General features: G+C 31.7%; 109 protein-coding genes and 3 pseudogenes (2 of these 112 cut by a window edge). 39 read left to right on the top strand and 73 right to left on the bottom strand.

Going from position 1 to position 115,343, the window contains the following annotated elements; genetic code table 11:
- From BTO06_RS11810 to BTO06_RS11665, 32 genes and pseudogenes are all read right to left on the bottom strand, one after another.
- Positions 1 to 234, bottom strand: the start of a protein-coding gene (locus BTO06_RS11810) for a hypothetical protein (protein ID WP_100925500.1). The gene continues 243 nt to the left of window position 1, outside the view; the window shows 234 of its 477 coding nt (coding positions 1–234); its start codon is at positions 232 to 234; its stop codon lies beyond the left edge, outside the window.
- A gap of 84 nt (positions 235 to 318) precedes the next feature.
- Positions 319 to 837 (bottom strand): DMP19 family protein, encoded by a 519-nt coding sequence (locus tag BTO06_RS11805; protein WP_100925499.1) that lies wholly within the window; start codon positions 835 to 837, stop codon positions 319 to 321.
- Between the two features lie 110 nt (positions 838 to 947).
- Positions 948 to 2,678 carry a DMP19 family protein gene (locus BTO06_RS11800; protein ID WP_100925498.1) on the bottom strand — a complete coding sequence of 577 codons (1,731 nt, stop codon included), beginning with the start codon at positions 2,676 to 2,678 and terminating at the stop codon, positions 948 to 950.
- A gap of 164 nt (positions 2,679 to 2,842) precedes the next feature.
- The gene (locus tag BTO06_RS18705) at positions 2,843 to 3,526 is read right to left on the bottom strand and encodes a hypothetical protein (RefSeq protein WP_198517076.1); all 684 of its coding nucleotides are present in this window, start codon (positions 3,524 to 3,526) and stop codon (positions 2,843 to 2,845) included.
- 144 nt (positions 3,527 to 3,670) lie between these two features.
- Entirely contained in the window at positions 3,671 to 4,075 is a 405-nt protein-coding gene (locus BTO06_RS11790; protein WP_100925497.1) for a hypothetical protein, read from the bottom strand.
- 806 nt (positions 4,076 to 4,881) lie between these two features.
- Entirely contained in the window at positions 4,882 to 5,292 is a 411-nt protein-coding gene (locus BTO06_RS11785; protein WP_100925496.1) for a hypothetical protein, read from the bottom strand.
- Between the two features lie 159 nt (positions 5,293 to 5,451).
- The gene (locus tag BTO06_RS11780; RefSeq protein WP_100925495.1) at positions 5,452 to 5,745 is read right to left on the bottom strand and encodes a hypothetical protein; all 294 of its coding nucleotides are present in this window, start codon (positions 5,743 to 5,745) and stop codon (positions 5,452 to 5,454) included.
- A 53-nt stretch (positions 5,746 to 5,798) separates the two neighbouring features.
- Positions 5,799 to 6,134, bottom strand: coding sequence for a ribonuclease E inhibitor RraB (locus BTO06_RS11775; protein WP_100925494.1), 336 nt, complete (start codon positions 6,132 to 6,134; stop codon positions 5,799 to 5,801).
- 147 nt (positions 6,135 to 6,281) lie between these two features.
- Positions 6,282 to 6,815, bottom strand: a complete 534-nt coding sequence (locus tag BTO06_RS11770) for a TPM domain-containing protein (protein ID WP_100925493.1) — start codon at positions 6,813 to 6,815, stop codon at positions 6,282 to 6,284.
- A gap of 160 nt (positions 6,816 to 6,975) precedes the next feature.
- Positions 6,976 to 7,683 (bottom strand): hypothetical protein, encoded by a 708-nt coding sequence (locus BTO06_RS11765; protein ID WP_198517075.1) that lies wholly within the window; start codon positions 7,681 to 7,683, stop codon positions 6,976 to 6,978.
- 725 nt (positions 7,684 to 8,408) lie between these two features.
- Positions 8,409 to 8,552: a hypothetical protein gene (locus BTO06_RS18500; RefSeq protein ID WP_157811692.1), complete on the bottom strand. Its 144-nt coding sequence runs from the start codon at positions 8,550 to 8,552 to the stop codon at positions 8,409 to 8,411.
- Between the two features lie 308 nt (positions 8,553 to 8,860).
- Positions 8,861 to 9,439: a hypothetical protein gene (locus BTO06_RS11760; protein WP_100925492.1), complete on the bottom strand. Its 579-nt coding sequence runs from the start codon at positions 9,437 to 9,439 to the stop codon at positions 8,861 to 8,863.
- Between the two features lie 124 nt (positions 9,440 to 9,563).
- Positions 9,564 to 10,037: a hypothetical protein gene (locus BTO06_RS11755; RefSeq protein ID WP_100925491.1), complete on the bottom strand. Its 474-nt coding sequence runs from the start codon at positions 10,035 to 10,037 to the stop codon at positions 9,564 to 9,566.
- Positions 10,038 to 10,643: 606 nt separating this feature from the next.
- On the bottom strand, positions 10,644 to 11,384 hold the full coding sequence (locus tag BTO06_RS11750; RefSeq protein WP_100925490.1) for a hypothetical protein: 741 nt from the start codon (positions 11,382 to 11,384) through the stop codon (positions 10,644 to 10,646).
- A gap of 1,426 nt (positions 11,385 to 12,810) precedes the next feature.
- On the bottom strand, positions 12,811 to 13,158 hold the full coding sequence (locus tag BTO06_RS11745) for a hypothetical protein (RefSeq protein ID WP_100925489.1): 348 nt from the start codon (positions 13,156 to 13,158) through the stop codon (positions 12,811 to 12,813).
- Between the two features lie 11 nt (positions 13,159 to 13,169).
- Positions 13,170 to 13,349 carry a hypothetical protein gene (locus BTO06_RS11740; RefSeq protein ID WP_100925488.1) on the bottom strand — a complete coding sequence of 60 codons (180 nt, stop codon included), beginning with the start codon at positions 13,347 to 13,349 and terminating at the stop codon, positions 13,170 to 13,172.
- 637 nt (positions 13,350 to 13,986) lie between these two features.
- Positions 13,987 to 14,454, bottom strand: coding sequence for a hypothetical protein (locus BTO06_RS11735; protein WP_100925487.1), 468 nt, complete (start codon positions 14,452 to 14,454; stop codon positions 13,987 to 13,989).
- Between the two features lie 165 nt (positions 14,455 to 14,619).
- Complete coding sequence (locus tag BTO06_RS11730; protein ID WP_100925486.1) at positions 14,620 to 15,063, bottom strand: DUF4262 domain-containing protein; 444 nt, start codon at positions 15,061 to 15,063, stop codon at positions 14,620 to 14,622.
- 140 nt (positions 15,064 to 15,203) lie between these two features.
- Entirely contained in the window at positions 15,204 to 15,800 is a 597-nt protein-coding gene (locus BTO06_RS11725; protein WP_100925485.1) for a hypothetical protein, read from the bottom strand.
- 207 nt (positions 15,801 to 16,007) lie between these two features.
- Entirely contained in the window at positions 16,008 to 16,379 is a 372-nt protein-coding gene (locus BTO06_RS11720) for a hypothetical protein (RefSeq protein WP_157811825.1), read from the bottom strand.
- A gap of 220 nt (positions 16,380 to 16,599) precedes the next feature.
- The gene (locus tag BTO06_RS18810; protein WP_232731449.1) at positions 16,600 to 17,172 is read right to left on the bottom strand and encodes a hypothetical protein; all 573 of its coding nucleotides are present in this window, start codon (positions 17,170 to 17,172) and stop codon (positions 16,600 to 16,602) included.
- 84 nt (positions 17,173 to 17,256) lie between these two features.
- Positions 17,257 to 17,385, bottom strand: a pseudogene (locus BTO06_RS19005) (carboxypeptidase-like regulatory domain-containing protein); the annotation flags it as partial.
- Between the two features lie 254 nt (positions 17,386 to 17,639).
- Positions 17,640 to 18,110 carry a DUF6985 domain-containing protein gene (locus BTO06_RS11710; protein ID WP_100925483.1) on the bottom strand — a complete coding sequence of 157 codons (471 nt, stop codon included), beginning with the start codon at positions 18,108 to 18,110 and terminating at the stop codon, positions 17,640 to 17,642.
- 189 nt (positions 18,111 to 18,299) lie between these two features.
- Positions 18,300 to 19,058, bottom strand: a complete 759-nt coding sequence (locus tag BTO06_RS11705) for a hypothetical protein (RefSeq protein ID WP_100925482.1) — start codon at positions 19,056 to 19,058, stop codon at positions 18,300 to 18,302.
- 153 nt (positions 19,059 to 19,211) lie between these two features.
- Positions 19,212 to 19,955: a hypothetical protein gene (locus BTO06_RS11700; protein ID WP_100925481.1), complete on the bottom strand. Its 744-nt coding sequence runs from the start codon at positions 19,953 to 19,955 to the stop codon at positions 19,212 to 19,214.
- An 83-nt stretch (positions 19,956 to 20,038) separates the two neighbouring features.
- Positions 20,039 to 21,070: a hypothetical protein gene (locus tag BTO06_RS11695; protein ID WP_100925480.1), complete on the bottom strand. Its 1,032-nt coding sequence runs from the start codon at positions 21,068 to 21,070 to the stop codon at positions 20,039 to 20,041.
- Between the two features lie 161 nt (positions 21,071 to 21,231).
- Positions 21,232 to 21,957, bottom strand: a complete 726-nt coding sequence (locus BTO06_RS11690; RefSeq protein ID WP_100925479.1) for an SMI1/KNR4 family protein — start codon at positions 21,955 to 21,957, stop codon at positions 21,232 to 21,234.
- Between the two features lie 169 nt (positions 21,958 to 22,126).
- Positions 22,127 to 22,591 (bottom strand): RDD family protein, encoded by a 465-nt coding sequence (locus BTO06_RS11685; protein ID WP_100925478.1) that lies wholly within the window; start codon positions 22,589 to 22,591, stop codon positions 22,127 to 22,129.
- A 601-nt stretch (positions 22,592 to 23,192) separates the two neighbouring features.
- The gene (locus BTO06_RS11680) at positions 23,193 to 23,792 is read right to left on the bottom strand and encodes a hypothetical protein (protein WP_100925477.1); all 600 of its coding nucleotides are present in this window, start codon (positions 23,790 to 23,792) and stop codon (positions 23,193 to 23,195) included.
- A 154-nt stretch (positions 23,793 to 23,946) separates the two neighbouring features.
- Complete coding sequence (locus BTO06_RS11675) at positions 23,947 to 24,474, bottom strand: STM3941 family protein (RefSeq protein WP_100925476.1); 528 nt, start codon at positions 24,472 to 24,474, stop codon at positions 23,947 to 23,949.
- Positions 24,475 to 24,613: 139 nt separating this feature from the next.
- Complete coding sequence (locus tag BTO06_RS11670) at positions 24,614 to 25,135, bottom strand: hypothetical protein (protein WP_157811824.1); 522 nt, start codon at positions 25,133 to 25,135, stop codon at positions 24,614 to 24,616.
- A gap of 208 nt (positions 25,136 to 25,343) precedes the next feature.
- Entirely contained in the window at positions 25,344 to 25,934 is a 591-nt protein-coding gene (locus BTO06_RS11665) for a hypothetical protein (protein ID WP_157811823.1), read from the bottom strand.
- 548 nt (positions 25,935 to 26,482) lie between these two features.
- Between BTO06_RS11665 and BTO06_RS18495 the strand changes: the two genes are divergently transcribed.
- On the top strand, positions 26,483 to 26,623 hold the full coding sequence (locus BTO06_RS18495; RefSeq protein WP_157811822.1) for a hypothetical protein: 141 nt from the start codon (positions 26,483 to 26,485) through the stop codon (positions 26,621 to 26,623).
- Positions 26,624 to 26,673: 50 nt separating this feature from the next.
- Here the strand turns inward: BTO06_RS18495 and BTO06_RS11660 are convergent, their stop codons facing one another.
- From BTO06_RS11660 to BTO06_RS11630, 7 genes are all read right to left on the bottom strand, one after another.
- Positions 26,674 to 27,621, bottom strand: a complete 948-nt coding sequence (locus tag BTO06_RS11660) for a hypothetical protein (protein WP_100925473.1) — start codon at positions 27,619 to 27,621, stop codon at positions 26,674 to 26,676.
- 140 nt (positions 27,622 to 27,761) lie between these two features.
- The gene (locus BTO06_RS11655) at positions 27,762 to 28,319 is read right to left on the bottom strand and encodes a hypothetical protein (RefSeq protein ID WP_100925472.1); all 558 of its coding nucleotides are present in this window, start codon (positions 28,317 to 28,319) and stop codon (positions 27,762 to 27,764) included.
- Between the two features lie 154 nt (positions 28,320 to 28,473).
- Positions 28,474 to 29,268 (bottom strand): cation transporter, encoded by a 795-nt coding sequence (locus BTO06_RS11650; protein WP_100925471.1) that lies wholly within the window; start codon positions 29,266 to 29,268, stop codon positions 28,474 to 28,476.
- A gap of 166 nt (positions 29,269 to 29,434) precedes the next feature.
- On the bottom strand, positions 29,435 to 30,025 hold the full coding sequence (locus BTO06_RS11645) for an SUKH-4 family immunity protein (RefSeq protein ID WP_100925470.1): 591 nt from the start codon (positions 30,023 to 30,025) through the stop codon (positions 29,435 to 29,437).
- A gap of 577 nt (positions 30,026 to 30,602) precedes the next feature.
- Complete coding sequence (locus tag BTO06_RS11640; RefSeq protein WP_100925469.1) at positions 30,603 to 31,265, bottom strand: hypothetical protein; 663 nt, start codon at positions 31,263 to 31,265, stop codon at positions 30,603 to 30,605.
- Positions 31,266 to 31,320: 55 nt separating this feature from the next.
- The gene (gene xerA / locus BTO06_RS11635) at positions 31,321 to 32,457 is read right to left on the bottom strand and encodes a site-specific tyrosine recombinase/integron integrase (protein WP_100925468.1); all 1,137 of its coding nucleotides are present in this window, start codon (positions 32,455 to 32,457) and stop codon (positions 31,321 to 31,323) included.
- Between the two features lie 163 nt (positions 32,458 to 32,620).
- Positions 32,621 to 34,891 carry a fibronectin type III domain-containing protein gene (locus tag BTO06_RS11630; RefSeq protein WP_100925467.1) on the bottom strand — a complete coding sequence of 757 codons (2,271 nt, stop codon included), beginning with the start codon at positions 34,889 to 34,891 and terminating at the stop codon, positions 32,621 to 32,623.
- A gap of 169 nt (positions 34,892 to 35,060) precedes the next feature.
- Between BTO06_RS11630 and BTO06_RS11625 the strand changes: the two genes are divergently transcribed.
- Positions 35,061 to 35,936: a DoxX-like family protein gene (locus BTO06_RS11625; protein ID WP_157811821.1), complete on the top strand. Its 876-nt coding sequence runs from the start codon at positions 35,061 to 35,063 to the stop codon at positions 35,934 to 35,936.
- 200 nt (positions 35,937 to 36,136) lie between these two features.
- Here BTO06_RS11625 and BTO06_RS11620 read toward each other — a convergent pair whose 3' ends face one another.
- Genes BTO06_RS11620 through BTO06_RS11610 form a run of 3 tightly spaced genes read right to left on the bottom strand, consistent with a single transcriptional unit; the run spans position 36,137 to position 43,568 of the window.
- Positions 36,137 to 36,991 (bottom strand): hypothetical protein, encoded by an 855-nt coding sequence (locus BTO06_RS11620; RefSeq protein ID WP_232731448.1) that lies wholly within the window; start codon positions 36,989 to 36,991, stop codon positions 36,137 to 36,139.
- 3 nt (positions 36,992 to 36,994) lie between these two features.
- Positions 36,995 to 37,444 carry a DUF4174 domain-containing protein gene (locus tag BTO06_RS11615; protein WP_100925465.1) on the bottom strand — a complete coding sequence of 150 codons (450 nt, stop codon included), beginning with the start codon at positions 37,442 to 37,444 and terminating at the stop codon, positions 36,995 to 36,997.
- A gap of 1 nt (position 37,445) precedes the next feature.
- Entirely contained in the window at positions 37,446 to 43,568 is a 6,123-nt protein-coding gene (locus tag BTO06_RS11610; protein ID WP_198517074.1) for an alpha-2-macroglobulin family protein, read from the bottom strand.
- A gap of 235 nt (positions 43,569 to 43,803) precedes the next feature.
- Between BTO06_RS11610 and BTO06_RS11605 the strand changes: the two genes are divergently transcribed.
- The gene (locus BTO06_RS11605; RefSeq protein ID WP_100925464.1) at positions 43,804 to 45,156 is read left to right on the top strand and encodes a UDP-N-acetylmuramate--L-alanine ligase; all 1,353 of its coding nucleotides are present in this window, start codon (positions 43,804 to 43,806) and stop codon (positions 45,154 to 45,156) included.
- A 3-nt stretch (positions 45,157 to 45,159) separates the two neighbouring features.
- On the opposite strand, the gene BTO06_RS11600 is transcribed toward BTO06_RS11605, so the two are convergent.
- The 13 genes from BTO06_RS11600 to trkA all read right to left on the bottom strand — a co-directional run bounded on the left by BTO06_RS11600 (position 45,160) and on the right by trkA (position 65,460).
- Positions 45,160 to 46,224 (bottom strand): nucleotidyltransferase family protein, encoded by a 1,065-nt coding sequence (locus BTO06_RS11600; RefSeq protein ID WP_100925463.1) that lies wholly within the window; start codon positions 46,222 to 46,224, stop codon positions 45,160 to 45,162.
- Positions 46,214 to 47,341 (bottom strand): hypothetical protein, encoded by a 1,128-nt coding sequence (locus BTO06_RS11595; protein ID WP_100925462.1) that lies wholly within the window; start codon positions 47,339 to 47,341, stop codon positions 46,214 to 46,216. Before BTO06_RS11595 ends, BTO06_RS11600 begins: the two co-directional genes overlap by 11 nt.
- Before the next feature lie 54 nt (positions 47,342 to 47,395).
- A complete protein-coding gene (locus BTO06_RS11590; RefSeq protein ID WP_100925461.1) occupies positions 47,396 to 50,659 on the bottom strand; it encodes a T9SS type A sorting domain-containing protein in 3,264 nt (1,087 codons plus the stop codon).
- A 576-nt stretch (positions 50,660 to 51,235) separates the two neighbouring features.
- Positions 51,236 to 51,403, bottom strand: a complete 168-nt coding sequence (locus BTO06_RS18700) for a hypothetical protein (protein WP_198517072.1) — start codon at positions 51,401 to 51,403, stop codon at positions 51,236 to 51,238.
- Positions 51,404 to 51,422: 19 nt separating this feature from the next.
- Positions 51,423 to 54,854: a T9SS type A sorting domain-containing protein gene (locus tag BTO06_RS11585; protein ID WP_157811820.1), complete on the bottom strand. Its 3,432-nt coding sequence runs from the start codon at positions 54,852 to 54,854 to the stop codon at positions 51,423 to 51,425.
- 254 nt (positions 54,855 to 55,108) lie between these two features.
- On the bottom strand, positions 55,109 to 55,516 hold the full coding sequence (locus BTO06_RS11580; RefSeq protein WP_100925459.1) for a hypothetical protein: 408 nt from the start codon (positions 55,514 to 55,516) through the stop codon (positions 55,109 to 55,111).
- A gap of 286 nt (positions 55,517 to 55,802) precedes the next feature.
- Entirely contained in the window at positions 55,803 to 55,970 is a 168-nt protein-coding gene (locus tag BTO06_RS18695) for a hypothetical protein (RefSeq protein WP_198517073.1), read from the bottom strand.
- A gap of 19 nt (positions 55,971 to 55,989) precedes the next feature.
- Positions 55,990 to 59,031, bottom strand: a complete 3,042-nt coding sequence (locus BTO06_RS11575) for a beta strand repeat-containing protein (RefSeq protein ID WP_100925458.1) — start codon at positions 59,029 to 59,031, stop codon at positions 55,990 to 55,992.
- Positions 59,032 to 59,189: 158 nt separating this feature from the next.
- A complete protein-coding gene (locus BTO06_RS18690; RefSeq protein WP_198517072.1) occupies positions 59,190 to 59,357 on the bottom strand; it encodes a hypothetical protein in 168 nt (55 codons plus the stop codon).
- Between the two features lie 21 nt (positions 59,358 to 59,378).
- Positions 59,379 to 61,493: a T9SS type A sorting domain-containing protein gene (locus BTO06_RS11570; protein WP_100925457.1), complete on the bottom strand. Its 2,115-nt coding sequence runs from the start codon at positions 61,491 to 61,493 to the stop codon at positions 59,379 to 59,381.
- A gap of 222 nt (positions 61,494 to 61,715) precedes the next feature.
- Entirely contained in the window at positions 61,716 to 62,387 is a 672-nt protein-coding gene (locus BTO06_RS11565; protein ID WP_100925456.1) for a phage tail protein, read from the bottom strand.
- A 227-nt stretch (positions 62,388 to 62,614) separates the two neighbouring features.
- On the bottom strand, positions 62,615 to 64,114 hold the full coding sequence (locus BTO06_RS11560) for a TrkH family potassium uptake protein (RefSeq protein ID WP_100925455.1): 1,500 nt from the start codon (positions 64,112 to 64,114) through the stop codon (positions 62,615 to 62,617).
- Positions 64,114 to 65,460, bottom strand: coding sequence for a Trk system potassium transporter TrkA (gene trkA / locus BTO06_RS11555; protein ID WP_100925454.1), 1,347 nt, complete (start codon positions 65,458 to 65,460; stop codon positions 64,114 to 64,116). The genes BTO06_RS11560 and trkA overlap by 1 nt, the downstream gene beginning before the upstream one ends.
- Positions 65,461 to 65,601: 141 nt before the next feature.
- Here trkA and radC point away from each other — a divergent pair, with 141 nt between their 5' ends.
- The 4 genes from radC to BTO06_RS11535 are packed head-to-tail and all read left to right on the top strand — an operon-like array spanning position 65,602 to position 68,981.
- Positions 65,602 to 66,288 (top strand): RadC family protein, encoded by a 687-nt coding sequence (radC, locus tag BTO06_RS11550; protein WP_100925453.1) that lies wholly within the window; start codon positions 65,602 to 65,604, stop codon positions 66,286 to 66,288.
- Positions 66,289 to 66,337: 49 nt separating this feature from the next.
- Positions 66,338 to 66,748 (top strand): hypothetical protein, encoded by a 411-nt coding sequence (locus BTO06_RS11545; protein ID WP_100925452.1) that lies wholly within the window; start codon positions 66,338 to 66,340, stop codon positions 66,746 to 66,748.
- 23 nt (positions 66,749 to 66,771) lie between these two features.
- Positions 66,772 to 68,076 (top strand): polysaccharide deacetylase family protein, encoded by a 1,305-nt coding sequence (locus tag BTO06_RS11540; protein ID WP_100925451.1) that lies wholly within the window; start codon positions 66,772 to 66,774, stop codon positions 68,074 to 68,076.
- Entirely contained in the window at positions 68,076 to 68,981 is a 906-nt protein-coding gene (locus BTO06_RS11535) for a hypothetical protein (RefSeq protein WP_100925450.1), read from the top strand. Before BTO06_RS11540 ends, BTO06_RS11535 begins: the two co-directional genes overlap by 1 nt.
- On the opposite strand, the pseudogene BTO06_RS19000 reads toward BTO06_RS11535, so the two are convergent.
- The 8 genes and pseudogenes from BTO06_RS19000 to BTO06_RS11500 all read right to left on the bottom strand — a co-directional run.
- Positions 68,971 to 69,132 (bottom strand): annotated as a pseudogene (locus BTO06_RS19000) (hypothetical protein); the annotation flags it as partial. The gene BTO06_RS11535 and the pseudogene BTO06_RS19000 overlap by 11 nt on opposite strands.
- A pseudogene (locus tag BTO06_RS18995) lies at positions 69,111 to 69,216 on the bottom strand (DapH/DapD/GlmU-related protein); the annotation flags it as partial. The pseudogenes BTO06_RS19000 and BTO06_RS18995, both read right to left, overlap by 22 nt.
- A gap of 365 nt (positions 69,217 to 69,581) precedes the next feature.
- On the bottom strand, positions 69,582 to 71,159 hold the full coding sequence (locus BTO06_RS11525) for an asparagine synthase-related protein (RefSeq protein WP_100925448.1): 1,578 nt from the start codon (positions 71,157 to 71,159) through the stop codon (positions 69,582 to 69,584).
- A gap of 1 nt (position 71,160) precedes the next feature.
- Complete coding sequence (locus tag BTO06_RS11520) at positions 71,161 to 72,291, bottom strand: CapA family protein (RefSeq protein WP_157811819.1); 1,131 nt, start codon at positions 72,289 to 72,291, stop codon at positions 71,161 to 71,163.
- A complete protein-coding gene (locus BTO06_RS11515) occupies positions 72,278 to 73,468 on the bottom strand; it encodes an oligosaccharide flippase family protein (RefSeq protein ID WP_100925446.1) in 1,191 nt (396 codons plus the stop codon). The genes BTO06_RS11520 and BTO06_RS11515 overlap by 14 nt, the downstream gene beginning before the upstream one ends.
- Before the next feature lie 230 nt (positions 73,469 to 73,698).
- Positions 73,699 to 74,772 (bottom strand): fatty acid desaturase family protein, encoded by a 1,074-nt coding sequence (locus BTO06_RS11510; RefSeq protein WP_157811817.1) that lies wholly within the window; start codon positions 74,770 to 74,772, stop codon positions 73,699 to 73,701.
- Positions 74,773 to 74,872: 100 nt separating this feature from the next.
- A complete protein-coding gene (locus tag BTO06_RS11505) occupies positions 74,873 to 75,484 on the bottom strand; it encodes a DUF3575 domain-containing protein (RefSeq protein ID WP_100925444.1) in 612 nt (203 codons plus the stop codon).
- A 112-nt stretch (positions 75,485 to 75,596) separates the two neighbouring features.
- The gene (locus BTO06_RS11500; protein WP_100925443.1) at positions 75,597 to 76,682 is read right to left on the bottom strand and encodes a helix-turn-helix domain-containing protein; all 1,086 of its coding nucleotides are present in this window, start codon (positions 76,680 to 76,682) and stop codon (positions 75,597 to 75,599) included.
- Positions 76,683 to 76,838: 156 nt separating this feature from the next.
- Here BTO06_RS11500 and BTO06_RS11495 point away from each other — a divergent pair, with 156 nt between their 5' ends.
- The 4 genes from BTO06_RS11495 to BTO06_RS11480 are packed head-to-tail and all read left to right on the top strand — an operon-like array spanning position 76,839 to position 80,236.
- Positions 76,839 to 77,522, top strand: coding sequence for a YjjG family noncanonical pyrimidine nucleotidase (locus BTO06_RS11495; protein WP_100925442.1), 684 nt, complete (start codon positions 76,839 to 76,841; stop codon positions 77,520 to 77,522).
- Between the two features lie 33 nt (positions 77,523 to 77,555).
- Entirely contained in the window at positions 77,556 to 78,113 is a 558-nt protein-coding gene (locus BTO06_RS11490; RefSeq protein WP_100925441.1) for a hypothetical protein, read from the top strand.
- 3 nt (positions 78,114 to 78,116) lie between these two features.
- Positions 78,117 to 79,490, top strand: a complete 1,374-nt coding sequence (locus tag BTO06_RS11485) for a DUF5723 family protein (RefSeq protein WP_100925440.1) — start codon at positions 78,117 to 78,119, stop codon at positions 79,488 to 79,490.
- A gap of 2 nt (positions 79,491 to 79,492) precedes the next feature.
- Positions 79,493 to 80,236, top strand: coding sequence for a hypothetical protein (locus BTO06_RS11480; protein ID WP_100925439.1), 744 nt, complete (start codon positions 79,493 to 79,495; stop codon positions 80,234 to 80,236).
- Here the strand turns inward: BTO06_RS11480 and BTO06_RS11475 are convergent.
- Positions 80,233 to 81,504, bottom strand: coding sequence for a replication-associated recombination protein A (locus BTO06_RS11475; RefSeq protein ID WP_100925438.1), 1,272 nt, complete (start codon positions 81,502 to 81,504; stop codon positions 80,233 to 80,235). The genes BTO06_RS11480 and BTO06_RS11475 overlap by 4 nt on opposite strands.
- A gap of 76 nt (positions 81,505 to 81,580) precedes the next feature.
- Between BTO06_RS11475 and BTO06_RS11470 the strand changes: the two genes are divergently transcribed.
- Positions 81,581 to 82,303, top strand: coding sequence for a rhomboid family intramembrane serine protease (locus BTO06_RS11470; RefSeq protein WP_100925437.1), 723 nt, complete (start codon positions 81,581 to 81,583; stop codon positions 82,301 to 82,303).
- Here the strand turns inward: BTO06_RS11470 and rlmB are convergent, their stop codons facing one another.
- The 9 genes from rlmB to BTO06_RS11425 all read right to left on the bottom strand — a co-directional run bounded on the left by rlmB (position 82,304) and on the right by BTO06_RS11425 (position 100,096).
- On the bottom strand, positions 82,304 to 83,041 hold the full coding sequence (rlmB, locus tag BTO06_RS11465) for a 23S rRNA (guanosine(2251)-2'-O)-methyltransferase RlmB (protein WP_100925436.1): 738 nt from the start codon (positions 83,039 to 83,041) through the stop codon (positions 82,304 to 82,306).
- 77 nt (positions 83,042 to 83,118) lie between these two features.
- Complete coding sequence (locus BTO06_RS11460; RefSeq protein ID WP_100925435.1) at positions 83,119 to 83,853, bottom strand: hypothetical protein; 735 nt, start codon at positions 83,851 to 83,853, stop codon at positions 83,119 to 83,121.
- Between the two features lie 62 nt (positions 83,854 to 83,915).
- Positions 83,916 to 85,436 carry a RagB/SusD family nutrient uptake outer membrane protein gene (locus BTO06_RS11455; RefSeq protein ID WP_100925434.1) on the bottom strand — a complete coding sequence of 507 codons (1,521 nt, stop codon included), beginning with the start codon at positions 85,434 to 85,436 and terminating at the stop codon, positions 83,916 to 83,918.
- A gap of 20 nt (positions 85,437 to 85,456) precedes the next feature.
- On the bottom strand, positions 85,457 to 88,780 hold the full coding sequence (locus tag BTO06_RS11450) for a SusC/RagA family TonB-linked outer membrane protein (protein ID WP_100925433.1): 3,324 nt from the start codon (positions 88,778 to 88,780) through the stop codon (positions 85,457 to 85,459).
- 158 nt (positions 88,781 to 88,938) lie between these two features.
- On the bottom strand, positions 88,939 to 90,294 hold the full coding sequence (locus BTO06_RS11445; RefSeq protein WP_100925432.1) for a vanadium-dependent haloperoxidase: 1,356 nt from the start codon (positions 90,292 to 90,294) through the stop codon (positions 88,939 to 88,941).
- Positions 90,287 to 93,541, bottom strand: coding sequence for a VCBS repeat-containing protein (locus BTO06_RS11440; RefSeq protein ID WP_100925431.1), 3,255 nt, complete (start codon positions 93,539 to 93,541; stop codon positions 90,287 to 90,289). The genes BTO06_RS11445 and BTO06_RS11440 overlap by 8 nt, the downstream gene beginning before the upstream one ends.
- A 77-nt stretch (positions 93,542 to 93,618) precedes the next feature.
- A complete protein-coding gene (locus BTO06_RS11435; protein ID WP_100925430.1) occupies positions 93,619 to 95,139 on the bottom strand; it encodes a RagB/SusD family nutrient uptake outer membrane protein in 1,521 nt (506 codons plus the stop codon).
- A gap of 20 nt (positions 95,140 to 95,159) precedes the next feature.
- Positions 95,160 to 98,336, bottom strand: coding sequence for a SusC/RagA family TonB-linked outer membrane protein (locus tag BTO06_RS11430; protein ID WP_100925429.1), 3,177 nt, complete (start codon positions 98,334 to 98,336; stop codon positions 95,160 to 95,162).
- A gap of 116 nt (positions 98,337 to 98,452) precedes the next feature.
- Complete coding sequence (locus BTO06_RS11425; RefSeq protein WP_100925428.1) at positions 98,453 to 100,096, bottom strand: POTRA domain-containing protein; 1,644 nt, start codon at positions 100,094 to 100,096, stop codon at positions 98,453 to 98,455.
- A 174-nt stretch (positions 100,097 to 100,270) separates the two neighbouring features.
- On the opposite strand from BTO06_RS11425, the gene rpsL reads away from it, so the two are divergent.
- The 27 genes from rpsL to secY all read left to right on the top strand — a co-directional run.
- The gene (gene rpsL / locus BTO06_RS11420) at positions 100,271 to 100,651 is read left to right on the top strand and encodes a 30S ribosomal protein S12 (protein ID WP_100925427.1); all 381 of its coding nucleotides are present in this window, start codon (positions 100,271 to 100,273) and stop codon (positions 100,649 to 100,651) included.
- 31 nt (positions 100,652 to 100,682) lie between these two features.
- Positions 100,683 to 101,159 (top strand): 30S ribosomal protein S7, encoded by a 477-nt coding sequence (gene rpsG, locus BTO06_RS11415; protein WP_100925426.1) that lies wholly within the window; start codon positions 100,683 to 100,685, stop codon positions 101,157 to 101,159.
- Positions 101,160 to 101,164: 5 nt separating this feature from the next.
- Positions 101,165 to 103,282 carry an elongation factor G gene (fusA, locus tag BTO06_RS11410; RefSeq protein WP_100925425.1) on the top strand — a complete coding sequence of 706 codons (2,118 nt, stop codon included), beginning with the start codon at positions 101,165 to 101,167 and terminating at the stop codon, positions 103,280 to 103,282.
- A gap of 5 nt (positions 103,283 to 103,287) precedes the next feature.
- Positions 103,288 to 103,593, top strand: a complete 306-nt coding sequence (rpsJ, locus tag BTO06_RS11405) for a 30S ribosomal protein S10 (RefSeq protein ID WP_075342599.1) — start codon at positions 103,288 to 103,290, stop codon at positions 103,591 to 103,593.
- A gap of 234 nt (positions 103,594 to 103,827) precedes the next feature.
- A complete protein-coding gene (gene rplC / locus BTO06_RS11400) occupies positions 103,828 to 104,445 on the top strand; it encodes a 50S ribosomal protein L3 (protein ID WP_100925424.1) in 618 nt (205 codons plus the stop codon).
- Positions 104,445 to 105,074 (top strand): 50S ribosomal protein L4, encoded by a 630-nt coding sequence (gene rplD / locus BTO06_RS11395; protein ID WP_100925423.1) that lies wholly within the window; start codon positions 104,445 to 104,447, stop codon positions 105,072 to 105,074. Before rplC ends, rplD begins: the two co-directional genes overlap by 1 nt.
- Positions 105,075 to 105,082: 8 nt before the next feature.
- Positions 105,083 to 105,370: a 50S ribosomal protein L23 gene (gene rplW / locus BTO06_RS11390; RefSeq protein ID WP_100925422.1), complete on the top strand. Its 288-nt coding sequence runs from the start codon at positions 105,083 to 105,085 to the stop codon at positions 105,368 to 105,370.
- A gap of 15 nt (positions 105,371 to 105,385) precedes the next feature.
- On the top strand, positions 105,386 to 106,210 hold the full coding sequence (rplB, locus tag BTO06_RS11385) for a 50S ribosomal protein L2 (protein WP_100925421.1): 825 nt from the start codon (positions 105,386 to 105,388) through the stop codon (positions 106,208 to 106,210).
- A gap of 6 nt (positions 106,211 to 106,216) precedes the next feature.
- Positions 106,217 to 106,495, top strand: a complete 279-nt coding sequence (rpsS, locus tag BTO06_RS11380; protein ID WP_075342604.1) for a 30S ribosomal protein S19 — start codon at positions 106,217 to 106,219, stop codon at positions 106,493 to 106,495.
- Between the two features lie 9 nt (positions 106,496 to 106,504).
- Complete coding sequence (gene rplV / locus BTO06_RS11375) at positions 106,505 to 106,909, top strand: 50S ribosomal protein L22 (RefSeq protein ID WP_100925420.1); 405 nt, start codon at positions 106,505 to 106,507, stop codon at positions 106,907 to 106,909.
- A 12-nt stretch (positions 106,910 to 106,921) separates the two neighbouring features.
- Entirely contained in the window at positions 106,922 to 107,644 is a 723-nt protein-coding gene (gene rpsC, locus BTO06_RS11370) for a 30S ribosomal protein S3 (RefSeq protein WP_095074026.1), read from the top strand.
- Between the two features lie 20 nt (positions 107,645 to 107,664).
- A complete protein-coding gene (rplP, locus tag BTO06_RS11365; protein ID WP_075342607.1) occupies positions 107,665 to 108,096 on the top strand; it encodes a 50S ribosomal protein L16 in 432 nt (143 codons plus the stop codon).
- Between the two features lie 12 nt (positions 108,097 to 108,108).
- A complete protein-coding gene (gene rpmC / locus BTO06_RS11360; protein WP_100925419.1) occupies positions 108,109 to 108,300 on the top strand; it encodes a 50S ribosomal protein L29 in 192 nt (63 codons plus the stop codon).
- Positions 108,301 to 108,319: 19 nt separating this feature from the next.
- On the top strand, positions 108,320 to 108,577 hold the full coding sequence (gene rpsQ / locus BTO06_RS11355; protein ID WP_100925418.1) for a 30S ribosomal protein S17: 258 nt from the start codon (positions 108,320 to 108,322) through the stop codon (positions 108,575 to 108,577).
- A gap of 1 nt (position 108,578) precedes the next feature.
- Positions 108,579 to 108,947 carry a 50S ribosomal protein L14 gene (rplN, locus tag BTO06_RS11350; RefSeq protein ID WP_093868908.1) on the top strand — a complete coding sequence of 123 codons (369 nt, stop codon included), beginning with the start codon at positions 108,579 to 108,581 and terminating at the stop codon, positions 108,945 to 108,947.
- A 14-nt stretch (positions 108,948 to 108,961) separates the two neighbouring features.
- On the top strand, positions 108,962 to 109,270 hold the full coding sequence (gene rplX, locus BTO06_RS11345; protein WP_100925417.1) for a 50S ribosomal protein L24: 309 nt from the start codon (positions 108,962 to 108,964) through the stop codon (positions 109,268 to 109,270).
- 2 nt (positions 109,271 to 109,272) lie between these two features.
- Positions 109,273 to 109,824 carry a 50S ribosomal protein L5 gene (gene rplE, locus BTO06_RS11340; RefSeq protein WP_100925416.1) on the top strand — a complete coding sequence of 184 codons (552 nt, stop codon included), beginning with the start codon at positions 109,273 to 109,275 and terminating at the stop codon, positions 109,822 to 109,824.
- A 4-nt stretch (positions 109,825 to 109,828) separates the two neighbouring features.
- Positions 109,829 to 110,098, top strand: a complete 270-nt coding sequence (rpsN, locus tag BTO06_RS11335) for a 30S ribosomal protein S14 (protein ID WP_091891535.1) — start codon at positions 109,829 to 109,831, stop codon at positions 110,096 to 110,098.
- 77 nt (positions 110,099 to 110,175) lie between these two features.
- On the top strand, positions 110,176 to 111,024 hold the full coding sequence (locus BTO06_RS11330; protein ID WP_100925415.1) for a LytR/AlgR family response regulator transcription factor: 849 nt from the start codon (positions 110,176 to 110,178) through the stop codon (positions 111,022 to 111,024).
- A 107-nt stretch (positions 111,025 to 111,131) separates the two neighbouring features.
- A complete protein-coding gene (locus BTO06_RS11325) occupies positions 111,132 to 112,241 on the top strand; it encodes an acyltransferase family protein (RefSeq protein ID WP_100925414.1) in 1,110 nt (369 codons plus the stop codon).
- A gap of 290 nt (positions 112,242 to 112,531) precedes the next feature.
- Positions 112,532 to 112,930, top strand: coding sequence for a 30S ribosomal protein S8 (rpsH, locus tag BTO06_RS11320; RefSeq protein WP_100925413.1), 399 nt, complete (start codon positions 112,532 to 112,534; stop codon positions 112,928 to 112,930).
- Between the two features lie 15 nt (positions 112,931 to 112,945).
- On the top strand, positions 112,946 to 113,491 hold the full coding sequence (gene rplF, locus BTO06_RS11315) for a 50S ribosomal protein L6 (protein ID WP_100925412.1): 546 nt from the start codon (positions 112,946 to 112,948) through the stop codon (positions 113,489 to 113,491).
- Between the two features lie 11 nt (positions 113,492 to 113,502).
- Positions 113,503 to 113,853 carry a 50S ribosomal protein L18 gene (rplR, locus tag BTO06_RS11310; RefSeq protein WP_100925411.1) on the top strand — a complete coding sequence of 117 codons (351 nt, stop codon included), beginning with the start codon at positions 113,503 to 113,505 and terminating at the stop codon, positions 113,851 to 113,853.
- An 11-nt stretch (positions 113,854 to 113,864) separates the two neighbouring features.
- A complete protein-coding gene (rpsE, locus tag BTO06_RS11305; protein ID WP_443081478.1) occupies positions 113,865 to 114,386 on the top strand; it encodes a 30S ribosomal protein S5 in 522 nt (173 codons plus the stop codon).
- Between the two features lie 11 nt (positions 114,387 to 114,397).
- A complete protein-coding gene (gene rpmD / locus BTO06_RS11300; RefSeq protein ID WP_100925409.1) occupies positions 114,398 to 114,580 on the top strand; it encodes a 50S ribosomal protein L30 in 183 nt (60 codons plus the stop codon).
- Positions 114,581 to 114,593: 13 nt separating this feature from the next.
- Positions 114,594 to 115,043, top strand: coding sequence for a 50S ribosomal protein L15 (rplO, locus tag BTO06_RS11295; protein WP_100925408.1), 450 nt, complete (start codon positions 114,594 to 114,596; stop codon positions 115,041 to 115,043).
- A gap of 10 nt (positions 115,044 to 115,053) precedes the next feature.
- On the top strand, positions 115,054 to 115,343 hold the 5' portion of the coding sequence (gene secY / locus BTO06_RS11290) for a preprotein translocase subunit SecY (protein ID WP_100925407.1). 1,033 nt of this gene lie beyond the right edge of the window; only the first 290 of its 1,323 coding nucleotides appear in the window; it begins with the start codon at positions 115,054 to 115,056; its stop codon lies off the right edge, out of view.

Below are 115,343 nucleotides of genomic sequence, written 5' to 3'. Positions count from 1 at the left end.
GTGCTCTTTGAATTCGATAATCTTTTCATTTAATTTAATTTTTACAGTGTCACTCAAGTCTTTATTATAAAAGTTGGTTCCACCGAAGGAATATCTATAGAAGTCTAAATGAACGAATTTTCCAATATAGGAGTTGTCAAGCTCTGATACTCTAACGTATTTAATATCAGATCCGTCTTGAGAGTATAAATTTATTACAAATATTAATATTATGACTAAAGTTATTCTTTTCATAGGTTTTCTCTTTTAGCATTAGTTACAACGGTTTGGCTAAGCTGCGTTTTAATGCAGTTTAGGTGTTGTTGTAGGTAGGCTATTTTATAGCTCGTTTCTATTTTTTTCTGCATATTTACGATATAAGTCCATCTTTGGACCGTCTGGATAACTTGAAAATTCATTGTCAAATTTCATCATTAATCTTTCCGAATTTTCGTCAGAACTTTCAAAAAACCAATTATTATTTTCTGGAAGTAATGCAATCGCCTGCTCTATAATTTCAGCAGATTTAGTTGCTCCAATTTCACTCAGAGATTTTACAACTTGTTTTTTCTGTTTAGGAAACCATTCTTGTAAAAAAGATAAAATACTATCTGCTTGACCAGCATTTTCCAAGTGCATACAAAGAAATAAATTCTGTTGTACTGAGTTTAAAGAATTTGGATTTTTTTCGTGCCTATTTACAAGAATCTCGAACAACGCAATTGAAAAATCAGAATTGTCATCTAATAAAAATAAGTTTTCTATATCTTCATCTCTTACAATTTTATCTCTTTTCCGAATTTCAGCTTTCATTTCTTCTGTCATCCATGAAAGTCCATTAAAAGAGTCATTATCCATAATTTTAAATTTATTCCCTGCGTTTTTAAGCTTACCTACAACGGTTAGTATAACAAGCGTAGCCTGACGATAGGAGGCTATGATTTGTTATACATTGTTAGCTATAGTGTTTATTCTCCAAGTTTTAATTTATGTTTAATAATCAAGTAAGAATTAATGCTTTCTCCATTTTTTTGTGCAGGATTGAATTTCATTTTCTTAATACTTGATTCTACTGCAGTCGTCAAGAAACCATTATCAGCAAATAAGAAGTCTAGATTTACTGGTTTTCCATCTTTATCTATCTCAACAAAATAGCTATAACTTAACTCGTGGTCTTGTGGGTAGCCATCAAAAACAGAAATATCAGCTTTAAAATCATTTTCCAATACATCCTTATTAAGTATGATTGGATAAGAATCAGCAATCTCAAGCTCACGATTAATTAACCATTCGTCCTCCATTTCACATATAATTGAAGTTACAACCACTGGATTCTCAAAAATTGGAAACTCTTTTTTTGAAACTACCTCTCCCTTTCTATACAAAGTTTCTTCTTTTAGGTTGCCGTTATTATAGTAGCTTCTTGTTATTCCATCTTCTTTACCTTCCTTAAATTCTTGTTCTAAACTCACATTACCCTCTCGAATTGTTCTTGATTTTCCGTGTTTTAGATAATTTTTGTACTCTGTTTCATAAGTTGTAACACTTTTAAAAGAATTCCACTCAGTAATACAAAGTCCAGTTCCATCGATTAATGTTTGTCTGCCATCTTCATTCCAATAATTTTTCCAAAAGGCTCTTCCTTCTTTGAAATCAACTTCTATTTTTTTATTACCATTAGCCCAATACTCAATTCGATACCCATTCCTTTTAGTTTTACCAATATTTGTTGAATGTTCTTTTAATTGGCCATTTTCATACCATTCTTTATAATCAACATACTTTTTATCCTCTTGGTCTCGGTATTCTAATCTTGATTGTTGACCATTTTCAAAGAAATATTTTAGCTCGTTTAAACCATTGGTTGAGTTACGAGTAACTTCTTTCCTTAGCTGTCCATTCCCATAATACTCTTTAAGTTCACCAGTTTTTTGACCCTTAGAATATTGTACTATTTCTTTTGGTTTCCTGTTCTCATAAAATGATTTAAATTGTCCATTTATTACACCTTTTCGAAGCTGAAACTCTTCTTTGATCGTTTTGTTATCATAGAAGGTCTTACAAAGACCAGAAAAATTCATATCAAATTCTTCCCCATCTTCGTCTAGACAAATTTCGTTGGGTTTTTTACGAATGTAAGCTTCAATTAAAGACATTGTCTTTTCATTCATTTCATAGTAGTCGTCATCAAGCAAAGACATTTTGTCTAGTCTATCATAGAGGTCACTTCCAAACAAATCACTTTCTTGTGCTTTGTCCATTAACTTTTTATTTTTCTGATAGATTTTATCTGCTTTTTTGACAAGGTTGGCCATTTCAGTATCTCCAATATGTTCTAATCCTTTTATTATCGTAGGAACATAAGGCCCATAACCATTGTAGTAGAATTGAACAAATCCACCGTTTGTAACTTGAGCATCTAAATACCACCAATAATAAAGTGCTTTCTGTCCGTACGATAAAGATTTTCCACGTTCAATTTCGTGTTCCTTGTCCTTTACAAATTTTGATATTGGCTCAAGTACAAACCAGCCAAAATCAAACCCACTTAATTTGAAGAATTCGCCTTTATTTAATTCAGGTCGAAAATGTTTAGTTTCATTAAAATCCCAATAAGGGTCATTTTCGTTTTGTGCTTTACAACTAAACAGATTTAATAGATTCATAATAATTATTGAAATGGTAATTGTTCTTTTCATTCGCAATGCTTATTCTACATTATAGCTAACGTTGATGTATATGGTTTGTTGCGTGGTTTAAGCACCTAATCTAGCAAATAAAAACCGAATAGAAAATCCGTAAGGATTTTCGTAAGTAGGCTAGAACTAGCAATAAATTATATACGTTGTTGTAACACGTTTTTTTATTCAGTTTTCTTATAAACTTCAGTTCCGCAATCAATACACAAACCTTGTCCTTTTGTTAAACTCAATAATCCATTTTTCCTAATTGAAATTGCGTAAATTCCTTTTTTACTGAATTTTATGTGATGCATCATTGAGGTTTTTCTTAAAAGCTCATATTTTTCTTCTGAAATTAATTTTCCATCTTTGTAAAAACGAGCATTTTTATCTTTATCAAATACAATTTTTTCATTCTTTTCTCCTTTAAATGGAAACATTGTATTCGTTTGTGCTTCCCAATTCCATTTCCCAACAATTTGATAAACTTTCAATATTCTTTGTTTTTCTCCAATACTTCTGATTCTATCAATTGCGTACATTGAGAAGTATGATTCAGGATATTTTTTCGAAAAGTTCAGATATTCTTGAGTTAGCAACGAGTCAGTTGTTTTTAATTCGTTTTGCTTGATAGGTAAAATATATTTCGATGTAGATTTATTTCGTAACGAATCAAATGAAATATCTTTCGAAATAATCTTTTCAAATTGAACGCTTGGTAGATTTTTCAATGAATCTAATTCCGATATAGTTGAATTCACTTTATTATTCAATTCTATATTTTCTGCTTTTAACTTTTCAGATTCTTTAGAATCAGAACAAGATAAAAAAGAGGCTAATAATATAAATATTGCAATGTTTTTCATTGGCTTGTTAAATGTGTTACAACGTATTTGTGTATGATTTTTTGCGGGAAAAGGACGCGAGTTGTTTTCCGATGTTGCAGAAAGATAATTAATAAGATTGAATTTCCGATGAGGAAATTCAGCCGCAATTGATTATATACATTGTTAGGTAACGTTTTTATTTATTTTTTCATTCAACTTTTTATCTTCAGCTAGTACTTTTTCCTGTTGTTTTCCTCTTATATAAAATGAAATCCCACCAAAAGTTACTATTAGTCCAAATAATAAAGAAATGGATACTAAAAGAAATATTCCTGCAATAGTTAAAAAAATTCCATAATTCTTATTCTTTTTTGGGTTTAAGGATCCATTTTGAGATCTAGCATTTCCAGCAGCGTCAAGTTTCATTTTCAGTTTCCTTTCAGCTTCTTTTACGTCTTTCACAAACTCTCCACAACTATTTTCAAATTGAGGTTTGTCATTCGTTAAAGAGCAAACTAATCCAGTTTTAAAGTCTACATATCTGTTTTTACAAATTTTGCAAAATTCAAGACGTTCATTTAAAGTCATAATTATTTTTTTTAAATATGATTTTTGATTTGAGTATTTTTCATTTCTTCAAAGATTTTCTTTTCATCGAGCAAATGTTACCTAACGTAATTGTGTATGAAAAGTTGCGATGATTTTAGTAGCAATTTTTCATTCATTTTCATGATTTAAAAGTAAATATAATTTTTGATTTATAAAGAAAGAAGCAATTTTTTATACACGCTGTTAACTAATGTTGGAGAACACTAGCCAAAATTCAAAGCGTTTAGAAAATTTTACACTGAAAGCAAACGAGACAGAATGCAAAACTAAACGTTTTCAAACAAGAACAATTGTCAGCCAATAAAGGATAAATAGTCAAAAGCCTTACTTGCATTTAGTTTGCGTATTTTAAGATTTATATAAAGCCTTTTTTTAGAAAAAGAACGGATCAGAACGTTCAGCGAGAATTGGCTAAAAATACGATTAGGTTCTACTTAAAAGTAAAAAGTAATCTAAGTTATCGGAACGAGCCAGAGACGTTGCAAACACAAAACAAGAACCGACAATCAAGAAATAATGAGATTGGCAAATGAGCCAAACCATAAAACGTTTAGTTCTCTAAAAAAAGGACAAAGCTGGAATTATTGTTGAAAAGTACAATTTTACAACTGACTTTGATTTATCAAAAAGAGAACTTCACATAATTCTCGACAATGATAGTTAACGGTCTCGTATAACCGTCAGTTACGGGTTTAAAGTTACTGTTTTTCGGTTAAGCACTGATCTTTGCAATTTCGAGTGGATTCGGACTTAGTCGAATCCGCCGTAATTGCAGTTATACATTGTTAGCCACTGTTTTTCTGTTTTCCATTTATTAATTCCGAATGATTTTCAGCGTTTTTTATGTCCGCAATCCATTTTTCTGTATAGTCATTTTTTGTTAAGTCAGAAATCCCGTTTAAAAAATAATCCCGCAATTCGTTCACAGCCATTTCCTTTTGAGTAGGTTCAAATCTAATCTTACACCTATATATTCCGGGTAAAAATTTCAACCAATCCCTCCATTTTTCTTTCGGTTTTTCAAGACCATTAACTTTAAAGACATTTCCATCACAATCACAGAACATTTTGTTACGATAATACTTGTCAAAAATTGATTTTTTGTCTGTGTATATCAGATTGCTAAATAGAATATAGTCAAGAATATCATCATCATTCCATTTTTCAGTCGATATGTTTATTATTGGAAACTTCATTTTTCAAATTGTGGCTAACGTGTTTATATATGGTTTGTTGCGTGTTTAAAGCACTAGTTTAGCAAATAACTACTGACCAAAAAAATCCGCGAGGATTTTCGCAAGTAGTGAATAAGCAAGCAATAAATTATATATTTTGTTGTGTACAGTTTTTTATTTTCAATTCTTTAATAAATTCAGTTTTTTCACAAGAAATAATGGCAAAGATTGAATTCTATATGTTGAAATTACAAATGGTTTAAGACTTGTGGGTTTTCCATATTCAAATTCCAGTTTGAGTTCTGATTCTAAATATTCAAAAATTTGGTTACTACATTTTATTTCTCCCTCAAGCCAATTAGTCCAACCAAATAGTATTTTCTTAAAACCTTTCCTTAAAATCAAAAAATCATCATCAATTCCAGCGTCAAATCCGTAATATTTAGCAGTAACAATCCAACCTCTTTTTCTCAATTCAGAGATTATTTCATTCCATTTTTCAGTTTTGATATTTATTGCGACTTTTCTCAGAAATCATTTATTTTTTCAACACTCCAACCGTCAAATAATTCAATGCCAATTGAGTTAGCTAGATGGTTTAATTTTAAGTTTATTTGATGTAATTCATTAGGATTCAAAATTTCTTTTTTAAAAACTTCTAACTTCCAATCTCCAAGTTCTGATTTTTCGATTTCTTTAGTATTAAATTTATATTCCTTTTTCAAATGACTGGCAATTTTTTTCAATTTTGATTTTCTTTTGTCAAAGAAAGTAAATTCCCATTTTAGTTCATTATTTATATCCCAATTGTCCTTTGACATTTGCTTAAAGATATTTTCTATGTTTTCTAAATTTGAGTTCATTCCTTAATTGTACACAACGTATTTGTGTATGATTTTTTGCGGGAAAGGACGCGAGTTCTTTTCCGATGTTGCGGAAAGATAATTAATAAAATTGAATTTTCGCTGAGGGAATTAAGCCGCAATTAATTATACGCGTTGTTGTGCACTTTACTTTTCTTCCCATTTTAATATTAAACTCAATAATCCTTCTTTCATTCCTTTGTGATAATTTCCGTTTTTAAATTCAGGAATCATAATTTGATTAATCACATTTTTACAAAACTCGTTTTTTATTTTGTTCTCAGTTCCAACTGCTGTAGCTATTCCTATTTTACGGCAAGGCTTACATAGTACTATAGTAAGTCCATTAAAGTCTTTAGGCGACGCAATTCCCCAGTCATTACCCAAGTCTGTTGCGTATTTATGAATATCTGTATAAGGTTTAATATCGCTTGTTGTTACGATTATTATTTTTTTTGATGAATTACTTACAACTGTAGATATTAAATTCTCAAGTTCAGATTCTTCTTTTCTTGTAAAGACTTCTCCAAAGTCATTGATGATCTTTAAAGAATCAGGTATGCTGAAACCTAATTCATTGTCAAAGTGAATTTTGGTGTCTGTTTTTGAGATTTTATTTGTACATGAAACTAAATTCAAGAGAATTAATCCTAATATTATGTTCGTAGCAATTTTTGTCATTTGGTATTGTGCACAACGTATTTGTGTATGATTTTTTGCGGGAAAAGGACGCGAGTCATTTTCCGTTGTTTCGGAAAGATAATTAATAAGATTGAATTTCCGTTGAGGAAATTCGGCCGCAATTAATCATACACCTTGTTGTACACCGTTTTTCATTTATTTAATTTTTATCAAATCTGGTAAATTCCATCCGTTTCATTTTCGGACAATGATTAACTACAATGTCAAACTCTGAAACTTTTTCCGTTGGTGTCACATACCATTTGCCAAAACTATAAGTTAGCAAATAGACATTTTCAAATTCAGTCGGTTTTATGGTCAGTTCAGTTTTTTCAGTTTTCGCTTTTTGTGGAACAGTTCTTAATTCTAATGATATTTCATTTTCCGTCATTTTCCTTAAATCAAACATCAAGTCAACATCAGGCTCCAATTGGTAGAAGAATAGAACTGAACTTTCATTTATTTCAAAAGCGGTTGTGTTTCCATCGCAAGGTTCATAAACCACAAATTCATTGTTGAGTTTTTTTAAACTTATCCAATGTCTTGGGAATTCTTTTAGGTCAATTTTTATTGGTTTATGTTTTTTTGCAATTTCTTTTTCTTGATATGAAATTGCGTCATTATCCATTCGGTTTGGTTTCCAGTTAATCAGTCTTTTAAACGTTTCTGAATTTCGAGTTGTGTCGATAAACAACTGATGTTCGGAAAGGTCTAGGCTTTTCGGATTGTTCTTTTCCAAAATTGTATCCAAGTCAGCTTTCCAAGTAGGAATTTCAGTCAGTTTATTTTCCGTTTTTTCAGGTTTAGTTTTCTTATTACAAGAGACCAAAAATCCTAATATAAATGCTATGTATATTGCTTTTTTCAAATGGTGTACAACGTAATTGTGTATGAAAAGTTGCGATGATTTTAGTAGCAATTTTTCATTCGTTTTCATGATTTAAAAGTAAATATAATTTTTGATTTATAGAGAATGCAGCAATTTTTTATACACGCTGTTAACTAATGTTGGAGAACACTAGCCAAAATTCAAAGCGTTTAGAAAATTTTACACTGAAAGCAAACGAGACAGAATGCAAAACTAAACGTTTTCAAACAAGAACAATTGTCAGCCAATAAAAGATAAATAGTCACAAGCCTTACTTGCATTTAGTTTACGTATTTTAAGATTTGTATAAAGCCTTTTTTTAGAAAAAGAACGGATCAGAACGTTCAGCGAGAATTGGCTAAAAATACGATTAGGTTCTACTTAAAAGTAAAAAGTAATCTAAGTTATCGGAACGAGCCAGAGACGTTGCAAACACAAAACAAGAACCAACAATCAAGAAATTAGGAGATTGGCAAATGATCCAAGCCATAAAACGTTTAGTTCTCTAAAAAAAGGACGAAGCTGGAATTACTGTTGAAAAGTACAATTTTACAACTGACTTTGATTTATCAAAAGGAGAACTTCACATAATTCTCGACAATGATAGTTAACGTTTCGTGTAAGTTGCGTTTTAATGCAATTTACACGTTGTTGTTTGTAGTAAATATAGCTAAAATCTTATAGTTTCTGTTTTTATATTTACGTAGTCAGTCCAGGCGCTACATTCAGATTACTTTAAATCCACTTGTTTTTTCAAGATTATGAATTATATCAACCACAGACTGATATGGTTTGTTATCTGAAAAATGATTTTCTGCTTTGCTGTAAAACATTGATTTAAATAAAATTATCGTTTTAAAACTTGACATTGTCAAAAAAATCTTCTAATTTCGGCAAGCTTTTTACGCTAGCATGCGTATTTGAAAGTGTAACTCTCATACGATGTCAATCGATAAGCTTGACTAAACTACATTCTTACGTTTAGTTAATTTTAATCCTGTTTTACCTATCCTTGATAACAATCAAAAAGTGTATTTAAAAGCCAAAAGTTGGACTTATTACATACAACGGTCTTGTATAAGATTAGTTGCGTGGTTTAGCAACGAATTTAGCAAATACAAACCGAATAGAAAATCCGCGAGGATTTTCGTAAGTAGGCTTGAACTAGCAATTAATTTTATACGGTGTTACCCAACGTTTTTCTTATTTTTAGTTCCGTTATTCTGTTTTCAATAGTTTTTAAATCACTAATAAATTCCACTTGGTCAGCACATTTAAGTTCAGCAGAAAGTAGGATTTTATTTTTGTTTTTGTCAATTAACAAAATTCCTTCATCGTGTTTCAATTCAGCTTCGTTATCTACAACTTCATCTCTGGAAAGAATTTGTATTTCTGAAATAATGAATTCATTAAAGCTTATGCTCGAATTCAGTCCTCTTTTTAAGCTTTGTTCCCAAATACTCTCGAAGTCGCCTGTCAGTTTTTCCTGTTCCGCAATTTTTATTTTTAAATTGTAATAGTCTAATAGAGTTTCCTCATCTTCAGTCCATTCAGCTCTAAATTCAAAATTTTTTGATTGGTCATTTCCATATTCATCTTTCCAAAAGAACGGAATTTGAAAAAAGTTTGCAGTATGTGTTTTCTCATTCAGATTTGCACTCAAAAACGGACTTCGTATAAACCAAATCCTATTTCCAATCAGTTCATTTAGCTGAATCAGCTCAATTTCATCTATATATTTTCCTAATTTTCTCAATGGCTGCTTTAAATGTTGGGTAACGTTTTGTGTATGGTTTGTTGCGTGTTTAAATGTACATTTTTTTAGCTAAACACTAGCTTTATAAAAAATCACTTGCCTTTGGTTTAGAAAGGTATAGCAATTAACTATACGCTTTGTTAGCTGACGTTTTTTTAAAAATATTATCATTTAATTTTCCATCTGCTACGTGATCAAGAAGCATTAATTTTCTTAAACTTTTCCATAATGAGTTTTTGTATAACTTTTCGTTTTTTAAAGATTCAGGATAAAGAATTTTTGCATCATCATAAAAGTGAATCCTCCATTTTGTTAATTCTGTTTTAAATTTTTCCTCAATTAGTGGTTTGATTATTTCAAAACCATCAATTCCCCATGTAATATTTAAGAAGTATTTCTTTAAATCGATATCAATAAATCCAATAAAATAACTATCATCATCTCCATCCATACAGTTTATTCCTACGATTGAGATTACCTTTTCTAAATCTAAAATCCAAGATTGGTCTTTATGCGCGGTCCAAAGGCCATCTCTATGTCTTCCATCGAACTCACTTTCATAAGTTATCAAGTTATTTTGAATATAAATTTTGTTCATTGCAATGGCAGCTAACGTTTCGTGTAAGTTGCGTTTTAATGCAATTTACACGTTGTTGTTTGTAGTAAATATAGCTAAAATCTTATAGTTTCTATTTTTATATTTACGTAGTCAGTCCAGGCGCTACATTCAGATTACTTTAAATTCACTTGTTTTTTCAAGATTATGAATTATATCAACCACAGACTGATATGGTTTGTTATCTGAAAAATGATTTTCTGCTCCGCTCTAAAACATTGATTTAAATTAAATTATCGTTTTAAAACTTGACATTGTCAAAAAAATCTTCTAATTTCGGCAAGCTTTTTACGCTAGCATGCGTATTTGAAAGTGCAACTCTCATACGATGTCAATCGATAAGCTTGACTAAACTGCATTCTTACGTTTAGTTAATTTTAATCCTGTTTTACCTATCCTTAATCACAATCAAAAAGTGTATTTAAAAGCCAGAAGTTGGACTTATTACATACAACGTAATTGTATAACTGTTGTTACGGGATTAAAGTTACATATTTTGTTTAAAAACTAGTGTTAGTAATTACCGAGTGAATTCGGACGAAGTCGAATCCGCCGTAATTGCGGTTATACATTGTTGTAAGTTGGCATTTAATAATATTCATATGTAATTTCTTTTAAATTACCATTTGAGTATTCTCTGCTTTCGTACGTAGGATAATTTAAATTATTGTATTGAAAAGATGATGAGTAAGAGTTGTTTAAATCAATGTTATTTTGAGAATTCCATCTAGTGTATTTTGTAGTGTTTCCTAAATTAGAGCCTCGAAAAAAATCTAATAGTTCATTTTTATTAAATAAGTTTTTGTTATCTCGAGTCCATTTTTCTTTAGATATTATTTCATTGTTAGAGTCATATCGAGTAGATTCCATACTACAATTTAAATCTAGATAGTCATATGTACTTTTTGAAATCAGTATATTATTACTATCGTAGATGTCAATACTAATAAATCCACAATTATTATTAGAAAAATTATATAATCTATAGTTCATGAGATTATTACTAGAGTCAAACCTATCTCTTCTGGATAGATTATCGGTAATACTATAATATTTTCGGATTTCTGCTAATTCGTTTGAAGAATTATAGCTTCTAAAAAAAACGGTATCATTAGAATATTCAAAATATTCTTTTCTCCATAATTCACCAGATTCATAATATTCTCTGGAAGAAATTAAATTGTTTTGATAAGTATATTTTCTAGATACAAGACCATTTTCATTTATCTGCTTAATTAATAAACCCTCTGATTCTAGCGTTTCGTTGGAACCATCATTCGAACAACTTAAAATAATAAATGAAATAAATGTTAGATAAATTTTTCTCATAGTTTTGATATTTTGGCTTGCTTACAACGTAATTGTGTATGAAAAGTTGCGATGATTTTAGTAGCAATTTTTCATTCATTTTCATGATTTAAAAGTAAATATAATTTTTGATTTATAGAGAATGCAGCAATTTTTTATACACGCTGTTAACTAATGTTGGAGAACACTAGCCAAAATTCAAAGCGTTTAGAAAATTTTGCACTGAAAGCAAACGAGACAGAATGCAAATCTAGATTTTTATGAACAAGAACAATTGTCAGTCTATAAAAGATAAATAGTCACAAGCCTTACTTGCATTTAGTTTGCGTATTTTAAGATTTGTATAAAGCCTTTTTTTAGAAAAAGAACGGATCAGAACGTTCAGCGAGAATTGGCTAAAAATACGATGAGGTTCTACTCAAAAGTAAAAAGTAAGCTAAGTTATCGGAACGAGCCAAAGACGTTCCAAACACAAAACAAGAACCGACAATCAAGAAATAATGAGATTGGCAAATGATCCAAACCATAAAACGTTTAGTTCTCTAAAAAAAGGGCAAAGCTGGAATTATTGTTGAAAAGTACAATTTTGCAATTGACTTTGATTTATCTAAAAGAGAACTTGATATAATTCTCGACAATGATAGTTAACGTAATTGTGTATGAAAAGTTGCGATGATTTTAGCAGCAATTTTTCATTCGTTTTTCATGATTTAAAAGTAAATATAATTTTTGATTTATAGAGAATGCAGCAATTTTTTATACACGCTGTTAACTAATGTTGGAGAACACTAGCCAAAATTCAAAGCGTTTAGAAAATTTTACACTGAAAGCAAACGAGACAGAATGCAAAACTAAAGGTTTTCAAACAAGAACAATTGTAGCCAATAAAAGGTAAATAGTTACAAGCTTTACTTGCATTTAGTTTGCGTATTTTAAGTTTTGTAAAAAGCCTTTTTTTAGAAAAAGAACGGATCAGAACGTTCAGCGGGAATTGGCTAAAAATACGATAAGGTTCTACTCAAAAGTAAAAAGTAAGCTAAGTTATCTGAACGAGCCAGAGACTTTTCAAACACAAAACAAGAACCGACAATCAAGAAATAATGAGATTGGCAAATGATCCAAACCATCAAACGTTTAGTTCTCTAAAAAAAGGACGAAGCTGGAATTATTGTTGAAAAGTAAAATTTTGCAACTGACTTTGATTTATCAAAAGGAGAACTTCACATAATTCTCGACAATGATAGTTAACGGCTTCGGCTATGATTAGTGCGGGAATAGGGAAGCTGTTGCTTTCCGATTTAACACTAAGGCGAAGCATTTTGTTTGCTTTTATTTTTTCTTATTCAAAAGTCAAATCAAAATGATTTGACGACTTTATAAAAATACACTAACTTTTGGATTAAACACCAAAACCCGTATTAATTATAGCCAATGTTAGCAAATGTTTTTAACTCGCAAAATTAACATCGATAGCTAAATCCTGAACAAAGTATTTCCACATCGGATAGAATGCCAAAAAACTCAGAAAAGCAGATAAAATTATTCCAATAATTCCAATCCATTTAATTTCTCTTAAAGCTTTTATTCCGAGTATAATACCAATTGTAGCTATTACAAATGCAATAATTTTAAATCCTTTTCCAGTTGTGTATACTGCTGGATTCAAATCCATTTTGTTTTGTCCAATCTGTTCTAAAAAATGAGCTTTAAACAACTCTGAAATTTCAATGTTAAACCAAATAACAAATGAAATTCCAGCCAAAGCTAATATGATGGAAACTATTCCGTATTTCATCTTTTTTCTATTTATGGTACAAGTACTGATTTAATATCAATTATATATTCATTGTCTCTTTCCCGAATTTCTGATTTGAGGCTGTAATCTTTTTCTACAAAAGCATTAGCAATTGCTTTAAAAGTTGGTCTCCAAATGTGAGGTACCGGAAGCTCTTTTTCCTCGTTTTTTTCAACTAAAATTTCGTACATTCTCAATATTTGCTAACGTTTCGTGTAAGTTGCGTTTTAATGCAATTTACACGTTGTTGTTTGTAGTAAATATAGCTAAAATCTTATAGTTTCTATTTTTATATTTACGTAGTCAGTCCAGGCGCTACATTCAGATTACTTTAAATTCACTTGTTTTTTCAAGATTATGAATTATATCAACCACAGACTGATATGGTTTGTTATCTGAAAAATGATTTTCTGCTCCGCTCTAAAACATTGATTTAAATTAAATTATCGTTTTAAAACTTGACATTGTCAAAAAAATCTTCTAATTTCGGCAAGCTTTTTACGCTAGCATGCGTATTTGAAAGTGCAACTCTCATACGATGTCAATCGATAAGCTTGACTAAACTGCATTCTTACGTTTAGTTAATTTTAATCCTGTTTTACCTATCCTTAATCACAATCAAAAGTGTATTTAAAAGCCAGAAGTTGGACTTATTACATACAACGGCTTGGGCTATGATTAGTGCGGGAGTTAATAAGCGATTAATTTCCGATTAAGCACTTAGCCAAATCTTTTTGTTTTAACTTTTTCACTTTAAAGCCAAATCAAAAAGATTTGGCGGACTTTATAAAAATACACTAAACTTTGGATTAAACACTAAACCCCGTATTAATTATAGCCCTTGTTGTATGCAGTTATTTTATCCAAGTATTTTCCTTCTTTGTATATTTCATAAATAAAATTTCCCTCAGACATTAGAATTTTTACACAAGACTTATTTCTTGGGTTGAATTCATTTATTTCTACAAAATTTTCTTCGGTGTTTTTTTCAATATATTCATTATATAATTCAGGTATTAAATCAGAATTCCTTTTCCAAAGTACCCAAAAAGAGAAACTAAAGCACAATTTACAGTCCTTTTTTGAAAGTTTAATTAATTCATCATCACTTGCAGTTTTATGTAGTTTATTAACAAGGTTGATACTCTTTTTATTCAATTTATAGTCATAGAATAAAAATTCCTGCTTTGCTATTTTAGTAATTATTTTTTCCAGTTTAGGATTATCAATATTTTGAGCTACAGAATTTTGTCCAATGATAGTTAAAATTAATATTAAAAGTAATTTTCTAATCATAAAGTTTTCATTTGCGCAATTGCATACAACGGTTTCGTATAACCGTCAGTTACGGGTTAATATACGTTAATTTTCGGTTTAGCACGGACGTTAGCAATTCCGAGTGGATTCGGACGTAGTCGAATCCGCCGTAATTGCGGTTATACATTGTTGTATGCAGTTTTTTCATTCTGCTAATATTTCTTGGTCATAGTCATATTCCGCTTCATTTGGAAAAAATCCATTCAAGTCAGGAAAAATTAACTGTAAATATTTGAATTCCGAATTCTCATAAAACTTAAATGAACTCAGCGTGTATCCAGTCAGCTTATCATTTCCCACCTCAATAAAGTAAACAGGAAATCGGTCAATTAAATCATCAATTTTTTCATTTAGCGGTATTTCTTTGAATTTAAATCTTTCCGCATAATTAGTAATCAACGTATTTGTTAGTCCATTCGGAAGTCCAGAAATGAAAAGTTCAGGAATTCTAAAATTTTTATATATTCCAGTTGAGTATCCAAAAGGCGTAAATCCAATTTCTTCCATTACGTAGGTACTATGAAATCCATATTTTTCAATATTGTCATAAACCATTTTAAAATACTTTTCTCTTTTTTCGTTACTCATTCTTTCGTTTTTGCTGAAATTGCATACAACGCTTTTGTGTATGATTTTTTTGCGGGAAAAGGATGCTATTCTTTTTCCGATGTTGCGGAAAGATAATTAATAAAATTGAATTTTCGCTGAGGGAATTCAGCCGCAATTAATTATACGCTTTGTTGGCTACTGTTTATAAATCTTATCCTTAAGTATTTTCTTAGTAGTTCTTTTTCTTCTACTGTGAGAGAATCTAAGGGAATCAATTGTTCAGGGAAATCTTTACTTGAGTTGTACGAATATAGACTCAAAAACTTATTATCAGTTTTGAAAAAATCATAATATAACCAAGAAGTTTTTTTCTCAAACAAGTCAGTTTTTATCCGAATTTCCTTTTTATTTATTTCAATTTTACAAAATGTTACACCATTTTTAAATTTTTGCTTTCTCAAGTTTAATGAATTACTGATATTATTTTTCGTTTTCCAAAAATCTACACATTTTAATAATGAAAACAATATGAAACCAAGTCCTATTCCTAATTCGATACCGTAATTTACAAAAGTGATTTTTTCTTTTCCGTTTTCATATAATCTTTGTTCTACGTCTTTTTCTCCATAAATCCCGGTCATAAATAGGATTATACCAATAATAAGTATAATCAAAAATGGTAATACCTTCTTAAAACCAAGGAAATCAGAAAACACTTTACTCCTTTCTTGATTATATTTTTCTATGTCAGAAATTTCAATTTTAATTAATTCCATTTTTTTAATTGTAGCCAACGTTTAGTATAAGAATAGTAAGGGATAAAAACATACTTATTTTTCGTTTTAACTCTTAGCTAAATTTACAGTTTTACCGTTACTTTTTTTAACTTTCAAATTGTAAATTTAGCGAACTTTGTAAATATTCACCCACTTTGGGTTTTGCCACTTAACCCTTATTATTTTTATATATTGTTAGGCGTATGTTTATTGTTTTCCATCATTATATGGTTCTGATTTCAGTCTTTTTAATTCCTTTTTCATTTCTTCCATATTAGATAACATTTCCCGCATTACTGGATTTGAAGATGATGAATTTCTCAATTCCTCTTCGCGTAAACCTAATACTGTATCTATCCGCCCCAGTACTAAAGCAAAACCAATGAAAATTATGAATAAAATAGGTATTGAAATCAAAATGTTGTCAAAAATTAATTTTCCGATAGAGCTATCTTGATAAGCTTTTAAAAAAACAAACCCAATCATTAAAAATTGAACGTACCCTATATACATCCTTGCTCTGTCTATATATATTTTCCATCTAATCAGGCTTTTCTTATTAGTCTTAATTTTCACCATATTATTATTAATTATACTTTTTCTTGAATACTATAATTATTGTTTTAGCTCTCATTTTAGTTAGTGACAAGGTTAATTACGCCTAACGTATTTGTATAACTGTTGTTACGGGATTAAAGTTACATATTTTGTTTAAAAACTAGCGTTAGTAATTACCGAGTGGATTCGGACGAAGTCGAATCCGCCGTAATTGCGGTTATACATTGTTGCCCACAGTATTTTAATTTGTCAATATTAATTCAATAGCCAACTGGTTGTATTTATTTCTATACTTTTTAAAAGATTCATTATCATTTTTCCCAGAAACTTTACTCCATTTTCCTTTATTTAATCGCCAGCTATTTTCATTAGTTTCAGTAGGAATAACTCCAATTGCAGGTTCGTAAGAAACTCCTTTTATTTTTTTTCTAGAACCTTTCATTGTATATTTATATTCATATTTATTTTCCTCAATTATTAGCCATTCAATCGCAGTAAAAAAACCTTTTTCGGGAAATTCAATATTTAATTTAGAAAGGTCAACTTCCGTTATTTTTTTCCCTTTTTTAGCTATTCCAATTATATTTTCATCATATATGTAATTTTCAGGTGCTCCTTTTTCATTTATTCCATAAAGTCTAATATTAAACTTTGGATTTTTTACATCACTATTTGTTAATATTCTTAACTTTTTAAGATAAGGTGTTTTTTTATATACTGGTTTATATTTAAAAAATCTTGCTGAAATCCAAGGATGTGTTCCGCATGCAAAATAACTGTTAATTTTAGATTTTTTGAACTCACCGATTGTCAATTCTTGAGATAATTTTTTAGAATTGATAATAATTTCATCTAATTCAGTGGTTAATGGTTTTAACTCTAATACATTTTTAATCGAATCAGATTTTAATTTTTTTGTTTGAAATCCAATTGCAGAAATTAGAATAACTTTCGTTTCATCAATTTCTAATTTAAACTCTCCTTTTTCATTAGATGTTGTTCCAATGTTTTCATTTTCTACCCAAATATTTACGTAAGGTATTCTTTTTTTCGTTTCGCTGTCAATTATTACTGATTTTAATTAACTATAACAAAGGTTAGAGATAAGTAGAATTATTATAGCAAGTAGTTTTTTCATATTGTGGGCAACAATGTTTGGTGTATGATTAGTTGCGATTTTTTCACCAAATGTAAATAAAAATTATTGATATTTCATTTCAGTACGTAGTTTCTTAAATAGAGTAGAATTAGCAATTAATTATACATTTTGTTAGCAATAGTTTATCTGTGGTGATAGTCCCAAGACTGCATTGTTATAAATTCATCTTTTAACATAACAAGACAAACACCATGTTCCTCATCCCAGTTACATTCACCTTTGAACATAATAAACGAGGAATCATTTTTATGGTTATCTGAAATTATTATATTCTCTATTGATATAGCTTTTTTTAAATCACAGGTATCTGTTATTTTAGGCAAAAACTCTATGTATTTTTCAAATCTCTTTAAGTAAATGGAATTATATGAGTTTACTGCTCCAATGATTAAAGAATTAAATATCTTTTCTTCATTTTCTAAGAGAAATTTATAAGCATTTAATTGTTCTTTGCTGGGTTCATCTCCAAAACCAAAAAAATCAATACATATAAAGTCGTTTAACGGTCGATTGCCTTTTTTAAATTGATTGAGTGATTTTAAGGTTATCAATGAATAATATTGATCTTCTTCTTCTGAGTATTCTATTTCCATATTCTTTTTCTAATTATTGCTAACGGACTTGTGTATGAAACGTAGCGTGCAAAAAGACACTAACTTTTTCGGATTAACACAGAGCCGAATTTTTATATTTTGTTTTTAATTTTCTCATTTTAAAAGCCAAATTAAAAATTTGGCGGACTTTCTTAATATACACAAACCTTTGGGCTTAGCACTTTTTAGCTATGTTTTATACACCGTGTTAGCAAGCGTTTCTTTATTTATTCCTTGTTTCATTATTATGTAAAATCCTTTTGAAGTCATAATACTATTTCCATCTTTATCTCTTGCCTCATCAAATCCAAAGTCAATTTTTCTCTCAAAACTCAATTTATTAAGAATTGGAAATAGTAAGTCATAGGTTTCACGAAAATGAAATTCCTTTTTATAAGGATAAAACTTTTGTTCAGTTTTTTCATTAATCGAATTAATAATCTTTGTAAAAACATTTTTTTGGTCATCTGAAAATTCAATCGGGTATTTGAAATTTTCAAAATCGAAAATCTGAAAATCTTCTATTTGTGTCTCCAAAAACCCCCATCTTCCACGATTTCCATATCCGAAAAACCATTCATCTGTTTCTATTAATTTTTCTTCAGAATCGAAAGAGTCTTTTGAGTATTTGGATTTCCAAAAGAAGTTATAAGTTCCTAAAATTTCTGTTTCCAACTGAATTTTTGCTGTATCAAATCCTACATTCCTTAATATATGTTCAAATTTCAAGATAAAACTTGTCCAATCATATTCAATTTGTTTGTAGGTCGCTCCAAATACAATTACTGGGTCTTCGTAATATGTTGGTTCAGTAATTCCAATACCAAACATATCAGTATTTAACTGAGGGTATGTATTATCATTTCCAAGAGAATTGATAAAACTCTGAGATTCTTTAAAATCTCTATCAAGTAATATTCTTCCGTGTACTATTGATTGGTATCCCATTTTTTTTATGCTTGCTAACGTTTTGTATAAGAATAGTGCGTTTTAGAGTCCTAGAATTTTCCGGAGGAAAATCGGATTGACCAAATACGCACTAACCTCTTGATTTAGTATTAAACTTAAGCATTATTTTTATACGTTGTTGGCAACAGTTTTTTATTTTGTTCTTGTCACTTTTATTTCATTTCCTATGATTTCAATATATCCACTAGTGCTGTGATTATTGAAAAATACGATTAAATTTCCCTTTTCATCTTTAAAAGTTTCTGGAGCATAATCCCAAATTCGTTCTTTAGAAATTTGATTTATAATTTTTAGCTCACTTTCTACTATAGTGGCTAAAAATGTTTTTGCGTCTTTTGAAATTATATGATACAATTGTTCCTTAAATTCAAAACTTATTAAAGTTAAAATTCCGAATCCGTTCCAAATTTCTTTTACTCCTTTTCTTGATTTACTTTCTGTATCTCCAGTATAGTAATGCTTAATCCCATTTTTTATTTCTCTAGGTTCAGGCATTTTAAAAACTGACATTAATTCAGGATTCTTAATTTCAATTATATCTGATGAACCCCTTAAATGAGCAAGCGAATTTGTAACTATATATTTTCCATCTATAAGATTTACGGATACTGGACAAGTAGCACTGCAAGAATATTCAATTCCACTTTTTTTGTTTTTAAAAAAAATTGAGCCTCCCCATTCACCACTGCAACTTTTCGACACAATATAATCTTTATCTTCATAAAAATTTCCGCCTTTTTTTATAAAATCAGATTTCCGCTTTTTAAAATCTTTTTTTTGGAGAAAAACTTCTTTAATATCAAAAGTAATTTTGTCTTGTCCTATACAAATAGTTAAAGAAAAAAGAGTAATTATTAAAATATAAATAGATTTCATTTAAATGAGTTCAAATTGTTGCCAACGGTTTGGCTATGCGCAGTATCCCGCAGGGTATTGCGTATAGGTGTTGTTGTAGCCAGTTATTTTATTTCGTTCATTTTAGTCAAATAGATTTTGTTCTCTTGAAGAAATCCAATGTTTGAGCCAAAACTTGTAATATAATTTCGTTTGTTCAACTCTTGGTTTTCCTCGTTTTTAAACTTAATCTTTTTAGTCTTCTTTAGTTTATTTCCTTTAATCTCAAACAGAATAAAATTATTCTCATCATATCCATCTGCCATAAGCACTTTATTGTCAGAAATATTTAAAGAACTTGAACCTCCAATATCAGTATTCCAAAACTTAATTTGTTTTGAGTTATCAAGTTTAACAAGTGGAAATTCTGTGTAATAGTAAAACCAAGTGTTGTTGTCTGAATCTATATTCATTGCATAGCAATCCGCCATATGGTCAAGTCCGTCAGTTGGTTCGAATTCCCAAATTTTCTGTCCGTCCTTATTCCAACATATTAGTCCGGGTGTTCCAATTGGCTCGTCCCATCCGTAATTTCCAAATATTCCTTCATCGAAATATGAAGTCCATATATTTCCATCATTGTCAATTTGGACATCTTGAATTCCGTCTCCAGCAACAAAGTCTCTCAATAATTCTCCTTTAAGGCTATAAATTCGAGCATTTTTGTCTATTTCATTTTCATTTTTGTATCTGCTACGTCCACAGATAAGCAGAATTTCTTTTGTTGGTAAGAAATTCACGTTATGAAAATTGTAATATTCATCTTTTATTAGAGTTCTAAATTTTTCATTTCCCTTTAAGTCAAAACGGATAAATGTATAATCTTTAGGCTTGTCATATTTAATCACTGCAAACATTCCATTTTCAGTTCTGTATTGAGGTGCAGAATGAATTATCAAGGTATTTATTCCATTCTTATCGACTGAAATAGATATAATCTCATCTTCGCTCTCAAGTTTTTCTGAAAGGTCAATTATCGGTTGAACTTTAAGTGATTTTGTTCCAAATATCATCTTGCTATTTTCAGCTTTCTTATAATCTTTATTTTGACAAGAAACCAAAATGATTAGAATCAATATCGATTTTATAAATCTCATACTTTTCGGGTTTCTCTAATTGGCTACAACGGTTTCGGCTATGATTTCGTTGTGGAATCATCCGCAGGATTATTCCGCTGAGAAATCAGCCGTTGATTTATACTTTTATTTTGGTGTGGCACAAAACCACAATGAATTATAGCCATTGTTAGCGGTTGTTTTTATTTTCCAAAAAGTCTTGATAAAAAGCCTTTTTTCTTATTCTTAATTACCCATACCAATTCGGTTGGATGTCTTTCCGTAAACTGATTCGCTCCAAACTTTCCCCAAGCAAAACCGTCTTTGTTTTTTCCAGTTCGCAAGTCAGCAACAGTCCATTCGTCACCTTCAAATTTATTCAGGAAGTCTTTGAATTCAGGATTTTGATTTTCAAATTCGGTTTTTTGTGAACACAGGTCATTTTCATTCCAAATTGTCATTACGGTTTTGTCGTGAATTTCATTCAGATGACATTTGTCAGGGCTTTCGTAAAATTCCAATAAGTGTTTTAGATATTCATTTAGATTTTGCGAATGAACAACAAATACTGCTGGGTCGTGGCAAGCAAAAAATACTTTGTTAGGTTTTCCGCTTTCGTTTAAATCCAAAATCCAATGATTTCCAAACCCATCGTGTCCAAGAGTAATTGAGTTTGCGGATAATTCCCAAAATCCGAATTGTCCAATAGAATCAAAATAAACCATTTCAGGTCCGTAACCGTCCCAACCTTTGGTTTCTTTCAGTATTTCAATTAATTCACTGTCAATATTGTTACTTGGGAATTGTTCTTTCAGTTGTTCAATTTCGGAATCAGTCAATCCGTCTTGAAATTCAAGTTGATATTTTTCTCCGTCTTCGTCTGTGAAAGTAGATTCTCTTAATTTCTTTATTATTTCAAGGTTTGTCATATTTACTCAAATAACCGCTAACGGAATTGTGTATGGCTCGTTGCGGGAAATCAGCTATGATTTTCCGCCGTAACCGGAATATAGCAAATTGCAATGAATTCCGATTAGGAATTCAGCCGCAATGAGCTATACACGTTGTTACCATACGTTTTTATTCCACTTTTTTTATTCAGTTTTTTGATTCATTCAGAGATTTGATTGGCACAACAATAGTTTTCGCCCATAAGTCTCCAACTCTTTGATTTAAATCGGTATTTTTAATTGTTATTATTCCGACTAATCCAAAAAAGAACATATCAATTGGGTCAAGTAAGTGTCTTTTAAAAGATTCGCCAAAAGTCAATTTTCGGTTTGTTCCGTTTTTCGGAATCGGTTTAAGTCCAACTAATGAATTTCCGAGAGTTGCTCCGAATCCAATTTCAAGTCCAACAGTCATAAACAGCCAAAAAGCAATTGGAATTAATCCTGGTAATCCATTTAAGGAATATCCTCCTTCGTCATTCGGTTCGCCAAGCGTATAAATCAGAAAGAATGTAACTGCATAAATTATAATATAATCCACTAATCCAGCAGCAAATCGGTCTCCAATATTTGGTTCAGTTTTAATTTTGTAAGTCAAGTTTGTTTCGTTCATCGGTTTTTCTCAAATGTATGGTAACGTTTCGTGTAAGTTGCGTTTTAATGCAATTTACACGTTGTTGTTTGTAGTAAATATAGCTAAAATCTTATAGTTTCTATTTTTATATTTACGTAGTCAGTCCAGACGCTACATTCAGATTACTTTAAATCCACTTGTTTTTTTAAGATTATGAATTATATCAACCACAGACTGATATGGTTTGTTATCTGAAAAATGATTTTCTGCTCCGCTCTAAAACATTGATTTAAATTAAATTATCGTTTTAAAACTTGACATTGTCAAAAAAATCTTCTAATTTCGGCAAGCTTTTTACGCTAGCATGCGTATTTGAAAGTGCAACTCTCATACGATGTCAATCGATAAGCTTGACTAAACTGCATTCTTATGTTTAGTTAATTTTAATCCTGTTTTACCTATCCTTAATCCCAATCAAAAAGTGTATTTAAAAGCCAGAAGTTGGACTTATTACATACAACGGTTTTGTATATCTTTTGTTGCGTATTTTAATCACCTAATTTAGTAAATACAAACTGAATGGAAAAACGGCTAGAACTTTCGTAAGTAAGTTAGGACTAGCAATAAATTATATACGGTGTTACCACACGTTTTTATTCGTTATTCTGTATTTAAATGGATTTTCGCTGTCATAATTTCCATTGTGATATATTAAAAATTCAGCATCATTTTCGTTAAATTCTATAGTTTCAATTTTATTTATTCCAATCAAACACAAATCTGTTCTTGTAAATATTCGTTTTCTAAATATTCCTAATTCAGATTTAGTTATAGAAATCCGTTCTCCACAGTTTAAAAATCCACTTTCTGACACTTCTATTCTATAAGTTTCATTAATTTCATATTCAGCTATTACTTGCTCAAATATAAAAAGCAATATTATCAAACAAACTGATGGAATTAAAACCAAAAGTTTTAGAAGTTTTGTTCTGTTATTTTTCACAATACTAAAGAATAAAAGAACAAATATTATAAAAGTCAATTCCAAAAATGAATTGCTATATATTCCTTCCAAACGATAACCATTATATAAAAATATTACGATTACTGATATAATGATTAGACTAATTGTTAATCCTCTGGTAATGATATTTTTAAATCTCGGAAATTCCTTTTTTGTTAGGTAAGGAATACAATTCAGACCGATTAAAATCAAAAAAAATATTATTAAAGTGGTCATTTTTTTTAATGTGTGGTAACGTATTTGTGTATGATTTTTTGCGGGAAAAGGACGCTAGTCGTTTTCCGTTGTTGCGGAAAGATAATTAATAAGATTGAATTTCCGGTGAGGAAATTCAGCCGCAATTAATTATACACTTTGTTGTAACACGTTTTTATTTTATCCGTCTATCAATTTGTTCCAAAATCAGTTTTTCTAATTCCGAGAAATTTATTTTTAGTGAATTTGATATTATCGATATTGGTGAACCATAAATTCTATTATTCGCTTTCATTGCTTTTTTTGAAATGATATTTTTTGAACGCTCAATATATTTTTCTGGTTCAGAAGTCAAAATAACAATTACTTTTGTTGAACCTGTTTTCCAAGATTTTATTCCAGTAATATCTTTCCATTCTATAAGTCCAACACTTGTTGCGTTTGAGTTGTCAATGATTCCGTCATCATTTATAATCAAACCAGTTTTTCTACTAAAGACTATTTTTGAAATGAAAATGAAGCATAGTCCGAAGAATAAAACTCCAACTATTCCGCTTAAAAGTACAATGTTTTTCGGATAACGAATAGAAGCAAATTCTTCAGGTTCTATAATTCCCCAAGCTCCAACAATAACAAATGCCAATGCTCCGATCATAAGTAATATAATTTTCGTTTTACTTAATGGTATCTTAATTTCATTCATTTACGGTAGTTTGGTGAAATGTGTTACAACGGTCTCGTATAACCGTCAGTTACGGGTTTTTAGTTATGGTTTTCGGTTAAGCACTGATGCTGGCAATTTCGAGTGGATTCGGACGAAGTCGAATCCGCCGTAATTGCGGTTATATATTGTTGTATGCTGGCTTTTCATTCAGTAATTCTATTATTTTTGGTTGAATTATCCATATTCCAATTGGAAAAAACCAAAATCCTAACATATACCAACCATAACCTTCTTTTTGATTTCTCAACGTAGTAATGCATCTTGATAAAAAGTAGATTGTGTGAATCATATAATACATTAAAATCAGATGAAGAGGAATAATTAACCAAGCTTTCCAACCATATTCAGCAATGTTTTCATTATTTATTTCATAACCACCTACAGTCAAGAAAACAATTAAAAGATATGTAACAACGAAACCAATTTGAATTTTAAATCTTTTTAGGTTCAAAATAGATTTATCGTTCAGTTTGTTGTACAATTTCTCTCCAACTCCTAAAGTCCAGTAAGTGAATAAGCATATCCAGATTATCATTAATACAATTCCAATCATTGTTTCAGAGAAGATTGATAGTATGATTATTGATAAAAATATAATCCAAGGCTTTACAGTCAGTATATTATTCAATTGGTCTTTCATTTTTCAGCTTGCATACAACGTCTCGGCTATGGTTAGTAAAGGATTAAAAGTAAATAAATTTTCGATTAAGCACTTAGCCAAAACTTTTTATTTTGTTTTAATTTTTTAAAGCCAAATCAAAAAAATTGGCGGACTTGGTTTAAAGCACATAACTCTGGGTTAAGCACCAAAACCCTTATTAACTATAGCCATTGTTGGCAAATCGTTTTTATTTTTTTTCGTTATCAAATTCATTCGGTTTTGGTGGCGGTGGTGATGGCGGAATATTTGTAATGTCAAATCCCTCAAACAGAATATTATATCTAAAATAGTCAGAACCGTTTTGTGAATTAATTTCTTTAAACTGTCTAACAATTTCTTTTAGAGTTCTTTTTGTTGTTTCAATGGGATATTTATCTTCAACGTAAAAATGGATTAAAGCTGGTTTTAGTTTGTTTTCGTTATACTGAAAATTATAGGTTTTAGATATTATCTCATTCAGTTCCGCTTTTAGGAATGTGATTGATTTTTTCTTTTTGGATTTCCCGTATTCAATTACCAACGAATCATTTCTAACAAATAATAAATTCCGCCTGAAGTAACATCCAATTTCTACAGAACTCGGACAGTTAGCAAATCCAATTAAATGATAAATAGTATCATTTGATTTAAATCTTAAACCTGACGATTTTCCCTCACAGGTTAATTTGCCCATTTTTTGTCTTAATTCCGAAAAATTTGAAACTGAATCTAAATCTATAATTTCAATCTTGTCATCAATTTCGAAACTTTTATAATCGTCTGAAAATAGTTTAGACAAAGGTTTATTTTCGTCCAAATTTGAGCAGGAACTTAAAATCAAAAGAAAGATTAATATGTAGTTCAAGTTTTTCATCAAATGTTTGCCAACGTAATTGTGTATGAAAAGTTGCGATGATTTTAGTAGCAATTTTTCATTCGTTTTTCATGATTTAAAAGTAAATATAATTTTTGATTTATAGAGAAAGAAGCAATTTTTTATACACGCTGTTAACTAATGTTGGAGAACACTAGCCAAAATTCAAAGCGGTTAGAAAATTTTACACTGAAAGCAAACGATACAGAATGCAAATCTAAAGGTTTACAAACAAGCACAATTGTCAGCCAATAAAAGATAAATAGTTACAAGCCTTACTTGCATTTAGTTTGCGTATTTTAAGATTTCTATAAAGCCTTTTTTTAGAAAAAGAACGGATCAGAACGTTCAGCGAGAATTGGCTAAAAATACCATCAGGTTCTACTTAAAAGTAAAAAGTAAGCTAAGTTATCGGAACGAGCCAGAGACTTTTCAAACACAAAACAAGAACCGACAATCAAGAAATTAGGAGATTGGCAAATGATCCAAACCAAAAAACGTTTAGTTCTCAAAAAAAGGACAAAGCTGGAATTACTCTTGAAAAGTACAATTTTGAAGCTTACTTTGATTTATCAAAAAGAGAACTTCACATAATTCTCGACAATGATAGTTAACGGTTTGGCTAAGCTGCGTTTTAATGCAGTTTAGGTTTTGTTGTGTGCAGTTATTTTTTTCTTTTAAATGTCTGTATTACATTTTTAATATCGGAAATTGCATTTTCACTCCCAGTAACGTAAGTTCCAATAAAGAGATAATATCCTCCGTTTTGGTCAAATAAAATGACTTGATACATTTCCTCATTTTCCTTATCGTTGTTTTTAGCAAAAAGTTCAAATCCTTTTAGATTGTCAATTTCTATTTCATTAATTCCTTTGCTTGGAATTACAGAATAATCGTCTGGATATTTCTTTAATCTTGAAATACAAAACAATTTTTCGTTTTTAATCTCAACGTTTGCAAATGATTTGTCAGTCAATAATGTCGCTTTATCTTCACTTTCTGTTGGTGTTTTCAAATCACGGTTTAATAGCATTCCATTTCCCATTACAGCCTTGAACTTTAGAGAACCAACATTTTCATTAAGCGAGTAATTCAAAGCTTCTCTTGGATTGCTTTCGGTTTTTGAATCTACAAATGTTGTTAAAATGCTCTCCTTGATTTTTTTACCAGTTTGAATAGAATCTTTTAAATAAACACCATTTATTAAGGTGCTTGATTTTTCATTTCCATAAACGATAATTTGTTTTGAGAAAGTCATTCCATTTGCTGATTGGTCTAATTCTATAAGTATTCCGTCAAATTCAGCAACTTTTATTTCTTTCTTTGTTTTCAATTTCATTCCTTGTTTTTGTAACATTTCGGAATTAAAACCTTTGGAAACTTCTGAATAAGGTCCAGGAATTTCCATTGCCATAATCATTGAAGTTTGGTCATTAGGATTTTGAAACCCTTTGAAGTTATTTGAAGATTCAAATGATGTTGGCGGAACCATAAAAATATTCATTCCTTTAATTTGAATATGGTTTTCAGATTTTTCTTCAGGTAACTCTTGTCCAAATCCAGCTATTGAAATTGAAAGTAATAAAGTTGTAATTCTAATTCTTTTTATCATTGATTATCGTTTGTTTTAATTGCACACAACGGCTCTGTATAAAGTTTGTTGCGTTGTTTTCACTTTAAAAGTAAGTAAATTATTACTAATTAGAAAGTTCGCTAGGACTTTCGCAAGTAGACTAAAAACAGCAATAAAATTTATACTTTGTTGGGTACAGTTAATATTTCACCTTTTTTTGTTATTTCAAATTTCAGCTCATTAAGCTTTCCATTTTCTCTAATATAAATTTTTAAAAGTTTCCCTTTTTTATAAATTAGTCTTTGAGTTAGTTCTCCTTTAGAGTTATAAAACTTTGAATCTCCGTGAGGTTTCCACCTTTTAATGTTTATTTTATATTTTACTTTCCCATTTTTATAATTGTCTGATATAAAACCATTTTTTGGACCATCTAACCAAAAGTTTCCACTTATTAAATAAATTTCTCCTAAATCAACAATGTCGTCATTACATTCAACTTTTATTTTTGTTATATAATGTCCAAAATATTTAAATGTAATTTCGTTAATTCCGTTTTCAGTACAAACTAGATTAATTATTCCATTATAGCTCATCCATTCGGTGGGTTCTCCGTTTATAAATATTTCAGCCCACGCAGCATTACCATATTCATCAAAAAGTTGTCCTTTGATTTTAGATTGTCCACTCGAAATTATAGAATAAGATAATATAAAAAAGGTCAATAGTATTTTTTTCATAATTGTACCCAATGGTCTCGTATATGAAAAGTAGCGGATTTTTAGCACTAATTTTTCGGATTATAGCTGACCTTTAATTTATTTCTTTTGTTTCGTTTAAGTGATTAAACCGCTATTTTTTATATACGTTGTTGTAAGTAGTGTTTTTTTTCGTTCACTTACTTAATTTCAAAATCCGAAATGCTCCTTGAATTACCAACGCAAAAACGATTGTTCCAATAATCAAATCAGGTTTACTCGATCTCAACCAATTTACCAAAATTCCAGCAATTATAACTCCCAAATTGATAATCACGTCGTTCGAGGTAAAAATCATACTTGCTTTCATATGTGCCTCTTCTTTGCTCTTTGACTTTTGCAAAATATAAAGACAAATTCCGTTTGCGATAAGTGCAAAAACAGAAACGATAATCATTGTAGAAAAATCGGGAAGTTTCTCGGCTCCGAAAAATCTTCTTAAAACTTCCATAAATCCAATAATCGCAAGTGCTATTTGAAAATATCCAGCAAGTTTAGCAATTCGCTTTTTCTTAATTAAAGTTCCTCCAACTGCAAACAAACTAATTCCGTACACAAAACTATCCGCAAGCATATCTAAACTGTCGGCAATAAGTCCCATTGATTTTGAGATAATTCCTGTAGTCATTTCTATTAGGAAGAAAGCAAAATTTATGGCAAGTACAGACCAAAGTAGTTTTCTCTGATTTTCGTTTTCTTTAAATTCAGTTTGGTCAGTTTGTTCTGTTGAGATTTTTTTTCCGCCTAAATTCAGTTCGATAACTGACTTTTCGATTTGGTCAATTTCTCCGCTATGAAAAACGGTCAATTTTCGGTTTGGAATATCAAAGTCCAAATTCGCAATACTCGAAATTTCATCCAATTTCATTCGGATTAGATTTTCCTCTGAAGGACAATCCATTTTGGTAATTTCAAATATCGTTTTATTCATTTGGTTTGATGATTTTTCAGCATTACTTACAACGTATTTGTATAACTGTTGTTACGGGATTAAAGTTACATATTTTGTTTAAGAACTAGCGTTAGTAATTACCGAGTAGATTCGGACGAAGTCGAATCCGCCGTAATTGCGGTTATACATTGTTAGGCGCTGGCTTTTATTTTTCATAATTAGCATCTTCTCTTAATACCAAGTCCATTTCTAACTGGCGAAGCCAAAATCCGTCACTTTCCATAGCCTCTGAATCGGCATTTTTTAAGTCCAACTTTAATTTTTCGAATTGTTCGTCCGTAAAATCAGAATCGAGAAACGCATCTTCTCCATTTTCCGTTTGTACTCTTTTTACAAAATTCCGATACGCTATTAAACATTTAGCCATAGCAGAAAGATCAGAATTAAAAGGTTGTGAACTGAAATAATCTTCGTGGTCGAGATATTCTATTCGGTCATTATTTCCTGTATTTATGACAATTGGGTCTCCGTCATTACAAGAGCCAATTACTATATATTTTTCAAATTCAGGTTCTAAAAAGTTATAAATAGTTGTCAGTTTTTGAACACTATCATAAACATCATTTGAATCTTTCGAAAAAGATAAAAAAGGTGCGGCACTTTCTGGTAATCCTGATTTTACAAGGAATTCAATTGAATTTTCCGAAAGTCCTAGTCCATTTAGTTTTTCCTGACTGATTGAATTGAGTTTATTCTTATCCAAAGTCCATATGTTTTTAAATTCCTCAGGTTTCATATTTCAGCTTGTGCCTAACGTTTCGTGTAAGTTGCGTTTTAATGCAATTTACACGTTGTTGTTTGTAGTAAATATAGCTAAAATCTTATAGTTTCTATTTTTATATTTACGTAGTCAGTCCAGGCGCTACATTCAGATTACTTTAAATTCACTTGTTTTTTCAAGATTATGAATTATATCAACCACAGACTGATATGGTTTGTTATCTGAAAAATGATTTTCTGCTCCGCTCTAAAACATTGATTTAAATTAAATTATCGTTTTAAAACTTGACATTGTCAAAAAAATCTTCTAATTTCGGCAAGCTTTTTACGCTAGCATGCGTATTTGAAAGTGAAACTCTCATACGATGTCAATCGATAAGCTTGACTAAACTGCATTCTTACGTTTAGTTAATTTTAATCCTGTTTTACCTATCCTTAATCACAATCAAAAAGTGTATTTAAAAGCCAGAAGTTGGACTTATTACATACAACGGTTTGTGTATGGTTAGTTGCTTCGTTAAATGTAAAAAATTTAGAGTTAAAGACTAGCTTTATAAAAAATCACTTACCTTTAGTTTAGCAAGGAATAGCAATTAACTATACGCTTTGTTGTAGTGCGTCTTTATTTCATTCATTAAGTCATTATACGAATAATTTGTATTCGCTTGAATTACTTTTTCAATTCTGTTTGGCTCAACATTTGTGAATAAGAGAATTTCATAGTCTTCAAAGACAAATTCCATAAAGTCAGGATTATCAAAAAAGTCCTTTGCCGCCTTTTTTGGGTTCGATTTTATTAACTTTAATCCTGATTCAATTATTTTTTTATCATCTGATTTATAAATCCCGTCTTTATCTAAATAATTAGAGTCATCTATCGTATTTCCTATTCGCCAGACTATTGTCTGTTCATAACCTTGTTTTAGCTTCGTTAAATTTCCAAATACTGATTTTGGATTACTCGACAATATTTCTTTTAAACTATATCTTGTTTTTGCAATAACTTCAAGGTCATCATTAGTTTCACTATGTCCCTCAACAATCCAATGGTCGTGAACCAATGGAAAATCATTTTCTTCCAATTCAAAGATAATTCCAACATATTCTTTGTCATTTAAAAGAAAGTCTAACCACCAACGATTTAAATTTTTAAAAGGTGTCAGAATTGAACACGAAATCCAAGTATCAGTAATCAGAATTCCATTTTCAAGAACTTGGCTTTTATTCTCTTTAGGTGTCCAATGTATTAATTTCATTTTTTCAGTTATTACAATGCACTACAACTCGTTATATCCAAACAAATATACCTGTTTATCGGTGAAATTTTCCGGATAACAGGAACTTTTGTTCCAATTCATTAATATTTGTGTTCTTGGTTATTTGATCTAACGGACTTTTTATATTTAGTAAACTTTTTTGTGTTACTTGCGTATAAACCATAGTCGTTTCTGGTTTACTATGCCCTAATAAATCTTGTATGTATCTTAAATTTACTCCATCTTCTAATAAATGCGTTGCAAAACTGTGCCTGAAAGTATGAGGAGTTACATTTTTTAATATTCCAGCTAATGCACATGACTTTTTAATTAATTTTCGAACACTACTTGCTGAATATTGGTTTTTATTTAAATTTTCAAATAAAAACTCTTTGGGTTGATAAGTATGATAATAATTTAATAATAAGGGAATAAAATTCTCGGCCAAAATTACATATCTGTCTTTTCTTCCTTTTGCATTAACAATTCGAAGTTGTCTGCGTTCAATGTTTATATCGGCTAATTTCAAAGCGAGTAATTCACTTATTCGAATTCCAGATGAATATAGCAGTGTAATAATGGCACGATGTTTTAAGTTTTTGGTTACTCTAATAATTGAGATAACTTCTTTTTGAGATAAAACTACAGGTAGTTTTTTTGACTTTTTCGGGCGTGTTAATTCTAAATTTGTAATGTTACATTCTGGGAAATAATTGCAAAATAGTTTAACAGCGCTAATGAATTGACGTTGGGTGCTTATTGAATAGTTTCTTTTAAGGAAAACGTCTTCAATAAACTTTCTAACATCTAAATTACTTAATGTATTTAATTCTTTTACTTTATAATGATTGACAAATAGGGCAATAAAGTGAGTGTAAGTTTTAACGGTACTTTTACTATATCTCTTCCCTTTTAAAAATAAATAATATCCATTTAAAAACTTTTTTTGCTCTTCAGTTAAATCAAGATGGTTATCAAAAATGTTGTTTTTAACACGAAACTTTGATAATATATTTAATAAGAGGTTTTTGTTCTCGTTTGTAAAAGGTAAGTACCAAGCTCTTTTTGAATTGCTCCAATGAGCGGGAGTTTTACTCTTCAATAAAGTAATTATCTCCAAATTGTAATCGAAAAAGATAAAAATACATAGTTTTCCTCTATGCCTTTTTAAAGATAAGGTAATTGTTCTCATAGCATGTATAAAAGTAAGCTTTTAATTGAAATGACCAAAATCAACCTAAGGTTTAAAAGGAAATCATTTTGTAGAAAATATAGAAGTAAAAACCGCCTATTCGTAAAGAATAAGCGGCAAAAAAAGATTAAAAAAATCTTATGTTTTTATTTGATGAAATGATCTATTTTTTAATCAATCGTTGTTTCTTTATTGTGTTTTCGCCATGTTTTACAGTAAGAATATAAATTCCTGTAGCTATAATTTTAGGAGAAATAACTTTCTCAACACTAGTGTCTAAAGAAAAATGTTCTTCATAAATCTGTTTTCCGTTTGTGTTAAAAAGCTGCAAATGCAGTGGTTTTTGAAAATATTGATTGCCAACAGTTACTTTTATTTTATTTGAAAAAGGATTAGGGTAAATTTCTACTCCTGAGTCGGCTATTGGAGGATAAACAATTGTAGCGTTTCGTTGAGCTGTTCCACAAGCTCCTAAAAAGTTCCATCCACTAGAAGTCCTTTCAAATAGGTTGCCGTTGTAGGTAACTTTTGCTCCAACTGAGTAACTAACACCACTTTGCCATTCCGAAATTCCATCACAAATATCAGATGGAGGAGTAGAACCTCCGTTCCCTTCTTTTGTGTAAGAAACAATTAACCTTGCCGCTTTGCTTGATCCTCCTTCATAAGAATCAGCAACACGTTTTGCAGAAGTACTTGTTAAACTTGTTCCTCTTCCCTTGATAATGAAACTAACACTATTTCCTGAAGTCCAACCCGATTGATTTACTAAACTTTGGACCATGTTTTTTAAACTCGGAGTTCTTTGTGCACTTCCAGTTTGCCCGCTCGACCATCCGCTTGGTTGCCAAATTACTTTTGATGCAAAAGTACTTCTACCTGAAACATTGTTCGAATCTGTAAATACTGGAGAGTTTGTTGAGTTGTGTAAACTTATTTCTAAATCAGCACTGTTGCTATGGCTTTCGTCTGCTGTAAACTGAATATAAGCACTAGTAATTGTAGCATTTTTTGGTAGATTTACATTTCTGAATCGTAATCCAATAGTTTGGTAACTAGAGTTGTTATAAGAATCATAAACCAATTCTAAATCGCTACTGTCATCGTAAATTTTACCATTTTTATCCTCTTCAACGTCATCACTTCCGTTCGAAATAGCTACATCAATATTTCCATTTCCAGTATCACCACCACCTGTAGATCCTGATTTGTTGATTGTTATAACACTTCCATTTGATGGATTCCAAATATCTAAATTTGAAGGAATTTGAAAAACATTATTGTTAGAAACTTCACCAACGCTAGAAGCATTATCAACCTGAATTGTTCTTGTTTCAATTTTGTTTTCATCAATAAATATCCACTTGAATTGATTGAAACGCCCTGAGTTTCTAGTCCAACTTTTATTATCTCCGTTAGAACGTAGAGGAGCCCCCCAGCATCCTTCGCCTACGTATACTGTTCCGTTTGTATTATCTCTAACGAACCCTTCATCGCTTCCAGAATCTGTTGAAGGTCTTACCGGCCATGTAGTTTTTACAGTGTGTGCGTCACACTCAACAACTAATTGAACTTTGTTGTCGTAAAAAGTTTGTGCCCAATTACTATATTGGCTATTTCCTTCTGATTTATAAGAAACATGTGGACGCATTGGTTTGTGATATTGTGCAATTTTCCAAATAGCACCTGAGTTAGCATTTAAATCGTTACGTAACCAAGTAGTTTGATTTCCTGAAATAGAAATTTCAGTATTTAAAGTATATGTTCTTACTAAGTTGTTTCCAAAAGTAATAGCATAATAAATACTTGTAGATGGTGTGTCAAATAAATTATAAATACTATTATTACTGTCTTCATGATTTCCGCGAGCAGCGATAATAGGAAACATTCTTCCATCGGAAGCAATGGTTAATTGCCAATCGTTAAACCAAGTTTGCCATTGGCTATTTGTGTCATCGTCAGTCATGTCACCACCGAATAAAACAGCATGAGGCTTTAGTTTTGAAACTAAAAGATTTGCATTTCTACGAGGAGTTCTGTTGTTTCTTGAATCTCCACCAGCAATAAAAGATAATCGGCTTCTATCACTTGGAGCTGTTTTAAACCATAAACGTTGACTTGTTCCTTCGCTATCTATGATAACAAAATAATAGGCCGTGTTTGGTTGTAATCCAGTTAATCTTACAAAGTTGTTATTCATTCCTTTGTAAGAAGAGGTTCTACTTGGTGCAGCGGAATTCGGATAACTAGTATAGTTAGTTCCGTAATCTGTTGTTCCATAATAAACGCGTGCATTACTTCCTGAAATTTGATTCCATCCGATAACAATTGAAGTAGAAGGATTTCCTCTTAAAGTTAAACGATATTTATCGTTTGATGCGTTTGCATTGATACTAACAAATAATACCAATATCAATAAAAAAAGTTTTTTCATGATTTGCAGGGGTTGGTTGATTAATTTGAAGCGAAAATAGAAAAGTTGATAAGGCAAAATAACGGAAGAGAGAATGTTAATTGAAAATTAAATCTTATAACCATTCGTTTAAAATAATATAACATTCTACTTTTGTTAAGTTAACATGGTATTTGGTTATTTTGTAAGTATGAAACAAACTAACCTTCTTAAAGTTTCTGTTTTTTTAATCTTTTTAGGCAGAGCTTGGCAGCATTTGTTTTGGGATGCGCCGTATCGTACTTTTTTTTGGGACGAATCTTTATTAAAACCAATAATTGAAAATTGGTTTGGTATGAATTGGTCAGAATATGTTACAAGCTCCAGTACCGATAATTTTATACAAATATTTATTCAGTGTAATGGTTTTTTATATTTATTAGCCGCAGGATGCACTTTGTTAGTTACAAAATCGAATAAAAAACTATTCGGAATTCCTGTTTATTTGGGAGGAATTAGTTTGGTTATTTTATCTGTTTTGTTAGCCAAAGAGAAGTTTTATCATGTAGCTCAATTCTTTGAACATAGTATTCAATTCGGATTACCTTTTGTTTTTTTATACACTTTCAATGAAAATTTCGAAAAGTTTCGATTGTATTTTATTTTTAAAGTTTTAATTGCTATTACATTTTTTTCACACGGATTATATGCCTTTGGAGCTTATCCTGTACCAGGAAAATTTGTAGATATGGTAATTAATATTTTTGGCTGTTCCGAGAGTTTTGCAATCACTTTTTTATATGTCGCTGGTATATTAGATTTTATTTTGGCAGTATTCATTTTTATTCCTAAGCTCGCAAAGTATGCTCTAATTTACGCTATTATTTGGGGCTTATTAACTGCTTTCGCAAGATTGGCAGCAAATTTTTATTGGGAGTTTCCATTACAAACATTACATCAAAATTTATATCAAGTCATATTTAGGTTACCTCATGGGTTAACACCTTTAATAGTGTTGCTAGGAATTCATGCATATTTTAGAAGAAAGAGCTTTGCTTATAGAAGAAAATTAGTTTCAAACAGATAAATAAAAAAACTGATTTTACTTTATGAGATTTAAAGAAATATAAGTATGTTATTTTTTCAACCATTCCTGAAAGTATGTAAATACTTCTATTTCTATTTGTAGTAGTCTTTTTAAGTTCAAATAAAAATTTAATCTTTGGAAACAAGACTATTCTTTAATAGAGATGATTGTTAAACTATAATTTTTATTGATTTTATTCTTTACTCGCTTACTAGTAGCCGTTTGGAAGCTTGTAAACCACATTTTTGATACCTGTTATAAGCTTTGGCAGCTCGTAAAATAATTGCTTCATTTGATTCCTTATTTATGTAACCTTCAATAGCATCGTGAATTGTGTAAGCTTCGGGTGCCATTAATCCAGTAGTCCAAACTAATGGGTTTACATTAGCTTTCTCTAAATGAGGTTGGAAATAGTTTTTACTATAACAGGCTAAAATGATAACATCTCTCTTTTTGTGATCGGTATTTATGAATTTCTCATTTAGTTGAAAATCCATTAAGCCATCATGTCCAATATAGGCTACCAAATTTGAGTTACCTTTTATACCAATAGTGTCTTTGTTTATATTTATAATGTCTTTTTCAATACCAGCAGAGCTTCTTAAAAAAGTTTCAGTTGCGTTTTTAATATATTTTCCGTCATAAGCATCTGCAACAATCGTATAGTCCTTTGTTTTATGCTTGAATATAATTCTTTCCAATATTATAGAATCTACTTGTTTCGCATGTTTTAAAGTCCAATTAGGACTTCTTCTGAAGTAAGACTTGATTCCGTATGCTGTTCCCCAATACAAGTTATTTTTAGGATCTTGTCCGTTACCTATTTTTTCAGGAACAGGAATAATTCCTTGGTATTTATTATCACATAAAGCAACTATAATATGAATTGTATTAGAAGTATTTTCAAACTCAATATTCGTACAGTTGTTTACAGGTTTTTTAATTGTTCTTTCTGTGGAATCAACTGTAGTAGATATTACTGGTTTTTCATTCTTATTTTTGCAATGAACTAAAACAAAAATTATAATTAAGAATGATATCAATCTCTTTATCATGAATTAGTGATTTCTTTTTAACTCTCTTCTTCTCATAGGCATTCCATCAATGATAGAGAAAAGCTCTTTTTGGGTAAATATTTTTTTGGTTCTTTTATTCTTTATTCCTCCATCAAGTCCAATAAGTAGAACTTTGAATTTAGATTTTTTCGATTTATATTTTTCGTAGGGTTGCTCAGAATAAATCCAATTATCTTGATTCTCGGTTTTTAGTTTTAAGGATATTCTTCTGTAACGCTGAGGTTGGATTTCAAAAAAGGCAAGTTTTCGTTCTTCGAATTCTCTGAGGCTGGAATGAAGCTCGTATAGTTGTTGTTTACGAAGACTTGAGTTGCCATTTGTTATAATTAAAACCACTCTATTTTTCCATTCATATTCAGGTAAATCTAATTCTTGAGAAAACATTTGATGTATTCCTGCTAGAAAAAGAATAATTAAAACAGTGTTTTTCATATTACTTAATTTTTACTCGAACACCTTTTGAATGACTTGAAAATTCTGGTGCGTACATGCTTTGAATCGTTGTAATTCCATTACTAAAGTTTCCTTTATTGTTTACTCTTACGTCATATTCAAAAACATATATACCTTTTCTTATACGATCAAAAAAGAAGTTAGTAGCTGCGTCTTTCGTACTCTGATAATAACCTAATCCGTCTTGCCATTTATATTGAGAGATAACATCTACAGGTTCAAAGGCAGAAGCTCTCATATCTTTCATATGAATAAACTCCATGTCTCTATCCACTTTTAATTCAACTCGAACTGTAACTAAATCTCCAACTTCAAGATTAGTATCGTTGATAGCAATTAGTTGTTTGCCAGTATCGGAATTAACTTTTTTGAATAACTTTTTAGAAAGTTGTAATGGAGTTTTTGCTGAGGTAATTTTATCTAAATCTTCAAAATATTGCCAGTATAATCCGCCCCAGGCAATTCCTTTATCTTTTTTAGTTAAGGTAACCGATGCTTTATCTGAAGTAATCTCAGAGCCACTCCATGAAGTTTTAAAATATCCTGTTCCAGCTTCAAGTTTAGAATTTTCAAGTTGAATTGGGTCGATAGTTTTATTATCCATTTTTATAGTTACTAATTCCGAAGAGTTTAACCAGTCAGAACCATTTAATAATAAAGCATAAACTGCTTCAGAAGTAGCTTTAGTTGTTTTCCAACGACTCACTTGTTTATTCTTTAAAAGCCAAATTTTAAGTTCGTCAATAGTTTTAGTATCATTTTCGATTTCTGAGAAGACTTCCACCATTAAAGCCTGAGTTTCAATTGGAGCTTGATGCCAATACCAACCAGCTTTGTTTTCTTTCCAATACATACCGAGTTCTTCAGAGAAAACACTATTCTCTCTTAACGATTTAAGAATTTTATGGGCCAATGTTTTTTCTCCATTTCTAAACTGAATTAACGCAATCGAACCTTTACCTGACAAATTGAATGACTTCCAATATGTAGCAGATTGATTGCGGTAATAATCAATTGCTTGTTGTGTTTTTTCTTGTACAGGAATTTTATTAAAGAAACTACGCATGTACAAGTATTGAATATCAAAATAACCAATATGTTGTTTGTCTAAGTATTTTTGATATGCTTTAGCGCCGTCTTTTTCTTTGATTTGCTGAGCTGTTTTTAGAATTCTTTCATAGTTGTCTACTATTTCATTGTCTAAAAACTTAACGGCTTTGATAAGCATTTTTGTCGTCTTTTTGTCGAAATTATCAACGCCTAATTTTTCTAAATGTCCAAAGCCAGAAACGATATAATTTGTAATATAAGTATTAGGATACCTGCTTCCTTTAAACCAAGGAAATCCACCATTGTTCATTTGAATATTTTGTAACTTATTTAATGCTTTTTGACGACCATTTTTCATATTGTTTAAATCGAACAACATCGCGATTCGTTTCTTTTGCTCACTTTCAGACTGCGCATCACGCAACCATGGTGTTTCTTGAATGATTAGTGATTTTAACTCTTCGTTTTTTTCAAGATTACTGATAAGTGCTTTGCTTGATTTCCATTGATTGAATACATTTTGAATTTTAGGATTCGAATTCGCAATAAAACTAGCTAAGGTATTTGCATAATAACGTGAGAAAGTTTGTTCAGCACAATCATATGGATATTCCATTAAATATGGTAAAGCTTGCACTGCATACCAAGCAGGATTAGAAGTTACTTCTAAGCTTAGTTTATGATGTTTTAGTGTAGATGAATTGTTGCTCTTTAACTTTTCTAAAGTAAATGTTTTTGATTGATTTGAACGCACCCACATTGGTAAGGTTTCTGTAACTAACATTCGGTTCGATAAAACAGGAAGCACATTTTGTTCACCATCTGAAAAATCTTCTGCTTTAGCAATTACTTGGTATTGTACAGCTTGTACAGATAATGGAATTTTTAAATTCCAAGATACTTGTGTATTTCCTTCTGAATTAACAGTAAAGGGTTGTTGGTTATTGTTATTATTTAATTCTGAATCAATAGTCTTCCCAGTGATTGCATCAGTAAGTAATAACTTAGTAGTTCCGGTTAATGTTTTATCTGTTAAGTTGCTGATTTTTGCACTAAATGTAATTTCATCTTTTTCTCTTAAAAAACGAGGAGCATTCGGAACTACCATTAGTTCTTTTTGTGTTACTGTTTCAAGTGTTTTTGTAGCGGAATGTAAGTTTTTAGAATGTGCCAATAATTGTAACTTCCATTTTGTCAAAGCTTCTGGAATAGTAAAATTAAAAGAAACATTTCCATTAGTATCAGTAGATAGCTGCGGGTAGAAAAATGCCGTTTCTTGAAGGTTTTTACGAATTTGAATTTGATCTAGAGATCCTTTTAGTTTATCTTTTTCTTGTTTGAGTTTGTAAGAGGAATTTTTAGGAGTCCAACCAGAAATATCACCACTTTCATAATCTTCTTCAGGAGTTATACTAACACCAGAAGTTCTACCGATCAGTTCTTTATTAACAGTTTTTTTATTATCAGATCTAGGTGCCGCACCACGAATAATTATCGCTTCAGATTCCATTGAAAGGGCATTAAACCCATAAACGTTAAGATCTCTGAAATTAAAATCAAACCAATTTAATTGATCATATTGTAGACTTGGGAAATCAAAATAATTTCGGTTGTTATATTCCATTCGAAAATATTTAGTACCAAAACTATTTCTAGAGTTTATAAAAGTCTGAAGTCTATACGTTGGTTTATGAATAGGATCAAAATTCCAGTTATGTGTTTTAAATTGATCCAATGAAGCATCGTACATACTGGCTAATAATTCAGCGGTAACTTTTTCTTTTTGTGTTCCTTTAATCGTAAAACTCCATTTTTCATTTGTCCCAGGTTCTAATTTGTCTCTGAAAGTTTTTGTAATAATGTCTAAATCCGTTTTTGGATGAGGAACATTAATCATTAATGTTTCGCTATTTATTGAATTGTAGTTCACAAAATGATAACGAATACCGAATCCTCCATAGTCGTCACTTGTTACAGGAATTTGAATTGTCTTAGCGTTTTCATTTAAATGTAGATAATGATAATCAACAACTTTTCTTTCTTTCTCAACTGTAACCATTACTGTCACATCCTTTGAGTTGGAAGCAACTTTTATAATGGCTTTTTCACCAGGTTTATAACTTTCTTTATCCATTTTAACAGAAATAAGTGCATTGTCCGCTGGACGTTTATCCTTATTGCTGAAAACAGAAATGTATTTTTTGTCTGATACTACTTTATTGAATTTATCTTTTGAAGTTAATTCAATTAAATATTTACCGGATTTCCATTTCTTTAAAGTTGGAAGCTCAATTTCTTGAATTCCATTTATTGTAGTGAATGACGTTGAAAATAATGACTTTCCTTTAGCCCATTTTAAATAGTTGTCTTCAGTTTTGTAAGCTTCATGTGGGAATTTTGATTTGAATTCTTCTTTAGAAATTTTTTGATAAAAAGGAGCTTCCCATGGACGTTTTCTAATGGTGTTTTCAGGAGAAATCAACTTGTAAATAGTAATAGTTCCATTTGTATCAACTGATTGGTTATTTAGATTTTTTGTAGCTACTTTAATCTTTTGATTTTTCTCATTTCTATTATAAAAATCGTTGCTTTCAATGGTTGCTAATAAACTATGATATCCCACTTTAACGAGAGTAGAAGAGGAGCGAGTTTCTCCGTTTAAATCAGTAACATCAGCCGTTACTTCATAATTAAAAACTGGAAGTTTATCTTTTGAAATACTTTCATCTGGAAGTGCCTCAAACTTAATTTTAAATTCTCCTTTTGAGTTTGTAGTGGTTGCTCCACTAATTATTTCTTGAGGTTGTGAATTTAAATTTGGGTAAAACCAATAACACCATCTTGGATAAATCACTTTTCTATGAACTCGGTAAACGACTTTTGCCTCTGTAATATTTGCTCCTGAGTATGATTTTGCAAATCCGGTAACTGTAACCTCATTATTTAATTGGTAGGTTTCTTTTACAGGTTTGAATTTAGTTTCAAATTTTGGGCGCTTATATTCTTCAACAGAAATATATTGGGAATTTCTTCTACCATTGATTTTTGTTTCAATACTAAATTGACCAGTTAGACCAGTATTCGGTATAACAAAGTTTCCTGCAAAAGAACCATATTCATTTGTTTTAAATGATTGCTTTTTGATTACTTGGTTGTTTACATCTTTAAAATATACTTTTACATTTTTATTCGTAATTATGGATGATTTCTCTTTGAAACTTTCTAAACAAATTCCTTTGAAATAAACAGTTTGCCCTGGTCGGTAAATACTTCTATCTGTAAAAACAAATGTTTTAGTTTGATTTCGATAACGTGGATTGTTATTTACATTTTCTCTTAAATAAAATTCTGCGAAAACCGCTCGATCATTTTTGTGAGTAATAATTGCTCTTACCCTGTTGTAATAGTCATCAGGGCTAAAGATAAATTCGCCGTTTTTGTTGGTGGTAAAAGTTCTATCAATAGTTTTGTTTTGGTATCTACTTTTTTCACTTAGAAATCTTACCGAAGCATTTTGAATTGGTTTTCCAGAATTCCTGTCAAGAATTTGATAAATTGTTTTGTTAGGTTCGTTTCGGGTTATAAAAGTTAAATCCGTTGCTTGAATTAACGCTTCTCCGAATATTTCTTTATTAGATAATTCTCTGTTTTCAGTTGCTAAAATTAAATATCTTCCGTTTGGTAATTTAGGAATGATAACTTCGGTAGAATGCTGTAAATAGTCTTTTTCATTTGGCAATTCGTTTTTCCAAGAAGTTACTCTTTCAAGCGCTTGAATTGCTTTAATTTTTAAATCTTTATTATAAATCTTTTGTAGCTCTTGGTATTGGTCGTAAGTAATTTTAAATATTGAAAAATGTAAACGGTTTAGATTGTTATAATTAACTAATACTCGAGAAAATTTATTGATGGGTATATTGGCTTCTGCAACAAGGGAAAGTTGTTTTTGTTGAATTTTTGAGATAAGAACATTTGCTTTTTTAGCTGCTAAACTATTAGGGAATTGCTTCTTTATTTGTTCACAAATTTCAAGACCTTGTCTATTTTTAAACCTGTAATCTTCATTTTTATTCTTAACATATTTATTGGTTTGAATGTTATAAACTCGAGCTATTTCAAATGAATATAAGCTACCTGCTTCAATATTTTTATAGTTACTTTCTGAAGATTGTAAAGTTTCTAAATAAGCAGTTTCGTTATTCATAAACGTTGCATTCTGACTAACGAAAGCTAATCTTTGTAAATCTACATCAACTAAAGCATCAAAGTTTTTACTTTTTTCATGGAACCGTGTTAATTCTTGAAAGATTTTAAGAGCATTAAATTGAAGAGATAAAGAATCCTTTGTTTCTAGTTTTAATTGTGTAAATAAATTAGAATCACAGATGAAATCAGGATTATTTAGTTTAAACTGAAAAGATGGTTTTGTGATGTTTGTCTCATTAGTTTGATAAAAAACCAAGGCGTTTTGAGCTAGTAAATCATAAAGACTTGGTCTGTATTTTTCTGATTCTTCTTGAAGAATTAAAATATCTTTATATTTCCGAATATTTACTTTTTGGAGTTTTTTACTTTCACTTAAAGAGAGTTGGTAAATGGAATGGATTTCTTTAAATAAGGTGTTTAAATCCCATGTGCGAAAATCATTTTCATCAACCTTTTCAGTTGTTTTTGTTCTGTTGTAAAACTTGTATCTGTTTTCTTGAAAATATTGCCAGTATAAATTGGCTAACATATTTTGTAGAATATTTTTACTTGGAAAATTACTATTTGAAATTTGTAATTTAAAATCATTGATAATAGTAAGTTGAGCGTTTTCCTCCATGTTTATGGAAAGTTTACTTTTATAAACTAAACATTTTATAAGCTGAGGTGAATTATTATCAGCGGTTGCTTTTGTATAAATCTTTTCTACAAGCTTTAATGCAGATTTCGGAAGATTTTCTTTTTCAAACTCATATACTTTTTTCCATAAAATAATATAGTTGTTTTGTGCTTGAGAGAGAATGGAAAAAAGAATAAGCATTGTGATTAAAATTGACTTTTTTTTCATGACAAAAGGTTGTTAATTCGATAAAAATTCAGAAAACGTATATTAATATAACTGAGAAATTTAGATCAAATTATATGTTAGCTTACAAAGTACATTTATACTATTTGAAATATCAAATTATACTTAGTTTATGATTAATTTTCGTTTGTAAAAGCATCATTCTAATGAGTTTCGTTTTAAAGATACATATTTTGTTTATTGGTTTTGTATTTTTGATTTCAGATTACAATTTAAAATGAAAATACACTTTATTGCCATCGGCGGAAGCGCGATGCACAACTTAGCATTAGCATTATACCAAAAAGGATACCAAATTACAGGAAGTGATGATACTATTCACGATCCTTCAAAGTCTAGATTAAAGGCTAAAGGATTGTTGCCAGAGGAGTTTGGATGGTTCGAAGAAAAAATAACAAGTGATATAGACGCAGTAATTTTAGGAATGCATGCAAAGGAAGATAATCCCGAATTATTAAAAGCTCAGGAGCTAGGTTTAAAAATCTTTTCTTATCCAGAGTTTTTATACGAGCAATCAAAACATAAAACAAGAGTTGTAATTGGAGGTTCTCATGGAAAAACAACCATTACGTCAATGATATTACATGTTTTAAACTATCATGATAGAGAAGTCGATTATATGGTAGGTGCGCAATTAGAAGGGTTTGATACAATGGTCCATTTAACGGAGGATAATGAGTTTATCGTACTAGAAGGTGATGAGTATTTAAGCTCACCAATTGATAGAAGGCCAAAGTTTCATTTATATCAACCTAATATTGCTTTAATAAGTGGAATTGCGTGGGACCATATCAATGTTTTTCCAACTTTTAAAAATTATGTAGAACAATTTTCAGTTTTTACCGATTCTCTTGTAAATGGAGGAATAATGGTGTATAATGAGGGAGATGAAGAAGTAAAAAAAGTGGTTGAAGGATCTACTAATTCAATCAAAAAATATCCATACGAAACACCAGATTTCTTTATAGAAGAAGGAGTTACTTATTTGAATACTCCAGAAGGAGAATTACCATTAGAAGTTTTTGGAAATCATAACCTACAGAATATTGCTGGAGCAAAATGGATTTGTCAGCATATGGGAATTGATGAAGAAGATTTTTATGAAGCAATTGCAAGTTTTGGAGGAGCCAGCAAACGATTAGAGAAAATAGCTCAATCGAAATCGACTGTTGCATTTAAAGATTTCGCTCATTCTCCATCGAAAGTTAAAGCAACAACTAAGGCAGTAAAGAATCAGTTTGGTAATCGAAAATTAATTGCCTGTTTAGAATTGCATACTTATAGTAGTTTGAACCAAGAATTTCTTAAAGAATACAAAGGAGCATTAGATGCAGCAGATAAGGCAGTTGTGTTTTATTCTCCACACGCGGTTCAAATAAAAAGATTAGAAGAAATATCTCAAGATCAAATCTTTGAAGCTTTCCAGAGAGAAGACCTAATTGTTTACACCAAACCTGAAGATTTTAAAGATTTTCTATTCAGTGAAAATTTGGAGAATTCAGCTTTATTATTAATGAGTTCAGGTAATTATGGAGGATTAGACTTTGATGAGTTTAAAACATTGATATAGGTGCTAGGAGTTTCTTCCTTTAATTATCCTCTTAATTAACCAAATTGCATGGTTTTTACTGTAGAAAGCTTTAAATATAACTTTAAGTCTGCTCAATAAGAATAGTTTTTTTCGCCAAAAGCTGTAGTGTTTATTCCTTTTTTTTTCATTTAGGATCATCTTGTTAAAATGGTTAAGAGATTCTTTTGAAGAATTAGTTTCTACGAAATTTATAGAACTACTGTTCAAAACTAATTTTGTAATTGCTAAAAAGTTATTTAGCGGAATTTTTAATCGATCATCCAGTGTTTCTATGCTTTTGTATGTGTCAGTTTTTTTTGATAGTAGAAATACATCATATGCATTTCTTAAAGTAATATCGTTGTAGAACTGACCATCATCGTTTATTTGTTTTGCAATTATACTAAGTATTAATTGATGATTATAACCTAAAACAGAGTAATTGTCTCGGTTTAAAATATCAGACTTTATTAGGGAATAATTAAAAAGTTTATTGTAAGGCTCTTTAACCATTTCTTTGTGAACTTCTACAGCTGCAATTCTATTTTTCTTGTGAATTCGAGGAAGATGTTTGTCATTTGGTAAACTATTATCAGTTTTAACGAGGTTAGTATACTCCTCGGCTTTTAATAATGTAAAAGATTTAAGAGTGTCAGCCTTTGTAACCAAAAAATCGATATCACCAACCATTCGTTCAGCAATATCCTCGTATAATCCTTCTAACAAATTTCCAGTTCCTTTAAGAAAAATTGGAGTAATATTATTTTTTAATAATAAAGAATTAATTTCATTAGCCTGCTCAATAATCTGTTCGTTTCGTTCTCTGTTTAACTGGGTAATATGTTGCATATATCCAACTAAATCTTCTGGAAGATAATGCAGTAAATTAGTGCGTTTTAAATTGCAGTATAAAGCAGGGAATACGTAGTGACTCGTACTTACTTTAACCACGTCATCCCAATCAACATAATTATTTTGTAGTAAGTTCTCTACTATGATTTTATTATTTATCTCATGTGTAATGGTTAAACATTTTCCTATAAAAAATAACGTTTCTTTATATGTCATTATTCAAGATGCTTTTTACGGTGTTTACCATTCTTTCGTTGTCTGAATATGTTAGTTTGTAGCAGTTGGTGTTTGAAAACCAATTTAAAAAAACTTCAACATTGTCTTTTTTCTGAGATAACCATGAATCTGGGACTAATTGCTGGAAGGCTTCTAATTTCGAGATATTTGCAAAGTTTAAAGCCGAATCTTTTTGATATTTTATGAAAACTAAATCATTGCATGGTAAATGATGCTTTCCACTATTTATTTTTGGAGGAAGAAAACGAACAATTTTATTCAATCTTTTGAAATGAAATTCAGCGGTATTTTCTAATTCAGGATATAAGGGTAATAATGTTTCTAAACTATTTCTTTTAATAGAAATTGCAGAAGGGAATGTGTAAATATTTTTTTGTTCAACATCAATTGGGACAAAATCATCGGCTAGACAGGTAAGTCCATTAGCTTGTAAAATTGCCAGAGATGTGCTTTTCCCATTACCTGAATCTCCTAGTAGAAGCAGCGATTTTTTATCATTTCCTAAACCGGATGCATGAAAAATACCCATCCATTCATTTTCATGTTTTTGGTGAATGAATTGCACCACATACATGGAAAATTTTCCCTGGAAATAATGAATGTCTTTTCTCGGCCAAGAGCCTATGAAGTTACCATCAATTATGAGAGAAGTAATATCATTTTTGGTAAAAACTTTAAAAGTGTGATTTGTTTTTTTTGAATAGTCAACTTCTAAGTGAGAAAATTTTGGATGAACTAAATATTCTTCAAATTCAGATTGATAGTTTACTTCAAAAATTAAATCATTTATTCTGTAAAACTTTGTTATTTGGAAAATAGGAAGAGAATAAACAGAACTTTGTTCTGAGAAAAGCACTTTATTGTTTGTGTTCTTAACATAAACTTCTTCGTTAATTTTATTTACGAATTCAAATCCAGCTTCTTCAGAAATTTCAAACTCTTTTGCTAAGTCTTTTCCTATATTTTCAAAGGTAAGTCCGTCGTTTATTTGACTAATGATATCTGCTGCTTTATTTTCTAAAACAATATAGTTATTTGTTGCTTCAAACCAAACTATAGTCTTGCCTTCGATATGTTTAAATAGTATGTTGTTCATTAGATTCTAAAAATATAAAACCTAATAGAAGTATCTAACTATTTTTTGAATTATTTATAAATTAATCTTCTTTATGAATTTACCCTTTTCTGTTTTAACAGAAACCAGATAAATTCCCACTGGTGGAGTATTAAATCTGATTTTATTACTATCAGATGAAGTAATTTTTGAATCGAAAATTGACTCACCGTAGATAGTATAAACTTTAACAGAAGCATCTAAATCTAAGTTATTAATAGTTATTTCATTTATATCTGATTTGAAAATCGTAACAGTTCTTTGTAAATCAACAGAATCTTGATGCTCTTGGTTTGTTGATTTTTGATTCATGTGTAAAAAGAAACGTCCTTGATTTACGACATTGTTTTTAGGGGTAAAAACATATGGCCTTCTTTGTAGATTCACGAAATTATTTGTGTCTTTATCTTCCAAATAAACTTCATAATTGTCTGGAATATTTAAAATATTAGCACTTATAGTTAAATCTCCTCTCGCTTTTGTTCTGAATCCTACAGGAATAATTAAGTTTTCAATATCAGAGTTTGGTAATGCTTGAATTGCTAGTTTTCTTGGATTGTTAGTGTCTAATTGATCCGTGAAAATTTGAAAGTCTGAATCTTCATCAAAAATCTTAGAATCGTAACCATTGTCAAAGCTTTTACTTGTATTCGAAGTATAATAGATTTTTGTTGATTGTTTGTGAGTGGAGTTTTCTAGTGATAGTTCGACTGAGAAAACTTGCTCTCTTTCATTTGTAATTTCATTTCTTTGTCGCAAATCTTTAGTGTGAAAAACAAAATTATCTTTGACGTTCGCTTCAACAAAAAAACTATCAGAAGGTGCAATTTTTATCGGATTTAGTTTGTTTACAGCTTCAAAGTATTGTCCATTCCAAATCCAAAGTGTTTGCTCTGTTAAGATATTAGAGTTTTTGTTTAATAGTTCTTCAGAGTCAATATATGAAAGATATGGATTTCCAATAAGGTTCATATTTGTATAATTTGACTGGTTTAGCGGGATATAAGTGTCTTCTGTCTTAATATTTCCATTAAATGTTACAATTCTACCAGTTGTTAATTTTATAGAATATCCTTTTCCAGGTTCAAGATCTTTGTCTGAATCATTCATAAAAGGGTTCCAAGTATTATTTAATGTGTTAAAATAGGATAAACTTATTTCTTCTCTTTCATTTACAATAACATTATTAAGTTGAATGAAGTTGGATACAGTTTGATTAACCATTGGAGTAGAAATATAATTCCACCCTTCTTTTGATAACTTCTTGTCGTAATTAATTTCTTTTTGAATTGCTGTATTTGCTATTAAAGAAGCTCCAGAATCTACTTTTAAAGTGTTGAAATTGATTTCATCAGTAATAACCGGATAATATTCTAAATAATTAGGAATAATTACATTTGTATTCTCATCAGGAACAAGATTATTTGACCAGTTTGATGGAGTGAACCAGTCCTTGTTAGTCGTTCCTAACCAAGTTACGTCTTTGCGTTTATCCAATAATGTAACGTTAAAATCTTGTGTAAATCCTAGTTCTACATCACACGCATTTTCTATTGGGTATGTTCCAGTGGAATCTTTATAATTACTACAAATAACCCTTATTGTAGTTTCACCTTGATTAAAAATTTTATTTGTTAAATCTATTTCATTATCAAATGAATATTTATCTGTACTAATTTTATTTTTTATTAACCATTCACCTTCATCATTGAAATCGCTATCTCTATTGAAATCTATGAAAACATTGTAAAAGAATTCTTGTTTTCTAGATTGATCTATTTCAAGATTTAATAGAGTATTAGTTTTAAGTTCAACATGTTTATAATCTGCAACATTTACAGTATTACTACAAGTAAAGTTGGCGTGATCAATTATGGTTTTATCTTGCGTTTTAAGGGTAATTCTTTCTGGAGTAAGTCCAAAGTAATTACACGTGTTTATTGGATTACAGTAAGTACTTTTAGCAGTTGCTGCCATAATGTTACTTCTGTTTTCAGGGAAATCTACTGGAATCACTCCGTAATTATAGCTAGTATTAGAGTTGATGTTGTTATCAGTAAATACAGATGTTTTTTTTGAAACATTAGCAATTTTTTCAAAGGCCAATTGAGAAGAATCGGAATTAATTGATTTTTCGATTATATATCCGTTATAATGGTTAGAATTAGTCCACTCTATGTTGTTAGATAAGTGGGTATTTTCGGATAATATAATTTGGGGTGAATTATTTTTTACATTCATTTCATAACCATGAATATGATATCTTTTATCATTTAATCGATAGTCAATAGTTTTATTCATGAAAGGAATCTTTTCTTTATTAGAAGAGCTTTTTTCTTCCCTGTAATAGGACATTAAGTTGGTGTTATAAGTATTATATGATTTACCATGCTTATCCATTTCGTTAGAACTATTGTGAGGATTGGTAGGTGTACTACACAGATAATCACCAGTGCCACTAAAATTCGAGTACTCTTCATGGTGGGAAACATTTTTAACTTGGGGATGATTGTTACCATGTCTAGTACTCTTGAGGGTTTGCATTAAACCAAAATAATGCCCTATTTCATAAGGAAAAGATGAATGCATTTTTCTAAATGGGGAACCAAAAGTGAATTTTGAAAAGAAAAATGCATTCGGAGTGCTTGGGGAATTCGAGGTAGAAGTAAAGTTTCTACCCTTGTTAAAACTAAAAAAATTAGTACTTAAAGTATTCAAGTGGGGAACATAATCTACTCGGGTTGCGTTTTTCTCATAAAACGTATCTGAGTCAATATAATTTACTTTCGCTGAATAAAAACCTATGTTTAGTGGTTCTGAATATTTATTTATAGTTACAAACCCAAACGGAATAGTATTTAGTGCTTGTTGAAGTTTATAGTTAGTTATGACATTAGGTTTATGAATAATATCCAATTTAACTGTTAGCGCTAACTCTTCTGATCTTTTAGTTTTTCTAGTATGAATGAAATTATTATGTATGTCTTGTAGGCAGTTTATGGTTACTTTGTATTTATCATTTATATAAATTGCATTGTTGACATGCTTTGAGTAAGCCATCGAGATAAAAGGTAGTAAAACAAATGAAATAACAAGTATAAAACGATTGTTATTAGTAACCGTATTCACCCCACCACAATAGGAATAAATATATTTTGTTGCAATTTGGTTGTTTTTTGATTTTTTTTGTGTATTTTTACTTACACCCTTATTTTTAGATGATAAAAAGATACAGTAAAAATATCTTAAAACTTCTTTAAACATTGTTACAATGTCTAAAGGTTGATATTCCTTATACATAATAATGGTCGAAATGAAGATTGACTATTCCAGACCCTGCTTTTGTGCGCTCGCCAAAGTCATACAATTGCGGGGTTATTTTTATTTAATAAATAATTGCTAATATTACAATACTAGTAACACCTTTGATACAGTTATAAATGCTTGATATTACGAGTGCGGGTTGACTAGCACAAGTAAAACTTATAACGATTCAAATTAAACGTCAGCAACGAAAAACGTTTTATTTTTATTTATAATTACTACGAATCCATTGCACTTATACAACTAAGTGATTTTTTTAGGGGATAGGGAATTATAAAAATGGTGAGAGGTAATAGCTAAAAAAAAGTTAAGAAAAATAAAAAACTGTTTTATTCATAACTTGGGGGTTTTTATGGGTTAAACAATTTACAGATGGTCAGTCTGTATTATAATAAATGAAAGATAAGGTAATGCAATACTTTTTCTTATCTAGCGAATTCTGAATCTAATATAGTAAAATATTTATATTATGACAAGTATATTGTGTTTTTTTTTTGTAAAAAAACCTCAAGGAAATTCTTGAGGTTTTTTAGTAGTTAAATAGTTAGGCTTTTAAAATCCATCACCAGGTTGTTCAGGTGAAGCAGCTTGTGCTTTTTTAGGATTTAAAATTAAGTAAGTACCTAAAGCAGTTAAAGCTGTGTACTTCCCATAGTTTCCTATTTTTTTGAGAGCTTCTTTTCTAGTAATCTCTTCTTTATTTAGTTTATTATTTTTCATGATTTAGTAGAGGATTAGTTTATTCTAAAATGATTTTCTTAGTTATGTTTCCTAAAATAGAGTTTAGTTTAACAACATATACTCCTGTAGATAAATTAGGTAACGCTATTTTACTTAATCCACTAGAGTTGATATCAGTATTAACTAATTCTTCTCCTAATAGAGAGAATACTTTTACATTTCCTTTAGCTTGTAAACCAGCAACTGTAATTTCATTATTAGCAGATTTATAAATACTTACATTAGAAATATTTTGAGTAATATCTTCATTACTTAACTTCGCTGAGCTTGCATGGATGTAGTACTGCCCAATACCATTTATATCAGCTTTAGTTGTAATTGTATGGTCTCCTTCTGAAAGATTCACAAAAGTATTACTTACTCTATCTTCTAAATAAATTTCAATTCCGCTAGGCAAATTAGATGAACTAACAGAGAAAGTAAGTTTTTGATCTGCACCAGCAACTAAACCAACAGGAATAATCATCGTAGCGTGATCTGCGTTCGGTAAAGTTTGAATAGCTAACTTTTTTCCTTCATTATTGGTAATTAACTCCGAATATATCTTTAAGTCTGAAGCATCTTCACTAAATATTTTAGAGTCATATCCATTGTCAAAATCTGTTGTTTTTCCGTCTACGTAAAATACTTTAGTAGATCTTCTTTCATTTTGTCTTTCAACAAATAATTCGAAAGTTGGATAAGAATTTTCAGAACCTTTAATGAATGTATCCGTAGTTTGGTGACTTTGATTCGTGGCTTCGAAAGTTATGTTTCCATTACTTGAAGCTTCGACAAAGAATCCTTGTCCAGGAGCTAATTCTATTGGAGAAACGGCGTTATATGTTACATATTTAGTTCCATCCCATAACCATAATGTTTCCTCAGCGAGTATTGATGAATTAGTTGATGCAAAAGTAGCTGAATTTATGTAGGAAGTAAATGGGTTTCCTAATATGTTAAAATTAGTTCGACTCCCCAGTGAGATTGGCTTTAGTATATCAGTAGTATTCAAACTACCAGAAACACTTAGAGTACCAGGGTTAGCTAGTTTTATAGAGAAACCAATTCCATTGGCGACACCAATATTAGATGTTGATTGAGCATATATCCAGGGAGCAGTAGTATTATTGAAATAATACCCTAACCCTAAATTTCCTCCTGTACCAGAAGCAAGATCATTATTGGCTATTATATCGTCTAGAGACTCTCCAGAAACTGGAGCAGAAACTAAATGCCAATTGGTAGTTGGTAGGTTTCTGTTATAGGTAATAGCTCCGTTTACTGAGGCTTGTGCGATAAATGAAGCACCGTCGTTCATTGTTATACTGTTAACTGTTATAACAGATGTAGCTGTAGGGTAGTTGGTTAACCCATTTGGTATAATTACGTTACCATCACTATGAGGAACAATATTATTATCCCAGTTAGCAGTATTATTCCAATTATTGTCAGAATTTCCAGTCCAAGTATATGTATTGGGATATATGTCTATATTAAAAGTAGACGAATTTGGACATGTTCCATTAGTTGTATAATTAACTGTATAGCTTCCAGGTGTAGATGCCGAAACGTCAATTAGCCCTGTAGATGCATTAATATTTAAACCTACTGCTGCTGAAAATGATCCTCCCGTTAAACCAGTAATGGTTGGAGAAGGGTCTGCATCTTCCGTTGTATATGATGAAGCCCCATAGCTAAAAGAAGCGTCATCTAAAGCATTAATAGTAATATTAGCCGAAGCTGAATCCGGACAAGTTCCATTTGTTGTATACGTAATAAGATATGTTCCAGGAGTCGAAGCAGACACATCAATAGTTCCGTTTACGGCAATTACCAAACCACTAGTAGAAGAGAAAGTTCCACCAGGAGTAGCAATACTATTTGGTGATGGGTCTGAATCGCTCACACAGTAAGCAGAAGCGGGATAGCTAAAAGAAGCGTCATCTGCAGGATTAATAGTGATATTAGCAAAAGCTGAATTCGGACATGTTCCATTTGTTGTATAGGTAACAGGATATGTTCCAGGAGTCGAAGCAGACACATCAATAGTTCCGTTTGAAGCAATTACCAAACCATTGGTAGAAGAGAATGTTCCACCAGGAGTAGCAATGCTATTTGGTGATGGGTCAGGGTCATTAAGGCAGTAAGCAGTGGAGCTATAGCTAAAAGAAGGGTCATCTAAAGCATTAATAGTAATATTAGCTATAGCGGAATTCGGACATGTTCCAGCTGTTGTATAGGTAATAGGATATGTTCCAGGAGTCGAAGCAGACACATCAATAGTTCCGTTTGAAGCAATTACCAAACCATTGATAGAAGAGAATGTTCCACCAGGAGTAGCAATGCTATTTGGTGATGGATCAGGATCATTAAGGCAGTAAGCAGTGGAGCTATAGCTAAAAGAAGCGTTATCTAAAGCATTAATAGTAATATTAGTCGAAGTTGAAGTCGGACATGCTCCAGCTGTTGTATACGTAATAGGATATGTTCCGGGAGTCGAAGCAGACACATCAATAGTTCCGTTTGGGGTAATCACCAACCCATTGGTAGAAGAGAATGTTCCACCAGGAGTTGCGATGAATATTGGTGATGGATCAGGTTCATTATTACAATAGGCACCCGCATTGTATGCAAAACCGGGATTGGCAGAATTACCAACGTTAACCGTTACTGCTCCACAACTGCCTGGGGTTACACAACCACCCTCTCCACGAATATAGTACGTTGTAGTGACATTCGGACTTACGTTAAAAACACCAGTAGCCGTAGTACCTATTAGAGTCCCTCCGCAAGAACCTTTGTAAATATGCCAATTCGTAGCGTCATTTAAACTTGAGCTATTGGAAACAATTAAATTGGTATTCCCTCCATTACAAATAGAGGGGGTAGTCGCAGTTACTGCTGGTATGTCAGGATCAGTACAAGCAGAAGCAACATCCCATCTAAATGCGTCCAGCGCAAGGTAGTCTCCTTGACCATCCGTCGTTATGATAATTTCATCTAAAAGTGTATTAGAATTGTCTGAACCGCCCTCAGTAGATAAGTCAATAAAAACAAAACCATTATTGACGCCCAGATTAATTGTTTCAAAACCAGATGATTTTGTGAAGTTAAATACATTAGAACCATCTTTTTTTGCTTGAACAGTTAGCGAGCATGAAGGTCCATTTCCAAAAATATCAGAGATGTAAACATAAAAGCTTTTTAGTGTAAAATCGGTGTTATCGTTAGTCTTTATAGTTAATGATGTACCCCCTCCAAAAGATGTAAAGCCGTCATTATCAATAGTTTTATTGTCTCCCGATGTTCCATTCCAACCAAGGCCACAACAAGCAGCATTAATGTCAAAGTTTTCTGAACTGGAAATTGAGAATATTTGACCATTACTTGTAAAAGTGGTTGAGGCATTACTTTCATCTTCAAAATCTTCTGTAGTTTGGGAAAACATATTGATACTCAGCAGCAGTAATAATATACTGCATAATTTAGTAGTTTTATAAAACATAATTTTAGTTTGATTAGTTTATTAAATGAATTTAGTATATTTTCAATATATGAGGAATATACTTATTATACGTGTCTATGATTTTCAATTTTTTAATAGGTAACTTCTTCGAAAAACAATCCTGTAGTTTACAAATAAAAATGTACTCTATGCATGCTCGGAAGATTACCTGTTATTGGTAAGAAGTTTACTCAGTATTACCAAATAGACCGTAGCTCATCAGATATTTTTCCAGGGCTGCGAGGTCCAAAAGATTTGATATGTATCGCATTTGATCTTATATCGAATCGTCTAGTAAAAGTTATATCTTCAGTTTGAGTTATTTGAGCAACGATTTTAAAATTGCTTAATAAAGCATGAATACTTCTATTTGAAAGTTTTTCGATTATATTTTTATCCTTTGTAACTCTTTTTAAGGGTATTGCTATTGTATTTGCAATACTCGGGCGCTTAATCTGATACGATGTTAAACGAGATTTTTTAACTAGGTATTGCAATTCGTTATACCAGAAATCCGAAAATGTAAAAGGGTTTCTAATCTCAACTCCATGAGTGGGTGCAAGATTATGTAAAAAAATACTAATTAATTCTTTACATATATTCATAAGTAAAATAGTTCAATTATCCTGTTAAAATTATTAAGAAATGAGAGGAATAAACTAATTTTTCCTCAATGTATGAAATTTTAGTCACAAGTGTCGCTTTAAAGGGTATAAAAAAGTTTCTATTCGTGTTTTTAACATTAATGAAGGAGATTTTAATGAAATTAATAGTCAAAACTAAAACAGCATGTTTTGTAAATTTTAAACTACAGTGAAAAGAATATGGGAGTATAACAAAAAAACCTCAAGGAAATTCTTGAGGTTTTTTAGTAGTTAAATAGTTAGGCTTTTAAAATCCATCACCAGGTTGTTCAGGTGATGCAGCTTGTGCTTTTTTAGGATTTAAAATTAAGTAAGTACCTAAAGCAGTTAAAGCTGTGTACTTCCCGTAGTTTCCTATTTTTTTGAGGGCTTCTTTTCTAGTAATATCTTCTTTATTTGATTTGTTATCTTTCATGATTTAGTAGAGGATTAGTTTATTCTAAAATGATTTTCTTAGTTATGTTACCTAAAATAGAGTTTAGTTTAACAACATATACTCCTGTAGATAAATTAGGTAACGCTATTTTACTTAATCCACTAGAGTTGATATCAGTATTAACTAATTCTTCTCCTAATAGAGAGAATACTTTTACATTTCCTTTAGCTTGTAAACCAGCAATTGTAATCTCATTATTAGCAGATTTATAAACACTTACGTTTGCTATATCTTGAACAATATCATCATTGCTTAAACGGGCTGATGTTGTATGCAAGTAATATTGTCCGATTCCATTTACTGCCGATTTTGTTATTACAGTGTGATTATCTTCAGATAGATTTACAAACGTATTATTTAATCTATCTTCTAAGTAAACATTAATACCTTGAGGTAAGTTTTTAGTGTTTACAGAAAATGTAATCTCTTTATTCGAATCAGCGATTAAACCAACAGGAACTACCATAGTTTCAATATCTGAAGTTGGTAATGTCTGAATAGCTAATTTGTTTCCTTTATCATTTGAAATTAACTGCGTGAATACTGCGAAGTCATGAGAAACTCCACTAAACATTTTTGAGTCGTAACCATTATCAAAACCAGTTGTTTTATCATTCGCATAAAAAACTTTAGTCTCTTTTTTGTGTTTTTCATCTTCTATTAATAACTGCAGAGAAGGCAAGTTTTCAGATTTTTTGAAAGTGTCAGTATTTTGATGACTTTGATTTGAAGTAGCGAATGTAACATTACCAGCAGAACCAGCTTCTACAAAGAATCCTTGAGCGGGAGCAATTTCTGTAGGAGTCATAGCATTATAAGTAACATATGCGGTTCCATCCCATAACCATACAGTTTCTTCTGAAAGTAATGCTGTATTTGCAGAAGTAAATGTAGCTGAGTTTACATAAGATGTAAATGGGTTTCCTACTAAATTAAAGTTATTTCTTGTTCCAGTAGCCACAGGGAAGTTTACATTTGAACTGTTGATTGTTCCTGAAATTGTTACATCACCCGCAGCAGCTAATTTCATAGAAACACCTAATCCAGAAGTTAAAGCTCCTGTAGTTGCAGCAGTTGCGTAAACCCATGGAGAAGCTCCGTTATTTGTAAATGCTCCAATTCCAATATTACTTCCTGTTCCTGTAGCAAATGTATGATTTGCAATAACGTCTTCCTGAGTTTCTCCTGATACAGGAGCAGAAACTAAATACCAGTTTGTTGTAGGTAAGTTTCTTGTGTATGTAATGTTACCAGTGGAACTTCCGCTAACAATTAGAGAACTTGCAGAATTCATATATAATCCGTTATTTGTAGTTAAGTTTCCATTAATATCTAAACTACCAGAAGTGTTAATGGTAAAAGTTTGACCTGTTTGAATTCCCATATCATTAATATCTGCATCAGTAGATAATACATAGTTATCATAGATGTAAGCATTTTTTGCTGCAGTTGTATTATCCAAACTCTCAGAGTTAACCCAAGCACCACCATTATATACTAGGTACTCTAAAGCTCCTGGAGTAGCTTCAGCCAATGTCCCACCTATAAATGTATCGGTAAATATATTTCTATAATCTTTATCAGTCCCTACTCCTGCACCAGTATCATCTATTACAGTTCCATCATCTGTATTAGCTGTTCCTCCAGTTCTTAGTCTCCATCTTCTTCCAGTTCCGAAAAAGTTATTAGAATTTCCTCCATTATAGCCTACTTCTAAAGGTAATGTAATTCCAAAATTAGCATTAAATCCTGTTCTTGTGCCACCTCGTGTAATAAGTAAAAAACCGTACGGAGGAATTGTTAAATCAGTATCAGCAGTTGTTTCATCAATGCCAAAATCAAAAACATATTCTGAGGCGTTTGTTGAAGCGCTTGCTCTAACTAATTTACTATTGGCTAAACTAACTGTCTCATTTGAATTATTATACAGTTCTAAATAATCATAATTGAAATCAGAAGCATCAACAACCTCGGTAATAAACACTATGCCTGCTGAGGGTTGAGGAGGTATTTCATCATCAATTATAGTAATTGTATGCTGGCTAGTACCTAAATCAGCTGTTCCAGAAGTTACAGCAACATTTAAAATAACAGTTTCGTTATCAAACCCAACATCATTATTGATATCTAGGGAAATGTTTTTTGTTCCATTACCAGTGTAAGTAAGAGAAGAAGTATTTAGTGTGTAATCACCAGGTTCAGCTGTACTTGACCCATCTACTGAAACACTGATAGATACATCGGCGGAATAATTTGAAATACTTACAGGAATAAGTGTATTGAAAGTAGTATTAGTTTCATTTTCTGTACTTGAGGCGTTATCAAAAGATACAGTTGGGTTAGTTGAAGGTGTATTTCCTTCTACTAAAACATCATCCATCCATAATAAACCGGCTCTGGTAGAAGAAAAATCAAAACTTAAACCGAAATATGTTGAAAAGGTATAATCTGAATTTGTATTTGTTCCTTGAGAAACTAAAGTATCAAAACCACCATCATTATCCACAAATATTTCCCAATTACCAGTTGTAGATCTTGTTATTCTAATACCTCTTGTTTCATTGGAATTCCAATTTATCGAAGTGGAAATGATAGCTCCATCCGCAGCTCCATCTGTTACTTTCCAGAGTGTTAATATATCTGATGTTCCAGATAAATTAACTCCCAAAGCGTATCCATCTACGACAGCTCCATTTAAATCTGTATCGTTAGCAGTTAAATAGACCCAAAATCTATTTGAACTGGAAGGATCCCAGTTCCCATTTTTCAAATTGAATTGCCATGTGATATTTTGAGTGGTTAAATTTAAACTTGAAATATCGTGGTAGATGTAACTTTCATCAGAGACACCAGAAAGATTGTGCTTTAAGGATTGAGTAGTTGTAATCGGATCAGTATTAGAGTTACTCCAATGTCCTACTGTACCTTCAGTCCAACCACTTAAATCCCCGTCTTCAAAATCATCATTAATTACTTGGCCAGTAACTGTTAAACTGTGTAAGAAAAATAATAAGTAAATTAAAAGGTAATTGTTTCTCATTTTTACGTTTTTTATTTAAGGACATGCAAATTACTAAAAACTAATCTTTGATGCGAGAAAAGTTTAAAATAACCTATAATGTTAACCTTTTGTTAATATTAATAAAAAAAACCTCAAGGATTTCCTTGAGGTTTTTTAGTAGTTAAATAGTTAGGCTTTTAAAATCCATCACCTGGTTGTTCAGGTGAAGCAGCTTGTGCTTTTTTAGGATTTAAAATTAAGTAAGTACCTAAAGCAGTTAAAGCTGTGTACTTCCCGTAGTTTCCGATTTTTTTAAGAGCTTCTTTTCTAGTAATCTCTTCTTTATTTAGTTTATTATTTTTCATGATATGCATTAGGGAATTAAATTATTCTAAAATGATTTTCTTTGTAATATTACCTAGTGTTGAATTTAGCTTTACAACATAAACTCCAGTAGATAAGTTAGGTAATGTCACTTTGCTAATACCATTAGAATTAATATCCGTATCAATTAATTCTTCCCCTAATAAAGAGAATACTTTTACATTTGCTGAAGCTTGTAAACCAGCAATTGTAATCTCATTTTCAGAAGATTTATAAATACTTACATTTGAAATGTTTTGAGTAATATCTTCATTACTTAATTTCGCTGAGCTTGCGTGGATGTAGTACTGCCCAATACCATTTATATCAGCTTTAGTTATAATTGTATGGTCTCCTTCTGAAAGATTCACAAAAGTATTATTTACTCTATCTTCTAAATAAATTTCAATTCCGCTAGGCAAATTAGTTGAGCTAACAGAGAAAGTAAGTTCTTGGTCAGCTTTAGCTGTTAAACCAACAGGAATAATCATCGTAGCGTGATCTGTGTTCGGTAAAGTTTGAATAGCTAATTTCTTTCCCTGATCATCTGACACTAACTGCGTAAAAATAGCGAAGTCTTTATCGATTCCTCCAAACATTTTAGAGTCGTATCCATTATCAAAACCAGTAGTTTTATTATTAACATAAAATACCTTCGTGCTTGTGTTCTCGTTTCCATTTGTAACGAACAGTTCAAAAGAAGGATGTGATTCCTGTCTTAAGAACGTATCGGTACTTTGATGACTTTGGTTTGAATTAACAAAAGTTACAAGACTACCAGTAGAACTAGCTTCTATAAAAAATCCTTGCCCAGGAGCTATTTCAATAGGAGAAACGGCATTATAGGTTACATATTCTGTACCATTCCAAAGCCAAACAGTTTCTTCGGTTAATTCAGAAGTGTTATCACTAGCCAAAGTTGCTGAGTTTATAAAAGAAAGATATGGGTTTCCTACTAGATTAAAGTTATTTCTACTTCCCGTTGAAATGTTAAAGCCAAGAGTAGAACTATTTAAGTTCCCAGACACAACAAAATTACCAGGATTAGCTAGTTTTATAGACATACCTTCTCCCTCATCAATAGCTCTATTAGATGAAACTAGAGCATATACCCAGGGAGTAGCACCATTATTGAGATAAAAACCTAATCCTAAATTCCCTCCGGTACCAGAAGCCAGATCATTATTGGCTGTTACATCGTCTATACTTTCTCCAGAAAGTGGTGAAGAAACTAAGTACCAATTAGTTGTTGGTAAGTTTCTTGTATAGGTAGCGGTTCCGTTTACTTGAGCATTAGCAATTAAGGTAGCTCCAGAAGCTATTTGTAATGTATTCACTGTTGTTGTAGAAGAAACTGTTGGGTAATTTGTTAAATTTGCTGGGATAATTACATTATCACTTGCGCCAGGAACTGTTCCTGTAGACCAGTTTGTTGCTGTAGCCCAATCATTATCTGTAGTACCAGTCCAAGTAGGTGTAACTTCGAATGAAGTAGCATTTAAAGGAAGAATTAAAGTTCCATCTGCATCCGAAACAGTCCAATTTGTATTATCACCAATTTCAGTTAAATAATCACTAAAAGAGCCTAAACCTGTTCTAGGTCCATTATATTGTCCTCCATCTGGACTTCCTGACATGAAAAAATTCACAAATGTTGTTCCTTCCGTGAGGCCAGTCCCTGCTAAATTTCCAAAGTTTCCAGTTTCATTTTGAATACCTGCTAAAAAAGTAGTTGGAGTTGTTCCGTTGGTACCAATAAAAGCAAAAATAGCATCTCCACCCCCAGCGATATTTAATGTACCATTATCTATTGATAAAGTTCCTACTGAGGCTGTTCGAGTGGCGTTTAAATCAGTAAAAGTAATAACTGTTCCAGCTGCTATTACAGACGCACCAGTATTCCATGAAAGAGTTCCTTCTCCAGAATTTATCCCTCCGGCTCCATCAGATTCATTATCAGTGAAGTAGATTATAGAGCTAGATGGGATGTCTACAAGAGCAACAATAGAAAAGGCATCAGGAGCATCTGCATTGTAGCCTAGAAAAGCAATATCTCCAGTAGTAAGTTGTCCCCAAGAAGAGAAACCTAAAAACAAAGATAGCGTTAAGGTTAATACTATTTTGTAGTAATGTTTCATAATTTAAAATAATTTAGTTTTTGAATTTAAAGTTATAAAAAAAAGTATAATTCTCAATTTTAATTGAATTCTTTACTTAATAATAATATTGCAAAGCTAAATAGCGATGCAACTACATTTTTCCTTTAACGGTTTAAATTGATAAATTGAAGAGGGACTCTGTATAAAGTATAAAAGAGAAACCACACTAGCTATATGCTAGTGTAGCATGTAAATAAATATTTAATTTCTTGAAGGATATAACCCTTGTAAACAAATTATATACCTAACAACTGTGTAAGGTTGTCTGTTGTCAAAAGATTGACTAGCTCCAGCTTGTCCTACTATAACTGTACCTCCAACGGTAACAGGAGCGCTAAATGGTTTTAAAGTACCGTCAGGAGTTTGAGTAGTATACATCTGTGTTTCATCTCCTTGGAAATTACCAATTGCTAATGTAGATTGATTAGATGGTTCAGTTTCATTGGCTTCATCTGCATAAGTAGGAATTGCTATAGATGCATTACTTCCAGTTCCATTAAAAGAAGCAGCATGGGTATGGCTGGGCATTTGAGCTTGAGTAAGAGTTCTAAATTCAGCTCCAGAACCTGGTCCTTGCCTATAATCTTGTAATCCAGGTCCACGTCCTGCACTAATTGCAACTCGACCTCTAAGGTCTGGTAATGCAAATGTTGTTCTTCCATCTCCACCATACTGTGTTCCTAAAATTGAAAATAACGCAGTATTTGAATTAATAGCTAGTAATTGCCCGTCACAGAAAGCCCAATTTCTTGGAGCAAAGTTTCCTGCAAACATTCTAATTTCTCCTATAAATCCTTCTTGTGCTTTTACCTCAGCATTAGACAAAAAGAAACAAACAAATAGAAGCCCGATAATTTTCTTAATTGAATTCATGATAATTTAGTTTTGGTTATTGAAAATTTTTGTGTCCTTATAAAATTCCAAAACAAATTTACTATCAATCTATACCTAGATGATTCTAAAAAGTATTAAGCGTGTAGTTTTTAGTAATAAGTGTGATTAAAATAGTAATATATGTTTCCCCAATTCAAATATATTGTTTTTTTTATAAAATTAGGATTACTTCACTTAAGACTGATTTTGGAAAAGATTTCTAATTATTAGTTCTTTTTCCAGAAGAATGGAGAAAATAAGATTAGCACTGTAAATAATTCCAAACGTCCAATTAACATTAAAAATGAACAAAAGAGCTTGGCAGAAGGCGCTAAATGAGCAAAATTATCTACAGGGCTTACACTTCCAATAGCAGGGCCAATATTACCTAATGAAGATGCGCAAGCTCCGAGAGCTGATTTTAAGTCTAATCCCATAAAAGTTAAAATTACTGCTCCGACAATAAAAATTAACATGTATAAAATGAAAAAGGATAATATGTTAAAAACAATATTTTGTTTTACTGCTTTTCCATCATAGCGAACAGGAATAATGGCATTTGGATGTAATGATTTTTTAAATTCAAGAAAACTATTTTTGAGCATTACAATATGTCTAACTATTTTAACACCACCCGAAGTAGATCCAGCAGAACCACCAACAAAGAATAGGGAGAAGAATATTCCCGTAATAAAAAAACTCCACATTGTGAAATCAGCCGTGACGAAACCAGTTGTGGTAACAACAGATATTACCGAGAATAAACTATGACGAAAGGCACTCTCTGTTTCCCCTAATACCATTGGATGATCAATAGAGGTTTGTAATATTGGATCTTTAAAAAAGATTATACACAAGGTAACTAACACGGTTATTGAAAGTATTCCTAAACTGTAATATTTAAATTCTTCACTTTCAATTACCTTTTTTACTTTTCCTTTAAGTGCAAAATAAGTTAATACGAAGTTTGTACCTGCAATAAACATGAAAAAGATAATAACGTATTGAACTAATGGCATACCATTATAATAGGCTACACTTGAGTTTTTAGTAGAAAAACCACCAGTACTTACTGTTGCCATTGCATGGTTTATTGCATCGAACCAAGTCATTCCTGCAACCTTTAGTAATAGAAATTCAGCAACTGTTAATCCAACATAAATTAACCATAACCTTTTGGCTGTATCAGTAATTCTAGGGTGTAATTTGTCTGCAGACGGACCTGGAGCTTCAGCCATAAATAACTGCATTCCTCCAATTCCTAATAAAGGCAAAATAGCAATCGTTAGTACGATTATTCCCATACCACCAATCCAATGCGTTGCACTTCTCCAGAATAAAATTCCTTTTGGCATGCTTTCTATGTCTGTTAATATGGACGATCCTGTTGTAGAGTACCCTGAAATTGTTTCAAAAACAGCATCAATTACTGATGGAATACTTCCCGTCAGTAAATAAGGCAGCATTCCGGTAACAGTGAGCGTTATCCAACCAAGAGTTACGATTAAGTAACCTTCTTTTTTTTGCAGATTTTTATTGTCTGGTTTGTTAAAAAAGAATAATAAGAGACCTACAAAAATGGTAATTATCCCAGCATTCAAAATTCCTAAAGTGGCTTTTTCTTGAAAAAATAAACTAAAAGGAATAGCCAACCACATAAAAATACCATTAAGTATTGCCGTGATTCCTGCAAAACGGAAGATTAATTTGAGATTTAAATTGTCCATTAATTAAAAAGATCTTCAACAGTAGATATCGCTTCAGGTAAACAGAATACAATTACATAATCACCTGCTTGAATTTGCATATTACCAAAGGACATAAGTGCTTCGCCATTTCTTATGATTCCTCCAAAAACAGCTTCTCTAGGAAAACGTAAGTCTTTAATTGGTTTTTCGGTTACTTTAGCATTTTCTTGAACTTCAAATTCAAATACTTCGGCATCTACATTGTGCAAGTTAGCAAGTGCTAATATTTCACCTTTTCGTATATGACGGAAAATATTACTTGCCGCAATTAATTTTTTATTGATTAAAGTGTCAATTCCAATTGTTTGAGAAATATTGATATAATCCATATTTTCTACTAAGGCAACGGTTTTTTTAACACCTTTTGATTTTGCCACTAAACAAGACATAATATTCGTTTCAGAGTTACCCGTAACGGCGATAAAAGCATCCATATCTCTAATATTTTCTTCTTCCAAAAGTTCTAAATCTCTACCGTCACCATTAATAACAAGTGTAGAACGTAAATCTTCTGCTAAAGTCAATGCTTTTTCTCTTTTCTTTTCGATGAGCTTTACTTTAAAATCTTCCTTGCACAAGTTTCTTGCAGTTTTCATACCAATACTACTTCCACCTAAAATCATTACATTTTTGATTTCAATATGTTCTTTACCACAAATAGGATATAGTTTTTCAATACTGTAGTTTGGAACAGAAAAATAAACCTGATCGTTTATTTTATATTCTGTATCTCCTCTTGGTATGATTGTTTGAGCAATTCCTTCTCTTTTAATAGCGATGGTAATAAAATCTACCATATTAAATTTTTCCTTCGCCTCTTTAACTGTTAAATCTACAATTGGAGATTTATATCCTAGAGTAGTTCCCATTACATTAAAAAGTCCGTTTTCAAAAGCAACAGTATCATTAAAAGAAGATTGATAAAGCAATTGTTTAATTTCACCAGCAGCAAGTTCTTCCGGAGAAATCATAAAATCTACTCCAAAGTCTTTAAAATCGACAACATCACTACTTAAAAATTCAGGATTTTTAATCCTAGCAATTGTTTTTTTAACTCCTAAAGCCTTTCCTACAACTGAGATAGTAAAGTTGGTATTTTGACTTTCTGTAACTGCTAATAACAAATCTGCAGAACCAATTCCAATTTCTTTCAGTAATTTAATGGAAGTAGCATCTCCTTTTTTTGTGATTACATCAAGATGATTATTAATGTAAGTCAAACGTTCACCATCTAAATCAACAATGTATGTATCTTGAGATTCGTACGAAAGTAGTTTAGCCAAATGAAATCCAACATCTCCTGCTCCGGCTATTATAATTTTCATATTAAAAATTAAGAATATAGAATGCAAAGGTACATTTTTAAGATGACTTTGAGAGAAACAAAATTTAAATAGTGTCTACCTAGAATCTTAATTAAGAAAATTGAAGAATTACTATCTTTACCACAAATTGCAATTATAATGATGGAAAAATTAAATATAAAGTCTTGGGCTATTGAAGATAGGCCAAGGGAAAAATTAATGTTGCGTGGAATTAATTCTTTATCAAATGCAGAACTCATAGCTATACTAATTGGATCGGGTAATCGTAAGGAGAGTGCGGTGGACTTGTCAAAGAGGATTCTAATTTCTGTTCAAAATAATCTTGGTAACTTGGCAAATTTGTCTGTTGAAGAATTACAAAGATTTAATGGAATCGGGGAGGCAAAGGCGATTTCTGTTCTAACAGCTTTGGAGCTTGGAAAGCGACAATTCTCCGAAAATATAGAGGTAAAACCCAAGATTACTTGTTCTAAAGATGCATTTGAATTAATGTATCAACGAATTGGTGACCTGCGACATGAAGAGTTTTGGGTATTGTATTTAGACAATGCAAATAAGGTTTTAGATAAGTATCAATTAAGTAAAGGAGGTTTAACCGCCACTTTAGTTGATGTTCGTTTGGTATTTAAAAGAGCGATAGAACTTTCTTCAGTAGGAATGGTATTATGCCACAATCATCCTTCTGGAAAAATGCAACCAAGCCATGCTGATATTGAGTTGACAAAACAAATTAAAGAAGCAGGAGTAACCTTAAATATTAAGTTATTGGATCATTTGATAATTAGTAAAAAGAGGTATTTTAGCTTTGCTGATGAGGCAGTTTTATGAAAACTATAAAGAACTTCACTCTTTTCTGAATCAGTTCAAATATTAAATAATGAGGTTAAGAAGTATTTTTATTTTTTTCTATTTAATTAGTTCAATTAGTATATTTTCTAAGAGTTACGACCGTGAAATTTTATTTAACAAAGAACTTAATTTAAAAAATGAAGAGTTCAGTAAATCAGATTTAATAACCTTAAAAGAATGTGGGTATGATATAAACCATTATACTGATGCCTTGTTGTTTCTGGCTATTGGTGAATTATATAATCAGGGAGAAGTTATAAACTATAAAAACTTATTTCTTCAACTAGAAGAATTAAGTGTAGCCTCTAAAAAACAAATGAAAAATCAGATGATTATGTCAGTTTTCAAGTTTACATTGGTATTTTTGGTTTTAATAACCATAACTTACTGGATGAGAGTTTTTGTCAAACAGAAGAAATTATCAAATAAAGCAGAATAGTTTTTCAAATAAATCAATACCTATTGATATTAATTTATACACATAAAGTTACACCAAGAGTTCGATATATATTTAAACATATATTTACACGTACTTTAACTATTGAAATAGATTTCACCACAAAAGTGGAAGAATTTGTAGCTTTTAACGGTCCAAAGTTATCCTACACCAATGTTGCATTAGGAAATGAATTCTTTATAAAAAGTACTGATTTATTATTTCAGCAAGGAGTAAGTGATGTGGAAATAAGCATTTCAAAATGGGACAATATACCTTGTTTTTTCTTTCAAGGAAGTAAATCAACAATTCCGTTTGATATTTTCTCAGCTAGCTTTTATTTAATAACTCGCTATGAGGAATATTTGCCTCATATAAAAGATCAACATGGTCGTTTTACTGCAAAGCAAAGTTTGGCTTATGAGCATGGATTTTTAGAAAAACCTGTTGTTGATATTTGGGCCTTTAAATTGAAGAAAGCTTTGCAAGAACGTTTTCCTGATTATAAGTATGAAGAAAGAAAATATCAATATATGTCAACCATTGATATTGATAATGCTTTTGCTTATAAGTATAAAAGTATTATTCGATCAGTTGGAGGTATTTTGAAAGACATATATAAATTGAATATTTTAAATGTAATTGATCGAATCGCAGTAAGATTTAATTTGAGAAAGGATCCTTTCAATACTTTTGAAGAAATTATTAACTACAAGAAGAAATATGATGTAAGAACGATCTTTTTCTTTCTAATTGGAGATTATACAACTTTTGATACTAATGTATCGGCTTCTAAAAGTAAATTCAGATTATTAATAAAGGATATGGTTGATTATGCTCGCGTCGGTTTACATCCGTCATATTATACTATGAATGATAATGTAAAATTGAAAGAGGAAAAACAACGTATGGAAGGAATTACTAACATGCCTATTTTTCGTTCAAGACAACATTATTTACGTTTTTCGTTGCCTGATACATATCAAAATTTAATTGATTTAGAAATTACAGAAGACTACAGCATGGGATATGCTAGTCATACTGGTTTTAGAGCAAGTACCTGTACCCCTTTTTATTTTTACGATTTGGATTTTGAGATTCAAACTCCGTTAAAAATATTTCCATTTGCGTTGATGGATACCACTCTTAATGATTACATGAAATTGACTCCAAAGCAATCTTTAGGAAAAATTAGTGAATTGAAAAGAGAAGTGAAAAAAGTAAACGGAACTTTTATTACGCTTTTTCATAACGAAAGTTTAAGTGATTATTTAAGATGGAAAGGTTGGAAAAGAGTGTATGAATCAATGTTGAAAATTGCTACGAATTAATGATACGAATTGTTTCAAGGAAAGATCTTGATGTTGAAAAGTATGATGATTGTGTAGCCAACTCTTTACAATCAAATGTATTTGGTTTTTCTTGGTATTTAGATGCCGGAGTAGATAATTGGAATGTACTAGTTTTAAATAACTACGAAGCTGTGATGCCTTTGCCGTGTAGGAAAAAGGTTTTCATAAAATATGTTTATTTACCTTTTTGGATTTTAGAATTAGGAATTTATTCAAGAAATATTGAAGATGAAAATGAGTTTTTAATTGAACTCTTCAGTGAATACAGATTTGTGGAGAGTAGATTGAATCCAAAAAATTCATTCTCCATGTTTCAAAATTGTCAGTTAGAAAGAACCTTCCAATTTCTTTCTTTAAATGATAATTATGAATCAATCGTAACAAACTATCGTAGAGATAGAAAAAAGGATTTGCAACGAGCAACTAAAAATGATTTAACAGAGCGTTGGAATGATAATCCAATGAATTTAATCGACTTATACAGAGATAATGTCGGAAAGCGAATTTCGAAAATTAAAGAAGAAGATTATATTCGATTGCACAAAATAATGACAGCTTGTATTGACAGAAATCTAGGTGAAGTTTTATCAATTTATGATAAAGAAAATAAATTAGTAGCTTCTGGTTTTTTTATAACTTACAATCGAAAAGTTTCAATTTTGGTATCTTCAACAGATTTTAAAAATCGGAAAAATGGGGCCAACACTTATTTAATAGACAGAGCGATTTATAAATATCAATCTAGGTTTGATGAATTCAATTTTGGTGGATCATCCATGAAACAAATAGCAAAGTATTTCTACAGTTTTGGTGCAGAAACTCAGAAGTATATTCAAATAAAACAAAATAAATTACCGAAATTACTTCGTTTTTTTAAGCGTTAGAATGTAAAAACTCCTGATATTTATTTGGAGGTTTTCTGTTGAATTTAACTTGTGATAAATCTTCTTTGTAAGGTGATTTTTCTTCCACTACTTTGCAAGGATTTCCAACAGCAATAGAATTGCTCGGAATATTTTTAGTTACCACAGAATTTGCTCCGATGATAACATTATCACCAATTTTTACTTCTGGTAAAACTGTTGTATTTGCTCCAATCCAAACATTATTTCCAATAATAATAGGTTCTGATTTCACATGTTCTCTTAAATTTTCAAAACTGTGATTAGAGGAAATAATTGATACACCCGGACCTAATTCAATATTGTTCCCAAAGATAATTCCATTATTAGCTTGAATGTAGTTATTCAAATTATCACCAGGATCACATAAAATTCCTTTTTGAATATTATTCGGAGCAAGTACTTTAGATGTAAAATGAACAGGCCATTGTACTTTTGGGTTTAGTCTGAAAAAGAATTGAGGAATGATGTAGTGAAAAAATAAAATATAATATCGTTGATAACCATACTTTGGTCGATAATATTGAGGATAGAAAACCTTGGTAATCCATCCGAAAATTAAAAAATCGATTTTACTGAACATTAAATCTGGTTTTTACAAAAATACAAATACCATTGAACTACAACTTGATTATATGCTTTTGTTGGAATTTCAAAAGGTAAATTCTTTTTTAATAATTCTTCTTTCAATTCATTTGTAATTAATAGATAATTATTCCAATCCGATTTTTCTAAACGCTTTGACAAAACCCTTTTCGGAACCAAATTTTTAATAAAAGTTTTGATTTGGTTTATTTTAAGATGGCTAGCATCTGGTTTATAATCGTTTTTGAAATGAATATTCAGAGGCTTAAAATAGTTGGTAACCAAAACATCGTCAAAGAGCTTTTTCTCTAGTTTAGATGAAACAGGCATGTTTTTGAAATGTTCAAGTAATGTAGTATCCCAAAAAGGAAATCGAACTTCATATCCAAAGAAAGTGTAAAAGCTAGATGAGTTAAAAATATACTTTGTAATCTTTTCTTTGATGTCAAAATCTTCAAAAACTGAGTGTGCCGATTTTTCGGAGTAACTAAAATTAAAATGAGTCAGAGTTTTCGATATGGTTTTTTGTAGTGCTAATTTTTGTTCATTCGAGTGATTATAAAAATGAAACTTTTCTTTATAAAGAGTTGCGATAAGTTTTTTAGTTTTAAAATCTTCAGGAATCACCTTTAAAAATTGACTTCCACCGAGTAAGTCACCAGCATAACCTGAAATAAAAACAGTTGTTTCGTCAATTAAATTTTGTTGTTTTAAATACTTAACAGCGAAGTATTCTTGAAAATTTGGGGTACTAGAATATTTTCCTGCAAATTTTACAAACTCTTTGAATTCATTGGAACTTGTGAATCCCTTAATCAATTTTTCAGTATAAGGAATGAAAACCCAATCAAAACCTAATGTTTCAGCAACCTTTTTTGAGTTTTCAATTTCGAAACTAGAAGCTCTTCCGTAAGTATAGCAGAGAACATTTTTATGTTCTAGTTTTTTTAAATAAGCAGCAATTAATCGAGAGTCGTAGCCAGCACTTAGCGGCAATGCCAGTTTTTTGTCTTTTATAGATTCTGATAATCTTTTGAAAGCATTATCAAACGCATCGATAGTTTTTTGTTTTAAATTATGGTAAGAATCATTACTGTACTCATTCGTAGCATAACTAAAAAGGAATTCCGAACGAACAATGTCATCATCTTGCAGCGTCAGTAATTCACTAGATTGTGTTATAAATATATCATCAAATAATGTTTTATTTCCAAAGCAATGTAAAGAAGAAAGCATTTCAATTTCTGATTCTTTACAATAAAATTTGGATTTAAAATTTTCAATTTCATCAGTTATTAAAAGTTGGTTATTATCGATTCCGTAGAACAACGGGAAAATTCTTGTAGCATCACAAGCTAGGAGAGTTGTATTGTCAATGGTAATTACAATAGTAAATATTCCATTAAATTGATGAACTACTTTTTTGAATTCTGAAATGGATTGAAACTTTAATAGTTTATGAATTGCATTTTGTTTTTCATAAAAAATGTTTTCATAAAAGAAATATCCTTTCAAATGTACGTTGTAAGACGAGAACCAAAGAAATCCGTTATTTATTTTTAGGTCTATTCTCATTCTAAACTGAACGTTTTTTTGATGAGAATTTATTCAATATTTCTTCGTAAACAGCATTGGTATAAAGAGAAAACATTGTTTGATCACCCAAAATCATTTTACATTTTTCATAGAATTTTTTGGTAAATAGAATCTTGAAAACATTCGAATTTTGAAGAGTTTCACCTTCTTGTTGAGATGCTATTTTGGGATTATTTTTCCTGAATAATACTCGATGAGCTTCTTTACGCCACGTGCGTTTATAATTACTGAAATCAGAGATTTGATATAAGTGATTAATGAAAGCTTCATAATTAGATTTTTTTACAAATCCATTAGCCACTCTAAATGGAACAAAATCAAATGAGAAATCTGTTTTTCTAAATTGAAACCTTACCAAAGCTGCAGAATCAACATAGTCGTACATTTTATGATTAGGAATATCAAAAATAAAATTTCCTAATGAGTAAAATATTGGTGTTTTTTCAATGAATTCAAATCCTTGAAAAGTATGAGAATGATGCGCAATCACTACTGAAACCTTTTTTAGTTTGGCGATTTTTTGAAGGAATTTTCTTTTTATTGGTGAAGGATAAAGAGTAAATTCTTCAAAACCATGAAAGTTCACAACGATATGATCGGTTCTTGAATGAAGCTTTTTGACCAGCTTTCTTAATCGAGTAAAACTTTTATTAGGAATTGAGTAGTTTCCTGATTTATTTGGGAACGTATGTGCAATACCAATCAACCCAATTTTAACACCATTTTTTTCTATGATTTTTACGGCGTCATTTTTATTGTTTTTGATTCCAAAGTGAAGACTTTTTTGTTGTTCAATCTCTTGAATTGTGTCATCAATTCCTACATTATTAGCATCAAAAATGTGATTATTAGCAAGATTAAAAACCTTAATATTTCGTTTTGATAAGTAATTTATAGTTTCTCTTGGACTTTTAATTACTGTTTGTGTGGTGTTTTTAAATTCGGCTATGGTTGTTGGACCTTCTAAATTACAAATAACAAAATCACTTCGTCGGAATTCACATAGTAATTCATTACAAAATATTTCATTGTCATTCATTATTTTTGGTTCGAATGCGCCTGAAATATTTAAATCACCCGTAAAAGTTATATTGATACTATTGATATCCAATCTGCTTTTTGTTTGAAATATTGATCAAGTAAATAATCATAAAAATATTAAAAATTGCTCCTACAATTGAGAATAAGATTAAGGAAATAACTAAGTCATCATAAAGTTTAAAACCTACAAATAGAGCTATAAACCTAAATATTAATAATAAAATATCGAAAAGTAGTAAGACTTTTTGTCGATTTAAAATGGTGATTAAAGGAGTAATTGGTGAAGATAAAAACATAAAGAACAACCAAGGAATCAAAATTCTAGTATATAATCCAACATCTTTCCATTCATTTCCAAAAATGAATTCAAAAAAGAACGAAATAATTGCCAATCCGCCGAATAATAGAGCACCTGAAATTACTAATCCCTTAATTGTTTTTAAAACAAAAGTTTTTAAATCTCCTTGGTCATTAACTATTTGAGTTGCTTTACTGAAAAATACTTGACTTACGGAGTTTTGAACAATTCCTGTAGGCGCTTTACTAACTTTGCTTGCTAGTCCATAAATTCCAGTAGCTTTAATACCGAAAAAATTACTAATTAAAAGAATTGGTAATTCATTAGATAGTGTATTGGAAAAGTTGATAATTGTACTGTAAATAGGAATGTCTTTATATTGTTGCAATACTTGTTTCATTTCAGTAAATGATACATGATGTATTTCTTGTTGTAAACCTGAGTAAGAGTTTTTTAATAAGGAAATAATTTGAAATAACAATCCTATTAAATAACCAGGAATAAGCCCTAAGGATTTAATCGATAATCCAGTAGTTACTTGTCCAATACTCATGGTGCTTGACTTTACCAATTGAGCTTTGGCAATAGTTTTAAATTTTTCATTCCTATTATTCCAATATTCAAGCGCAAGTGAAGCTCCGTATAAAAATACAGCCAAAGGCAAAAAATAAATAAAGTAGGATAGACTTTGTAAATTGAAAAATGTAACAATCTGTTTTGTGAATAGCATTATTAAAATAAAAAAAACCAACGAGTTGATAAGCAGAATAAAAAGTAAAGATGCAAAAACATTAATTGCTTTTTTAGTTGTTTCTGGAACTACAATAGCAAGTTCAAGTTGATAAGAAATCAGTGGTTTAAGTAACAAAACAGCAGATGAGAAAAGCATAAAAACACCAAAAACTTCCTCACTAAATAATCGAGTGATAACAGGAATGAATGCATACATAATTATCTGACTTAAACCCAAACCGGAGATAAGTGTAAGAATGTTTTTGATAAATGAATTCTTGAGTAACTTCAATGTGTCCCTTCCTTTAACTTCACTATTATTTGTAAAGCTCTGTATTTTTGAATCAAATATAATTATTCTCGTGAACTATTTATTCTGAAAGAAAAGAAAGCGCTTACATTATGTGCAGCGCTTTTTAGGGAGATCAGAATTTCTAATTTGGTCTTTTAATAGTACAATTTCCCCATTCTTTTCAAATGTTTGAAATGCGATTTCATCATTGCGAATAATGATTTTTTATGATAAGGAAGTCCATATTCTTTTGTGATTTCCTCAATGATCGAATTGATTTTGTGATAGTTCGTATGACAAATATTTGGAAATAAATGATGAGCAGCGTGACAGTTAGATCCGCCACTTAAAAATCTAGCAAAAGCATTATTTGGGTTCCAATCACAACTCGTTTTCAATTGATGAACTGCCCACGAAGATTCTAAACCATTTTCATCAGCTTCGTAATATTCAGCTTCATCAAAAAAATGAGTTCCAACAAGCATAACCACAAATAGTAATGATGTGAAAGCTGAGCTTGAAAGATATGTGATTACAACAAAGCTTATTGAAAAGTTAGAATAGAGTAGAGGTAAGGCTAAGACTAAGCTGAAATAAACTATTTTAAAAAGAAAAAATCGAATTAACATTTCGTTCTTACTTACACCAGATCTCATCCATTTATAATCTTTTGAAAATAAGTAAATCCAGTCACCCATAAATACCGAATAAACTAATGCTAACATATATACGAAAGGTGCATAAATGTGTTGTATGGCATGCTTTTTAGTCCAAGGATGAGAAGGTGCTAATCGCAAAAACGGATTTTTATCGATATCGATGTCACTTCCTTCAACATTAGCGTAAAGATGAGGCGATCTAATATGTCGAAGCCCCCATAGTAATGGATCAATTCCAAAGGTTAAAAAACTGAAAAAATGTAAAACTTGATTTGCCTTTTTGTTTTTAAAAGCCGTATTGTGAGATGCATCATGTCCAAAACTGAAACCTACTAAAAGGCCAGCCATTTGAAAAAGCACATAGTATATCCAGAAAAGTAAACCGTTATCTGTTTGAAAAAGTAACGTATAAGAGATATAAGTTACTAAGAGCCAACATAAACCCTTTAACCAAAAACTTACTCCTCCGTATTTTAGTTGCTTGCCAGCTAAATTCCTTTTAACTCTTTTTCGTAGTGTATTGTAAATATCTATCTCGTATGCAACACTTTTAAATTTAGGATTTTCCATGTGATATTGATTTAAAAAGGAGTTGAATAATTTTTTGAAAAAATGGTCTTCGATTTCATAATCTCCAACCACTCTAGGTTATTAAACTTACTTGTTTGGTTTAAAATCTTTTTCCTATTGTAATTCCTGCTCTTGAATAAACTTTTGAAGCATCATTTTCCACTCCAAATACTCTTCCAAATCCTAGAGACAGTTCACCAATCCACCCATTCCTTGATAAGAATTTTCCACCAACTGAAATCCCTAATCCGAACCTAGTTTTAAGATCTCCTACATCATTCATGTTTATAAATCCATTGTTGCCGTTGATTGTTATAGTGGTTTCTTTTTTGAATTCATCTAAAAGAACTGCTCCATTTCCTTCTACGAAAAATCCTCCTGCTCTTTTTTTACCAAAATAGAATCTGTAGTATGGCAAAGCTCCGAAATTATAAAAGTTGTTGTTGTCAATATTAAATCTAAGAGAAAGTCCAAGAGCAGTTTCATTACTTAAAATTCTTTCATAAGTAATTTCTGCACCACCTGCTACTAGATAAAGTCCATTAATTTTTAGTTCATTGTTTCCTTTTATTTGTCTTACTTCTTCTTTTTCCTGTGCATTTACATTCATAGAAAATAATGATAATGTCAATAAAGAAACAGCTACAAAATAATTTGTTTTTTTTCTCTTTTGAGAATTTTTTGAGCATGTAGTTTTTAGGTAATTATTCATGATATTTAGTTTTTGACAAAACTAGATTCATGAAGGAAACTAAATGTCCAAAATCATCCAAGATGCTAAAAGTTGGATAGATTTACGTGAATCTGGACTCCTGTAAATTGAATTAATTTCTAAATTGAGAAGGTGTTACCCCTGTGTGCTTTTTAAAGGCATTATAAAAGGTAGATTTGGAATTAAAACCTGATTCTAGTGCTATTGAGGTAATGGTGTAGAGATTATACTCTTGATTTTTTAGTAGTTCTTTGGAATAATTTACTCGATATTCATTGATTAATTGATTGAAATTTTTTGCACTTTGTTCATTGATTATTTTAGAGAGTTGGCTAGTGCTCATTCTAAGCTCATTGGCCAAAGTTTCCAAGCTTAGTAAATTATCCAAAAATCTTCTGTTATTGATAATGTAATTTTCAAGATCTCTAAATTTTTGAAGATTATTATTATTTTGGGCGTCTGTTTTTTTTAAATTATTCTGACGAATTAATTTTCTTTCTTTAACTTGACGAAGCATATACACCAATTCGTAACCTAACCAATAGATAAGTACAGTTGTCATTACTCTTAATGGGTAATAAAAAGCGATGAAGTCTTTAAATTGAAGTGAAAACTTAACACCAACTGCAAGTGCCCAAAGAGCATAAGAAATTAGGGCTAAAAATATAAAGGTATTTAGCCATTTTAAACTGTCGTAGCTCAATACACCTTTAAAAAGTTCTTTCTTATATCTGATAATATGGAAGCAATAAAAGAAAATACTGATAGAAATGAAAAAACTAACGAGTTCTTCAATAGAAGTATACTTCTCATAAAATAAGTCATATTCAGAGGAAGTTGCAGAATCTTTAATAAATGAAAAAGAAACCACCTGAAAGATAATGCTAATTAAAAAAAATGGAAATAAGACCTTTATAATATTAAAAAAGCTTTTTTCAATTTGTAGATAATTAATAACAAAAGAATAGAATAGGGGAGCTATTAAAAAATGCCAAGGAATTTGAATGTAATCTAAAACTAAAAAATCTTTAGCTAAAAGCCAAGATTGTAAGTTATTTAGTGCTATGACAAGAATCAATAAATTCAGGAAAATTGTATTCTTATCTAATCCTGTTTTTTTAAATAAAAAAAAACTAAATACAAATCCGTGAATTGCACTTACAATCAAAAACAAATTAAAAAACTCAGATAGTTGCATAAAGTTTTAGAAATGTATGCAAGATATATGTTTTTTATAATTTTGAAATATTTACCAGTTAAAATGCTGTGAAAATTTTAAGAATAGTATTAGAATTTGATAAATAAATTAATGGATAAATACCAACTACTAATTTAGATATAGTTAAATTTGAATATGACAGAAATTACAGATATATTCTTCGATTTAGACCATACTTTATGGGATTTTGATACAAATTCAGGACTTACATTTAAGAAGATATTTACAGAACAGAATATCGAATTAGATATAAATAAATTTCTAGTAGTATATGAGCCGATTAATTTAGAATATTGGAAACTTTATCGTAACGAAAAAATTGGTAAGGCTGAGCTCAGGTACAAAAGATTAAAAACAACTTTTGATAAATTGAATTTTGAAATTAGTGATAAACTAATTAATAAAATTTCAGAGGATTACATTACTTATTTACCTTCATTTAACTATCTTCTTGACGGAGCAAAAGATCTTCTCGATTATTTAAAGGATAAATACAATCTTCATATAATAACAAATGGATTTGAGGAAGTTCAGAGAATTAAACTTGAAAAATCAAAAATTAATCATTATTTTAATGTTGTTGTTACTTCAGAAAGCGTTGGTGTGAAAAAGCCGAATCCTAAAGTATTTGAATTTGCTTTAAATGAAGCTAATGTTTCTGCTGATAACTCAATTATGGTTGGTGATAGTTTGGAAGCTGATGTTTTAGGAGCATTAGCCGTAGGAATTTCTCCCATATATCTCTCTAAAGTTAAGCATAGTGTTGATGAAAGAATAATAAGTGTTAAAGCTTTGTCTGAAATTAAACGATATTTATAGAAATTTATTTGTTGTAAATTAAGAGTACAGTTTATGAGAAAAAAACAATTTTATTGTTTATTAACTTTCTTATCCCTAGTTTTAGGAAGTTGTGTAGATAATATAGACTTTAGTCAAGCAGAAGATGCAAATATTACACCTGTTACTGTAGTATCTTTAGTAAATACAAATATTACTCAGAATGATTTAGTAGTAGGAGGAAGTGAAGTTGGAACTATTACTCAAACCTCTGTTGTTTCCATATTGGATAACGGTATAGCTCGAAATGATTTAGATAGAGCGGTATTTCGTTTTGAAGTAAATAATCAATTTAATCGTGATTTTAGAATTAATTTCATATTTCTAGATAATAATGATATTAGTACAAATAACGATATTACGTTAAATATTGATGCGAACAATACCAGTTTTGTTCAAGAGAATGAGATTATTATTGCCAACAACCCTGATCTATTGAATAGTAGAAAAATTCAAGTAGAACTAACTTTATTACCTAGTTCTGATGGATCTTCAATAGATATAAATGTGCCGACTTCATTTGTCTTTAAATCGGCAGGAACATTTTATTTTTCGTTTAATAACAGTAACTAATTTATGATTAGATTTTTTTCAAGTTTTTTAGTGTTATTTACTGTTATTTTATCATCACAAAATAAACAAATCTTGTACGGTTTTGATAATATACCTCAGACTTTGTTGTTGAATCCCGGAGCAAAAGCAAACTATAAGTATCATGTGGGAGTTCCATTACTTTCAGGGATTTCAGCACAGGGGAATATGTCCGGCTTTACAATCGCTGATTTGTTTAGAAATGATAATGTTGATTTTAATACCAAGTTAGATAATGTTTTAAACCAATTAGATAATAACGATTATATTGCTTTGAATACGCAAGTAGACATTGTAAATGCTGGTTATCAAATGAACGATAAAGATTATTTAAGTGTCGGATTTTATACCGAGTTAGATGCTTTTTCAACTATACCAAAGGATTTTCTTGAATTATTACGCGACGGTAACGCACCTAATTTGAATAGAAATTTTTTGTTTTCAAGATTGAGTATTAAGGGAGATGTTTTAGGAGTCTTACATGCAGGAATATCAAGAAAATTTAGTAAACGCTTAACAGCTGGAGTTCGATTGAAAATTTATTCTGGTTCCTTAAATGTTCTTACCAATGATAATCAAGGAAGTTTTACAACTAGGTTGGGAACAAATGGAATTTATGAACATACTTTAAGTGGACTGGATTTAGCTGGTTATTCATCAGGAATTGTTAGTTCAGATAATCAGATAACTATCGACGTTTCTGATGTGTTAGGAAATACTTTTTTTGGTCCGAATTTAGGTTTGGGAATAGATATAGGTTTTACCTATCAAATGGATGAACAAACCGAATTTTCGGCTAGTTTATTAGATATAGGATTTGTTCATTATTCTGATCAATTAAGAAATGGAACTGTAACAGGAGGTTATGTTTTTTCAGGAATTGAATTCCAATACGATGGAAGTAATCCTAACTATTGGCAAGATTTGAACGATGATATTAGTTCAAGTGTTCCTCGAAGTGAAAACAGTGAGTCATATTCTGTAATGAGACCTATGAAATTCAACGCTGCGTTACATCATTATTTCGGGAAATCGAGAAGAGAAGAAAGCTGTTTTGATATTTCCTCTCATAGTTATTACGATAATGCGGTGGGCGCGCAGTTATATTCAGTAATTCGTCCCATAGGCCCGCAATTTGCTTTTACTGGGTTTTATCAAAGAAAGTTCTCAGAGAAAGTAAGTTCAAGGGTTACCTACACAGTTGATGATTTCTCACATACTAATTTTGGAATTGGTATGTCAGTTCATATTTGGAAGATAAATCTTTATGGAGCGGTTGATAATATATTTAATCTTTCCGATATTGCAAATGCGAACAGTGCTTCTGTTCAGTTTGGTATAAATATATTATTTAAATAATTATGAAAAGTTTACTTGTTTTTTTATTGATTTCGGTTTCTGTATTCGGGCAGAAAAATATCAACAATTATAAATATATTGTTGTTCCAAGACAAATGGAGGTTTTTGACGAGGCTGATAAATATCAAACGAGTGGCTTAACGAAGTTTTTATTTAATAAAAATGATTTCACTGCATTTTTGAATGAGGATGATTTACCAAAAGATTTAGCGTTAAATAAATGTTTAGCACTTAGAGCTGAATTAGAAGACGGTTCAGGAATGTTTTCGACTAAACTAAATTTAGTTTTAAAAGATTGTTACAATGAAGTGATTTTTAGAGCGGATGAGGGAAAGAGTAAAATCAAAGAATACAAAAGAGCTTATCAAGAAGCTTTAAGAAAGTCATTCAGCTCCATAAAAAGATTAAATTATAAGTACGAACCCCTTAAAAAAAGTACTGTAATAAAGAGAGATTTAAATGTAACCCTTAAGAAAGATAAAAATATAGAAATAGTTAAAGACAATGTCGACAATACGAAAACTGAATTGACATCTGATATTTTTGCTGTTAAGACGAGTAATGGATATCAACTCAAGGGCAAAGATGAGAGAATCGTATTTGAATTATTAAGCACATCTAGTCCTGACGTTTTTATTATTAAAGACAAAAATGGCGTGTTGTTAAAGAAAAATCAAGGTAACTGGTCTGCTCAATATTACAAAGGTGGCATTATTCAAACCAAAGTTATAAAGCTTAAATTTTAATAATTGTATTTGTCTTTCCAACGTTGCTTTAGCGATGTTCTGAAACTATTTTCTCTTTGGTTATTTCCAGGTTCATAAAGTTTGGTATTGGAAATTTCCTCAGGTAGAAATTCTTGATTAACAAAGTTGTCTTGATAGTTATGAGAGTATTTGTAATCTTTACCGTAATCTAAGTCCTTCATTAATTTAGTCGGAGCATTTCTCAAATGCAGAGGTACGGATAAATCTCCTGTATTACGTACTAAATTTTGTGCTTCTCCAATTGCCATATAGGAAGCATTACTCTTAGGAGAATTTGCTAAATATACTGCACATTGACTTAATATTATTCTGGACTCTGGATATCCAATTACTGAAACGGCTTGAAAAGTATTATTGGCCAGTATAAGAGCAGTAGGATTGGCTAAACCAATATCTTCAGACGCCGCGATAAGCATTCGTCTAGCGATAAATTTAACATCTTCGCCACCTTCAATCATTCTAGCTAACCAATAAACAGCAGCGTTAGGATCATTACCTCTTATTGATTTAATAAATGCTGAAACAATATCATAATGTTGTTCTCCCGTTTTATCGTATCTAACCGTATTCTTTTGAATTTTTGACAGTACTAACTCATTAGTAATATCAATATTGTCTTCAGAAGTTACGAGTAGCTCAAATATGTTGAGTAATTTTCTTGCGTCACCTCCGGATACTTGCAATAATGCGTCAGTTTCCTTGAGATTTATAGTTTTATTAGATAAAATCTCATCTTTGGCAATGGCTCTGTTGATTAGATTGATAAGATCTTGTTTGTCGAAAGAATTTAAAATATAAACTTGACATCGAGAGAGTAGGGCAGGTATAACCTCAAAACTCGGATTTTCGGTAGTTGCACCAATAAGAGTAACCCAACCTTTTTCAACAGCACCTAATAACGAATCTTGTTGTGATTTACTGAATCTATGAATTTCATCAATGAATAAAATTGGATTTTTTTGAGTGAATAAGCCGTTACTCTTTTTAGCTTTTTCAATAACTTCTCTAACGTCCTTTACTCCAGAACTAATTGCACTTAATGTATAGAATGGTCTTTTCGATTCATTAGCGATTATATTTGCTAAAGTTGTCTTACCAACTCCAGGAGGTCCCCACAGAATTAATGAAGGAATAATTCCTTGACGTATATGTTGTGTTAATATTCCTTTTTCACCAACCAAATGCTGCTGACTTATATAATCTTCTATTGTTTTAGGTCTTACTCTTTCTGCCAAAGGTGCACTCATAGAGTAAAAGTAATAAAGTTTTCTGACAGAAATTCGTAATTTTTAAATTGGATATATTTTTGTAGTTAGAAAGTCTATGAACGAGCAAAATAAATTTAAAATATCAAATGATGTATTTATAATTCCGTTGTTATTTGTCTTTATAATCTGGTTTGTGTATTGGATAGAGATTAAATTCGGATTTAATTTTAACAAGTTTGGTGTTTTACCCCGGTCTATAAGTGGCTTAAAGGGGGTGCTATTCACGCATTTTATTCATAGTGATACAAAGCATCTGTTACATAATTCGGTTCCTTTATTAGTGCTCCTAATGGGTTTGATGTATTTCTATCGAAAAGTGGCGTTAAAAGTTTTAATCATTGGGGGAGTTGTTACAGGATTACTAACCTGGGTGATTGGTCGTGAATCATATCATATTGGCGCAAGTGGAATAGTTTATCTCCTATTTAGCTTTGTCTTCTTCAGTGGTATAATAAAAAGACATTATCGTTTGGTGGCAATGTCTTTAGTTACGATTTTTTTATATGGAAGCATGATTTGGTATGTATTTCCAATAAAAGAAGGTATGTCGTGGGAAGGTCATTTAGCTGGCTTTATTACTGGAATACTAATGGCATTAGCATATCGTAAAATAGGTCTAGTTAAGGAAAAATATGTGTTTTCTCAGACCGAATTTGACGATATGTTTGATGAAGAGGGTAATTATATTGAACCAGAGATTGATGAAGAAATTTCTGATGAAGTTGAAGTGAATTTTAGGGTGAATTACATGTATAAAGAGAAAAAAGAGGAGGAGTAGTTATCTCCTCTGTCTTAAAGTTTCATATAAAAACGCGCCGCAAGCTACCGAAACATTTAAGGATCCAATCTCACCAAGTAAAGGTAATTTACCTCTGAAATCAGCCATTTTTAAGATGGAATTACTAACACCTTTATGTTCAGACCCCATAATAATTGCTAATGGTTGTTTTAAGTCTATGTCAAATACGGAATATTCTGTTTTTTCTGTTGCTGCGACCAGTTTTATATCGGCAGCTTTAAGTTGGAAAATAGCATCTTTTATATGGTCCACTTTACAAATTGGTAATCTAAAGGCAGCACCTGCTGATGTTTTTATAGTTTCAGCGTTAACCGGAGCACTACCACTCTTTTGGATAATAATCGCATCTACACCTGTACATTCAGCAGACCTAATAATTGCTCCAAAGTTCCTTACATCTGATACTTGGTCAAGAATCAAGTATAGTGGAATTTTTGATTTAGATTGTACATCTTCGATTATAGTTTCTAGATTTACAAATTCAATTGGTGAAATTTTAGCCACAGCTCCTTGATGATTATTATGTTTTGATAATCGATTCAATTTTTCCACTGGAACAACACTAGTAGAGATTTTATTTTTCTTAAGGATTTTATCTAATTGAAAGAACAAATCTCCCCTTAAACCTTTTTGTAAATATACTTTTTCTAAAGTAGAGCCACTATCTATCGCTTCTATTATAGCTCTTATACCGAAAATTATTGTCGATTGTTCCATGGTGCAAAAATAGATTAATTTATGACAAAAAAAAACCACCTTTAAAGGTGGTTTAATTTATCCTATATGTTCTTTTTTTAGTTTGTATCAAAGTTATGTGTTTGAGAAGAACCGAAGTCTCCTTCACCTGTAGCTTTTACAGTTCCACCAATTGTTAATGTATAAGATCCGATATTTGGGAAGCTTAATCCATCACCAAAAGAGTCGTTAACAACTAAAGTAAAAGTTCTTCCTGCGCATAAAGTGATAGCTTCAGAAGCTGTAGCCTGACCATCAGCATAGCCAGATCCCGAGGCAACAACACCTCCTATTGAGTCTATAATTTGCCATGAAATTTCACTTCCAAAACCGTCAAATACAAAATCTAAAGTACCTGTAACTTCGTTACAATTCTGAATGTAGTTGATTTCAACAGGAACACTTGTTGATAATCCTTCTACACCGCCTTCAAAATTAACAGTTAGTGTATTAACACCAATTCCTAAGTTCGTGTCACTTAATATAATATCTAATGATCCCTCGTTTGAGTTAGCAGGTATTGTTACAGAAGAAGGAACCGTATATGATCCGTCACCTGCATCTGAATTATCCATATCAATAGTTACATTGAATGTTCTGTCAGATCCTGTCGTGTTAGCAGTATATACAGGGATATTGAATGTAGTTCCTGTCGAACCAGCATCAACTCCGAAATCGTAAGATTCTGCACCGAAAGTAACATAGTTAGTATTTTGTGGCTCAACTTCATCAGTACAACTATTAAAAAGTACTATTGAAAAAACTGCTAATAAAAGTAATTTAATGTTTTTCATATATGTAAGGGTTGAAAAATACCATCCTGACTCGTTAAAGAGTCAAGATGGAAAGTTTTGAATTATAAATTTTGACTAGAAATAAAAGGATTATTCTGAATTTCATCTTGTGGAATTTCAAAAGTCATTCTTTCCTCATCATATTGAAGTGGTACACCAACTAAAGAAAGGTGGTTACTTCCTCTTGTTACCGTTGCCTTATTTCGTTTCATTGCTAGGTAACTTTTACCTTCACCCCATAATTCTATTCTTGTCTGTAAATAAATTTCATCAAGTAAAGCTTGTCCGCTTAAACCATCTACATAAGAAGCGTCTGGAATTCTTCTTTGAAGTAATGCTTTTAGAGAAGCACGAGCTCCTGCATCATTACCTGCTCTCGCGTTCGCCTCAGCATTTAAAAGGTATGCTTCTTCAACACGCATGTAAACATAATCTGCTGTTATTCCTGATTGTGGTCCTGCTCCAAAGGCAGTAGATCCAGCAACAGCTGCACTAAAGTAAAACTTTAATAAAGGTTGTAAGTGTCTACCATTTGTTGGTGCGTCTAAGAATTGGGCTTTTCTTGCATCGTTTGCTGGAATTGCAGCGAATAAATCTGCATCAATAACTTTATAGTCACCAGCCCAAGCATAACTGTATGAGTAAGCATCAATTTGTCCCCACCAAGAAATTAGACCTAAACTTAATACTGGAGTAATATCGATTCCCCACATCCAGCTAGGTGTATTAACGTTATTAAAGCCATTAGTAACTTCGGCAGGACTTAACATTGTGTAATTACCACTATTTATAACTTGTTGTGTTAAAGCTGCTACCTCTGCATCTCTGCCTCCTTTAGCTCCTAATACATAAGCTAAAATTAGTCTAGCAACATCTTGATTTATTGCCGACTTGTTAGTACGATTGAAATCTGAAAGTAATGAAATAGCATCAGTTAAATCTTGTTCCATTAAATTATAGATTTCTTCGGCAGTTGATTTAGCCAAGTTACCACCTGGTTCAGTTGGCATAGGTAAAATAGGCTCTGAAGCATTGTACTTCTTTTGGAAATACTGAGTTAAATAAAAATAAGAATGTGCTCTTAATGCTTTAGCTTGTCCCATTTGGTGTCTTCCAAGTTCACTCTCTGGAGTTGCGTCACTTCCTCCGTAAGTTTGAATGATTGTATTCGCTGATCGTATTATACGATAATAATATCTCCAAATCATTCTGTTTTCACCACGTGTGAAATCTTGAGGTCCTTGAAGTTCTGTAATACTTGCTCTGTACCATCCATAAGTACTTACAGAGAGCGACATATCACCTGATACCATGTCACCGAAGACATCGTAAGATTTGTGCCCAAAGTCAACATGACTAGTTGATCCTCCAGAACCTTGCTGAACCATTTGTGCATAGGCTCCACTCATAAATGCTGTACTAATCAAAGGATTTGTTTGTGCACCATATCCTAATTGTGCAGATGTTAAGTCTTGAGTGGGCTGACTTTCTCCTGAAGTCCCACTGTTGTCTAATAGTTCGTCACTACACCCGTATGATAACGAAAGTAAAGCAGCGGCGAAAATTAATTTAATTTTTTTCATGATTTTAATGTTTTTTTTAATTAAAATTTAACTCTTACTCCCATTGTGATTGTCGTAGCAGGGGCGTAGATTCGTCTACCAGAATTACCTGCTTCCCTAATAGAAGGGTTGAATCCCGCTCTTGCTGTGTTGATAAACAAATTATCTCCCGAAACCCAAAGGTTAATACCATCAATTCCAGAGTTTTCCATGAAATTGCTAGGAACTGTATATCCAATTCTAGCGTTATTTAAAGCGATAAAGTCAGTACTTGTAACAAACCTTGTAGAAAGTCTTGTAGCATTTACTACAGCGTTATCTGATAATAATGGAACATCAGTTATATCTCCTGGTTGTTGCCATCTATTTAATATGTCAGTGTGATAATTATTACCTGCTGCTCCAAAACGGTCGCTCATTAACTCTGCATATTGCCCATCATATGCATAACCTCCTAAACTATAGGTAAATTGTGTTGCAAAGTCAAAAGCACCTATTTTACCTGATAATCTGAATGCACCCCTTACATCAGGAATAAATTCTTTATCAATAAATTTATTGGTAGCCGTAGCGTAATTTTTTGTTACTACTTTTTTAATATTTGCATTTGGAACCAATTGGCGATATTCAAATAGAGATCCAGTGGTGTTAACACTTTCAGTGTTCGTATCATCTGTACTATCTTGAACAAACCATTGAGTCCCTGTGTCATAAGAAGAAGGCTCGTCTGCATCTAATTGGTTATTTCCATTTAGATCATCGTAGTATTGATACCACATTGGTGAACCATCAGATGGGTCTACCCCTGCCCATTCAGGCATCCAGAAATCAAAAATTGAACGACCCTTAGCAAACGCATAAGCACCATCTCCACTTGAATTAGAATCGATTACTTTAGGTAATCCAGTTGACGGATCAATTGGCATTAAAATCATTTCATTGTTTAAAACCTCTCCGTTTAATGCTAAGTCTAATTTAAAATTTTCCTTATTAATTAAATGAGCTGTAACATCAAATTCAAAACCTGCGTTTAAAACTTCTCCGTCATTTACTAAAATAGAAGATATACCAGATGAAGGACCTGTTCTTTGATTAAAGAATAAATTATCCGTGTTTTTTCGGTAGTAATCAAAATTGGCATCTATATAATTACCTAAACTCATTTCAATACCAGCTTGCCATTGTCTTGATGTCTCCCAAGTTAGCTCAGGATTTCCTGGTCTGGCTAAATCAATTGCTAGGTCAGACCCAACTAAATTAGCATTATAAATATCAAAACCTGATGCTGTAGATACACCATCTTGATCACCAGTTACACCCCAAGATGCCTTTGCTTTAAGATAAGAAATCAGATTGTCTTGCATGAAATCCTCTTCACTTACAACCCATGCTGCTCCAACCGAACCAAAAGTACCCCATTTATCGTTAACAAAACGTGAAGAACCATCCGTTCTTAGTGAGGCAGTTAGATAGTACTTATTCTTAAAATTATAATTAGCTTGACCGAAATAAGACTCAATACCAGAACCATCAGCATAACCTGTAGAAGGTGATTGAACCTCTAAATAATTATCTAAATTATACAAACCTGGCACTACAACGAATTGTTTATTATCGAAGTCTCTTTCAAATCTTCTCTCAAAAGTTTCGTGAGCAGCCAATACTTCAAGTGAATGGTCGCCAAAGGATGTTTTATAACGTAAAAGTTGTAAAAAAGTCTGAGACCATCTTGTAGTGTTTGTTAAATTTAGAGTACCATTATTTGTTGCAGCTGTACCATAAACATGATTACCTGCATTTATAAATTCTTGATAAGAATATTGTCCACCAAATTTAGTTTCCAATGTCAACTCATCACTTAATTTAAAATCTGCGCTGAAATTACCGTTAATAGAGTGTGTTTCTCCACCAACAAAATCAAGGATTGCAGATCCAATTGGATTTAATAAGTTAGCATTAGGTCTATTTCTTGTAAATCCGTTAGTTGATCCAGTAGGAGATCCATAATCATATTGAGCACCTCCATATATTGGGTCAGGAATCAAATCCCCAGTATTTGGAAATCTAGCGAATACTGGATAAATTGGAGCCATTTTATCGGCAAATTCAAATACGTTTTCAGACCCGTTAGTTTGTCCGTTGTTTGTACTTTGAGCTAAAGCATATCCGATGTTTGATTGTAACTTTAACCAATCTTTAACGTCAGATGTTAAGTTTAATCTTGTAGTATATCTTTTAAAGTCAGAATTTACTGAATATCCACTGTCGTCTAAATATCCCATTGAAACAAAATACTTAGATTTTGCAGAACCACCACCCATACGTAAATTAGCTTCAGTTCTAATTCCTTCACCGAAAGCATAATCAGCGTATCTTTCAGGGGTGAATAACCTTTGTACACCTGATCTAACAGTTCTAGTTACAGGATCAATAAGATCACCACCGGTTGCATTCCACATATTGTAGCCAGCTCCGATTCCATTATCTCCAAGAAATGTAGAATTAGCAAAAGCTACTGGGTCAGCGTTGCCAGTAACAACACCTCTATTATATAGACCTTCCCATACTAAACCTATGTATTGCTCTGGACTTCTCATCACATCATATCTAGGTATGATTTGTACGTTTACACCAGACTTAACGTCAGCTTCTATATAAGATCTCTCAGAAGAAGTACCTGTTTTAGTAGTAATTAAAATTACACCATTTGCACCTCTAGATCCATAAATTGCAGTTGCAGTTGCATCTTTTAATACAGTTGTACTTTTGATATCTGCAGGGTTAACCGAGTTAAGGTCAAACGTTCCAGCAAAAGGAATACCATCAATCACGTAGAGAGGAGCTCTGTTACCATTTGGTGAACCATAACCACGTACACGAACAGTACCAATTGTACCAGGCTGTCCAGAAGTATTAATTACAGTTACCCCAGCAACCTCACCTGTTAACGCCTGAGAAACGTTAGAGAAAGACTTAGCCTCAAGGTTTTCAGTAGCTACTGTTGCAGCCGTACCAGCATATGATTGCTTAGTAGCAGTACCATAACCAACTACGATTACCTCTTCTAGTAAGTTGTCAGTTTCTAAAGTTACACTGATGTTGTTAGATGAACCTACTACTCTTTCTGCAGTTTTCATACCCACAAAGCTAAAAACTAATACATCGCCTGTCTTTGCTTTAATTGAGTAGTTACCATCAAAATCAGTTTCAGTACCGGAAGTAGTACCTTTTTTTAAAACACTAACCCCAGGTAGAGGACCTGATTCATCAGAAACAGTACCTGAAATCGTTCTCTCTTGTGCAAAGGATATTTGCACAACCAACGCTAACAAAAGCGTTAAAATTCCATTAAACTTTGTTTTCATTGTATAATTGTTTGAATTAATCAATTGCTAAAGTCTTAATTTTATCTTAAATAAACAATTTTTTAACAGAAAAAACAACGTAGGATTGTTTAATAAATAGCTCTTAGAGTTTTCTTTTAACGAATAATTAAGAAAAATGTTTATTCATTAAATTGTTTCTATTTTGAATTATATTTTATGTAACTAATTGACTCATTGTGATTTTTAAACACCTTTTGTCCTTGAGTCAAGCCTAGTTCTATGGCGGATCTGTAATGGATCCCACCGTACAGTCTACTTATAGCAGCCTCTTGTGCTGCCTTACGAAATGATTTAAATTTTCTTACTGGGAGGCCGTAAGGTACTTCTGTTGTATCTTCAAATGAGAGATTATCTCCGAAAATACTAGTTAGTGTTTCTGATGCAGCCCCTGAAACAACCGAATGTCCACTTGTATATTCGGGAAACGGAGGGGTTTGTAGGATAGGCTCCCAACTTTCATCCAAATAATTGTTAATTAAAGTTTCAGGGCGAACCAAATTACTTCTATACTTTTCATCCCAACAGCTTATAAAAGCATCTGTGATAGAAATTGAAGTTTTGGTGTAAGCAAAAACAGTTTTGTGAAAATCTGATTTGGCTTGTTTACAAGCAATTTTACAAATTCCTATCCAGTGTGCACCCGGTGTAATTTTTTTTGATGCGAACATGAAATGACCACGAGTTACTGAAACATATGGGTTACAATCCCAAAATCTTGCAATAGCTATTTCCTCAGAGTTGTTGCCTTTATTATCTATGTTTTTGATTACATTGTACACCTCCACTAATTCTTTGTAAAACTCACTATTCTTTACTAATGAAAATTTCGGTGGAGCTTTAGGTTTGAATTGTGATGCTGAGTCAAGAGTAAAAGGTCTGATTTTATTCCAATGAGGTTCTATGGCGTCCATGTAAGATGGGGGAGTAGGTTTCCATTGAGATGGATCATCGGAAAGAATATTATGCTCTGGCATAGTACGCGTTTGAGCGTAGTTATCCTTATTCATCCAGTCTATAATCTGTCTAGAATAATGAATTCCCTGTTCTTTTGAACTGTTGAAAGAACTAGAATTAATATTTCCCCAACTTTTATAAAGACTATCTCTGTACTTAATAAGTTTCTCTTTAGAAAAAATCATCTCCTTAGCAACATCCATATAAGCTATCAATGAAGATAGTTTTGAATTTACTTTATTGTTACCAACATAGGGTTGTAGTTTTAAAGAATTCAATTGTTTTGATAAGGTTTTGTAATTGGAGTTGTTATAATTCAAAGCTTCATATGCAGCAATATTGGGATAGGCATAAATTCGACTAGCTACAGGTGGAGAAAAAACATCATGAATCATTATTTGAGTCATACGATCTACAACAGAATGATAATCATCAGCGTTAATTATTATTTCTTTTTCTTGTTTTTTACAGCAAGAAAAAGTTACTATTATCAATAATAAAGAGATCAAACCTTTGTATATGTGCAAATTATTACTCATTAATTGTATATGATTGAATAGACTCGTTATTTGGAGCTATAATAAGTGTTTTTTTGTTTTTAAAATTAATTATTGTGGAATTTCTTACTTCTTGTTCTATTGGTTTTATTCCAAAATTAGCACTATTTGAATAATCTTTCAAACTTCTTAATAATATTCCTTTATTGCTTTCGTATCCTCCGTGATACGTGTTTACAGATTTATTGTTACCGAAAATCAATAAATTAGATACATTATCAATCGATATTTTACAGAAAGAATTTATAGGTGAAAGCTGAAATAATTTTGGTAGTGAAACAAAATTACTATATGTACCGTTGTCATTTTCAATGTACCCAGAGTTTAGATTATTAATATAGTATTTAGTAGCCTTTTTTATTTCTTTTGGTGTAAGAACTTGTTCAATCGTTTTTGTTGCATAATCTTCATATTTTACAAATCGCTTTTTAATTATGTTCATTTGAGATGCGAGTTCATCTTTAGAATACATCGGGTAATATTTTCCATTAATATTATAAGCTATAACAGTTTCTTTTTTACCATTGCTGTCAAAGTCCGAGTGATACATATTTAAAGGAGCCGTTTCAGATGCTCTGAATTTAGTATTAGTTCCCCAGTTACCGAGTAGAATATCTTTGTCTCCGTCTTTATCAATATCAAAGGTTGTCACTGTCTGCCACAGTCCCATTAAACTTGGAAATGCCATGGTTAGATTCAAATTTCCATTATTATTGATGTAAATTTTAGGACAGTCCCATTCTGTCGTGACAACGAGGTCTTTCTTGCTGTCATTGTTTAGGTCTGTCCAGGTAGCGTCAGTTACATGTGATACCAAATTGAATTTTTTATCAATAGTGAAGTTACCATTGCCATCATTAACTAATATATAGGAATTAACAGATTGTCCAAAGTCGTTAGGATTGGATCGATTACCTACAAATAAGTCCATGTCCCCATCATTATCGTAGTCATAAGCTTTAACAACGGAAGCAATATTTCTGTTTTCTGGGATTGAATTCGAACGCACGAAGTTTCCATTCTTATTTATATACAAACGGTCTAATTCATATTTCCAATTCCTACGTTCATTAATTCCACTTCCTACGTAAAGATCTAAATCCCCATCATTGTCAGCATCAAAAAAAGTAGAAGCAGTATCTTCGAAGAATGCGTCATTTTCTATAATTTCTGACTTAAAAGCTGTCAGTTTAATGCCGTCATTGAGGTATAGCTTTGCTGGATTCCCGCAGGAATTACCTATAAATAAATCATCAAAACCATTATTATCGATGTCTCCGGTTGTAATAGTTGGTCCAGAAGTTGAAACTTTATATGGTATAAGTCTTTCAACATAGAAGTCATTATATTTATCTTCCTCGTGTTTGAATTCTATGATATTAGATTTTTTAAAAATATTATTCGTTACTTGACTTCTTAATTGCCATTTTTTAGATTTTTTGTTGTTGTAGGTGATCGTGTTTAGTTTGTTTACTTCAATATTTTTAGTTACTTGGATTTTATTATTCGGCCAAATTACTTGTATTGAATCAATTTTAGAAATAGTATCAATTCCGTAATGCAGATTATTACTTACTGAAGATATAAATCCTCTTGAATTGAAAAGCTGTTTTAATTGAGATTTTTCTTTTGTATAAACAATTGCTTTTGTTCCGATTCCATTTGGGTTTCCTTCTGTGTAGTTAAAATTTAACTTTATAAAGTTTTTGTTCGTTGTTGTATTTTCATAGATGCGAGAAAAATCATTCATATTGTTAACAATTAAATCTAAGTCTCCATCTAAATCCAAATCAGCGTAAGTTGCTCCATTTGATATGCTTGGAACATCTTCAATCCAATCATTGTTCTTATTTTCAAATTTAGAGGAGTTTCCCTTGAAAATTTGGTTAGGTATATCGCCTTTCGGCATCTCCTGTAAAGAATTTAAAAGCCATTCATCCTTAGATTGATTTTTATCTCGATATTTATATGTACTAGCAACGTACATTCTGAAATCTAAATCATTTGGTCGTCTTAAAATCCCGTTGGCCACGAATAAATCTTGATGTCCATCATTATTATAGTCTGCAATAAGTGGACTCCAGCTCCAGTCTGTAGCATCGATACCGTTGTAAAGTGCTTCTTCATTAAAGAAGTTTCCAGAATTATTAATCTGAAGCATATTTCTTGCATATTGATCTTTATATCCAAGTTTTTGTAAACGAAGTTGTACATTGAGCATAGTGTCGTCACCTTCTGATTCTTTAACTGCTCTTTCATCTTTCGGAAGCATATCAAGAGTTATTAAGTCTTGAAATCCGTCTCCATTAATATCAGCAGCATCACTTCCCATTGAAAACCTACTGATCATTGAAAATTTATCAGCTAATGATTCAGTGAAAGTTCCATCTTGGTTGTTTAAGTAATAATAATCATCTTCGTGGAAATCGTTACATACATATATGTCGTCCCATCCATCATTATTAAAATCAGCTATAGAAGCACTCAATCCGTATCCATTTGCACCGCCAAATATTTTTGCTTCTTCACTATAGTCTGTAAATTTGTTGTCTGTGTTTTTTAATAGTACATCTCCAGTTAAGCCAGTTCTTTTTTCTCTTAACAATGCTGGTCCGTGAGATGTTTTTGTGTGAACTGCATGATTTACGATGTATACATCTAAATCATTGTCTTTGTCATAATCAAAAAAGTACGCTTGTGTAGAGTATCCTACGTAATCTAAATTGTACTCTTTAGAACTTTCGGTAAATGTGTTGTTGCCATTATTGATATATAATTCGTTGTGACCTTTATAGTCTAAAAGACCAGATACAGCACAAATATAAATATCTAAATATCCATCGTTGTTTATATCTATTATTGTTGCCCCAGTTTGCCAGTCTGCTTTGCCTTTAATTCCAGCATCTTTTGTAATATCTTCAAATTTGAGATTCCCTTTGTTTAGATAAAGTTTATTTTCTCCTTTATTAGAAACAAAAAAGAGATCGGGTAAGTTGTCGTTGTTAAAATCACCCACGCTTACACCAGCGCCATTGTAATAATATATATAGTTAATAATGTTGTTTTTAACATTATCTTTTATTTCATTTTTAAAAGAAATACCTGTTGTTTCTGGTGTTAATTTTTTAAATAGATAATTATGTTTTGATTGGTTTTTTAGGGGGAGTTTATTTTTACAGGTACTAAAAATGAGAGTGAACAGTGCTATAAAAAAAAGCTTTGTTTTCATTAATCAACCGAAAGTTTTATGTTACAAAAAGGAAAAGGGGCTGTTTTACACAACCCCTTCCTTGATTAATTCATTATTTAGTTTTGGGCTCCAGGAGAGTTAAAATCACTCTCAAATGCTGGTACAGGCCAGTATTCTAAATATCCATAATTGATTGTTGCATTTGTATTAAGAACACCCCCAGCGTCTAATACATGAGCGCCTGTTCTAGATCCACTTGCAATACCATAACGTCGAGCATCATAGAAAGCGATACCTCTAAAAATTAAAGCTAATCTTCTTTCTTTACGTACTTCTTCCAAAGCTTCCGCCTCAGTCAGTCCTGTTCCAGAAGTTACAGGTAAACCAGAGTTTTGTAATGCTCTAACAGCATCAAGGTTTGATAAACCGCCATCAATATCTCCAGTTTTAATTTTTGCTTCTGCTAATAATAATTCATTTTCTTCATGAGTTGCTCCATAATATAACTTTATAGCACCAGCAGTACCTGAAACTATAGGAGAAGGGTCTTTCCAAAAATAGTTACATCCATACTGAATTCCTCTTCCTCGTGGGTTAGGAAATACAAATGGGTCAAAATATGCATCTAAACGGTTATCTCCAGGATTTATATCCTGAATCAAACGTGGACTTGGAAAGTACCAAAAACCAGACACAACACCTGGTAACCACCCATTATCTAGAACAGTAGCCTCAGAAGTCATAGAGAAAGCTTCATTATTGTTACTAACTCCATTACCACACCAAGTTATTACATTATTCCAATCTGCTGAAGTCATATCTGTAACTTTAGTACTATAAACTAAGTTACGAGCTCTTAAACTATTTATGTTTTTAACAAGGGCAGCCATGTCTACAGTATTTCCAGAAATTTCAATTTGAACATCGGACAAAATTCCATTGAATGCACTTGTATCAGAGACACCATTGATTGTAGTTGTTAATACATCTAATATTCTCTCAGATTCTGCAATTAAGGCAGCACTGTTTACGAAAGCGTTATTAGTTGAGCCTGGAACATCATTGATAATTCCTTCCTCATATATTAAACCTAATCTTGAGTATGAATATGCTTTCCACCACAAAGCCCAAGCTTTATATGCATCTTTTTGAGAAGCACTTAAGTCAGCGGTGTTATCAATATTATCTAAAATAACATTTGCATGGTTATTGACAGCATAATATTCAGCCCACTCATATTGTGTTGGGTTGTCAGAACCAGCAGCTCGGGTATTTCTTACTGCAATTTCTCCTGGCTGTGCTCCACCTGCTGGAGGGGTTACCGTACTTCCGTCATCCATTACTATAGAAGACGTTTGGTTAACCCAACGACCTCCAAAGTTACCCCAAGGCATAGTCAGGTTGTCTCCCATTGTTTCATGATATCCAGAAACAAACCAAAAATTTACACTTCGTGCAGGGTCTGTAGTATGAATATACATTCCTTTAGCATAGCCTAACATACCAGTTGGGGTAAGTAATGCAGCTAAAGTAGGTTCATTTTGGTTTACAGGTTCTATATCTGTATCTACTAAGTTATCTTGACAAGAAACTAATAAACCTAAAACGAATATTGATAATAATTTGATTTTTTTCATCTTAATATTTGTTTTTTATTTTAAAAAGAAACAGTTACACCTAAATTAATACTTTTAGTATTCGGCATAGTAAATTCGTCAAAACCTCTTTGGAATGTATTTCCAAAGGTTCTCGAAGCTTCTGGATCTAAACCAGTGTAGTCTGTAATCGTGAATAAATTTCTACCAGCAATTCTTACATCTAAAGCGTCAATAAAGTCTGTTTTTATGAACTTCTTTAGTTTAAAGTTAACAGCTACGGATCTTAATCTTAAAAATGAAGCATCCTCCAAGAAGTGAGATAATGGAACATTAGTGTTATATAAAGATGTATAGTACTGAACAAATGCTCCAGTTTGTGCAGTTCCAGAAGGATCCTCTATGGTAACAGGAACAGAAGTGTCTTCATGTAAACCATTGTTATATAACCACTGTTTTGCATTGTTGTAAGCCTCTAATCCTTGGAACCAATCTAACTGCATTGATACATTAACGAAATCGCTAATTTGGAAGTCGTTAATAAAAGTCATAACAAAATCAGGTTGAGAACTTCCTAAAGTTCTCTTGTCAGGAGTAATTACAACATTACCTGTATTTTTATTAACAATATATCCACTACTAGCTTTTGTGAAATTATCTTGGTCAGCAGCAGCAATTATTGGATTACCTTCTAAATCTGTTTGGTTAATGTCAGTAACAACTTCGAATAAAGAAAAAGTACCAACTTCTTGACCCTCTTCTAAGACGAAATTATCGCTTACTACTAACGGTTGTCCACTAGCAATCCTATCTAGAGTAGCTTTAGATTTCGTAAAACGTACACCAAAATTCCATCCAAAATCTTCAGATGTATAAACTTGAGTATCGGCAGAAAGTTCTAAACCATTACTTGATAAATCGTAATTATTAGATTGAATACCTGATGCTCCTGTTGTAGGTGCTAATTCACCTCTAAAGATAGCTCCAGTTGTCTCTCTTGTGAAATAGTTTATAAAACCGCTCACATTTGAGAACCATGCACCCTCGCTAGGTGTGAATCCATAATCTAAACCAACTTCTAATTCACTTGTTCTTTCCACCTCTAATGCCTCGTTAGATAAGTTTGCAGGGAAAGATAAACCTACATCTCCACCCAATGTAGTTCCAGGTAAAGTAATTAAGTTACTTGAGAATGGAGGTTGAATACCAGCCTCACCATAAGCAGCTCTTAATTTTAATAAATTAACTGAGTCATTCTCAAACGTATCAGCGATATTAAAATAAGCATCAGCTCTAGGGAAAGTAAAGTCTAATCCTGAACCAAATCGGTTAGAGAAATCTTGTCTGAAACCAGCAGAAAAACCAAATAAACTTCCAAAATCAAACTTTTGATTTACTAAATAACCATAAGTTCTAAATGGTGATTCAGAATAACCATTGAAAACTTTAGTACTAGACTGACTAATATTGTAAGTTCCGAAAGCTCCGAATGGATTATCAGTACCACTTACGCTATTAGAAACTAAGTTTCGATCTCTCCAGTCAAAATTTATTGTAGTAGTAGACACAATGTTAGTATCCCATCCAAATTGCTCTTTGAAATCTAAACTTAATGTAGCAGAAGCTAAGAAATTTTGAAAGTACTCTTGGTTTGTAATAAAGTTAATTCTACCTGTTTTGTTATTGGTTAAAACTCTTTCTTGTTGGTGATCACTTTTGTTTTCTTGGAAGAAAGTAAAATTTTGAGTATACGTGTCATAACCATACTTTACATCAAAAGTTAAATAGTCAGTAGGACTATAATTTAAATTAAAGTTAGAAATGTAACGTGTAATTTCGTCCAATCTTGTTTGATATCTTCTGAAGAAGAAAGGATTACTAGAGTTAGGGTCTGTTAAATCAGGTTGGATAACCAAATCATTGTCTCTGTTTCGTACGTTTAATAGATCAACGTGCGGTAAGTTTTGGAATACATTATTGATTAAATTGTTAGCATTCGCATTATCGGTGTTAGTACCAGTGTCATTCGAACTGTTAATAACATCAAAACGTCCAGATACTTTTAAGTTATCAGCTAAATCAACACCTAAATTGAAACGAGCATCATACTTTACATATTCCCCTGGTACAAGAACTGATTCTTGTTGGGTTCTGTTAGCTGCTAATAAGTAGCTAGTTTTTTCTGAACCTCCTACTAAGTTAACTCCTAAAGTTTGGTTCACAGCAGTGTTAAATAAAACATCAGTAGCGTCAAATGTTTGTTCAGCAAAAGGAGTGTTATTAATACCTGCCGCTCCTAATTGTGAGCTACCTACAGCAACATCGTTAATAGCAACAGCACCGTATTGAGCTTCATCATTTAAATCGGTAACTCTGATACCATTTAAATCGACAAGAAACCCTTGTGCATCAGTTTGATATCTGTGAAACTGAGATCTTCTAAGTTTGTCTCCAGCTATTGCATCAACAACCCCAACATCAGTTCTTACAGTTACCTTCATTTTTCCAGCTTTACCTCTTTTAGTGATAATGTTTATTACCCCATTTGCTCCTTGCGCACCATAAATAGTACCTGCAGCAGCACCAGAAATTGTTTCAACTCTTTCAACTGTAGTGAAGTCGATATCTGCTAAACGTGAACTTTGATTTGATGCACCACCGATACTCGTGCTAGAGTCTAATATTTGAACTCCATCAATTAAGATCATAGGCTGAGAGCTATTTAAAGAGTTAATTGCTCTTAAAATAATGTTTTGCTGTTGACCTGGCTGACCAGTTGTTGACTGGATGATTGTACCAGCAATTTTACCTTGTAAAGCTTGGTCAATAGATTGAGTTCCTGGGGACTCTAATTTTTTCAGAGAAATTGAATTTACCGAAACCCCTAATTTTTTTCTAGAAGTACCTGTTGCTACCCCTGTAACAACTACTTCCTCTAATACGTTGCTGTCTTCTCCCATAACAACGTCGATTGTATTTGAAATTCCAACAGTTTTTTCAACTGTTTTCATTCCAACAAATCTGAAGATTAATACATCTCCTGATTTTGCCTTGATAGTATATTTACCATCAAAATCAGTCTCTGTACCAGTTGCAGATCCTTTTTTCTGCACACTAACTCCAGGTAGTGGTCCCGATTGATCTGAAACAATACCTGAAATCGTTTTTTCTTGCGCAAAGGATATTTGCACAATGAACGCAAAGAATAGCGCCAAAATTCCATTAAATTTTGTTATCATTTTGTATTTATTTGAATTAATGTTTGCTAAAGTCTTAAAATAAACTTAAAAAAACAATAAAAAAGGTTAATAAAATATGAATCAAATAGCTTTTGTGTTAAATTCGATGGGTTTTCTTAGAAGTAATTTTTAAAGCTTAGAGAAGTGTTAAATACATTATTGCTATTGAGTGTGTTGTTGAGACTTCCACTGAAAACCACATCTATTTTGGATTTATTTATAAAGAAAGAGTAACCAGCTCCAAGAGATAAAATGTTTCGGTACTGTTTGTCGATGGTTCTTGCAATTCCCACATCTGTTATACTATAGAGATATGATTTTGACGCTGTTTGTATTCTGTATTCGAGATTTAAAAAAGAGTATTGGTGCGTAAACAGGCTTTGTTGGTTTATTCCTCTTACAGTATCCGGTCCTCCAATTCTGAATAGTTCATTGGTTAAAAGGTTGTTTGAAAATAAGAGGTTGGTTTGATTTGCTAAAAATATTGAGTTCTTATTATTGATATCAAAAATGTATGAAGATTCAAATTTAAATCTATGTTGGCTATCATTAAATATGTCCGTGGTTCTTTTACCAAATTGGTATTGAATTAGCATCAAAAATTTAGTTCGGAATATTTCATGATTTTTTGGTGTGTTGTAACTTAATCCAATTCCTCCAAAATTATTTGTGTAGTCACTCAGATTTTCTATGGTATTCGTTAATGTGTTCGATGAGTTCGTAGCTTCGTAGTTGATTTCGATTTTAGTTTTAGGGTTTAAGAAATAATTAAAAGTTGTATTAAATGTTGAGTTTAAAAATGTAGAATCTTGTTTGTGAATCGAAAACTGAGTGTTGTTTGAAATAGGAGAATTGAAAATAAAGGGAATTTTTGTTTGTAGGTTAATGTTCTGACTTTGGTTGCCATTTGCATTCCATTCAAGTTTGAGTTCTTCTCCAGTGTTAAGGAGGTTCATAAAATCGAGATTAAGATTTCCAGTAATTAAGAGTTCTTGATTTGTTGGGTTAGTTGAAAAATTTAATAATCCATCAAAATTGTTACGATTCAACTTTTTTATATATAAATAAAGTGTTGTCGAGTCTTTATTGAATAATGCTTCAGGTGGTTTAATTATTTGTGCAAATTCTAGGTTGTTAATATTTTTTGCAGAAGAATTAATTTGTTCTTTGTTAAAGCTTATTCCTTTTTTAATTCGAAGAAAGTGTTTTAGATAACTCTTAGGGAAGTTGTTGTAACCTTGAATAACAATTTTATCAACCGTTCTTTGTTTTGATTCTTGGATATCAAGATCAGCATAAATCGATTTTTTAACTAGAGAAATGTTTCGAAGTCTAATACTCGTAAAAGGTTTGCCTTTTTTTGAGAAATAGTTTTGTATTTCGGTGGTTATAAAACTTAAAGTAGTGAATTTTATTTTCAAAGGAGGCTTCTCTAAAATAGGGAGTTCTTTTTTTAAGTATTCGTATTTAATAGGCAGTCTGATATTGAGACTATCTATTTTTGGCCCTAATGTAATGTGGAATATTTTTTTATGATCTAACAGTGTTTTTATTGAATCTATATGAGAGTAGAAATAACCTTCTTTTTGTAGTTTTTTCAGGATGGAACTTTTAGAGTCGTTTTTAGTGATAACGATCTTTTTTAAAATCGTATTGTGTGTCGAATCCTTTGATTGTATTTTGATAAGATTTTCTTGGCTAAATAGACTTTTTGCACCAATAGAAAATACAATAACGAATATGAGGAAGTGTTTTTTCAAAGTAATTTAAAAATAGCTAAAGTACATTAAAATCAATAATTTTACCTTCTTTTTGATGCATGATTTAAAAATAACTTACTGATATTTGAATAATTAGAAATTAATTGTACATTTGCACACTCTTAAAAATAGAGATTATTAATAAGTACAAACTAAAACAAGTAATTAATTAGTATGCCAACTATTCAACAATTAGTTCGTAAAGGAAGAACCAAAATAACTAAGAAGAGTAAATCGGCGGCTTTAAAGGCTTGTCCTCAAAGGCGTGGAGTTTGTACGCGTGTCTATACTACTACACCTAAAAAACCTAACTCGGCTATGCGTAAAGTAGCTCGTGTTAGATTAACAAATGGTAATGAGATCAACGCGTATATCCCAGGTGAAGGACATAACCTACAAGAGCACTCGATAGTATTAGTTAGAGGTGGAAGGGTAAAAGATTTACCAGGTGTAAAATACCACATCGTACGTGGTGCATTAGATACTGCAGGTGTTGAGGGAAGAACTCAACGTAGATCTAAATATGGTGCAAAACGCCCTAAAGACAAAAAGTAAGATTAATCAGTAACTTTTTTAATGTAAAGACATGAGAAAAAGAAGAGCGAAAAAAAGAGTTTTGTTACCGGATCCAAGATTTAACGATCAATTAGTAACACGTTTTGTAAACAACTTAATGTGGGACGGTAAGAAATCTGTAGCGTTCAAAGTATTTTACGATGCAATGGATATCGTAAACGAAAAGAAAACTGACGAGGAAAAGTCAGCTTTAGAAATTTGGAAGGATGGTTTGTCGAATGTAATGCCGCATGTAGAGGTTCGCTCTCGTCGTGTAGGAGGAGCTACATTCCAAATACCAATGCAAATACGCCCAGATCGTAAAGTTTCAATGGCGATCAAATGGATGATTAGTTATGCTCGTAAGCGTAATGAAAAAACAATGGCTCAGCGTTTGGCAGCCGAGGTTTTAGCAGCAGCTAAAGAAGAAGGAGCAGCAGTAAAGAAAAGAGTTGATACTCACAAGATGGCTGAAGCAAATAAAGCATTCTCACACTTTAGATTTTAATAAAAATGGCTAGAGATTTAAAATTTACTAGAAATATTGGTATTGCTGCCCACATTGATGCGGGTAAGACTACAACAACTGAGCGTATCCTTTATTACACTGGAGTTTCTCATAAAATTGGAGAAGTACACGATGGTGCTGCTACAATGGACTGGATGGAGCAAGAGCAAGAAAGAGGTATTACAATTACTTCTGCTGCAACTTCATGTACTTGGGAGTTCCCAACTGAAAATGGTAAGAAATTACCAGATACTAAAGGGTATCATTTTAATATTATTGATACTCCTGGTCACGTTGATTTTACTGTTGAGGTAAACCGTTCTTTACGTGTATTAGATGGATTAGTATTCTTGTTTTCAGCTGTTGATGGTGTTGAGCCTCAATCAGAAACTAACTGGCGTTTAGCTGATAATTATAAAGTGCCTCGTATGGGGTTTGTTAATAAGATGGATCGTCAAGGATCTAACTTCTTAGCGGTATGTCAGCAAGTTAAAGATATGTTAGGTTCTAATGCTGTGCCTATCGTATTACCGATTGGTGAGGAAGCAGATTTTAAAGGAGTAATTGATTTAGTTAAAAACCGTGCAATCGTTTGGCATGATGAAACTAAAGGGTCTACTTTTGATATTATCGATATTCCTGAAGATTTAAAAGAGGAAGCTGCTGAATACAGAGCTAAATTAATCGAGGAAGTAGCTGCTTACGATGAGAATTTATTAGAGAAATTCATGGAGGATGAAGATTCAATTACAGAAGAAGAAGTGCACGCTGCTTTACGTGCTGCTGTAATGGATATGTCTATTATCCCTATGGTTTGTGGTTCTGCATTCAAAAATAAAGGTGTTCAGTTTTTATTAGACGGTGTTTGTCGTTATTTACCTTCACCTGTAGATAAAGATGCTATAGTTGGTACTGATCCTGATTCTGGAGAAGAGGTTGTACGTAAGCCAGATGTAAAAGAGCCTTTCTCGGCGTTAGCATTTAAAATTGCTACTGATCCTTTCGTAGGGCGTTTAGCATTCTTCCGTGCGTACTCTGGTCGCTTAGACGCTGGTTCTTATGTGCTAAATAACCGTTCAGGTAAAAAAGAGCGTATTTCTCGTATTTACCAAATGCACTCAAATAAACAAAACGCTTTAGATTTTATCGAGGCAGGAGATATCGGAGCTGCTGTTGGATTTAAAGATATCAAAACAGGAGATACTTTATCAGCTGAGAAAGCACCAATCGTTTTAGAATCAATGGATTTCCCAGATCCAGTAATTGGTATCGCTGTTGAGCCAAAAACAAAAGCGGATGTTGATAAGTTAGGATTAGCTTTAGGGAAATTAGCTGAAGAGGACCCAACATTTACAGTAAGAACTGACGAAGCTTCAGGACAGACTATTATTTCTGGAATGGGTGAGTTACACTTAGATATTATCGTTGATCGTTTAAAGCGTGAGTTTAAAGTCGAAGTGAACGAAGGTCAGCCACAGGTAGAGTACAAAGAAGCAATTACTGCTTCGGCGGATCATAGAGAAGTTTATAAAAAGCAATCTGGAGGTCGTGGTAAATTCGCGGATATTGTATTTACTATGGAGCCTGCTGACGAGGGAGTTGCTGGATTACAATTCGAATCTATTATCAAAGGTGGTAACGTTCCTAAGGAATTTGTTCCATCAGTAGAGAAAGGATTTAAAGAGGCTATGAAAAATGGTCCTTTAGCTGGATACGAGATGGATTCAATGAAGGTTACTTTAAAGGATGGATCTTTCCACCCTGTGGATTCTGATCAGTTATCATTCGAATTAGCTGCAAAAATGGGTTATAAAGCTGCTGCAAAAGCTGCAAAAGCTAAAATCATGGAGCCTATTATGAAGTTAGAAGTGTTAACTCCTGAGGAGAACATGGGTGATATTGTAGGAGATTTAAATAGAAGACGTGGTCAGGTTTCTGATATGTCTGATAGAGCGGGATCTAAAGTTGTTAAAGCTACAGTTCCATTATCTGAAATGTTCGGATATGTTACTGCTTTAAGAACAATGTCTTCTGGTAGAGCTACATCTACAATGGAATTTTCTCACTATGCTGAGACTCCATCAAATATTTCAGAAGAAGTAATCGCTAATGCTAAAGGTTAATTAAGATGAGTCAAAAAATTAGAATAAAATTAAAATCTTACGATTACAACTTAGTTGATAAATCAGCAGAGAAAATCGTTAAGACAGTTAAAAGTACAGGTGCGGTTGTTAACGGACCGATCCCATTACCAACTCATAAAAAGATTTTTACAGTATTACGTTCACCACACGTAAACAAAAAATCGAGAGAGCAATTTCAATTATCTGCTTACAAGCGTTTATTAGACATCTATAGTTCTTCATCTAAGACTATCGATGCATTAATGAAGCTTGAATTACCAAGTGGAGTTGAGGTAGAGATCAAGGTATAAGTAATTTAACTTTCGGCTTATTTTGTTAAGTCGAAAGTTTTTTTTACTTTTGCAGTCCGAAATCCTTAATAGGGTTTCTTTAATTTTCAGTTAGTTGGCTGAAAACCACATGTCCGGAGGGTTTCGCGAAGGAAAAACGGTAAAACACAAAGATTCAGATTAGAGTGTTTTACGCTCTTTTTTTTTGCGCTCTTGGAAGCAAATTTTAAAATAATTAATAATTAATATTTAAATATGTCTGGGTTAATAGGAAAAAAAGTAGGTATGACCAGCTTATTCGATGAGAATGGGAAGAATATCCCATGTACTGTTATCGAAGCAGGTCCATGCGTAGTTACCCAAGTCAGAACCGAAGAGGTTGATGGCTATTCAGCTTTACAACTTGGTTTCGATGACAAGAAGGCAAAAAGCTCTAATAAAGCTTTAGATGGTCACTTTGCAAAAGCAGGTACTGTTGCTAAGAAAAAAGTCATTGAGTTCCAAGGTTTTGAGGGTGAGTACAAATTGGGTGACTCAATAACAGTAGAACATTTTACTGAAGGAGAGTTCGTTGATGTTTCAGGAACGTCTAAAGGTAAAGGTTTTCAAGGGGTTGTTAAACGTCACGGATTTGGTGGTGTTGGACAAGCTACACACGGTCAACATAACCGTTTAAGAGCGCCAGGTTCTATTGGTGCGGCTTCTTATCCTGCAAGAGTATTCAAAGGAATGCGTATGGCGGGACGTATGGGAGGAGATAAAGTTAAAGTTCAAAATTTAAGAGTATTAAAGGTAGTTCCTGAAAAGAATCTTTTAGTTATTAAAGGTGCTGTTCCAGGTCACAAAAACTCTTATGTAATTATTGAGAAGTAATGAAGGTAGCAGTATTAGATATTACAGGAAAAGATACTGGTAGAAAAGTTGAACTTTCTAACGAAGTATTCGGAATTGAGCCAAATGATCACGCAATTTACTTAGATGTAAAGCAATATTTGGCTAATCAAAGACAAGGAACTCACAAATCTAAAGAGAGAGGTGAGATTACTGGAAGTACTAGAAAGATTAAAAAGCAAAAAGGTACAGGTACTGCTCGTGCAGGAAGTATCAAGTCACCAGTTTTTAGAGGTGGAGGACGTATCTTCGGTCCAAGACCAAGAAACTATTCTTTCAAATTAAACAAGAATTTAAAGCGTTTAGCTCGAAAATCAGCTTTAAGTATTCAGGCAAAAGATAGCAATTTAGTGGTTGTGGAAGATTTTAACTTTGAAACTCCAAAGACTAAAGAATTTGCTAAGGTATTAAAGGCTTTAGAATTAGATACGAAGAAATCATTATTTGTATTAGGTGCAGAGAATAAAAATGTTTATTTATCTTCTCGTAACTTAAAGAATTCGAAAGTAGTTAGTGCTACAGGATTAAATACGTACAACGTTTTAAACGCTGGTAAAGTAGTAATCGCTGAAAGTACATTAGAAGGAATTGAATCTAATTTAAGTAAATAGGGAATAAGATGAGTATTTTAATTAAACCTATTATTACAGAAAAAGCAACTGGTGATAGCGAGCGTTTTAATCGTTACACTTTTGTTGTGAACAAGAAAGCTAACAAAATTCAAATTAAGGATGCTGTTGAAGCTACTTACGGAGTAACAGTAGAAAAGGTGAGAACTTTAAATCACCCAGCATTAAGAAAAACTAAGTATACTAAAAAAGGTTTAGTAACTGGTTTAACAAGCGGTTATAAAAAAGCGGTTGTTCAGTTAGCCGATGGCGAAATTGATTTTTATAACAATCTATAAGAATAAGCAAGACAAATGTCAGTTAGAAAATTAAAACCAATAACACCAGGTCAGCGTTTTAGAGTTGTGAATGGGTTCGACACCATCACTACTGATAAGCCGGAAAAGTCATTATTGGCTCCGAAAAAAAGAACTGGAGGTCGAAACAATCAGGGTCGTATGACTACTCCTAATAGAGGTGGAGGTCATAAGAGAAGATATCGTATTATCGATTTTAAAAGAAGTAGATACAACGATCCTGCTACAGTGTTAACTATTGAGTACGATCCAAACCGTACAGCGTTTATCGCTTTAGTTCAATATGCTGATGGAGAAAAGCGTTATGTAATCGCACAAAACGGATTAAAAGTAGGACAAACTATCGTTTCAGGAAAAGAAGCTACACCAGATGTTGGTAATGCTATGTTCTTAAGTGATATTCCTTTAGGAACAACTATTTCTTGTATCGAATTACGTCCAGGTCAAGGAGCTGTTATGGCTCGTTCTGCAGGTTCTTTTGCCCAATTAATGGCGAGAGACGGAAAATATGCAATTGTTAAGTTACCTTCAGGTGAAACAAGATTAATCTTACAAACTTGTTTGGCAACTATTGGAGTAGTATCTAATTCAGATCATCAATTATTAGTTTCTGGTAAAGCTGGTAGATCTCGATGGTTAGGTAGAAGACCAAGAACTAATGCAGTTAGAAAGAACCCAGTTGATCACCCAATGGGTGGTGGTGAAGGACGTTCTTCTGGAGGACATCCAAGATCTAAGAATGGTATCCCAGCTAAAGGATATAAGACTAGATCTAAGACTAAAGCTAGTAACAAGTATATTTTAGAACGTAGAAAGAAATAATAAATCATGGCAAGATCATTAAAAAAAGGACCTTACGTTCACTATAAGTTAGAAAGAAAAGTGTTAGCTAACGTTGAATCAGGAAAGAAATCTGTGATCAAAACTTGGTCAAGAGCTAGTATGATTACTCCTGATTTTGTTGGACAAACTATTGCTGTTCACAATGGACGACAGTTTGTGCCTGTTTACGTTACAGAAAACATGGTAGGTCATAAGTTAGGCGAATTTTCACCAACTCGTTCATTCCGTGGACATGCTGGTGCTAAAAATAAAGGAAAAAAATAGTAGGATATTATGGGAAGTCGTAAAAAAAACATGGCAACGCAGTTAAAAGAAGCTAAGAAGCAAAGAGCATTTGCTAAGCTTACTAACTGTCCTACGTCACCAAGAAAAATGCGTTTAGTAGCCGATCAGGTAAGAGGTGTTGAAGTTGAAAAGGCTTTACAAATCTTAAAGTTCAGTCCAAAAGAAGCATCGCGTAACTTAGAGAAGTTATTATTATCAGCTATTGCTAACTGGCAAGCTAAGAATGAAGATGCTAGCATGGAAGATGCTGGGTTATTCGTGAAATCTATCTATGTAGATAGCGCAGGGATGTTAAAAAGATTAAGACCTGCTCCACAAGGACGTGCTCACAGAATTCGTAAGCGTTCTAACCACGTTACTTTAGAGTTAGGAACTAAAAATAACAGCAATTAATCATTAGTAGAAATGGGACAAAAGACAAATCCAATAGGAAATCGTTTAGGAATTATCAGAGGATGGGAATCTAACTGGTATGGTGGAAATGACTACGGTGATAAAATTGCTGAGGATGATAAGATAAGAAGGTATTTAAAAGCTAGATTATCTAAAGCAAGTGTATCTCGTATTATTATTGAGCGTACCTTAAAACTTGTAACCGTTACTATCACTACGGCACGTCCTGGTATCATTATCGGTAAAGGAGGTCAAGAGGTAGACAAGTTAAAAGAGGAGCTTAAGAAAATTACTGGTAAAGAAGTTCAAATTAATATTTTTGAGATTAAGCGTCCAGAATTAGATGCAAATTTAGTTGCAGCTAGTATCGCACGCCAAATTGAAAATAGAATTTCTTACAAACGTGCTACAAAAATGGCTATTGCGGCTGCAATGCGTATGAACGCAGAAGGTATTAAAGTTCAACTTTCTGGTCGTTTAAACGGAGCTGAAATGGCACGTTCTGAACACTATAAAGAGGGAAGAATTCCTTTATCTACTTTCAGAGCAGATATCGATTATTCACTTGTTGAAGCTCATACTACATACGGAAGAATCGGTGTGAAAGTATGGATTATGAAAGGTGAGGTTTATGGAAAACGTGAATTATCTCCATTAGTTGGATTATCTAAACAAAAAGGTAATTCTAACAATAAAGGTGGAGGTGGAAGACGTCAACCTCGCAGAAGAAAATAATTTTATAAAAGAAATTAGAGATGTTACAGCCAAAAAGAGTAAAATTTCGTAGGGTTCAGAAAGGTAAAGGAAATATGAGTGGTAACTCTGGAAGAGGTACTCAATTATCAAACGGAATGTTTGGAATTAAATCCTTAGACCAGAACTTACTTACTTCTCGACAAATTGAAGCTGCTCGTATTGCGGCGACTCGTTATATGAAAAGGGAAGGTCAACTTTGGATTAAAATTTTCCCAGATAAGCCAATAACAAAGAAACCGTTAGAGGTACGTATGGGTAAAGGTAAAGGAGCACCTGACCATTTTGTAGCTGTTGTTAAACCAGGAAGGATCTTATTCGAAGTTGGTGGTGTACCAATGGAGGTAGCTAAAGAAGCATTGCGTTTAGCTGCACAAAAGCTTCCGGTAAAGACAAAGTTTATCATTGCAAGAGATTTTGATTATAACGCTTAATTCTAATAGATCATGAAACAATCAGAAATAAAAGAATTATCAACAGCTGACTTACAAGATAAGCTAGGAGCGTTGAAGAAAAATTATACTGATCTTAAGATGGCTCACGCGATAACTCCACTGGATAACCCATTGCAGTTAAGAACCTTAAGAAGAACTGTTGCAAGAATTGCAACAGAGTTAACTAAAAGAGAATTACAATAAATTCTAGTCAGTTTTAAAGATGGAAAAAAGAAATCTTAGAAAAGAGAGAATAGGTGTAGTATCTAGCAACAAAATGGAGAAATCTATTGTAGTTAGCGAGGTAAAAAGAGTAAAGCACCCAATGTACGGTAAATTCGTCAAGAAAACGAAGAAGTACGTTGCACATGACGAGAATAACGATTGCAACATTGGAGATACAGTGAGAATAATGGAAACTCGTCCATTAAGTAAATCTAAGCGTTGGAGATTAGTAGAAATCCTAGAAAGAGCTAAATAATATGTTACAAACAGAATCAAGATTAAAAGTAGCAGACAACACTGGAGCAAAGGAAGTTTTAGTGATTAGAGTTTTAGGAGGAACAAAAAAGCGTTACGCTAGCGTTGGAGATAAGATTGTTGTTACAGTAAAGTCTGCAACTCCAAACGGAACTGTAAAGAAAGGTCAGGTTTCTCGCGCAGTTGTTGTTCGTACTAAGAAAGAAGTTAGACGTAAAGACGGGTCATATATCAGATTTGATGATAACGCTTGTGTACTTTTAAATCCTACTGAGGAGATGAGAGGTACCCGTGTATTCGGTCCTGTTGCTCGTGAATTACGTGAGAAACAATTTATGAAGATAGTATCATTAGCACCTGAGGTGTTATAAAAACAGATTTTAAGATGAAGAAATTTAAAATTAAATCAGGAGATACTGTTAAAGTTATCGCAGGAGATCACAAAGGATCAGAAGGAAAAGTTTTACGAATCCTTAAAGATAAGGACAGAGTAGTAGTGGAAGGTGTGAATATGGTTTCTAAGCACACTAAACCTAGCGCTGCTAATCCACAAGGAGGTATTGTAAAACAGGAGGCTCCATTACATGTTTCGAACGTTGCTTTAGTAGAAAATGGTGAAGCTGTAAGAGTAGGTTATAAAGTTGAAGGAGATACTAAAACTAGAATCTCTAAAAAAACTAAAAACGAAATATAATCATGAGTTACGTACCAAGATTAAAAGAAGAATACAAAGCTAGAGTTATCAAGGCTCTAACTGATGAGTTCGGATATAAGAACGTAATGCAAGTACCAAAGTTGCAGAAGATTGTTGTAAGTAAAGGTGTAGGTGCTGCTATTGCTGATAAGAAATTAATTGATTATGCTATTGAAGAATTAACTTCAATTACTGGTCAAAAAGCAGTTCCAACAATTTCTAAGAAAGACGTTGCAAACTTCAAATTACGTAAAGGAATGCCAATCGGTGCTAAAGTTACGTTAAGAGGTGATATTATGTACGAATTCTTAGATCGTTTAATCACTGCTTCTTTACCACGTGTAAGAGATTTTAATGGAATTAAAGCAAATGGATTCGATGGTAGAGGTAATTACAATTTAGGAATTACTGAACAAATCATTTACCCAGAGATTAATATTGACCAAGTAAAGAAAATCAACGGAATGGATATTACTTTCGTAACATCTGCTCAAACTGATAAAGAAGCTAAGTCATTATTAGGAGAATTAGGTTTACCATTTAAAAAGAATTAATAAGATGGCTAAAGAATCAATGAAAGCGCGCGAGCGTAAAAGAGCTAAAACGGTTGCTAAGTATGCTGAGAAAAGAAAGGCTTTAAAAGAAGCTGGTGATTACGAGGCATTACAAAAGTTACCTAAGAACGCTTCACCAATTAGAATGCACAATCGTTGTAAGCTAACTGGTCGTCCAAAAGGATATATGCGTCAGTTTGGAATTTCACGTGTTACTTTCCGTGAAATGGCAAACCAAGGATTAATTCCAGGTGTAAAGAAAGCTAGCTGGTAGTATATCAGTTATGAAGATATAAAAAAGGTGTACAATTATTTGTGCACCTTTTTTTATTTTAGGGAAAAATTTAATTTATGAGGAAGTTTCTTAATTTGAACTATCCATTTTATTACGATCTTAAAACTTCATTTCTTATAGGAATCGTAATATTAATTTTGTCCACTTTGTTTAGTTTTCTATTTGAACCGTTTGATGTTAACTTTTCCGAATTAAGATTTTCTTATTTAACAATCTCCTTTATACATTCATTTATTTCATTATTGGTTTTCATGGGAAGTTGTGCAATTTTAAATAATGTTAGAAAATCGAGCTCAGAATGGCGCGTAAAGAATGAGGTTATTTTCTTGCTACTAGTTTTAATAATGATTGGTGTTTGTCAATTTTTAATTAGAGATTTCATTTATGATAAAGATGATAATTGGTCACTTCGATATGTATATGAAGAAGTTAGGAATACTGTTTTAGTTGGGGCGTTATTAATGTTTATTATTACTTCTATAAATGTTGAAAGATTACGAAGTATTTATAATTTAAGGAGTAAGAGGCTAACAGTTGTTGAGCAAGAACTAGGACACAATAATGATTCAATCCGAATCAAGACTTTGGTTAATAATGATGATTTTACTCTGAATATTGATGATTTTATATTTGCTAAATCAGATAAAAATTATACATATATTTTTATCAAGGATAATGTCTTCTTGAAGAGAATATCGTTAAAAAGTTTAGAGGATCAATTGAAAGGTTTCGATTTCATTATAAAGTCTCATCGATCTTATTTGGTTAATATGTATAAGATAGAAAACATCAAAGGAAATACTCAAGGTTATAAATTAAGAATGAAAAACAGTATTGAAGAAGTTCTCGTTTCAAGAGGTCGAATAGATCTGTTTGAAGAAATCTATAAATCTGCCTACTCATAGATTGTCATACGTCACAAAGTTGTTGTTATAGGTCTCATTTCCTTATTTGAATTAAATACTCCACGGTTTTCTGAATAGTTTCGCATAAATAATTTTAAATTTTATTTATGACTACTAATAGAAGATTTGATTTAGATTGGTTACGTGTTATTTCTGTTTTCGCTGTTTTTGTGCATCATGTTTGTATGCCTTTCAATGGAGATGATTTCCATATTATGAATTCCGAATCTAGTAAATTACTAGATGATGTAATGGTGTATTTCGAACAGTTTAGATTACCATTATTATTTTTTGTTTCTGGTGTAGGAACAATTTTTGCCTTTTCAAAAAGAACTTGGTTACAGTTTATAAAAGAACGTAGTTTTCGATTATTGATTCCTCTAATTTTTGGAATGGTTGTTTTAATTCCGCCTCAAACTTTTTTTGAGTTTTATGAGGAGTTTAATTTTAATATTAGTAGTTATTTTAAATTACTATCACAACTAAAAGTGAATCATCTTTGGTTTATAGAAAACCTGTTTTGGATGTCTCTCTGTTCAATTCCTTTCATTTTATTTTTAAAGTCAAGTAAAGGCGAAAGAGTAGTCATGAAAATAACACAATCAAGCTCTAAATATGGATTGTTTTCATGGTGTATTATATTAGTCCTACTCAGAATAGTGAGTAAGTATTATTTCCCAAGTGATTCTAAAAGTATTTTAAATGTTTCTTCTACTCTTTACTATAGTTTCTATTTTATGGCAGGTCTTCTGATAGCGAGTTCAAACAACCTATGGAATTTAATTCTTTCTAATAGAAGAAAATATTTTTCATTAGCATTGTTCTTCACGGTCCTTTTTTATTTCTATTATTTACTTCCATCAAGTGTGTTGTCACCATATTTTTCTGTTTCACAAAGATGGAGCATTTGGTACTTGACGTGTAGTTTAGTTTCTTGGTCGGTTCTTTTAACAGTATTAGGTTACGGATATAAACACTTGAATAGTAGAAGTTTTCTTCTAACGAAACTGAATGAAGCGGTATATCCTTTTTATATGTTACATCAAACAGTTATAGTTATAATTGGATATTTTATTATTCAATTAAATATATCGATTTTGAGTAAAACACTACTGCTTTTTTGTAGTTCTTTAGTGGTAATTATGATTGTTTATAGACATGCGATTTATCTTTTTAAATGGATGAGATTTCTTTTTGGAATGAAAACTAAGAACTAAAAAATTTGAAAATATTATGCTTTTTGATAGTGAATGAAAATGACTACAATTTGGCAATAAATTAATAGTCAAATCGATAATTGAAAAATCTCTTTTTTTTTCGAAAACTTTATGTATATTTGCACACTGTTTTTAGAGGGTAAATTATGCCTTTTTATGAAATAATAACATGTGTATGATCGCCTCTTTAAAGACAAAAAATAAGTTTTAACTGGTTTCAGGTTTAGTAGTTACGGTAAAACGTAAGTAAAATAGAAGCTACTAAATACCAAAACCGCAATTAAATTAATATGTACACAGATCCAATCGCGGATTTTCTTACTCGTGTTAGAAATGCTATTATGGCAGGACACAGAGTTGTAGAAGTTCCAGCTTCAAAATTGAAGAAGGAGATGACCAAAATTTTGTTTGATCAAGGTTACATTTTAAGTTATCAGTTCAATGACGATAAAGTTCAAGGAACTATCAAGATAGCTTTAAAGTACGATAGACAAACTAAAGAGCCGGTTATCAGAAAAATTCAAAGAGTATCTACTCCAGGTTTACGAAAGTATGTAGGTGCTAAAGAAATGCCAAGAGTTTTAAACGGACTTGGTATCGCAATTGTATCAACTTCAAAAGGTGTGATGACTAACAAGAAAGCACGTCAAGAGAATGTTGGTGGAGAAGTATTATGTTACGTTTACTAATAAACATTTTGTAAGATGAGTAGAATAGGTAAAAGCCCAATCACATTGCCACAAGGTGTTGAATTCAAAGTAAACGATAACGTGGTAACAGTAAAAGGTAAATTAGGGGAATTAACTCAAAAGTTAACTTCTGATATTACTGTAAAGGAAGAGGATGGTACTTTAACATTAGAAAGACCATCAGATAGTAAAGAACACAAGGCTGCACACGGTTTATACCGAGCTTTAATCGCTAATATGATTGAAGGTGTAACTAAAGGTTATACTAAGGAATTAGAATTAGTAGGGGTAGGTTATAGAGCATCTAACCAAGGTCAAAAGTTAGATTTAGCTTTAGGATTTTCTCATAACATTGTTTTAGAGTTAGCACCAGAGGTTAAGGTTGAAACAGTATCTGAAAAAGGTAAAAACCCAATCGTAAAATTAACTTCTCACGATAAGCAATTAGTGGGGCAAGTAGCGGCTAAGATTCGTTCTTTCCGTAAGCCGGAGCCATATAAAGGTAAAGGAGTTAAGTTTGTTGGTGAAGTAATTAGAAGAAAAGCAGGTAAATCTGCATAATAATTAGTGTTATGGCATTATCAAAACTTGAAAGAAGACAACGTATAAAGTATAGAATTAGAAAAGTTATTTCTGGTACAGCTGCAAAGCCAAGGTTATCAGTATTCAGAAGTAATAAAGAAATCTATGCACAGATTATAAATGATGTAGACGGTGTGACAATTGCAGCGGCTTCATCGAGAGATAAAGAAATTGCATCGGGTTCTAAAGCAGAAACTGCTGCAGCTGTAGGAAAAGCAATCGCTGAGAAAGCTGTAAAAGCAGGATTAGAGACTGTTGCTTTTGATAGAAATGGTTACTTATACCATGGACGTGTAAAAGTATTAGCAGACGCTGCAAGAGAAGCTGGTTTAAAATTTTAAGAAATTATATTATGTTAGGATATAAAAACGTAGAAAGAGTAAAACCAAGCGGATTAGAGCTTGTTGACAGATTAGTAGGTGTTCAACGTGTTACTAAAGTTACTAAAGGAGGTAGAGCATTTGGTTTTTCTGCTATCGTAGTAGTAGGTGACGGTAAGGGAGTTGTTGGACACGGATTAGGAAAGTCTAAGGATGTTTCATCTGCAATTGCAAAAGCAGTTGAAGATGCAAAGAAAAACTTAGTTCGTATTCCACTTTTAAACGGAACATTACCTCACGAGCAAAAAGGTAAATTCGGAGGAGCAAAGGTCTTTGTTAAGCCAGCTTCAAATGGTACCGGAGTTATCGCAGGTGGTGCTGTACGTGCCGTATTAGAATCTGTAGGAGTACATGACGTATTATCTAAGTCTCAAGGATCTTCTAACCCACATAACGTGGTGAAAGCAACTTTCGACGCATTATTACAATTACGTAGCGCTGAAACTATTGCAAGACAAAGAGGTATCTCATTAGAGAAAGTTTTTAACGGATAAAATTTAAGACGATGAGTAAAATTAGAGTTACACAAGTAAAAAGTCAAATCGGTCGCCTTAAAAATCAAAAAAGAACGTTAGAGGCGTTAGGATTACGTAGAATGAACCAAACTGTAGAGCACGATGCAACAGCTACAATTTTGGGGATGGTAAATAAAGTTCAACACTTAGTTTCTGTAGAAGAAATTAAATAAGAAGATAATAAAAATGGGTTTACATAACTTAAAACCAGCAGCTGGATCTACAAAAAGCGGGAAGAGAATTGCTCGTGGTGAAGGATCAGGTCATGGTGGTACCTCTACAAGAGGGCATAAAGGAGCTAAATCTCGTTCAGGTTACTCACGTAAAATCGGATTCGAAGGAGGGCAAATGCCACTTCAAAGACGTGTGCCTAAGTTTGGATTTACTAACATCAACCGTAAGGAGTATGTTGGAATCAACTTAGATAAATTACAAGAGTTAGTTGATAACGGTAGAATTACTGATACAGTTACTATGGACGTTTTAGTGGAAAACAGATTAGCACGTAAAAACGAACTTGTAAAGATCTTAGGACGTGGTGAATTGAAGGCTAAATTAAATATAACTGTACACAAATTTACAGCAACAGCAAAGGCGGCTATTGAAGCTGCTGGAGGTGAAGCGGTAACTTTATAAACTGTAAATGATGAATTTTATAAATACTTTAAGAGACATTTTCAAAATAGAAGAGTTAAAAGATAAATTACTTTTAACGATTGGTTTAATCGCTGTTTATCGTTTTATGGCAGCAGTTCCATTACCAGGAATTGATCCAACTCAATTAGCAGCACTTAAAGATCAAGCCGGAGGTGGACTCTTAGGTTTATTAAATGCATTTACAGGTGGGGCATTTGCTAGAGCATCTGTTATGGCTTTAGGAATTATGCCTTACATTTCTGCATCTATCGTAGTTCAGTTAATGGGAATTGCTATTCC

Source organism: Tenacibaculum sp. SZ-18, from assembly GCF_002813915.1.
Taxonomy (GTDB): domain Bacteria; phylum Bacteroidota; class Bacteroidia; order Flavobacteriales; family Flavobacteriaceae; genus Polaribacter.
Note: the sequence above shows the minus strand (reverse complement) of the source record. Positions and strands in the feature narration are given on the sequence as shown.

Bases quoted from the DNA above. Each gene is read 5' to 3' on its own strand.
- BTO06_RS11575 (WP_100925458.1), bottom strand. From the start codon at position 59,031: ATGAGAAACAATTACCTTTTAATTTACTTATTATTTTTCTTACACAGT.
- BTO06_RS11580 (WP_100925459.1), bottom strand. From the start codon at position 55,516: ATGAATATATGTAAAGAATTAATTAGTATTTTTTTACATAATCTTGCA.
- xerA (WP_100925468.1), bottom strand. From the start codon at position 32,457: ATGAGAACAATTACCTTATCTTTAAAAAGGCATAGAGGAAAACTATGT.
- rpsS (WP_075342604.1), top strand. From the start codon at position 106,217: ATGGCAAGATCATTAAAAAAAGGACCTTACGTTCACTATAAGTTAGAA.
- BTO06_RS18700 (WP_198517072.1), bottom strand. From the start codon at position 51,403: ATGAAAAATAATAAACTAAATAAAGAAGAGATTACTAGAAAAGAAGCT.
- rpsN (WP_091891535.1), top strand. From the start codon at position 109,829: ATGGCTAAAGAATCAATGAAAGCGCGCGAGCGTAAAAGAGCTAAAACG.
- BTO06_RS11770 (WP_100925493.1), bottom strand. From the start codon at position 6,815: ATGACAAAAATTGCTACGAACATAATATTAGGATTAATTCTCTTGAAT.
- rpsH (WP_100925413.1), top strand. From the start codon at position 112,532: ATGTACACAGATCCAATCGCGGATTTTCTTACTCGTGTTAGAAATGCT.
- BTO06_RS11325 (WP_100925414.1), top strand. From the start codon at position 111,132: ATGACTACTAATAGAAGATTTGATTTAGATTGGTTACGTGTTATTTCT.
- BTO06_RS11500 (WP_100925443.1), bottom strand. From the start codon at position 76,682: ATGCAACTATCTGAGTTTTTTAATTTGTTTTTGATTGTAAGTGCAATT.
- BTO06_RS11705 (WP_100925482.1), bottom strand. From the start codon at position 19,058: ATGGGATACCAATCAATAGTACACGGAAGAATATTACTTGATAGAGAT.
- BTO06_RS11755 (WP_100925491.1), bottom strand. From the start codon at position 10,037: ATGAACAAAATTTATATTCAAAATAACTTGATAACTTATGAAAGTGAG.
- rpsG (WP_100925426.1), top strand. From the start codon at position 100,683: ATGAGAAAAAGAAGAGCGAAAAAAAGAGTTTTGTTACCGGATCCAAGA.
- rplC (WP_100925424.1), top strand. From the start codon at position 103,828: ATGTCTGGGTTAATAGGAAAAAAAGTAGGTATGACCAGCTTATTCGAT.
- BTO06_RS11535 (WP_100925450.1), top strand. From the start codon at position 68,076: ATGATACGAATTGTTTCAAGGAAAGATCTTGATGTTGAAAAGTATGAT.
- BTO06_RS11710 (WP_100925483.1), bottom strand. From the start codon at position 18,110: ATGGAAATAGAATACTCAGAAGAAGAAGATCAATATTATTCATTGATA.
- BTO06_RS11505 (WP_100925444.1), bottom strand. From the start codon at position 75,484: ATGAATAATTACCTAAAAACTACATGCTCAAAAAATTCTCAAAAGAGA.
- rpsC (WP_095074026.1), top strand. From the start codon at position 106,922: ATGGGACAAAAGACAAATCCAATAGGAAATCGTTTAGGAATTATCAGA.
- rplX (WP_100925417.1), top strand. From the start codon at position 108,962: ATGAAGAAATTTAAAATTAAATCAGGAGATACTGTTAAAGTTATCGCA.
- BTO06_RS11510 (WP_157811817.1), bottom strand. From the start codon at position 74,772: ATGGAAAATCCTAAATTTAAAAGTGTTGCATACGAGATAGATATTTAC.
- BTO06_RS11515 (WP_100925446.1), bottom strand. From the start codon at position 73,468: ATGTATGCATTCATTCCTGTTATCACTCGATTATTTAGTGAGGAAGTT.
- BTO06_RS11565 (WP_100925456.1), bottom strand. From the start codon at position 62,387: ATGAATTCAATTAAGAAAATTATCGGGCTTCTATTTGTTTGTTTCTTT.
- BTO06_RS11600 (WP_100925463.1), bottom strand. From the start codon at position 46,224: ATGACATATAAAGAAACGTTATTTTTTATAGGAAAATGTTTAACCATT.
- BTO06_RS11615 (WP_100925465.1), bottom strand. From the start codon at position 37,444: ATGAAAAACACTGTTTTAATTATTCTTTTTCTAGCAGGAATACATCAA.
- rpsJ (WP_075342599.1), top strand. From the start codon at position 103,288: ATGAGTCAAAAAATTAGAATAAAATTAAAATCTTACGATTACAACTTA.
- BTO06_RS11475 (WP_100925438.1), bottom strand. From the start codon at position 81,504: ATGAGTGCACCTTTGGCAGAAAGAGTAAGACCTAAAACAATAGAAGAT.
- BTO06_RS11750 (WP_100925490.1), bottom strand. From the start codon at position 11,384: ATGAGAAAAATTTATCTAACATTTATTTCATTTATTATTTTAAGTTGT.
- BTO06_RS11655 (WP_100925472.1), bottom strand. From the start codon at position 28,319: ATGAAAAAAATACTATTGACCTTTTTTATATTATCTTATTCTATAATT.
- rplR (WP_100925411.1), top strand. From the start codon at position 113,503: ATGGCATTATCAAAACTTGAAAGAAGACAACGTATAAAGTATAGAATT.
- rplB (WP_100925421.1), top strand. From the start codon at position 105,386: ATGTCAGTTAGAAAATTAAAACCAATAACACCAGGTCAGCGTTTTAGA.
- BTO06_RS11485 (WP_100925440.1), top strand. From the start codon at position 78,117: ATGATTAGATTTTTTTCAAGTTTTTTAGTGTTATTTACTGTTATTTTA.
- BTO06_RS11800 (WP_100925498.1), bottom strand. From the start codon at position 2,678: ATGAAAAGAACAATTACCATTTCAATAATTATTATGAATCTATTAAAT.
- BTO06_RS11745 (WP_100925489.1), bottom strand. From the start codon at position 13,158: ATGAAATACGGAATAGTTTCCATCATATTAGCTTTGGCTGGAATTTCA.
- BTO06_RS11590 (WP_100925461.1), bottom strand. From the start codon at position 50,659: ATGTATAAGGAATATCAACCTTTAGACATTGTAACAATGTTTAAAGAA.
- rpsQ (WP_100925418.1), top strand. From the start codon at position 108,320: ATGGAAAAAAGAAATCTTAGAAAAGAGAGAATAGGTGTAGTATCTAGC.
- BTO06_RS11690 (WP_100925479.1), bottom strand. From the start codon at position 21,957: ATGACAAACCTTGAAATAATAAAGAAATTAAGAGAATCTACTTTCACA.
- BTO06_RS11630 (WP_100925467.1), bottom strand. From the start codon at position 34,891: ATGAAAAAACTTTTTTTATTGATATTGGTATTATTTGTTAGTATCAAT.
- BTO06_RS11445 (WP_100925432.1), bottom strand. From the start codon at position 90,294: ATGAGTAATAATTTGCACATATACAAAGGTTTGATCTCTTTATTATTG.
- radC (WP_100925453.1), top strand. From the start codon at position 65,602: ATGGAAAAATTAAATATAAAGTCTTGGGCTATTGAAGATAGGCCAAGG.
- BTO06_RS11480 (WP_100925439.1), top strand. From the start codon at position 79,493: ATGAAAAGTTTACTTGTTTTTTTATTGATTTCGGTTTCTGTATTCGGG.
- BTO06_RS11435 (WP_100925430.1), bottom strand. From the start codon at position 95,139: ATGAAAAAAATCAAATTATTATCAATATTCGTTTTAGGTTTATTAGTT.
- BTO06_RS11720 (WP_157811825.1), bottom strand. From the start codon at position 16,379: ATGGTGAAAATTAAGACTAATAAGAAAAGCCTGATTAGATGGAAAATA.
- BTO06_RS11735 (WP_100925487.1), bottom strand. From the start codon at position 14,454: ATGATTAGAAAATTACTTTTAATATTAATTTTAACTATCATTGGACAA.
- rpsE (WP_443081478.1), top strand. From the start codon at position 113,865: ATGTTAGGATATAAAAACGTAGAAAGAGTAAAACCAAGCGGATTAGAG.
- BTO06_RS18690 (WP_198517072.1), bottom strand. From the start codon at position 59,357: ATGAAAAATAATAAACTAAATAAAGAAGAGATTACTAGAAAAGAAGCT.
- BTO06_RS11455 (WP_100925434.1), bottom strand. From the start codon at position 85,436: ATGAAAAAAATTAAATTAATTTTCGCCGCTGCTTTACTTTCGTTATCA.
- rpmC (WP_100925419.1), top strand. From the start codon at position 108,109: ATGAAACAATCAGAAATAAAAGAATTATCAACAGCTGACTTACAAGAT.
- rpmD (WP_100925409.1), top strand. From the start codon at position 114,398: ATGAGTAAAATTAGAGTTACACAAGTAAAAAGTCAAATCGGTCGCCTT.
- BTO06_RS11430 (WP_100925429.1), bottom strand. From the start codon at position 98,336: ATGATAACAAAATTTAATGGAATTTTGGCGCTATTCTTTGCGTTCATT.
- rplP (WP_075342607.1), top strand. From the start codon at position 107,665: ATGTTACAGCCAAAAAGAGTAAAATTTCGTAGGGTTCAGAAAGGTAAA.
- rpsL (WP_100925427.1), top strand. From the start codon at position 100,271: ATGCCAACTATTCAACAATTAGTTCGTAAAGGAAGAACCAAAATAACT.
- trkA (WP_100925454.1), bottom strand. From the start codon at position 65,460: ATGAAAATTATAATAGCCGGAGCAGGAGATGTTGGATTTCATTTGGCT.
- BTO06_RS11685 (WP_100925478.1), bottom strand. From the start codon at position 22,591: ATGAACGAAACAAACTTGACTTACAAAATTAAAACTGAACCAAATATT.
- BTO06_RS11645 (WP_100925470.1), bottom strand. From the start codon at position 30,025: ATGAAACCTGAGGAATTTAAAAACATATGGACTTTGGATAAGAATAAA.
- BTO06_RS11490 (WP_100925441.1), top strand. From the start codon at position 77,556: ATGAGAAAAAAACAATTTTATTGTTTATTAACTTTCTTATCCCTAGTT.
- BTO06_RS18705 (WP_198517076.1), bottom strand. From the start codon at position 3,526: ATGAAAAACATTGCAATATTTATATTATTAGCCTCTTTTTTATCTTGT.
- BTO06_RS11700 (WP_100925481.1), bottom strand. From the start codon at position 19,955: ATGAAATCTATTTATATTTTAATAATTACTCTTTTTTCTTTAACTATT.
- BTO06_RS11440 (WP_100925431.1), bottom strand. From the start codon at position 93,541: ATGAAAACAAAGCTTTTTTTTATAGCACTGTTCACTCTCATTTTTAGT.
- BTO06_RS11805 (WP_100925499.1), bottom strand. From the start codon at position 837: ATGGATAATGACTCTTTTAATGGACTTTCATGGATGACAGAAGAAATG.
- BTO06_RS11680 (WP_100925477.1), bottom strand. From the start codon at position 23,792: ATGACCACTTTAATAATATTTTTTTTGATTTTAATCGGTCTGAATTGT.
- BTO06_RS11330 (WP_100925415.1), top strand. From the start codon at position 110,176: ATGAGGAAGTTTCTTAATTTGAACTATCCATTTTATTACGATCTTAAA.
- BTO06_RS11460 (WP_100925435.1), bottom strand. From the start codon at position 83,853: ATGAAAAACATTAAATTACTTTTATTAGCAGTTTTTTCAATAGTACTT.
- BTO06_RS11610 (WP_198517074.1), bottom strand. From the start codon at position 43,568: ATGAAAAAAAAGTCAATTTTAATCACAATGCTTATTCTTTTTTCCATT.
- BTO06_RS11525 (WP_100925448.1), bottom strand. From the start codon at position 71,159: ATGAGAATAGACCTAAAAATAAATAACGGATTTCTTTGGTTCTCGTCT.
- BTO06_RS11650 (WP_100925471.1), bottom strand. From the start codon at position 29,268: ATGAATAAAACGATATTTGAAATTACCAAAATGGATTGTCCTTCAGAG.
- BTO06_RS11775 (WP_100925494.1), bottom strand. From the start codon at position 6,134: ATGAACTCAAATTTAGAAAACATAGAAAATATCTTTAAGCAAATGTCA.
- BTO06_RS11790 (WP_100925497.1), bottom strand. From the start codon at position 4,075: ATGACTTTAAATGAACGTCTTGAATTTTGCAAAATTTGTAAAAACAGA.
- BTO06_RS11625 (WP_157811821.1), top strand. From the start codon at position 35,061: ATGAAACAAACTAACCTTCTTAAAGTTTCTGTTTTTTTAATCTTTTTA.
- rplF (WP_100925412.1), top strand. From the start codon at position 112,946: ATGAGTAGAATAGGTAAAAGCCCAATCACATTGCCACAAGGTGTTGAA.
- BTO06_RS11730 (WP_100925486.1), bottom strand. From the start codon at position 15,063: ATGAGTAACGAAAAAAGAGAAAAGTATTTTAAAATGGTTTATGACAAT.
- rplN (WP_093868908.1), top strand. From the start codon at position 108,579: ATGTTACAAACAGAATCAAGATTAAAAGTAGCAGACAACACTGGAGCA.
- BTO06_RS11450 (WP_100925433.1), bottom strand. From the start codon at position 88,780: ATGAAAACAAAGTTTAATGGAATTTTAACGCTTTTGTTAGCGTTGGTT.
- BTO06_RS11495 (WP_100925442.1), top strand. From the start codon at position 76,839: ATGACAGAAATTACAGATATATTCTTCGATTTAGACCATACTTTATGG.
- BTO06_RS11740 (WP_100925488.1), bottom strand. From the start codon at position 13,349: ATGTACGAAATTTTAGTTGAAAAAAACGAGGAAAAAGAGCTTCCGGTA.
- BTO06_RS11675 (WP_100925476.1), bottom strand. From the start codon at position 24,474: ATGAATGAAATTAAGATACCATTAAGTAAAACGAAAATTATATTACTT.
- BTO06_RS11620 (WP_232731448.1), bottom strand. From the start codon at position 36,991: ATGATAAAGAGATTGATATCATTCTTAATTATAATTTTTGTTTTAGTT.
- BTO06_RS11605 (WP_100925464.1), top strand. From the start codon at position 43,804: ATGAAAATACACTTTATTGCCATCGGCGGAAGCGCGATGCACAACTTA.
- BTO06_RS11725 (WP_100925485.1), bottom strand. From the start codon at position 15,800: ATGGAATTAATTAAAATTGAAATTTCTGACATAGAAAAATATAATCAA.
- BTO06_RS11585 (WP_157811820.1), bottom strand. From the start codon at position 54,854: ATGTTTTCCCAAACTACAGAAGATTTTGAAGATGAAAGTAATGCCTCA.
- BTO06_RS11670 (WP_157811824.1), bottom strand. From the start codon at position 25,135: ATGAAAGACCAATTGAATAATATACTGACTGTAAAGCCTTGGATTATA.
- BTO06_RS11660 (WP_100925473.1), bottom strand. From the start codon at position 27,621: ATGATAAAAAGAATTAGAATTACAACTTTATTACTTTCAATTTCAATA.
- BTO06_RS18695 (WP_198517073.1), bottom strand. From the start codon at position 55,970: ATGAAAGATAACAAATCAAATAAAGAAGATATTACTAGAAAAGAAGCC.
- rplE (WP_100925416.1), top strand. From the start codon at position 109,273: ATGAGTTACGTACCAAGATTAAAAGAAGAATACAAAGCTAGAGTTATC.
- rplD (WP_100925423.1), top strand. From the start codon at position 104,445: ATGAAGGTAGCAGTATTAGATATTACAGGAAAAGATACTGGTAGAAAA.
- BTO06_RS18500 (WP_157811692.1), bottom strand. From the start codon at position 8,552: ATGTCAAGTTTTAAAACGATAATTTTATTTAAATCAATGTTTTACAGC.
- fusA (WP_100925425.1), top strand. From the start codon at position 101,165: ATGGCTAGAGATTTAAAATTTACTAGAAATATTGGTATTGCTGCCCAC.
- rplO (WP_100925408.1), top strand. From the start codon at position 114,594: ATGGGTTTACATAACTTAAAACCAGCAGCTGGATCTACAAAAAGCGGG.
- BTO06_RS11595 (WP_100925462.1), bottom strand. From the start codon at position 47,341: ATGAACAACATACTATTTAAACATATCGAAGGCAAGACTATAGTTTGG.
- rlmB (WP_100925436.1), bottom strand. From the start codon at position 83,041: ATGGAACAATCGACAATAATTTTCGGTATAAGAGCTATAATAGAAGCG.
- rplV (WP_100925420.1), top strand. From the start codon at position 106,505: ATGGGAAGTCGTAAAAAAAACATGGCAACGCAGTTAAAAGAAGCTAAG.
- rplW (WP_100925422.1), top strand. From the start codon at position 105,083: ATGAGTATTTTAATTAAACCTATTATTACAGAAAAAGCAACTGGTGAT.
- BTO06_RS11545 (WP_100925452.1), top strand. From the start codon at position 66,338: ATGAGGTTAAGAAGTATTTTTATTTTTTTCTATTTAATTAGTTCAATT.
- BTO06_RS11785 (WP_100925496.1), bottom strand. From the start codon at position 5,292: ATGAAGTTTCCAATAATAAACATATCGACTGAAAAATGGAATGATGAT.
- BTO06_RS11640 (WP_100925469.1), bottom strand. From the start codon at position 31,265: ATGAAATTAATACATTGGACACCTAAAGAGAATAAAAGCCAAGTTCTT.
- BTO06_RS11560 (WP_100925455.1), bottom strand. From the start codon at position 64,114: ATGGACAATTTAAATCTCAAATTAATCTTCCGTTTTGCAGGAATCACG.
- BTO06_RS11570 (WP_100925457.1), bottom strand. From the start codon at position 61,493: ATGAAACATTACTACAAAATAGTATTAACCTTAACGCTATCTTTGTTT.
- BTO06_RS11695 (WP_100925480.1), bottom strand. From the start codon at position 21,070: ATGAGATTTATAAAATCGATATTGATTCTAATCATTTTGGTTTCTTGT.
- BTO06_RS11470 (WP_100925437.1), top strand. From the start codon at position 81,581: ATGAACGAGCAAAATAAATTTAAAATATCAAATGATGTATTTATAATT.